The sequence below is a fragment of the Streptomyces sp. NBC_01750 genome (assembly GCF_035918095.1).
Classification (GTDB): domain Bacteria; phylum Actinomycetota; class Actinomycetes; order Streptomycetales; family Streptomycetaceae; genus Streptomyces.
This window is the reverse complement of record NZ_CP109137.1, coordinates 860,907-976,249: the sequence shown is the minus strand read 5'-3', so window position 1 is coordinate 976,249 and position 115,343 is coordinate 860,907. Positions and strand designations below refer to the sequence as shown.

At 70.7% G+C, this 115,343-nt stretch carries 86 protein-coding genes, 2 pseudogenes and 1 riboswitch (2 of these 89 cut by a window edge); of the genes and pseudogenes, 40 read left to right on the top strand and 48 right to left on the bottom strand.

All coding sequences use genetic code 11. From position 1 onward, the window contains the following. Positions 1–996: the 3' end of an endo-beta-N-acetylglucosaminidase gene (locus tag OG966_RS04255; protein ID WP_326648013.1), read on the top strand. 1,026 nt of this gene lie to the left of the window's left edge; 996 of the gene's 2,022 nt are visible here — the last part of the coding sequence; its start codon lies off the left edge, out of view; it ends in the stop codon at positions 994–996. A 30-nt stretch (positions 997–1,026) separates the two neighbouring features. Beyond that, positions 1,027–4,056: an alpha-mannosidase gene (locus tag OG966_RS04250; RefSeq protein WP_326648011.1), complete on the top strand. Its 3,030-nt coding sequence runs from the start codon at positions 1,027–1,029 to the stop codon at positions 4,054–4,056. A 48-nt stretch (positions 4,057–4,104) separates the two neighbouring features. Here the strand turns inward: OG966_RS04250 and OG966_RS04245 are convergent, their stop codons facing one another. The 3 genes from OG966_RS04245 to OG966_RS04235 form a co-directional block, all read right to left on the bottom strand. Beyond that, on the bottom strand, positions 4,105–5,304 hold the full coding sequence (locus OG966_RS04245; protein WP_326648010.1) for a lactonase family protein: 1,200 nt from the start codon (positions 5,302–5,304) through the stop codon (positions 4,105–4,107). A gap of 119 nt (positions 5,305–5,423) precedes the next feature. After that, a complete protein-coding gene (locus tag OG966_RS04240; protein WP_326648008.1) occupies positions 5,424–8,726 on the bottom strand; it encodes a GH92 family glycosyl hydrolase in 3,303 nt (1,100 codons plus the stop codon). A 503-nt stretch (positions 8,727–9,229) separates the two neighbouring features. Then, positions 9,230–9,823, bottom strand: coding sequence for a glycoside hydrolase family 20 zincin-like fold domain-containing protein (locus tag OG966_RS04235; RefSeq protein ID WP_326648007.1), 594 nt, complete (start codon positions 9,821–9,823; stop codon positions 9,230–9,232). Between the two features lie 522 nt (positions 9,824–10,345). On the opposite strand from OG966_RS04235, the gene OG966_RS04230 reads away from it, so the two are divergent. Beyond that, a complete protein-coding gene (locus OG966_RS04230; RefSeq protein WP_326648006.1) occupies positions 10,346–11,536 on the top strand; it encodes a caspase family protein in 1,191 nt (396 codons plus the stop codon). A 307-nt stretch (positions 11,537–11,843) separates the two neighbouring features. After that, the gene (locus OG966_RS04225) at positions 11,844–12,005 is read left to right on the top strand and encodes a hypothetical protein (protein ID WP_326648005.1); all 162 of its coding nucleotides are present in this window, start codon (positions 11,844–11,846) and stop codon (positions 12,003–12,005) included. Between the two features lie 113 nt (positions 12,006–12,118). Here the strand turns inward: OG966_RS04225 and OG966_RS04220 are convergent, their stop codons facing one another. From OG966_RS04220 to OG966_RS04205, 4 genes are read right to left on the bottom strand one after another with little or no spacing between them, the layout of a single operon-like run. Then, complete coding sequence (locus OG966_RS04220; protein WP_406733751.1) at positions 12,119–12,871, bottom strand: amino acid ABC transporter ATP-binding protein; 753 nt, start codon at positions 12,869–12,871, stop codon at positions 12,119–12,121. 5 nt (positions 12,872–12,876) lie between these two features. Beyond that, the gene (locus OG966_RS04215) at positions 12,877–13,782 is read right to left on the bottom strand and encodes an amino acid ABC transporter permease (RefSeq protein WP_406733035.1); all 906 of its coding nucleotides are present in this window, start codon (positions 13,780–13,782) and stop codon (positions 12,877–12,879) included. Positions 13,783–13,808: 26 nt separating this feature from the next. Continuing rightward, positions 13,809–14,750, bottom strand: coding sequence for an ABC transporter substrate-binding protein (locus OG966_RS04210; RefSeq protein WP_326648002.1), 942 nt, complete (start codon positions 14,748–14,750; stop codon positions 13,809–13,811). Between the two features lie 59 nt (positions 14,751–14,809). Next, positions 14,810–16,435: an aminotransferase class I/II-fold pyridoxal phosphate-dependent enzyme gene (locus OG966_RS04205; RefSeq protein ID WP_326648001.1), complete on the bottom strand. Its 1,626-nt coding sequence runs from the start codon at positions 16,433–16,435 to the stop codon at positions 14,810–14,812. Between the two features lie 73 nt (positions 16,436–16,508). Here OG966_RS04205 and OG966_RS04200 point away from each other — a divergent pair, with 73 nt between their 5' ends. After that, a complete protein-coding gene (locus OG966_RS04200; RefSeq protein WP_326648000.1) occupies positions 16,509–17,441 on the top strand; it encodes a LysR family transcriptional regulator in 933 nt (310 codons plus the stop codon). 128 nt (positions 17,442–17,569) lie between these two features. Here the strand turns inward: OG966_RS04200 and OG966_RS04195 are convergent, their stop codons facing one another. Further along, a complete protein-coding gene (locus OG966_RS04195; protein WP_326655079.1) occupies positions 17,570–18,298 on the bottom strand; it encodes a class I SAM-dependent methyltransferase in 729 nt (242 codons plus the stop codon). A gap of 223 nt (positions 18,299–18,521) precedes the next feature. Here OG966_RS04195 and OG966_RS04190 point away from each other — a divergent pair, with 223 nt between their 5' ends. After that, positions 18,522–19,349 (top strand): putative protein N(5)-glutamine methyltransferase, encoded by an 828-nt coding sequence (locus tag OG966_RS04190; protein WP_326647999.1) that lies wholly within the window; start codon positions 18,522–18,524, stop codon positions 19,347–19,349. Here OG966_RS04190 and OG966_RS04185 read toward each other — a convergent pair. Together OG966_RS04185 and OG966_RS04180 are read right to left on the bottom strand one after the other, a co-directional pair. After that, positions 19,344–20,132, bottom strand: a complete 789-nt coding sequence (locus tag OG966_RS04185) for an SGNH/GDSL hydrolase family protein (protein WP_326647998.1) — start codon at positions 20,130–20,132, stop codon at positions 19,344–19,346. The two genes, OG966_RS04190 and OG966_RS04185, sit on opposite strands and share 6 nt — an antisense overlap. Next, positions 20,119–20,688 carry a PadR family transcriptional regulator gene (locus tag OG966_RS04180; RefSeq protein WP_326647997.1) on the bottom strand — a complete coding sequence of 190 codons (570 nt, stop codon included), beginning with the start codon at positions 20,686–20,688 and terminating at the stop codon, positions 20,119–20,121. Before OG966_RS04180 ends, OG966_RS04185 begins: the two co-directional genes overlap by 14 nt. A gap of 101 nt (positions 20,689–20,789) precedes the next feature. On the opposite strand from OG966_RS04180, the gene OG966_RS04175 reads away from it, so the two are divergent. Continuing rightward, the gene (locus tag OG966_RS04175) at positions 20,790–21,221 is read left to right on the top strand and encodes a nuclear transport factor 2 family protein (RefSeq protein WP_326647996.1); all 432 of its coding nucleotides are present in this window, start codon (positions 20,790–20,792) and stop codon (positions 21,219–21,221) included. A 108-nt stretch (positions 21,222–21,329) separates the two neighbouring features. On the opposite strand, the gene OG966_RS04170 is transcribed toward OG966_RS04175, so the two are convergent. Continuing rightward, positions 21,330–21,524 carry an antitoxin gene (locus OG966_RS04170; protein WP_326647995.1) on the bottom strand — a complete coding sequence of 65 codons (195 nt, stop codon included), beginning with the start codon at positions 21,522–21,524 and terminating at the stop codon, positions 21,330–21,332. A 420-nt stretch (positions 21,525–21,944) separates the two neighbouring features. On the opposite strand from OG966_RS04170, the gene OG966_RS04165 reads away from it, so the two are divergent. The 4 genes from OG966_RS04165 to OG966_RS04150 all read left to right on the top strand — a co-directional run bounded on the left by OG966_RS04165 (position 21,945) and on the right by OG966_RS04150 (position 26,016). Further along, a complete protein-coding gene (locus OG966_RS04165) occupies positions 21,945–22,901 on the top strand; it encodes a hypothetical protein (RefSeq protein WP_326647994.1) in 957 nt (318 codons plus the stop codon). A 184-nt stretch (positions 22,902–23,085) separates the two neighbouring features. Beyond that, positions 23,086–24,537: an amino acid permease gene (locus OG966_RS04160; protein ID WP_326655078.1), complete on the top strand. Its 1,452-nt coding sequence runs from the start codon at positions 23,086–23,088 to the stop codon at positions 24,535–24,537. Positions 24,538–24,616: 79 nt separating this feature from the next. Next, positions 24,617–25,531, top strand: coding sequence for a GNAT family N-acetyltransferase (locus OG966_RS04155; RefSeq protein ID WP_326647992.1), 915 nt, complete (start codon positions 24,617–24,619; stop codon positions 25,529–25,531). Positions 25,532–25,812: 281 nt separating this feature from the next. Next, a complete protein-coding gene (locus tag OG966_RS04150; protein WP_326647991.1) occupies positions 25,813–26,016 on the top strand; it encodes a cold-shock protein in 204 nt (67 codons plus the stop codon). Positions 26,017–26,196: 180 nt separating this feature from the next. Here OG966_RS04150 and OG966_RS04145 read toward each other — a convergent pair whose 3' ends face one another. Further along, positions 26,197–27,090 carry a LysR family transcriptional regulator gene (locus OG966_RS04145; protein WP_326647989.1) on the bottom strand — a complete coding sequence of 298 codons (894 nt, stop codon included), beginning with the start codon at positions 27,088–27,090 and terminating at the stop codon, positions 26,197–26,199. Between the two features lie 417 nt (positions 27,091–27,507). Here OG966_RS04145 and OG966_RS04140 point away from each other — a divergent pair, with 417 nt between their 5' ends. The 10 genes from OG966_RS04140 to OG966_RS04095 are packed head-to-tail and all read left to right on the top strand — an operon-like array spanning position 27,508 to position 47,891. Next, positions 27,508–34,434 carry an SDR family NAD(P)-dependent oxidoreductase gene (locus OG966_RS04140; protein WP_442806801.1) on the top strand — a complete coding sequence of 2,309 codons (6,927 nt, stop codon included), beginning with the start codon at positions 27,508–27,510 and terminating at the stop codon, positions 34,432–34,434. Next, entirely contained in the window at positions 34,427–39,205 is a 4,779-nt protein-coding gene (locus tag OG966_RS04135; protein WP_326647987.1) for a polyketide synthase, read from the top strand. Before OG966_RS04140 ends, OG966_RS04135 begins: the two co-directional genes overlap by 8 nt. Continuing rightward, the gene (locus OG966_RS04130) at positions 39,195–39,533 is read left to right on the top strand and encodes a phosphopantetheine-binding protein (RefSeq protein ID WP_326647986.1); all 339 of its coding nucleotides are present in this window, start codon (positions 39,195–39,197) and stop codon (positions 39,531–39,533) included. Before OG966_RS04135 ends, OG966_RS04130 begins: the two co-directional genes overlap by 11 nt. Before the next feature lie 7 nt (positions 39,534–39,540). Further along, positions 39,541–40,410: an alpha/beta fold hydrolase gene (locus OG966_RS04125; protein ID WP_326647984.1), complete on the top strand. Its 870-nt coding sequence runs from the start codon at positions 39,541–39,543 to the stop codon at positions 40,408–40,410. Next, the gene (locus OG966_RS04120; RefSeq protein WP_326647983.1) at positions 40,407–41,573 is read left to right on the top strand and encodes a glycosyltransferase; all 1,167 of its coding nucleotides are present in this window, start codon (positions 40,407–40,409) and stop codon (positions 41,571–41,573) included. The genes OG966_RS04125 and OG966_RS04120 overlap by 4 nt, the downstream gene beginning before the upstream one ends. Then, entirely contained in the window at positions 41,570–43,447 is a 1,878-nt protein-coding gene (locus OG966_RS04115) for a class I SAM-dependent methyltransferase (RefSeq protein WP_326647982.1), read from the top strand. The genes OG966_RS04120 and OG966_RS04115 overlap by 4 nt, the downstream gene beginning before the upstream one ends. A 5-nt stretch (positions 43,448–43,452) precedes the next feature. After that, the gene (locus tag OG966_RS04110; protein ID WP_326647980.1) at positions 43,453–44,346 is read left to right on the top strand and encodes a galactokinase; all 894 of its coding nucleotides are present in this window, start codon (positions 43,453–43,455) and stop codon (positions 44,344–44,346) included. A 23-nt stretch (positions 44,347–44,369) separates the two neighbouring features. Next, positions 44,370–45,560, top strand: coding sequence for an alkaline phosphatase family protein (locus OG966_RS04105; protein ID WP_326647979.1), 1,191 nt, complete (start codon positions 44,370–44,372; stop codon positions 45,558–45,560). Positions 45,561–45,606: 46 nt separating this feature from the next. After that, the gene (locus OG966_RS04100) at positions 45,607–46,878 is read left to right on the top strand and encodes an MFS transporter (RefSeq protein ID WP_326647977.1); all 1,272 of its coding nucleotides are present in this window, start codon (positions 45,607–45,609) and stop codon (positions 46,876–46,878) included. Then, positions 46,875–47,891 (top strand): TolB family protein, encoded by a 1,017-nt coding sequence (locus tag OG966_RS04095; protein WP_326647976.1) that lies wholly within the window; start codon positions 46,875–46,877, stop codon positions 47,889–47,891. Before OG966_RS04100 ends, OG966_RS04095 begins: the two co-directional genes overlap by 4 nt. A 54-nt stretch (positions 47,892–47,945) precedes the next feature. Here the strand turns inward: OG966_RS04095 and OG966_RS04090 are convergent, their stop codons facing one another. After that, positions 47,946–49,301 carry a DUF6777 domain-containing protein gene (locus OG966_RS04090; RefSeq protein WP_326647975.1) on the bottom strand — a complete coding sequence of 452 codons (1,356 nt, stop codon included), beginning with the start codon at positions 49,299–49,301 and terminating at the stop codon, positions 47,946–47,948. Positions 49,302–49,502: 201 nt separating this feature from the next. Here OG966_RS04090 and OG966_RS04085 point away from each other — a divergent pair, with 201 nt between their 5' ends. Beyond that, complete coding sequence (locus tag OG966_RS04085; RefSeq protein ID WP_326647974.1) at positions 49,503–50,786, top strand: streptophobe family protein; 1,284 nt, start codon at positions 49,503–49,505, stop codon at positions 50,784–50,786. A 13-nt stretch (positions 50,787–50,799) separates the two neighbouring features. On the opposite strand, the gene OG966_RS04080 is transcribed toward OG966_RS04085, so the two are convergent. Genes OG966_RS04080 through OG966_RS04070 form a run of 3 tightly spaced genes read right to left on the bottom strand, consistent with a single transcriptional unit; the run spans position 50,800 to position 54,838 of the window. After that, a complete protein-coding gene (locus OG966_RS04080; RefSeq protein WP_326647973.1) occupies positions 50,800–51,810 on the bottom strand; it encodes a serine/threonine-protein kinase in 1,011 nt (336 codons plus the stop codon). Continuing rightward, positions 51,810–52,472 (bottom strand): hypothetical protein, encoded by a 663-nt coding sequence (locus tag OG966_RS04075; protein WP_326647972.1) that lies wholly within the window; start codon positions 52,470–52,472, stop codon positions 51,810–51,812. The genes OG966_RS04080 and OG966_RS04075 overlap by 1 nt, the downstream gene beginning before the upstream one ends. Positions 52,473–52,483: 11 nt before the next feature. Then, positions 52,484–54,838 (bottom strand): ABC transporter ATP-binding protein/permease, encoded by a 2,355-nt coding sequence (locus tag OG966_RS04070; protein WP_326647971.1) that lies wholly within the window; start codon positions 54,836–54,838, stop codon positions 52,484–52,486. Positions 54,839–54,986: 148 nt separating this feature from the next. Here OG966_RS04070 and OG966_RS04065 point away from each other — a divergent pair, with 148 nt between their 5' ends. From OG966_RS04065 to OG966_RS04050, 4 genes are all read left to right on the top strand, one after another. Next, a complete protein-coding gene (locus tag OG966_RS04065; RefSeq protein WP_326647970.1) occupies positions 54,987–55,292 on the top strand; it encodes a type B 50S ribosomal protein L31 in 306 nt (101 codons plus the stop codon). 93 nt (positions 55,293–55,385) lie between these two features. Beyond that, the gene (locus tag OG966_RS04060) at positions 55,386–56,312 is read left to right on the top strand and encodes an NAD(P)-dependent oxidoreductase (protein ID WP_326647969.1); all 927 of its coding nucleotides are present in this window, start codon (positions 55,386–55,388) and stop codon (positions 56,310–56,312) included. A 149-nt stretch (positions 56,313–56,461) separates the two neighbouring features. Further along, positions 56,462–57,733, top strand: a complete 1,272-nt coding sequence (locus OG966_RS04055; RefSeq protein WP_326647968.1) for a VWA domain-containing protein — start codon at positions 56,462–56,464, stop codon at positions 57,731–57,733. Then, a complete protein-coding gene (locus OG966_RS04050) occupies positions 57,733–58,548 on the top strand; it encodes a hypothetical protein (RefSeq protein ID WP_326647967.1) in 816 nt (271 codons plus the stop codon). The genes OG966_RS04055 and OG966_RS04050 overlap by 1 nt, the downstream gene beginning before the upstream one ends. Before the next feature lie 39 nt (positions 58,549–58,587). On the opposite strand, the gene OG966_RS04045 is transcribed toward OG966_RS04050, so the two are convergent. From OG966_RS04045 to OG966_RS04035, 3 genes are all read right to left on the bottom strand, one after another. Beyond that, entirely contained in the window at positions 58,588–59,796 is a 1,209-nt protein-coding gene (locus OG966_RS04045; protein WP_326655077.1) for a permease, read from the bottom strand. 222 nt (positions 59,797–60,018) lie between these two features. Then, a complete protein-coding gene (locus OG966_RS04040; protein WP_326647965.1) occupies positions 60,019–60,840 on the bottom strand; it encodes a hypothetical protein in 822 nt (273 codons plus the stop codon). Positions 60,841–61,014: 174 nt separating this feature from the next. Next, a complete protein-coding gene (locus OG966_RS04035) occupies positions 61,015–61,815 on the bottom strand; it encodes a maleylpyruvate isomerase family mycothiol-dependent enzyme (RefSeq protein WP_326647964.1) in 801 nt (266 codons plus the stop codon). A gap of 267 nt (positions 61,816–62,082) precedes the next feature. On the opposite strand from OG966_RS04035, the gene OG966_RS04030 reads away from it, so the two are divergent. Then, positions 62,083–62,454: a DUF488 domain-containing protein gene (locus OG966_RS04030; protein ID WP_326647963.1), complete on the top strand. Its 372-nt coding sequence runs from the start codon at positions 62,083–62,085 to the stop codon at positions 62,452–62,454. A 282-nt stretch (positions 62,455–62,736) separates the two neighbouring features. Beyond that, positions 62,737–63,183: an SRPBCC family protein gene (locus OG966_RS04025; RefSeq protein WP_326647962.1), complete on the top strand. Its 447-nt coding sequence runs from the start codon at positions 62,737–62,739 to the stop codon at positions 63,181–63,183. Positions 63,184–63,187: 4 nt separating this feature from the next. Here OG966_RS04025 and OG966_RS04020 read toward each other — a convergent pair. The 3 genes and pseudogenes from OG966_RS04020 to OG966_RS04010 all read right to left on the bottom strand — a co-directional run. Continuing rightward, positions 63,188–63,430: pseudogene (locus OG966_RS04020) on the bottom strand (glycosyl hydrolase-related protein); the annotation flags it as partial. 71 nt (positions 63,431–63,501) lie between these two features. Then, the gene (locus OG966_RS04015; RefSeq protein WP_326647961.1) at positions 63,502–64,842 is read right to left on the bottom strand and encodes a 6-phospho-beta-glucosidase; all 1,341 of its coding nucleotides are present in this window, start codon (positions 64,840–64,842) and stop codon (positions 63,502–63,504) included. Then, the gene (locus OG966_RS04010; protein WP_326647960.1) at positions 64,839–65,588 is read right to left on the bottom strand and encodes a DeoR/GlpR family DNA-binding transcription regulator; all 750 of its coding nucleotides are present in this window, start codon (positions 65,586–65,588) and stop codon (positions 64,839–64,841) included. Before OG966_RS04010 ends, OG966_RS04015 begins: the two co-directional genes overlap by 4 nt. A gap of 124 nt (positions 65,589–65,712) precedes the next feature. Between OG966_RS04010 and OG966_RS04005 the strand changes: the two are divergent. Further along, positions 65,713–65,846 (top strand): annotated as a pseudogene (locus OG966_RS04005) (carbohydrate kinase family protein); the annotation flags it as partial. Positions 65,847–65,873: 27 nt separating this feature from the next. Here OG966_RS04005 and OG966_RS04000 read toward each other — a convergent pair. From OG966_RS04000 to OG966_RS03990, 3 genes are all read right to left on the bottom strand, one after another. Continuing rightward, a complete protein-coding gene (locus OG966_RS04000) occupies positions 65,874–66,461 on the bottom strand; it encodes a putative glycolipid-binding domain-containing protein (protein ID WP_326647959.1) in 588 nt (195 codons plus the stop codon). Positions 66,462–66,661: 200 nt separating this feature from the next. Beyond that, positions 66,662–67,579 carry a S1 family peptidase gene (locus OG966_RS03995; protein ID WP_326647958.1) on the bottom strand — a complete coding sequence of 306 codons (918 nt, stop codon included), beginning with the start codon at positions 67,577–67,579 and terminating at the stop codon, positions 66,662–66,664. 851 nt (positions 67,580–68,430) lie between these two features. After that, the gene (locus OG966_RS03990; RefSeq protein ID WP_326647957.1) at positions 68,431–69,387 is read right to left on the bottom strand and encodes a LysR family transcriptional regulator; all 957 of its coding nucleotides are present in this window, start codon (positions 69,385–69,387) and stop codon (positions 68,431–68,433) included. 110 nt (positions 69,388–69,497) lie between these two features. Here OG966_RS03990 and OG966_RS03985 point away from each other — a divergent pair, with 110 nt between their 5' ends. Then, entirely contained in the window at positions 69,498–70,193 is a 696-nt protein-coding gene (locus OG966_RS03985) for a type 1 glutamine amidotransferase domain-containing protein (RefSeq protein ID WP_326647956.1), read from the top strand. Positions 70,194–70,494: 301 nt separating this feature from the next. Continuing rightward, the gene (locus OG966_RS03980; protein WP_326647955.1) at positions 70,495–71,712 is read left to right on the top strand and encodes an LmeA family phospholipid-binding protein; all 1,218 of its coding nucleotides are present in this window, start codon (positions 70,495–70,497) and stop codon (positions 71,710–71,712) included. Between the two features lie 214 nt (positions 71,713–71,926). Here OG966_RS03980 and OG966_RS03975 read toward each other — a convergent pair whose 3' ends face one another. Further along, positions 71,927–72,337 carry a hypothetical protein gene (locus OG966_RS03975; RefSeq protein ID WP_326647954.1) on the bottom strand — a complete coding sequence of 137 codons (411 nt, stop codon included), beginning with the start codon at positions 72,335–72,337 and terminating at the stop codon, positions 71,927–71,929. Positions 72,338–72,857: 520 nt separating this feature from the next. Between OG966_RS03975 and OG966_RS03970 the strand changes: the two genes are divergently transcribed. After that, on the top strand, positions 72,858–74,504 hold the full coding sequence (locus tag OG966_RS03970; protein WP_326647953.1) for an FAD-dependent monooxygenase: 1,647 nt from the start codon (positions 72,858–72,860) through the stop codon (positions 74,502–74,504). Between the two features lie 90 nt (positions 74,505–74,594). Continuing rightward, positions 74,595–74,822, top strand: a riboswitch (cobalamin riboswitch). Between the two features lie 160 nt (positions 74,823–74,982). After that, entirely contained in the window at positions 74,983–77,307 is a 2,325-nt protein-coding gene (metE, locus tag OG966_RS03965; RefSeq protein WP_326647952.1) for a 5-methyltetrahydropteroyltriglutamate--homocysteine S-methyltransferase, read from the top strand. Between the two features lie 118 nt (positions 77,308–77,425). Here the strand turns inward: metE and meaB are convergent, their stop codons facing one another. From meaB to OG966_RS03950, 3 genes are read right to left on the bottom strand one after another with little or no spacing between them, the layout of a single operon-like run. Beyond that, positions 77,426–78,421 (bottom strand): methylmalonyl Co-A mutase-associated GTPase MeaB, encoded by a 996-nt coding sequence (gene meaB, locus OG966_RS03960; RefSeq protein WP_326647950.1) that lies wholly within the window; start codon positions 78,419–78,421, stop codon positions 77,426–77,428. 13 nt (positions 78,422–78,434) lie between these two features. After that, positions 78,435–80,648, bottom strand: coding sequence for a methylmalonyl-CoA mutase (scpA, locus tag OG966_RS03955; RefSeq protein WP_326647949.1), 2,214 nt, complete (start codon positions 80,646–80,648; stop codon positions 78,435–78,437). Next, a complete protein-coding gene (locus OG966_RS03950; RefSeq protein ID WP_326647948.1) occupies positions 80,648–82,531 on the bottom strand; it encodes a methylmalonyl-CoA mutase family protein in 1,884 nt (627 codons plus the stop codon). Before OG966_RS03950 ends, scpA begins: the two co-directional genes overlap by 1 nt. Positions 82,532–82,691: 160 nt before the next feature. Between OG966_RS03950 and OG966_RS03945 the strand changes: the two genes are divergently transcribed. After that, entirely contained in the window at positions 82,692–83,114 is a 423-nt protein-coding gene (locus tag OG966_RS03945; RefSeq protein ID WP_326647946.1) for a DUF6629 family protein, read from the top strand. Here the strand turns inward: OG966_RS03945 and OG966_RS03940 are convergent, their stop codons facing one another. After that, positions 83,115–84,905, bottom strand: coding sequence for an MFS transporter (locus OG966_RS03940; RefSeq protein WP_326647945.1), 1,791 nt, complete (start codon positions 84,903–84,905; stop codon positions 83,115–83,117). A 225-nt stretch (positions 84,906–85,130) separates the two neighbouring features. Between OG966_RS03940 and OG966_RS03935 the strand changes: the two genes are divergently transcribed. The 5 genes from OG966_RS03935 (at position 85,131) to OG966_RS03915 (ending at position 86,901) form a co-directional block, all read left to right on the top strand. Then, positions 85,131–85,388, top strand: a complete 258-nt coding sequence (locus tag OG966_RS03935; RefSeq protein WP_326647944.1) for a hypothetical protein — start codon at positions 85,131–85,133, stop codon at positions 85,386–85,388. A gap of 27 nt (positions 85,389–85,415) precedes the next feature. After that, entirely contained in the window at positions 85,416–85,586 is a 171-nt protein-coding gene (locus tag OG966_RS03930) for a hypothetical protein (protein WP_326655561.1), read from the top strand. A gap of 99 nt (positions 85,587–85,685) precedes the next feature. Further along, on the top strand, positions 85,686–86,036 hold the full coding sequence (locus tag OG966_RS03925; RefSeq protein ID WP_326647943.1) for a PRC-barrel domain containing protein: 351 nt from the start codon (positions 85,686–85,688) through the stop codon (positions 86,034–86,036). Further along, positions 86,033–86,389, top strand: coding sequence for a DUF2000 family protein (locus OG966_RS03920; protein WP_326647941.1), 357 nt, complete (start codon positions 86,033–86,035; stop codon positions 86,387–86,389). Before OG966_RS03925 ends, OG966_RS03920 begins: the two co-directional genes overlap by 4 nt. Next, positions 86,386–86,901, top strand: a complete 516-nt coding sequence (locus OG966_RS03915; protein ID WP_326647940.1) for a hypothetical protein — start codon at positions 86,386–86,388, stop codon at positions 86,899–86,901. Before OG966_RS03920 ends, OG966_RS03915 begins: the two co-directional genes overlap by 4 nt. 309 nt (positions 86,902–87,210) lie before the next feature. Here OG966_RS03915 and OG966_RS03910 read toward each other — a convergent pair whose 3' ends face one another. Next, positions 87,211–88,182 carry an NADP-dependent oxidoreductase gene (locus OG966_RS03910; protein ID WP_326647939.1) on the bottom strand — a complete coding sequence of 324 codons (972 nt, stop codon included), beginning with the start codon at positions 88,180–88,182 and terminating at the stop codon, positions 87,211–87,213. A 153-nt stretch (positions 88,183–88,335) separates the two neighbouring features. Here OG966_RS03910 and OG966_RS03905 point away from each other — a divergent pair, with 153 nt between their 5' ends. Then, positions 88,336–88,722 carry a winged helix-turn-helix transcriptional regulator gene (locus OG966_RS03905; protein WP_326647938.1) on the top strand — a complete coding sequence of 129 codons (387 nt, stop codon included), beginning with the start codon at positions 88,336–88,338 and terminating at the stop codon, positions 88,720–88,722. A gap of 212 nt (positions 88,723–88,934) precedes the next feature. Here the strand turns inward: OG966_RS03905 and OG966_RS03900 are convergent, their stop codons facing one another. The 17 genes from OG966_RS03900 to OG966_RS03820 all read right to left on the bottom strand — a co-directional run. Further along, positions 88,935–89,879 (bottom strand): ornithine cyclodeaminase family protein, encoded by a 945-nt coding sequence (locus tag OG966_RS03900; protein WP_326647937.1) that lies wholly within the window; start codon positions 89,877–89,879, stop codon positions 88,935–88,937. Positions 89,880–89,984: 105 nt separating this feature from the next. Next, a complete protein-coding gene (locus tag OG966_RS03895; protein ID WP_326647934.1) occupies positions 89,985–90,869 on the bottom strand; it encodes a peptidoglycan-binding protein in 885 nt (294 codons plus the stop codon). 25 nt (positions 90,870–90,894) lie between these two features. Next, positions 90,895–92,487, bottom strand: a complete 1,593-nt coding sequence (locus OG966_RS03890; RefSeq protein ID WP_326647933.1) for a DUF6519 domain-containing protein — start codon at positions 92,485–92,487, stop codon at positions 90,895–90,897. Between the two features lie 40 nt (positions 92,488–92,527). Further along, entirely contained in the window at positions 92,528–94,687 is a 2,160-nt protein-coding gene (locus OG966_RS03885; RefSeq protein ID WP_326647932.1) for a hypothetical protein, read from the bottom strand. Continuing rightward, positions 94,684–98,493: a putative baseplate assembly protein gene (locus tag OG966_RS03880; RefSeq protein WP_326647931.1), complete on the bottom strand. Its 3,810-nt coding sequence runs from the start codon at positions 98,491–98,493 to the stop codon at positions 94,684–94,686. Before OG966_RS03880 ends, OG966_RS03885 begins: the two co-directional genes overlap by 4 nt. Next, positions 98,490–101,702: a putative baseplate assembly protein gene (locus OG966_RS03875; RefSeq protein WP_326647930.1), complete on the bottom strand. Its 3,213-nt coding sequence runs from the start codon at positions 101,700–101,702 to the stop codon at positions 98,490–98,492. The genes OG966_RS03880 and OG966_RS03875 overlap by 4 nt, the downstream gene beginning before the upstream one ends. Then, the gene (locus OG966_RS03870; RefSeq protein ID WP_266487781.1) at positions 101,699–102,067 is read right to left on the bottom strand and encodes a GPW/gp25 family protein; all 369 of its coding nucleotides are present in this window, start codon (positions 102,065–102,067) and stop codon (positions 101,699–101,701) included. The genes OG966_RS03875 and OG966_RS03870 overlap by 4 nt, the downstream gene beginning before the upstream one ends. Then, positions 102,064–102,435 carry a hypothetical protein gene (locus OG966_RS03865; protein WP_326647929.1) on the bottom strand — a complete coding sequence of 124 codons (372 nt, stop codon included), beginning with the start codon at positions 102,433–102,435 and terminating at the stop codon, positions 102,064–102,066. Before OG966_RS03865 ends, OG966_RS03870 begins: the two co-directional genes overlap by 4 nt. Continuing rightward, positions 102,432–102,959 (bottom strand): phage baseplate assembly protein V, encoded by a 528-nt coding sequence (locus OG966_RS03860; protein WP_326647928.1) that lies wholly within the window; start codon positions 102,957–102,959, stop codon positions 102,432–102,434. Before OG966_RS03860 ends, OG966_RS03865 begins: the two co-directional genes overlap by 4 nt. 40 nt (positions 102,960–102,999) lie before the next feature. Continuing rightward, complete coding sequence (locus OG966_RS03855) at positions 103,000–104,139, bottom strand: hypothetical protein (RefSeq protein ID WP_326647927.1); 1,140 nt, start codon at positions 104,137–104,139, stop codon at positions 103,000–103,002. Then, positions 104,132–104,479: a hypothetical protein gene (locus OG966_RS03850; protein WP_326655076.1), complete on the bottom strand. Its 348-nt coding sequence runs from the start codon at positions 104,477–104,479 to the stop codon at positions 104,132–104,134. The genes OG966_RS03855 and OG966_RS03850 overlap by 8 nt, the downstream gene beginning before the upstream one ends. A 6-nt stretch (positions 104,480–104,485) precedes the next feature. Then, complete coding sequence (locus OG966_RS03845; RefSeq protein ID WP_326647926.1) at positions 104,486–105,151, bottom strand: hypothetical protein; 666 nt, start codon at positions 105,149–105,151, stop codon at positions 104,486–104,488. Positions 105,152–105,221: 70 nt separating this feature from the next. After that, entirely contained in the window at positions 105,222–105,929 is a 708-nt protein-coding gene (locus OG966_RS03840; protein WP_326647925.1) for a hypothetical protein, read from the bottom strand. 40 nt (positions 105,930–105,969) lie between these two features. Further along, entirely contained in the window at positions 105,970–112,425 is a 6,456-nt protein-coding gene (locus tag OG966_RS03835; protein WP_326647924.1) for an eCIS core domain-containing protein, read from the bottom strand. Then, positions 112,422–112,673: a hypothetical protein gene (locus tag OG966_RS03830; RefSeq protein ID WP_326647923.1), complete on the bottom strand. Its 252-nt coding sequence runs from the start codon at positions 112,671–112,673 to the stop codon at positions 112,422–112,424. The genes OG966_RS03835 and OG966_RS03830 overlap by 4 nt, the downstream gene beginning before the upstream one ends. A 59-nt stretch (positions 112,674–112,732) precedes the next feature. Beyond that, positions 112,733–114,925, bottom strand: a complete 2,193-nt coding sequence (locus OG966_RS03825; protein ID WP_326647922.1) for an AAA family ATPase — start codon at positions 114,923–114,925, stop codon at positions 112,733–112,735. A gap of 33 nt (positions 114,926–114,958) precedes the next feature. Then, on the bottom strand, positions 114,959–115,343 hold the 3' end of the coding sequence (locus OG966_RS03820; RefSeq protein WP_326647920.1) for a DUF4255 domain-containing protein. The gene runs 602 nt beyond the window's last position; the window shows 385 of its 987 coding nt (coding positions 603–987); its start codon lies off the right edge, out of view; it ends in the stop codon at positions 114,959–114,961.

Below are 115,343 nucleotides of genomic sequence, written 5' to 3'. Positions count from 1 at the left end.
TTCTACCGTCCCGAATGGACCCGCAACCACCTGCCCGCGGACCGCACCCCGGCCCAGTTCCACGCCGCCGACGACCGGTTCTGGAGCGGACAGTCGCTCGACCCTTCGCGACCCGCCACCGGCGAGGCCTGGCGGCCTCCGGCGCGCGCCGTCGCCGACCGTTCGACCGTCGACACCGTGCCCTTCGCGACCACCTTCAACACCGGCCACGGACTGCGCTGGTACGAGAGCGGCAAGGTGACGTCGGAGACGCAGTGGAACCACCTCGGCGTCCAGGACCGCCTCCCGTCCCGCCAATGGGTGGTGCGCACCGGCGGCCAACGCCCCTCGGTCACCCATGACTTCGCCGATGCCTGGCACGGAGGCAGCAGCCTGCTGGTCGACGGCTCGCTCACTGCGCCCACCACGGTGGACCTGTACGCGACCAGGCTCGCCCTCACCCCGGACACGGTCGTCGAGCTCACCCACCGCGCCGACGCCGGCCGGGTCACCGTCGAGCTCGCGGTCGCCGTGGCCGAGCCCTCGGGGCCGGGCGCCCCCATTCCGTACAGCTACCTCCCCGTGGGTACCGCCGGCCCGGGCAGCGGCTGGACCACCTCGACCGTGCGACTGAACAGCCTGACCGGGACCGTACGCGCGCTCGGTGTCCGGCTCACCGCGAGCAGCGGACCCGTGAAATGGCGGCTCGGCGCCCTGGCCGTCCGCGACAAGGACGCAGAGAGCCCCGCCGCCCCGGCCGATCTGAGGATCACCGCCACCACAGGCAGCGATTTGCGCTTCGTCTGGCAGGGCGCCCCGGGGCCGGTTCGTCACTACACACTGCACCGCGTCCTGCCCGACGGGACACGGCGCTTCCTCGGGGCAACCTGCCAGCGAGCCTTCTTCGTCCCCGGACCGAAACCCGAACAGGGTGAGCGGTCGGCGCGGTTCGAACTGCGCGCGGTCGGGGAGCTCTACACCACATCGACCCCCGCGAACGCGGTCCACCCCGGGTAACCACCACCGACACCTTCGGAGCAGCCCCACATGCATGACGACCGCAGCCTCGTCGAAGCCCGCCTCCGGCGCGTCCTCGACGAGCGCATCCGCCCCGCCGTCCACCCCGAGTCCGTACCGCTGGAGGTGGCCGTCTGGAACGCGCCGGGCGAGCCCGTCCCGGTCGCCGAAGGACTCGCCGCCTCACCAGGGCCGATCACGGTCGGCGACATGTGGGGCGCTCCGTGGGGAACCAGCTGGTTCCGGGTCACCGGTACCGTGCCGGCCGCGTGGGCCGGGAAGACGGTGGAGGCGATCCTCGACCTCGGCTTCGACGAGAACATGCCGGGGTTCCAGTGCGAGGGCCTCGTCTACCGGGCCGACGGCACCCCGGTGAAGGGACTCAATCCGCGCAACCAGTGGGTACGCATCGGCGCGCCCGTCGAAGGCGGCGAGGAGGTGCGTCTCCACATCGAGGCCGCCTCCAACCCTGTGATCCTCGACTACCGCCCCTTCCTGCCGACGCGGCTCGGCGACAAGGAGACCGCGGGCACCGACCCGCAGTACACCCTGACCCGCATGGATCTCGCCGTCTTCGACGAGACCGTGTGGCAGCTGGTCCTGGACCTGGAGGTGCTCGGCGAGCTGATGCAGGAGCTGCCCGAGGAGGGCGCCCGCCGCTGGGACATCCTGCGGGCCGTGGGCCACGCCCTCGACGCGATCGACCTCCATGACGTGAACGGCACCGCTGCCGCGGCCCGTTCCTGCCTCGAAGAAGTGCTCTCCACCCCCGCCGGTCCATCGGCGCACCGGATCAGCGCGATCGGCCACGCCCATATCGACACCGCCTGGCTGTGGCCGCTGCGCGAGACGGTACGCAAGGTCGCCCGTACGACGTCCAACATGACGGCTCTTCTCGAGGACGAGCCGGAGTTCATCTTCACCATGTCGCAGGCGCAGCAGTTCGCCTGGATCAAGGAGCACCGGCCCGAGGTCTACGCCAAGGTCAAGGAGGCCGTGGCGCAGGGGCGGTTCGTGCCGGCGGGCGGCATGTGGGTCGAGTCCGACACGAACATGCCGGGCTCGGAGGCGATGGCCCGTCAGTTCGTGCACGGGAAGCGGTTCTTCCTGGACGAGTTCGGCATCGAGAACGACGAGGCCTGGCTGCCCGACACCTTCGGCTTCGCGGCCGGACTCCCGCAGATCATCAAGGCGGCCGGCTCCAAGTGGCTGCTGACACAGAAGATCTCGTGGTCGCAGACGAACAAGTTCCCGCACCACACATTCCGGTGGGAGGGTATCGACGGAACCCGGATCTTCACGCACTTCCCACCGGTCGATACGTACAACTGCTCGATGAGGGGCAGCGAGATCGCCCACGCGGCGAAGAACTTCAAGGACAAAGGCTTCGCCCGTCACTCCCTCGCACCGACCGGCTGGGGCGACGGAGGCGGCGGCACCACCCGCGAGATGGTCGCCAAGGCGGCCCGGCTGCGCGACCTCGACGGCTCGGCGACCGTCCGGTGGGAGACCCCCACGGAGTTCTTCACCAAGGCGGAGGCCGAATACCCGAACGCGCCCGTCTGGGTCGGCGAGCTCTACCTGGAACTGCACCGTGCCACGCTCACCAGCCAGGCGAGGACCAAGCAGGGCAATCGCCGCAGCGAACATCTGCTGCGCGAGGCCGAACTGTGGGCCGCCACCGCTGCCGTCCGGACCGGATTCCCATACCCGTACGAGGAGTTGGACCGGATCTGGAAGACGGTGCTGCTGCACCAGTTCCATGACATCCTGCCGGGCTCGTCCATCGCCTGGGTGCACCGGGAGGCCGAGAGGACATACGGTGTGCTCGCCGAGGAGCTGAACGGCATCATCGACGCGGCGCAGCGCGCGCTCGCGGGCGGCGGAACCGGGAGCCTCGTCTTCAACTCCGCACCGCACGAACGGCACGGTGTCGCGGGCGGCGGTGCCGCGGTGGCGGCTGTCGGCGGCAGTACCCAGGTGTCCCCGCGCGAGGACGGCGGATTCCTCCTCGACAACGGCCTGCTTCAGGTCGAGATCGACGGACGAGGCCTGGTGACGTCCGCGTACGACATCGGCGCGGAGCGCGAGGCGGTGGCGCCCGGCGAGGTGGCGAATCTGCTGCAGATCCACCCCGACTTCCCGAACATGTGGGACGCGTGGGATGTCGACGCGTTCTACCGCAACACCGTCACGGATCTGACGGGCACGGACGAGATCACCCCTGTCGTGACCGGCACATCGGCGGCGGTGCGCGTCGTCCGCAGCTTCGGCGGCTCGAAGGTCACCCAGCTGCTGACCCTGCCGGCGGGCGCCAAACGCCTCGACATCGACACCGAGGTCGACTGGCATGAGACGGAGAAGTTCCTCAAAGCGTCCTTCCCGCTGGACATCCACGCCGAGCGCTATGCGTCGGAGACCCAGTTCGGTCATTTCCACCGGGCCACGCACACCAACACCAGTTGGGAGGCGGCCAAGTTCGAGGCCTGCAACCACCGGTTCGTGCACATGGAGGAGCCCGGCTGGGGCGTCGCGCTCGTCAACGACTCGACGTACGGCCACGACGTCACCCGTACCGTCCGCGCGTCCGACTCCGGAACGACGACCACGCTCCGCGTCTCGCTGCTGCGTGCCCCGCGCTTCCCCGACCCGGAGACCGACCAGGGCGTGCACCGATTCCGCCATGCCCTCGTGCCGGGCGCGACGATCGGCGACGCGGTCCGCGAGGGCTTTGGCATCAACCTCCCGGAGCGGCGGGTCGCGGGCGACAGGGAGGTGACCCCGCTGGTGTCGGTGGACAACGACGCTGTCGTCATCTCCGCGGTGAAGCTGGCGGACGATGCGAGCGGCGATGTCGTGGTACGCCTCTACGAGTCCCGGGGCGGTCGCGCCCGGGTCGGCGTCACCGCCGGATTCCCCTCCGTCGAAGCAACGGCGACCGATCTGCTGGAGCGACCGTCGGCCGATACGCCGCAGCTGGAACTGGACGGGAGCGTGGTGAAGTTGACTTTGCGTCCGTTCCAGCTGATCACGCTGCGCCTGGCGCGCTCGGGGGAGTGACCGCACTCGGCGGCCGCCACCGAACAGCCGTGTGAACAGCGCCGCGGGTCAATACAGCTCGAGCGGCAGTGCGCAGACGGCAACCGGGGAGCTGAACGGGCTTCCCACGGGCCGTAGTTCACCACCGCAGTGATCCACCTGGAAGACGCTGACCGAGCTGGACCGCTGGTTCGCGGCGAAGAGCAGGTTCTCGCTGGGGGACAGGGCGATGTGCCGGGGGAAGTCGCCGCCCACCGGTACCGTCCCCAGCAGCCGCAGCCGGGACCCGCCGCCCTCGATCGCGTAGCGGGTCAGGCTGTTGTGGCCGCGATTGGCGAGGAAGGCGTACCGGCCGTCGCCGGTCACGACCAGCTGCGCCGGATAGCTTGTGCCGGGCCCGGCGCCGGTCGGCGCAGGAGCGCCCGGCGTGAGCCGTCCGGTGGCGGGGTCGTAGGCGCAGACGACGACGGTGTTGTCCACCTCGTTGGCCAGGTAGGCGAACCGGCCGGCGGGGTGGAAGGTGAGATGCCGGGGGCCCGCACCCGGCCTGAGGCTCGCGTACGAGACCCGGGTGAGCGAGCCTCGCGAGGTGTCGAGCCGATAGGTGTAGACCGTGTCATTGCCCAGGTCGACGGCGAGTACGTGAGCGCCGTCCGGGCTGGTGACGATCTGGTGGGCGTGCGGTCCATCCTGGCCGGGGCCGGGCGGCGGCGTGGAATGAGTGACGAGGGCCGTACGTGCGCCGAGTGCGCCGGAGGCGTCGATCGGGTGCACGGCCACGCTGCCGGAGAGGTAGTTGGCGCTGAGCAGCCAGTGCCCGCTGGGGTGCACGGAGAGATGGCAGGGGCCCGCGCCACCGGTTGGGCGAGTGCCCAGCACATGGTGGTGACCGTCGGGGGACAGCCTGACGGCCGTCACACCGCCCTCCTGCTGCTCGTTCACGGTGTACAGGGTGCGGCGGGAGGGGTGAACGGCGAGGAAGGAGGGATCACTGACGCCGGAGAGCGTTCCGGTGGCGGTGATCCGACCCGTCACGTCGTCGTACGTGGCGAGGCCGATACCGCTGCCGCCGCCCGCGACCGAGGTGTACGCGCCCAGGAACAGCGGGCGCGTTCCACGGGGGCGTGCCTCCGCCGCGGCGGGCAGCGCAGGGCCGGCCGCCGGGCCCACGGCGACGCTCGCCGCGGCGGTCGCGACGGCGCCGATGAACCGGCGGCGGCTGGTGCCGCCGACTGCCTCTGTCCCGGTCCGTCCTGCCGTGCTGCTCATGCGATGCACCTCGGGTGGGGTCGGCTGCTACGGATGTGGCAGACACAGTGGCGCCTATCGTCCTCACACGCAAGTGCTGCAACTATGATTGCACTATGTGCAACGCGAGTTGGGATCGGTCAGGTCAGCGTGATCGCGTACACCTCGACCCGTGAGTCGTCCGGCAGCGTCACCGAGCGCAGTGTCTTCGCGCCGTCCAGCGGTGCTGTGTCACCGAACAGCCGTACCGACGGGCCGTCGACGCCCGGGCCATCCTTGATGCGGTGCGGCATGTCGAGGACGACAGTGCTGCCGGACGGCGTCCACCCGGCCCAGTCGCCGATGGTGACCGGCACGTCCGCGGTGCTGCCGTCCGTGTATCGAACGGTCAGTGTGGTGGCCACAGGACCGTTGTGGGATGAGGCGACCAGGTGCAGTGCGGAGCGGACGCCGGCGGGCAGCAGCAGCCCCTGGCCGCGTGCCTCGACGAAGTTCGGCGTGGTCCCCGTCGGGTCGGGCGCCTGGTACGGCACGCCGTTCCAGCTGACCGGGCCCGCCTTCGGCAGCAGGCCGGCGTCGTAACTCCAGCCGAGACCGTCGAAGTCGCCCTCGCCCGACCGGTCCTTCGTGGCCGTCCCGTCGTGGTTCATGGCACCGGTCAGGTCCACGGCACACTGTTCGTTCCCGGCGCCGGCGCAGCTCGCCGCCGGCCGCACCTCGACGGTGGCCGTGCGGACGACCGCCGGGATGCCCTGCGCCGCGACCGTGATCCGGACCGGGTACGAGCCGACCGCGGTCGCGGGCGGCACTGTGACCGCGAGCGGGACCGTCGTCTGCACCGGCAGAGTGCGGGACTTCACCGTCAGCTGTGAAGGCGCTTTCACGGCCCAGCCGGAGGGCGCCTTCGCCGCCAGGGACAGGCGTACATCGCCCGGCGACTGGGCCAGTACGTCCACCGCGAGATGCGCGGTCTGCCCGGTGTCGCTCGTCGGTACGGCGTCCGAGGCGGCCCGCAGTGAAGCGTCGAGGTGCCGGCGCCCGTCGGCGGCCGCCGCTCCGCCGACCGACGGGGGTTCGGCGTGGCGGCCCGTGCCCCACGCGGACGGTTCTGTGCCCAACTGGTGGGTCAGCCGCCCGCCGTGCGCGATCGCGTCCCAGCCCAGCCAGGTGGTGCGGATGTCCTTGCCGTTCAGGGCCACCTTCTGGACGTACCTCCGGTCGTCGCTCGCGCCGGGGGCCGTGAGTGTCAGCGTGCCGCCCTGCCCCCGGCCGTACTGTCCGATCCTGATGGTCGCCGACTCGAACTGCGGGCTGGAGAGCGCAAGGAAGTCGGCGCCGCTCATCGTCGGGTACAGACCGAGCGACGAGAAGACGTACCAGGCCGACATCGTGCCCAGATCGTCGTTGCCGGTCATGCCGTCCGGGCCGTTGGTGAAGAGCGTCATCGCCGCCCGTGTGACAGTCGCCGTCTTCGCGGGCGCGCCCGCCCACAGGTACATGTACGGGGCGTGCAGATCGGGCTCGTTGTTGGGGTTGTACGTGGGCTTGCCGTAGTAGTCGTACGGCTGCGAGATCCAGTCCTTGCGCGCGGTGCCCGCCGGGTCGGTGAGCAGCTTGTCGTGGACGAAGAACTCGTCGAGCCGCTTCTCGGTGGCCTTCCTGCCGCCCATCAGCGAGACAAGACCGGCCGGGTCCTGAGGCACCAGCCACTGGTACTGGTACGCGCCGCCCTCGTGGAACTGGTGGCCCGCCTCGACCGGGTCGTACGGCGTCACCCAGGTGCCCTGCGCGGTGCGCGGACGGAACTGGCCGACGGAGGAGTCCCACAGGTTGCGGTACCACCGGCCGCGCGCGGCGAACATCCCGGCGTCGGCCCGGTGACCCAGCCCGCCGGCCATCAGGGCGAGCGAGGCATCGGCGGCCGCGTACTCGAGGGTGGCCGATGCGGGGTGGTTGCAGTCGTTGTCGCCGCCCTTGTCCGCGCAGTCCTTGCCGAGGCCGAGACCCGAGGGGATATAGCCGCGCTCGCGGTAGAAGTCCACACCCGAGCGGCCGTTGTACGCGGAATCGGCGGGCGGAGTGCTGGTGGCGTTCTTCTTCAGCAGCGCGTACGCCTCCTCCTCGTGGCCGGTCAGCAGGCCCTTGGACCAGGCCTCGACGAGGAACGGCGTCACCGGGTCACCGGTCATGATGTTGGTCTCGCTGTTGGCGAGCGCCCAGCGCGGCAGCCAGCCGCCGTCCTTGCCGATCGCGACGACCGACAGCGCGACATCGCGGGCGACGCGGGGCTCAAGGAGTTCCAGGAGCTGGTTCTGCGGCCGGTAGGTGTCCCACAGGGAGAGATTCTGGTAGGGCGTGAAGCCGTTGGCCGTATGGGTCTTGCGGTCGAAGCCGGTGTAGCGGCCGTCCACATCGCCCGCCAGGTTCGGGTGCAGCTGTGCGTGATAGAGCGCCGTGTAGAAGGCGCTCTGCCGGTCACGCGAACCGCCGCCGATGGCGATGGAGCCGAGCTGCTCCTCCCAAGCGCGGTGCAGGGCGGCACGGGTGGCGTCGAAGTCGTACGAGTCGTTCGTCTCCGCCGCCAGATTCTTCCGGGCGCCTTCGACTCCGGTGTAGGACAGGCCGACCTTCATCACGACGTCCTTGTCGGCGGTCGCGTCGAAGGTCACCCAGGCGCCGTTGCCGCCTTCGCCGGCAGCGTCCCGGCCGCCCGGTTCCGGGGTCGAACCGCGCCAGGTGCCACGGGCCTCGAAGGGCCGGTCGAAGGTGGCGGTGAAGTAGACGGTGTGATCGTCCTTGCCGGCGCAGAAGTTGCCCGCGTGCACCCGGCCCTCGACCGTGCGGTCGCCGATGACGTGCACCTCGGAGTCGTACACCTTCTGGTTGGCCTTGCCGGTGTTGAACAGGACATTGGCGGCGCCGGTGGACGGGAAGGTGTAGCGCTGCCAGCCGGTGCGCCGCGTCGCGGTCAGCTCGGCATTGATGCCGTAGGACTTCAGGTTGACCCGGTAGTAGCCGGGCTCGGCCTTCTCGTCGTCGTGCGAATACGCCGAGCGGTAGTCGTCGGGGTCGACCCGGTCGACCGCCCCGGTGGTCGGCATGATCGGAAGCTCGCCCGCGACTCCGCAGCCGACGCCGGAGAGATGCGTCTGGCTGAAGCCGTGGATCTTGTCCTGCTGGTAGTCGTAGCCGCCCTGGCCGCCGGTGTCCGGACTCACCTGGACCATGCCGAAGGGGGCGCTCGCACCGGGGAAGGTGTTGCCGAAGTTCTGTGTGCCGACGAAGGGGTTGACCAGACCGGCCGGGTCGGCCGCGGGTGCCGGGGAAGGCACCGGCGCGGCGATGGCGGTCGCGGTGGCCGGTCCGCTCAGACCACCGGCCAGCAAGGTGGCGACCACCATCCGGACCGCTCTCGTACGAATCCAGCCGGATGACCGTCGCATGTGGCGCACCCCTCTCTGACAACGTTGTCTCATCGGCCCGGGAAAGATGTCATGGTCGCGCAAAGCATGTCAACGGCTCGGTCACGAGCCGTTGCAGGCGGCCGGCAGGCCTCGAATTCGTAGAGCGAACAGCCGAAGGAGGGCGCCCGGTCCAGCCCCTGTGAGCGCGGCGGCGTGCGCCACCTCCCGTCGCCGCGTCACGGTGCCGTCCACTGGACCACGATCCCGGGACCGAGATCCTGCGCGATGCGCGGCGTGCAGTCGATCCCGGGCGTCCCCAGTACCCGGTCGGCCCCAGCCGCAGCGGCTCAGCTCCGGGATGCGCCGCGGTGAACGCCTTCTGCGCGGCGTTGGCCAGATGTGCCTGGGCGCCGGCGGCTGCCGCCGGACCGTGCCGAAGGCCGCCCGGTCCTCCTCGCGGTTCCACCGCTGGTGGTCGATGTCGTCGAAGGCCGGGACGAAGCTGCGTACGCCCGGCTCCCACAGCGACTCGAACCTGGCAGTCAGCGCCGCGGCCTCGGACGCGAAGGCCAGTCGCGGATCACCATGCCCCGCAGCCGTAAGCCGCACACCAACTGACGCAGCGTCCGGGCGGCGTAGTACGTACCGGCAGCGTCCGCGCCGCTCAACACGATCCGGTCGCGGCCGTCCCGGCCCCGGCCGACCGCGAGCACGTACCCTTCGGCAGCCATGGTCTCCGAGCCCTGCACACCCAGAGCGCGCAGCGCGCACGCGGTGGCGGCGTTCTCCTTGTGCCCGCCCACATGGACGGTGAGCCGGGAGCCGCGTACGGAAGTGAGGTCGTCGACCTGATGGATCGTGCCCACTCCGGCGTCGCGCAGCACTTCCCGGACCACGGCGAGCGCGGCGGCGTCGGTCGACGGACCTCCCACGAGTGTCACGACCTGTGGGATGCGCACCTCTTCCGGCCGGCTCTTCGCCGATCGGGGCTTGGGGTGCACGGGCAGAGTGCAGTCCGCCTCGTCTGCGGAGGTGTCGTTGGTGGCCGCGGAGGCGACGTCGGCCGGGGTGAGCAGGGTCAGCATCATCGCGACGGCATGAGCGCCACGGGAACGCCAACTGGGCCTGAATGCCATGGATGTTGATCCGTTCGCCATCGCCGAACCGCCTCCTCGTCGATATCCCGGTAAGACAGGACTGGACCACTGACTGACATCGTTGTCAAGATGGCCGATAACGGTGCTCTGCATGGAGATCTGCTTTCCAGGGGGCCGGACCGTGAGACTGCGTCGGCTGTCCACAAGAGATGCCTGGTGAGAGGTTTGCCGGTCTTCGTCCGCCCGGACCGCCGTCTCCGGAATCCGATTTTCGTACGCAGGGTCGCCGACGATCCGGACCATAAGCGCTCGTGACGCACAGCCGCCTTGAGGCGGTCTTCGGCGCCGGCAGGCGAACGTCGGCGTTCCCCTGGGCCTCGAGCCGGCTACTCGTCCCGTCCCGGCGGATGGTGGTGTTCTCAGCCGCCACCGTCTCCGAAATCGTTGCCGATTGGACAGGACGCTTCCCGTATCAGCTTATGCATTGGAAGAAATGTTCCCAATTGGCCTGCGGTGCAAGCCTGCGGGGAGCGCGCGCGGAACAGGTGGACGGCCGGTGCCGTGGCGCGAGCGGAGGATGAATGGCCGGGGTTCGCGATCCACCTCGATGAGAACGTCGGCCCTCCCTGCACCCACGCGATGGTCATCGGGGTGGGCAAGTATCCGCACCTCGCAGGCGGCGAGACGCCCACGGCCAACTCGGACGGTATGCGGCAACTCTCCTCGCCGCCGCTCTCCGCCCGCGCGTTCGCGACGTGGCTTCTCGCCGAATACGACGGCCCGCAAAAGCCGTTGGGCAGTCTCGCGCTGCTCCTGAGCGAGGACGCGCCTGTTCCGTTCATGAATCCGAGGACGGGAACGGCCCACGACATCGAGGTCGCCAACATCGACAACATCTTCGAGGCGGTCAAGGAGTGGAACGCCCGCGGCCAGAGCCATGACGACAACCGTCTCATCTTCTACTTCTGCGGCCACGGTGTCTCGCAGGGGGACGACATGGCCCTCCTTGCCTCTGACGTCTTCGCAGACAAGGACAACCCGCTCAACGGCGCACTGAACTTCAAGGAGCTGATGAACGGGCTCAAGAAGTGCAGAGCCGGCCAGCAGGTGTTCTTCGTGGACGCCTGCCGGGCCAACTCCGACGTTCTCATCGAGCAGGCCGGCAACTTCGCCGGCCGGGTGCCACTCGCAGCCGGGACCCGTCCGACGGGTTTCGTCAGGCGCCTGCACATTCCCTATTACGCCACCCTGGACGGCGAGCGGTCCCACGCACGTCCTGGCCAGGTCAGCCTGTTCACCGAGGCGCTGCTCAAGAGCCTGACAGGCCCCGGCAGCGACAACACCGAAGGTGACTGGCGCGTCATCACATCCCGCCTGCACGAGGCGATCGACCACTTCATGAAGCAACCGCAATTCGCCGGTGCGATCGCGGGCGTCCAGGTGCCGACGGTCGGCGAGATGCCCGTCTTCGACCTCCATCAACTACGTGAGGTGCCGATCGTCCCGGTCTATGTCGGCTGCTCCCCGCCCCACGACAACGCCACCGCCGAATTCACCTGTCGTCAGCCGGGCCGCGCGGACCTACGACGCACGGCGGCCGACACCGACGGCGAGAACCCGGACAGCGAGTGGTCCCTCGAGCTGGCGTTCGGGCTCTATGAGGTCGAGGCGAAGGTCAGTGCCCAGGACGTACGGACCAAGTCGATCGAGGCGCGCCCCCCGTTCCGTCGCATTGGACTGGTCAAGCCATGAGCGCGACTCTCGGCGTGAGCGTCTTCCTCACCACCGTCGAGGACGACCTCGCCGGTGGCGTCAACATCGTCGGCGACATCTACCCGGCCGGTGCCACCGGCGCGGGGCGGCGCAACATCCTGATCCCCTGCGGGATTTCGGTCACTCCGGAGCGATACCAGGTCACGGCGGGACGCTACGTCGTCTCGGCGACGCTGCCGTCAGGTGCCGTGCTGACAGAGGACGTCGAAGCGCGGGAAGGCGAGGAAACGCTCGTGTCCCTCGACGTGTCGGACTCGCCGTACACGCACATCCCAACGAGACCGCCATGGCGCGGATCCTCAAGCACGGCGGCTCGGAGAAGGAGATCGTCTTCAACTATCGCTCGCGCGCGGCGTTGTGGGACCTGGACGGTCTGAAGGAGAGGTTCGGTTATACCGTTCTCGCGCCGTCGGAGACGGAAGACGGCTTCATCACAGTGGAGTTCTGACTGCCTACCGGTCCGTGGCCGGACCCACGACGCGAACGGCCGCCCGGCAGAACTGCTGCCGGGCGGCCCTGTTCAGGGACGCGGCACCGCTCGGTCGCAGTGCCCTGGATCGGTCACAGCACCTTCGAGAGGAAGGATTTGGTGCGGTCGTGCTGGGGGTTGTTCAGTACGTCGCGGGGGTGGCCGGACTCCACCACGACGCCGTCGTCCATGAAGACGAGGGCGTCGCCGACCTCGCGGGCGAAGCCCATCTCGTGGGTGACGACGATCATGGTCATGCCGTCCTCGGCGAGGCCGCGCATGACGTCCAGGACGTCACCCACCAGCTCCGGGTCGAGGGCGGAGGTGGGCTCGTCGAAGAGCATCAGCTTCGGTTCCATCGCCAGCGCGCGGGCGATGGCGACGCGCTGCTGCTGGCCGCCGGAGAGCTGCGACGGATAGTTCCTGGCCTTGTCCGACAGGCCCACCCGGTCCAGCAGCCGCTCCGCGCGGGCCCGGGCCACGGCCTTCGACTCGCCCTTGACCTGGATCGGGGCTTCCATGACATTCGCCAGAGCGGTCATGTGCGGGAACAGGTTGAAGCGCTGGAAGACCATGCCGATGTCCCGGCGCTGCGCCGCGACCTCGCTGTCCTTCAGCTCGTAGAGCTTGTCGCCCTTCTGCCGGTAGCCCACCAGCCGGCCGTCGACCGAGAGCCGGCCGGCGTTGATCTGCTCCAGGTGATTGATGCACCGAAGGAACGTGGACTTGCCGGAACCGGACGGGCCGACCAGGCAGAACACCTCACGCGGGGCGACCTCAAGATCGATGCCCTTGAGGATGTGCGCGGGACCGTAGGACTTGTGGACGCCCTCGGCCTTCACCATGGCGCTCATGCGACGCCTCCCTTCGGACGGCCGAACGCCAGATTGGCCTTGACCTTCTGCCACGGCGTCGGCGGCAGCTGCCGCAGCGATCCGCGGGCGTAGTAGCGCTCGACGTAGTACTGGCCGACGCTGAAGACGCTGGTCAGAGCCAGGTACCAGATCGAGGCCACCAGCAGCATCTCCATGACCGCGAACGACGTGGAGCCGATGTTCGTCGCCGCGCGGAGCAGTTCGTTGTACTGCACCGCGGACACCAGGGAGGAGGTCTTGAGCAGGTTGATGAACTCATTCCCGGTCGGCGGCACGATCACCCGCATCGCCTGTGGGAGCACGATCCGCCGCATGGTCTTGCCGGTGGGCATGCCCAGCGCGTGCGAAGCCTCGGTCTGGCCCTCGTCGACCGACTGGATGCCGGCCCGGACGATCTCGGCCATGTAGGCGCCCTCGTTCAGGCCCAGGCCCAGCAGGGCGACCACGAACGGGGTCATGACGTCGACCATCTCGTCCTTGTAGAACCCGAGGTTCAGGACGGGGAAGATCAGCGCGAGGTTGAACCAGAGCAGCAGCTGCACATACACCGGGGTGCCGCGGAAGAACCAGATGTACAGCCAGGACACCGCACCCGTCACCGGGTTCTTCGACAGCCGCATGACCGCGAAAACAATGCCCAGAATCAGGCCGATCAGCATCGACAGCACGCTGATCAGCACCGTGCGGCCCATGCCCGCCAGGATCCGGTCGTCGAAGACGAAGTCCCCGACCGTGCCCCAGTTGACGTCGCCCTGCGAGAACGAGTACACCAGCGTGCCCAGCAACGCCACCACGATCACGCCGGAAACCCAACGGCCCCAGTGGCGCACCGGAATCGCCCGGATCTCCTGCGGGGTCCGGTCAATTGGCTTACTCACCATGTCTTCCTCTCGGTGGAACGCAGTGGTCAGGAACCGGCGTTGACGGTCGCCTTGGTGACCGCGCCACTGGCGGCGTCCCATTTCGCGAGGACCTCTTTGTACGTGCCGTCCGCGATGATCGCGTCAACCGCTGCCTTCAGAGCGTCACGGAGCTGCGCGTTGTCCTTGTCGACGGCGATACCGAACGGACCGGCGTCGACCTGCTCGCCCACGACCTCGAACGCCTTGCCGCCGTCCGCCTTGCGGGACAGGTCCAGGGCCACCGGATAGTCGTTGACCCCGGCGACGGCGCCGCCGGACTTCACCCGGGTCTGGGCCTCCGCATCGGTGTCGAAGGACTCGATCTCGATGGCCGGCTTCGCGGCCTTCACGCACGCCTTCGACTGAGTCTGCACAGACTTCTCGAAGGTGGTCCCACGCTGTACGGCGGTCGGTCTGCCGCACAGATCCGCGATGGACTTGATGCCGAGCGGGTTGCCCTTCTCGACGTACACGGCCGTGCCGGCGACGAAGTAGTCCACGAAGTCGACGCCCTTGCCTGCCTTCTTGCCCTTCTCGTCCAGGCCCCGCTGACGTGCCTTGGTGTCGCTCATCGAGGAGATGACGACATCGTGGCGGCCGGAGTTCAGCGCGGTGATCAGGCCCTCGAAGGAGCCCGATGTGAACGCGAACTTCACGCCGAGCTTCTTGCCCAGTTCCGCGGCGATGTCGGGGTCCACCCCGACGATCCGGCCGCCCTCCTCGTACTCCATCGGGGCGTACTGGGCGTCCGTGCCCACTTTGATGACACCTGCCTGCCGGATGTCCGCCGGCAGCTTGTCGAAGAGCGGCGCGCTGCTCTTCCTGCCGCCGGCCTTCTCCTTCTCCGCGTCGGCGGTCTGGTTGCCGCAGGCGCTCAGCAGCAGGCCGGCCGAACACGCGGCGGCGACGGCCGTGAACGCACGGCGGCTCGGTATGCGTGCAGTCATGATCGAGTTCTCCATCGGTGAAGGGATGAGGGCGGGGGACAGAGGTGCGCGGCGGAGTGTCAGCCGGCCCGGGCGGCAGCGGTGGCGTCGGCGGCGTGCGACGGGTCGACGACGCGCATGCGCGAGACGCCCGGATCGACCGCGCCGCGTACATGGCCGCTCGGAGCCGACGCGGTGAGCTGCAGGAAGCGGACCGTCTCGGCGGTGATGACCTCGCCGGGCAGCACATTGGGGATGCCCGGCGGGTACGCGGCCAGCGTGTCGGCGGAGATGAGACCGACGGCCCTTGCGGCGGGCACCACGCGGGTGGGGCTCATGAAGGCCTCGCGGGCGGTGAGGCGGGAAGGTCCGGGCTGCGGCAGTGACAGCCGTAGCCGTTCGTAGGCATTCCCGGGACCGGCGTTCCCGGGACCGGCGTTCCCGGGACCGGCGTTCCCGGGACGGGTGCTTCCGGGACCGGTGCTTCCGGGACCGGCGCCGCCAAGAGGAGAAGGCAGGGCGTGCAGGGCCTCGATGAACCGGTCGGTGCCTGGGGCCGAACCGGCGCCGACCACCGCGACGATCGCCGAGTCGGTGGCGACCTCCACCATGATCCGGTGGTCGCGCGACAGTCGGCGGCGTGCCTCGTGGCCCGGGATTCCCCCGGCGCGGGTGTCGATGGCAATGCGCAGCGGATCGGCCGTCAGGATGTCGGGGAACCGTCCGAAGCCGTCGCTGACCACGGCGAACCGGCCGACGGAGCGGACCACCGCGCGTATCTCGTCCGCTGCCGCGACGGAGGCGCCGATGGCGTCACGGCCGGCCATCAGCGTCATCCGGGCCAGGTCGAGGGAGGCCAGCAGCAGCGCGCTCGAGCTCGTGGACTGCACCAGCCGGAACGCCCGGTCGATCAAGGGCTCGAGCACGTCCGCGAACGGTCCGTGCCCGAGGTGCAGCATCGCGGACTGGGTGAGGCTGCCGGCGAGCTTGTGCGTACTGGAGGTCACCAGGTCGGCGCCCTGCGAGAGCGCGTTACCGGGCAGGCGCGGATGGAATCCGAAATGCGCGCCCCATGCCTCGTCGACGATCAGCGGGATGCCCGCGCCATGAGCCACGTCGGCGAGGGCGCGTATGTCGGCGACCGCACCGAAGTAGCTGGGGGAGACAACATAGGCGGCCGCGGCATCGGGATGCCGGGCGATGGCCACGGCGAGATCCTCGGCCGTCACGCCATGGGCGATGCCCTGCTCGGTGTCGACGGACGGCTGGACGAAGGCGGCCTTCAGCCCGGACAGCACCAGACCGTCGATCACGCTGGAGTGCACGCTGCGCTGGACCACGAGGGTCCGTCCCAGAGCCGGGGTCACCAGGGACGCGATGTGGTTGCCCTGCGAAGCGCCGTTCGTCAGGAAGCACGTGCGTCGTGCCCCCCACGCCTGCGCGGCCAGGGCCAGCGCCTCGTCCATGGGCGTATCCGTACCGAGGTCGAGACCCTCGAGCAGCGGAGGGAAATCGAGGCGCAGCGACTCGGGCCCGAAGGTAGTGGCGAGCGGACCGAAGCTGTCGGCCTCGGCGGCGTGACCGGGGACGTTGAGGCGGAGCCAGCCCCGTCCGGCGTGGGTCCTGAGCGCCTCCGCGTACGGAGCGCGGCACTGTGCGGACACCGGCGGCGAGAGGTCGGGTACTGCTGTGGTTCTGGTGTTCACGTCGGTCAGCGTGCCAGCGCTGGACTCATAGAGGAATGCTGCAGTTCTCTGGGTATCTTCATAGAATGTCTATATGCTCGAGCTCCGTCACCTCCAGGTCCTCAGGGCCATCGCGCAAGAGGGCTCGCTCGCGGGCGCCGCCCGTGCGCTGCACTACGCACAGCCCACCGTCACGCACCATCTGACCGTCCTCGAGGCCCACTTCGACGCTCCACTGGTGCAGCGCGGCCCCCGCGGCGCCGTACTCACCGAACTCGGCGAGACGCTGCTGCCGCACGCGGAAGCGGTCCTCGAGCGACTGCAGCTCGCCGAATGGGAAGTCCGCGGTCTGGCCGAGCGCGGCGCCCGCACGCTGCGTATCGGCACCTTTCCCACGGCAGGTGCGCTGCTGCTGCCACCTGCCGTAAAGGCCTTGAACCAGAAGGGAGTTCATATCTCCCTTGCCGAAGGCGAGCTGCCCAGCCTGCTGCGCGGACTGAGGTCCCGTGAATTGCAGGCCGCCCTCGTCTTCTCCCAGCCGGGTGACCGGCTGGACCTGGACGAGGACTTCGAACTGCACCCGCTGCTGACCGACCCGCTGCTGCTGGTCATGCCGGATGACCACAGATGCGCGGCGCTGGACCGGGTGCCGCTGCAGGAGCTGCGCGACGACGACTGGGTCGGTGCAGCCGATCCCCGTGATCCGTGCGACCGCGTCCTGTCCTGGGCCTGCGCCCAGCACGGCTTCGAGCCGGTGCATGTGATGCGGACCGACGACTACGCCATGGTGCAGGGCTTTGTCGCGGCCGGCACCGGCGTGGCGCTGGTGCCCCGCCTGGCGCTCGGCGCCCCGCGCGACGACCTCGCAGTACGGCCGCTGGAGGGGCCGCCGCTCGCCCGCGAGATCAGCGTCGCGATCCTCCGCTCGACCGTCGCACCCAGTGCGCAGGATCTGGTGGCCGCGCTCACCCGGCAGGCCGGGCACATCACGACGCAGTGGGAGTCACGCGACAAGGACGCCGGCTGAGCGGGGCGGGCGTCTCTGCCCTCCGGCGCCTGAAGCAGACCCCTGGGAACGGGGATCCGCCGGGCCGGCCGCCCGGCCCGGCGGACAGGACCGCGGGCTCCTGCCGGGGTGGCGCCGGGCCGCCGTGCTCAGGCTCGGCGTGCGACCACCACAGCGCAGCGAGGACTTCCGTCCGGCAGTCGGCCGATCTCCGGCAGCGGCAGCACGTCCACGGTGAATCCCGCCCGCGCCAGGTCGTCCAGTACGTCCGGCAGCCGGAACGTGCGGTAGTACATGATGAAACGCGGGCGCCACAGCAGATTCCGTACCCGCATCGCCGCGTCGAAGCCCCACATGGCCCAGTACGGCCTCGAGCCGACTCGAGGCGGTGCCGGAACGGGAAAGACGAACCGGCCGCCGGGCTTCAGCGCCGCGTGCACCTGCGCGAAGAGCGTGGGCCGTTCCCGGGGCAGGAAGTGACCGAACGCTCCGAAGCTCACGGCCAGGTCGAAGGCGCGCTGGAAGGGGAGCGCGCGGGCGTCGGCCCGCACCCAGTTCACCGGCGGCGCGCCGGGGACATCCGGCAGGGTGGACCTGGCGGTGGCGAGCATCCCCGCGCTGAAGTCGACGCCGGTGACCTGTTTCTCGCACAGCTGCCGCAGGACACCGGCTCCGGCACCGGTGCCGCAGCAGATGTCGAGTCCGGCCGGGAACGGCCCGAGCGGCCGGACGGCGCGTACCACCGCGTCCAGCAGGCGATCCGATGTGCGGAACGGCGTCTGGTCGAACTTCGGAGCCAGCAGGTCGTAGCCGTGCTCGGTGGACGAGAGTGCCTGCACGGCCAGTTCGCGGAAGGTGGGGCCCAGGGCGGTGAACATCATTGACAAGAGTATCGAGGCGGGGCGTGTTTGCGCCCGAGCGCCGGCCGGAACTGCGTGCCGCGGTCCGGCTCGGGTAGTGTTGCCGTCTCCAGCAGGAAACGTGCCGAGGAGGTGAGACCCATTACCGCTGTACCAGGCTGGGTGCTCTCATCTCACGGCTGTGCGGTCCATCAGGCATAGGTGACCGCGGGAGCGCCCATAGGCATCCCGAAGGGTTCGCATGTCGGTTTCACCGTCACTTCTTCCTCTTTCCGTCATCGTCACCAGGCTTCGTGCCGCCGGCTGTGTCTTCGCCGAGGACGAGGCGCAGTTGCTCCTCTCCGCGGCACGGAACTCCGACCACCTCGCCGCCATGGTGGAGCGGCGCGTCGTCGGCCTGCCCCTTGAACACGTCCTCGGCTGGGCGGAGTTCTGCGGCCTGCGGGTCGCCGTGGACCCCGGCGTCTTCGTACCCCGCCGCCGCACGGAGTTCCTCGTCGCCAGCGCCGCGACGCTGGCCGGGCCGGGAGCTGTCATTGTCGACCTGTGCTGCGGCTCGGGCGCGTTGGGCGCGGCGGTCGTCGCCGGTCTGGGCCGGGCCGAGCTGCACGCGTCCGACATCGACCCCGCCGCGGTGCGGTGTGCCCGCCGCAATGTCGGCGCCGCGGGTGGCCAGGTCCATGAAGGCGACCTCTACGAGCCCCTGCCGGGCACATTGCGGGGCCGCGTCGAGCTCCTGCTCGCCAACGTGCCCTATGTGCCCACCGAAGAGATCGAGCTGCTTCCCGCGGAGGCGCGCGTCCATGAGGCGCGGGTCGCCCTCGACGGTGGCGCGGACGGGCTCGACGTCCTGCGGCGGGTGACCGCCGCGGCGTCACTCTGGCTGGCGCCGGGCGGCCATCTGCTGTTCGAGACGAGCGAGCGTCAGGCGCCGCAGGCCGTCGAGACCGTGGCCCGTGACGGGCTGATCCCGCGGGTGGTCACCTCGGACGAGCTGTACGCCACTGTCGTCATCGGAACCAGGCCGCTCCCTGGCCGCACGGTTTTGGTACCGGCGACGGCGTCATGAGTGCTGGTCACGGCTTACCGGCAGGAGCTGCGGGCGCTTGGCGGTGCGGCCGTCGCCGGACGACCGGCCGCGAAGGCGCCGGCCGAGCCACGGGCCGAGGAAGGCGGTGGCCCAGAGCAGTTCGGTCCGGACGGCCTGCCGACCGGTGGGACGCGGCTGCGGCGGCAGAGGGAGTGTCCAGGTCTCATCGCTTCCGGGCAGCTCGATGGCATGGGCAACGGCCGCGGCGATCCGCTCGTGGCCCAGCGGACCGGCGTGCAGCCGGTCGGCGCTCCACAGCCGCGGATCGGTGGCGACGGCGTGCCGGGCGGTGTCGGCGACCGTGGCCCCGTGCCGGACCGCAGCGGCGCGGATGCGGTCGTTGAGATCGAACACGCGGGACCTGACCGGCCGGGCGAGGGGCGCGATCTTCGCCACGTCGGGGAAGGTGAGCGTCACCACGTGCGCCCCGGCGGCGGTGAACGCGGCGAACATCGCCTCCAGATGACCGGCCACCTCGGCGGCATCGAACCGGGGCCGCAGCAGGTCGTTGACCCCGGCGACGACGGTGACCAGGTCGGGCCGCAGGTCCAGGGCGGGGCCGAGCTGCTCGGCGCGGACCTGAGCGGCGACCCGTCCCCGTACGGCCAGATTCGCGTACTGGAGACGGGGGTCGGCGGCCGCGAGGTGTTCGGCGAGACGGTCGGCCCAGCCCCGCAGGCCGATCGTGTCGTCGCCGTCGCCGAGGCCCTCGGTCTGACTGTCGCCCAGCGCCACGTAACGCAGGTATTCACCGCTCGGCATGAGTGCTCCGTCTCTTCCGCAGAACGGACGCGATCCGCATGCACCAGTCCCGGTTGTCCTCCTCGAAGGCCAGACCGCGCAGGCAGGTCAGGTACGGCCCGATCCGCTCTCCGCGCAGCAGGAACTCCTCCTCGTCCGCCTTGCCGCGCATCTGCCGCAGCAGCTTGCCGAAGAGCTCGACCTTGGCCTGCGCGACGGTGGCTCGCTCCTCGAGCTGTTCGATCACGGGGCCGGCGGTGACCCGGTCCACGGCCTGGACCTTGACCAGCAGGTCGTCGCGGATGAACGAGGGTTTCGACGAGGCTGCCGCGAACTGCTCGAGCTCGGCGAGTCCGGCCTCGGTGACCTGGAACAGCCGCTTGTTGGGCCGGGTCTCCTGGACCACCTGGCGGCCCGCGACCAGGCCTTCCTTCTCCAGCTTGGCCAGTTCGGCGTACAGCTGCTGCGGCAGCGCGTGCCAGAAGTTCGCGACGCCGACGTCGAACGCCTTGGCCAGCTGGTATCCGCTGTACTCACCGTCCAGGAGCGCCGCCAGTACGGCGTGCCGCAGTGCCATCGAAGCAGCCCTTCCCATTTCCTTGCCCGTCCCTGCATCATACTCAAGAAACTGACTAGTCGGATTCTTGAGTATGAGAAGAATCGGGATCAGGAGGAGTCATGGGGACCGCTGAACGTTTCCGCGCGGCCGTGGAGACGCGGGATCTTGCCGCGCTGGACGAGCTGTTCACCGAGGATGTCCGCTTGTACAGCCCGGTGAAGTTCACGCCCTTCGAGGGCAGGCAGATGGTGCTGGGCCTCTTCGGTGTCCTGCTGCGCACCTTCGAGGACTTCCGTTACATCGGAGAGTTCGACGGCGCGGCCGAGACCAGTACGGACGGCGAGGAGGCTCCGTCGGAGATCCTGCTCTTCCGGGCCGCCGTGAACGGCATGCAGATCCACGGCATCGATCTGCTCCAGTTCGACGGGACGGGCCGGGTCAAGGAGTTCACTGTGATGGTCCGTCCGCAGTCCGCGGTCCGCGCGTTGGGCGAGGCGGTGCTCGCCGGTCTCGTCGCGGACGGTCTCGTGCCCGAGCCCGCCGATCGCTGATCGGCCCGCTTTCCCGCTCCGGCCTGCTGCCCGTGTCATGACTGTCTCCGCCGCCCTCGTACCGAGGGCGGCGGAGACGAACGAACGAGCGGGAGTGGCTCGACCTTGTCAGGGCTGGGGCGGGTTGTCCCGGTCCCGGTCCGTGCCGAACTGCTCCTTCATGCTGTCCTGGGCGGTGTCGACCTGGCGTCGGTGCTTGCCCTGTGTCTTGTCGTCGATGAAGTCGCCCGTCTTGTCGATGCCCTGGTCGGCCTGAGACTCATGGCCCTTGAGCATGTGCTTGATCTTGTCCATCACGGACATCGGTCATCCTCCTCGCCGCGTCGCCCCCGCTTCTCCAGAGTGGGCGCAGGTCGCCGGGTTCGCATCTGCACGTGCCCGCCACCAGGGACGCATCGTTTTCCGGCGCCGCGTGGAAGTGGTCGGAGCCGACCTGTCCGCGGTCGCTTCGTCCTGGAATGCCGCCATCAATAGATAGGTGTCCGGGCGGATTCCGGGAGAAAGGCATATGCCAGCGCGCCTACGCGGCATGGACGGCATCCGTCTTGAATGCCGGAGGCAATCGAATTGAAGCCAGATATTCCGGGCTACCAGTTTCGAGTCGAGTTGATGTTTGAGTAGGGTGTGGACCGCTGCCGGTGGATCTGTCGGATCAGGCCGAATTCGGCGGTGGCCGGAAATGTGTGTCGTGAGTGGTGCCGACTGCGGGATCGGGAGGGGAACGTGGCTGCTGGCTCCTTCGAGGGGCAGTACGTGTGGCATCCGGCGGCCGACGATCGCCAGTTGGCACGAGCATGCATTGATGTGAAGGCCGGCAGGTACCTCGGCGCACACGACATCCTGAAAGAGGCACGTGGCGATTTCGACGTGCGGGCCCACCGGTCTTTGGTACTGGCTTCCGAGGCCGCGGACTCGGATCTGGCCGAGCGCTGGCTGGCCGAGGAGCCGAGCGCGGAGGCCGCACTGCTGTGGGCGCGCGTGGCGATGCTCCGGGCGTTACGCATGGCCGATGCCGGTGACCGTCGGGCCGGCACCCTCGTGGGCATCGCACAGACGGCGTGTGAGCGGGCGGCGCGGATGCTGCCCGAGGACCCGACCCCGTGGGTGGCTCAACTGGCCATGGCCCGGCTTCGCCGCCCCCGCGATCCCGCTCCGCAAGGGCTGCTGACCGCACCGACGGGCCCTTGGTATCTGTTCTCCCGCATTCTCCGGCTCGACCCCTGGAACCGCGAAGCGCACCACCGGTTCCTGGCCTTCTTCTTCACCCGTCACGGCGGGTCGGCGAGCGCGAGATGGGACGTCGCCTCGTTCCTCAGTCACCGGGCGCCTGCCTCCTCGGCCCTTCGGCTGCTCCCGCTGGTGGCGCTCGTCGAGGACTACGACCCCTCCGCCCTGCTGGCCGACAGCACGTGGGAGCAGTCCCAGTGGATCGCCACGGCGACGGGAAGCTACCACCACTGGTTTCCGCAGGTGGCCGGCTACCGGTTCACTCCGGTGCTGGACCTGTCGTACCTGGGGCACGCGCTGTACATGGCGAAGCGCGAATTCGAGGCTCGGGAAGTCTTCACGGCTATGGGCCCCTATGCCTCTCGAATGCCCTGGAGTGCGTTCGGCGAACCCGCGGAGCAGCTCACCAGGGCGAGACGCTCATGCGGACTGCCGATCCCCGATGCCGCCTGAACCGCTCTGGCGAGTTTACCGACCTCCAGAGTGCACGATGAAAAATTTCCTTTCAGCGCAATCACCCCCCATCAGCCCTATCGGAAAGGCTGCGATTGTGTCCGAGCGCACGTATCCATCTCGCTCGAAAGCCCGTCACGGTGAATCCTCTGCCACTCTCGATGATGACGCCACGCTGCATGCCATGGGATATCCGCGGAAGCTTACCCGCCGATTCCGTGCATTCGACAATTTCGCCATCTCGTTCACGATCATCAACATCATCTCCGGCATCTTTTCCGCCTTCGGTTTCGGAATGGGTGCCGGTGGGCCGCGGATTCTCATCTTCGGCTGGATCGGCGTGTCGGTCATGGTGCTCTTCGTCGGTGCGGCCATGGGCGAAATCGCCTCCGCCTACCCGACCAGCGGCGCGTTGTACTTCTCCGCGGGCAAACTGGCCAAGCGTCATCGCGGCGCCTGGTCCTGGTACACGGGCTGGCTGAACTTCGTCGGTCAGGTGGGCGGTACCGCCGCCACCAACTACGCCGCCGCCACTTTCATCCAGGCGTTCATCGCGATGCAGTGGCCCTCCTACGAGGCGACCGCGCAGCAAACGGTCGGCATCGCAGCGGTGATCCTGCTGCTCCAGGCGCTGGCCAATACGTACACGGTCCAGCTCGTCGCCCTGGTGAACCGGATCTCCGTATGGTGGCTGCTGATCGGCATGGTGCTGATCGTCACCTCGCTGATCGTCATACCGACGCACCACCAGCCGGCGTCGTTCATGACCCATTTCGTCAATAACACCGGTTTCAGCAATGGCATGTACGCGGCAATGCTTGGGCTGCTCGTCACGAGCTGGACGTTCACCGGCTTCGACGGCAGCTTCCACATGTCCGAAGAGACGGTGAAGGCAACCGTCAACGCGCCCAAGGGCATTATGCGTGCGATCGCCTACTCGGCGATCACCGGACTGATCCTCATGCTCGCTCTGGTGTACGCGATCCGTGATTATGCCGGTACGGCGAGTGCGTCGGCGCCGCCGGTGCAGGTTCTCATCGACGCGCTCGGCACGGGCACGGCCAAGCTGCTCCTGCTGATCGTGATCGGCGCCATGCTGTTTTGCGGTCTGGCCAACATGACCAGCAATACCCGCCAGATCTTCGCCTTCTCCCGCGACGGGGCGATGCCCGGCTCCCGTTGGTGGCATTCGGTGTCCTCCCGTACGCGGACACCCGTCAAGGCCGTATGGCTCGCCGCGGTCTGCCCCATGGTGCTGGTACTGCCCGGCTGGTGGTCCCACACCGCCTTCACCGCCATCGTGAGCGTCAATGTCGTCGGGCTCTTCCTCGCCTACGGCGTGCCGATCTTCCTCCGGCTGCGGCTGGACGACTTCGAGCCCGGCCCGTGGAACCTGGGGCGTTACGGCAAGCCCGTCGCCGGTATCGCCGTGACCTGGATCGTGATCAGTAGTCTGCTGTTCATGCTGCCGCAGGTTTCGCCGATCACCGCGGACTCGTTCAACTACGCGCCGATCGCACTGGGAGTGGTGCTGCTCATCGCCACGGTGTGGTGGTTCGCCACTGCCCGCCGGCGCTTCCACGGGCCCGTCAGCTACGGCAGCCCCGACGAAGTGGCTGCCATGGACCTGATCTGACCCGTAAGCGCCAGTCACAGCACCGGCAGGCCGCTCGCGGCGGCCGTGCCGGCCCCATCGGAAGGGACGAACAGCAGGTATGCACCCCCTCGGCGAAACCCCTCAGCCGCGCTCCACCAGCGAGGCCCGGACTCCCGCCGCCCCGGGCTCCGACGCACTCACCGTCACCGGCGCCTCGCCGGACGAATGGCATCAGGTGGTCGAGTGGGCCGCCGAGGAAGGGTGGAATCCCGGCCGCGACGATGCGGCCCTGTTCCATCCCACCGATCCCGCCGGGTTCTTCATCGGCCGCCTGGGCACCCGGGCGGTCTCGGCGATCTCGATCGTCAACTACTCGGAGCAGTTCGCCTTCCTCGGCTACTACCTGGTCCATCCCGACCACCGTCGGCAGGGGTTGGGCATGGCCACCTGGCAGGCCGCATTCCCGCACGCCGGAACCCGGACCATCGGCCTGGACGCCGTACCCGCCCAGACCGCCAACTACCAACGCGCCGGGTTCACCGCCGCCAATGACACCGTCCGCCACGGCGGCCGCCCCGAGCGGTCCGGCATCCCGGCAGCGGGAGCCGTGCCCGTCACCCCGGCACACCTCGACGCGATCGCCGCCTACGACCGGCAGTGCTTCCCGGCCGGACGGCGCGCCTTCCTCACCCGCTGGCTGACCGCCGCCGGCCACACCGCGTACGTCTATCTGCGCGACGGCGGGGTCGCCGGTTACGGAGTGATCCGGCCCGCCCGCGACGGCCATCGCATCGGCCCGCTCTTCGCCGACACTCCGCAGGGTGCCGAAGCGCTTTTCGACACCCTCGTCGCGCACCTCGGCCCGGACGAGGAAGTCTCTGTCGACATCCCCGAACCGCAGCATGCCGCCGGCGCGCTCGCCAAGGCCCGCGGCCTCACACCCCGCTTCCAGACCGTGCGCATGTACACCGGCCCCGTCCCCGATACCTGGATGGCGCGCACCTATGGGGTCACCAGTCTCGAACTGGGATAAACCGCGCCCGGACGACGGCGGCGGTCGGGTCCCGGTGGGCGCCGCACCGGGACCTGTGCCGCCTTCGGGGGCGGGTATCTGGCAACGACTTGATCGTTGTTGTGGCCCTACGGCCGGTTGTCCGTGTAGCGTCGAGTTCAGCTGTCATGGTTCCGAAGTACCGGTCGCCCGTGAGCGCGAGTTCACGGGCGTTTTGCTGTTCAGAGTCTCTGAGGGCCAGGGCGATCACCTCCGGATCCCGCACGGTGCGGGAACCGACTACGAGTCCCCTTGGAGGACAAATGGCCAGCGGAACCGTCAAGTGGTTCAACTCGGAAAAGGGCTTCGGCTTCATCGAGCAGGATGGTGGAGGCCCGGACGTCTTCGCCCACTACTCGAACATCGCCACCTCGGGCTTCCGTGAGCTCCAGGAGGGCCAGAAGGTGACGTTCGACGTCACGCAGGGCCAGAAGGGCCCGCAGGCGGAGAACATTCTCCCCGCCTAGTTCAACCCGACGATGCGCCCGCACCCACGACAGGGTGCGGGCGCATCGTGCGTTGCTGCCGCCACGAGCAGAGCCTTCAGGACGCCCGCCGCAGGACGCCGCCGAGGGGCGCGAGACCTTCGATACCGCACATCTGCGGAGCGGGGGCCGGGGCCCGGCGCGTATGCCGGCCCGGTCGGCTCATCTCGCGGGCTCCCGGACGGGCGCGTTGTGGCATGCGTGCGAGAGGAAGGCGCGGGCGGCGCGGCTCAGCGGGCCGCGCGGGTGCACGATGCCGACGGCGCGCAGCAGCGGCGGAGTGAAGGACCGCACCTCCACGCGGTGGCCGAAGGCCCGTAACACCATGTCCCGGTACCAGATCAGCGAGCCGCGCCCGTCGGTCACGCTGGTCACCCAGGCCAGCCGTTCATCCACTTCCGCCACGGTCACGGGGCGCACGCCGAGCCGGCCGAACATCGCCTCGAGCTCGGTGCGCCGGCCGGTGCCCGGGGTCGGCAGCACCATCCGCAGTCCACCCAGCATCCGGAACGGCATCGGGTCGGGCAGTCCTGATCCCGGCGGTGAGATGAGTACGACCTCGCGGTCCTGGAGGTGGTGCGTGGAGAGTTCCTTGTCGACGGGGAGATCGACCAGGCCGAGCTCCGCCCCGCCGTCGATCAGTGCCCGCACGAGCGCCTCGCGGCTGTCGTGCTGGCGGACGCGTACCTCGATGCCGCGATGGCGTTCGGTGAAGGAGGGCACCAGATCGGCGGCGAGGTCGAGGGAGAGGGTGGGGGTGGCGGCCAGCGTCAGCGTGCCGCGCGAACTGCCCGCGTGCACCGGACCGATGTCCTCGATCGCCTCCACGGCGTCAAGGACTGTCCGGGCCAGGCGTACGACACGCGAGCCCTCGGGGGTGAGGGTCGCCGCTCGGCCTCTGCGGTCCAGCAGCTCCACACCCAGATCGCGTTCCAAGGACTGGATGGAGCGGGAGAGGGCCGGCTGGGCGATATAGACGGAGCACGCCGCGGCGGTGATGGAGCGGCAGTCCGCGACGGCTACGAGATAGCGCAGCTGTTGCAGTGTGGGGGTCATGAGCGGACGTTAGCGGCCGGGCCCGGCGGCTGTAAGGGGCACTGAGGGGAACAAGTGTCCATTCAGCCAAGGGAGTTGAGCCGTGGCCGACAGCAGCCCATACCTCTGTGGCATGGGTGGCTGATGTGCGTTGACAGTGCCCGCCGACCGCCGCACGATTCAACGCGGCATGGCGGTTACTGACGGGTTACTCCTCCTGCGACACCCGTACACCCCCGGTACGCCGTCATCCGATCGTCACGGCCGTGGCCGTGGCCGTGGTGCCGTGCACCCCGCGGCAGTGAAGCAACGCGCCTCTGCTCCTCCGCCCGGCCCCGCTCGGAACACCAAGGAGAGCCCGTGACCTCTCAGCACCCCCGGCACTTCCGCCGGGATCTCGTCGTGGTGGTCAGCCCCTTCGAGGAGCCCCGTCCCCGGATGGTCGCGGCAGCGGAACGAGCCGGCGCGCTGGGCCTGCTCGACCTCGGCAGGGACCGCGACCGCGCGCGCGACGCGCTGGCCCGGCTTCACGGGCCCTGCGGCGTACGGGTACCGGACGGATGCCCGCTCACGCCCGACGAACTGCCCGATGCCGTGGACACCGTGCTGCTCACCGAAAGGTGGTGGCGGACCGGAACCGGCCACTGGGCGGCCGGCGGCCGGCGCCGGGTGTGGGCGGAGGTCGTCAGCCCGGCCGAAGCCACTGCCGCAGTCGCCGCCGGAGCGGACGGAATCGTTGCCAAAGGACATGAGGCGGGCGGCCGGGTCGGCGAACTGACCACATTCGTACTGCTGCAACGACTGCTCGCCGACCCGGGGTTGACCGTCCCGGTCCACGCGGCCGGAGGCATCGGCCCCCACACGGCCGCCGCCGCGGTCGCCGGCGGCGCCGCCGGCGTCGTACTCGACACGCAGCTCGCACTCACCACCGAGGGCGCGGACGGTCTGCCCCGCGCGGTCGCGGCCGCGATCCGGGCCATGGACGGCAGCGAAACCACCCTCGTCGCCGGTCACCGTGTCTACACCCGCCCCGATCTCGCACCACCGGAAGGGGACATCGCCGAGCTGCTCGGTGCCGGGGATCTGCGCACACAGCCGCTGCCCATCGGCCAGGAAGGGGCGACAGCCGCCCGGCTTGCCGCGCGTCACCGCACCACGGGCTCTGTCGTGCAGGCCGTACGGGCGGCCATCACCGACCACCTCGAAGCGGCCGTACGGGCCCGTCCTCCCCGGCCGCGCCCCGGCGCGGACCGGTCGCCGGCAGACCAGCCGGTGGAAGGGCGCGGGAAAGGGCGTCCGCCGGTGGACGAGCGTCCGCCCGTGGTTCAAGGCCCGATGACCCGGGTCAGCGACCGGTCCGCGTTCGCCTCCGCCGTGGCCGACGGCGGTGGGCTGCCCTTTCTCGCTCTGGCCGTGATGGGCGGCCGGGAGGTACGTGAACTGCTCACCGAAGCCGCTGAACGCCTGGCCGGCCGGCCCTGGGGCGTCGGGCTGCTCGGCTTCGCCCCGGATGAACTGCGCCGCGAACAGCTCGCCGCCGTCGCCGAAGCGCGGCCGCCGTACGCGATCATCGCCGGTGGCCGCCCCGCCCAGGCCGCCCCGCTCGAGGCCGCCGGAACCAGGACCTATCTGCACGTCCCCTCACCGGGACTGCTGGAGCAGTTCCTCGCCGAGGGAGCGCGGCGGTTCGTCTTCGAAGGGCTTGAGTGCGGCGGCCACATCGGCCCGCGTGCCGCCTTCCCGCTCTGGGAGGAGCAGATCGAGCGGCTGCTCTCCTGCCCCCACCCCGCCGAACTGGACGTGCTCTTCGCCGGCGGTATCCACGACGAGCGCTCCGCGGCGATGGCCGCTGCCGCCGCCGGACCGCTGGCCGGGCGCGGTGCCCGGACCGGCGTACTCATGGGCACCGCCTACCTGTTCACCGAGGAGGCCGTCGCCGCCGGAGCCGTAGTGCCGGGCTTTCAGCGGGCGGCGCTCGAATGCGACACCACCACACTGCTCCGCACCGCGCCCGGGCATGCGACACGCTGCGCCGCCACACCGTACGCCGGTACGTTCACCGCCACCGCGCAGCGGCTGCGGCAGGACGGCGCGAGCCCGGACGAGGTCTGGGAGGAGCTGGAGAAACTCAACCTCGGGCGGCTGCGGATCGCCAGCAAGGGTCTGCGCCACACCGCATCCGGACCCGTCCCGGTCGACGAGGACGAGCAGCGTGGCGAGGGACTGTACATGCTCGGCCAGATCGCCACCGCACGCGCTGAGACGACCACGGTCGCCGCCCTGCACGCCCAGGTGACCGATGGTGCGACGGCGCTGCTCGCCGAGCGCGCCGAACAGATCCGGGCTCTGTCCGCCGAGCCCGTTCCGCGCGAAGAGGCCCCGCTCGACATCGCCGTCGTCGGCATGGCCTGCCGTTACCCCGGCGCCGGCGACCTCGCCGGGTACTGGGCGAACATCGTCGCCGGCACCGACTCCGTGGGCGAGGTGCCCGACGACCGCTGGGATACGGCCGCCCACTACGATCCCGACCCGGCACGGGCAGGGGAGCGGACTCCGTCCCGGTGGGGCGGGTTCCTGCCGCCCGCCCCCTTCGACGCGCTCACCCACGGCATCGCCCCCGCCTCGCTCGGCAGCATCGAACCGGTACAACTGCTCGCCCTCGACGTCTCCGCCCGGGCCCTCGCGGACGCCGGCTACGCCAGGGATCGGCAGTTCGACCGCTCCCGCACCTCCGTCGTCTTCGGCGCCGAAGCCGGCACCGACCTCGCCGGCGCGTACGGCTTCCGTGCCCTCCACTCCGGCTACCTCGGTGAGCTGCCGCCCGAACTGGACGCCCAACTGCCGCGGCTGACCGAGGACTCCTTCCCGGGAGTCCTCGCGAATGTCATCGCCGGACGTGTCGCCAACCGCCTCGACCTCGGCGGAGCCAATTGCACGATCGACGCCGCGTGCGCCTCCTCGCTCGCCGCCCTCGACCTGGCCTGCAAGCAACTGCGCGACGGTGACAGCGACATGGCGCTGTGCGGCGGAGCCGATGTGCACAACGGCATCAACGACTACCTGATGTTCGCCTCCGTACGCGCTCTCTCGCCCACCGGCCGGTGCAGGCCCTTCGACGCGGCCGCCGACGGCATTGCCCTCGGCGAGGGCGTCGCCTGCCTCGTCCTCAAACGCCTCGCCGACGCCGAACGCGACGGCGACCGTATCTACGCCGTCGTCAAGGCCGTGGGAGCATCCAGCGACGGACGCTCGCTCGGCCTCACCGCACCACGGCCCGAGGGACAGCGGCGCGCCCTGGAACGCGCCTACCGGCGGGCCGGGGTCGCGCCCGCCGAGATCGGCCTCGTGGAGGCACACGGCACGGGCACTGTCGTGGGCGACAGCACCGAACTGGCCGTCCTCACCGAGGCCTTCGGCGGCGGTGGCGGAATCGGCTTCTGCTCGCTCGGCTCGGTCAAGTCGCAGCTCGGGCATACGAAGTGCGCGGCGGGCCTGGCCGGGCTCATCAAGGCGGTCCGGGCCGTGCACTCCGGCGTACGGCCGCCGACTCTGCACCTGACCAGCCCCAACCCCGACTGGCGGCCGGACAGCAGCCCCTTCTTCTTCGACACGGAGGCCAGACCATGGGCCGCGCCCGCCGGACGGCGGCTCGCCGCGGTCAGCGCCTTCGGCTTCGGGGGAACCAACTACCATGCTGTTCTCGCCGGGTACGCGGATGCGAGCGAGCCCGCGCACGGGCTGGACTCCTGGCCCGCCGAGCTGTTCTGCTTCCGCGGAGCCGACCGCGGGGCCGCGCTGGGCGCCATCGACCGACTCGCCGCCCGGCTGGAACAGAACGACGCGGCGGGACGTCCCTGGCCGCTGCGCGACCTCGCTGCCGAGGCTGCCGAGGTTGCCGAGGCTTCCGCGGACGAGGGCCGGGCAAAGGGGGCCGTCCAGGTCGCGGTCGTCGCCACCGGCCTGGACGACCTGGCCGAGAAGCTGGACCGGGCCCGGGAGTTCGTCTCCGGCGACGGTGTCCACGCAGCTGACGACACGCGCGCCCCCGGCCGGACCGCCTTCCTCTTCCCGGGGCAGGGCAGCCAGCGGCCGGGCATGCTGAGCGACCTCTTCATCGCGTTCCCACGCCTGCGAACGCTGCTGTACGACGTGGATCCGCGCCGCGTCGCCGCGATGTTCCCGCCCGCCGCCTTCACCCCCGAGGAGCGAGCCGCCCAGCGCGCCGCCGTCACCGACACCCGGACCGCCCAGCCCGCTCTCGGCCTCGTCGGCGCCGCCGCGCACCTGCTGCTCACCTCGCTGGGAGTACGTCCGGACTGCACGGCCGGGCACTCCTACGGCGAACTGGTCGCCCTCTGGGCGGCCGGTGCGTACGACACCGAGACCCTCCTGCGGCTCAGCGACCGCCGGGCCGAGGCGATTCTGGCCGCCGCCGGGGACGACCCCGGAGCGATGGCCGCCGTGCCGTCGGCCCCGGACGCCATACCCGCGCTGCCGGCCGGATGCGTCGTCGCCAACCACAACGCACCGCGGCAGAGCGTCATCTCGGGCCCGACCCCGGCGGTCGACTCCGCGATTGCCGCGTTGCGCGAGGCGGGTATCGCGGCCCAACGCATCCCGGTTGCCTGCGCCTTCCACAGCGAAGTGGTCGCCGGCGGAGCCGGTGCGCTGGCCGCAGAACTGGCCGGCACGGCCTTGAGCGCGCCCGTAGTCCCCGTCTGGTCCAACACCACCGCGCGCCCGTACCCCGCCGACCCGGCGGCTCTGCGGGAACTGCTGGCCCGTCAGCTCGCCGAACCCGTGCGCTTCGTCGAACAGATCGAGGCCATGTACGCGTCCGGGGTGCGCACTTTCGTCGAGGCCGGCCCCGGCCGGGTGCTCACCGGACTGGTCGGCCTCATCCTGGGGGACCGGCCGCACACCGCCGTCCCACTCGACATCCAGGGTGAGCACGGTCTGACCCGTCTGGTCACCGCGCTCGCCGAACTCGCGGTGGCGGGCGTCCCGATCGACCTCGAGCCACTGTTCGCCGGCCGTACGTCGGCGCTGCCCGCAGAGCCGCCGCGGCGCGCCGGATGGCTGGTGGACGGCCACCTCGTACGGACCGCGGACGGCGAGCCCGTGGCGGGCGGCCTGCTCCCCGCCCGTCGGGTGGCGGTGGCCGCCCGTCCGGTGCCGGCGGTGGACCACCGGGAAGACGTCGTGCTGGAATTTCTGCGCGGAGCGCGGGAACTGGTGGCCGCACAACGGGAGGTCCTGCTGGGCTACTTGGGTACGGGCGGGACACCGGCAACGCCATCGGCGCTGCCGACCGCGCCGGAGCCCGAGTCGTACGCCACCGTGCCGGCCGAGCACTCCGGGCCGCGACCCGTGGCCGGCCAGTCAGAGCCAGTGTCTCTGACACCCGATCAACTCATGGACGCGGTACTGGAGATCGTCCACATCCGCACCGGCTACCCGCGGGAGATGCTCGACCCCGGCCTCGACCTGGAGGCCGACCTCTCGGTGGACTCCATCAAGCGGGTGGAGATCATCGGTGCACTCGCCGACCGGATCGGGCTGCCACGGGGTGCGGACGGCCCGGCTGAATCAGCGGTGGAGGAGCTCGCCCGGCTGAAGACCATCAGCGGGATCGTCGACTGGATCGTCGCGCATGGCACGACCACTGGTCCGGTGGCGGATGCGGTGACGGATTCAGGACTGGTCACGGGTACGGGCCCGGTCACTGGACGGCCCGCGGGTGGGGATCGGCCTCCGGTCGCGGTCCAGGATCCGGCCGGGGCCGGGGCTGTTGGCCCGATCACCGAACGCGGCCCGGCGCGGCCCGCGCGGCTCCTGGTCGAGGTCACGCCCGTGGGCCCGCCCGCGACCCGCGACCCCGCGGACGTACTGCCCGGCCGACGGTTCGCCGTCGTCGAGGACGGACTCGGGGTCGCCGTCGCTCTCGCCGCGGCCCTCGAGGCCCGGGGCGCTGAGGTACGTACCGTCCACCAGGACCGCCTGGCCGATGCCGCCGGGTCCGACGCCGACGGTGTCGTGGACCTCAGCGCGCTGCGACCCGCTCCTGGCCCCGCGCTTCCGGAAGCCTTCGGCGCACTGCGCGAGACCCTGATCGCGGGAACCCGTCGGCTGCTGCTCGTCACCGGCTGCGGCGGAGCCTTCGGCCGTACCGCACAGGCACCGGGCGTCCCGGACGCACCGGACGCACCGGACGCACCGGACTCCCGGGGGTCCGCCGACCCGGACCCGATCCCCGGCGCCGGCCTCTATGGATTCGCCCGTACCGCCGCGATCGAGTACCCAGGCACTCAGGTACGCGCCGTGGACGTCGATCCCAAGGACCGGCCCGAGCGGATCGCCGCACATCTCATCGCCGAACTGTGCGCGCCCGAGGAGCCGGTGGTCGTCGGGTACACCAACGGCACCCGCAACACCCTGCGTACCGTCCCCGCCCCCCTCGCCGACACCGAACCCGCGCCACAGCTCCCCGTCGGCCGCGAAGCTGTCGTACTGCTCACCGGCGGAGCCCGCGGCATCACCGCCCGTGCAGCCATCGCCCTCGCAGCAGCCACCGGCTGCCACATCGAACTCATCGGCCGTACCCCGACCCCCGACGCCGCCGAGGATCCGGCCGTCGCCCACGCCCACGACCGGGTCGCCCTGCGCGCGGCTCTCGTCAGCCAGGGGCTGCGCACGCCCGCCGAGATAGAGGCGGCAGCTTCCCGCATCCTGGCCGCACGCGAGGTCCGGGCCACCCTCGCGGCTCTCACCGGCGTTGCCGCCTCCGTGCGTTACCACGCGGCCGACGTCACCGACTCCCAGGCCGTACGCGCTGTCATCGATGACATACGCGCACGCCACAGGCGCCTCGACGGGATCGTGCACGGCGCCGGAACCATCCAGGACAAGCTGCTCGCCGACAAGGACCCGGTCTCCTTCGCGCGGGTGTTCGCCACCAAGGTCGACGGGGCGCGGCACCTCGCCGACGCCGCCGCCGACCACGGCGACGCCCCCGCACCGGCCTTCCTCGTCCTCTTCGGCAGCGTCGCCGGTGTCTTCGGCAACCGCGGCCAGGCGGACTACGCGGCCGCCAACGACGCCCTGGACACGCTCGCCGCCACCCCCGCCTGGTCGCGCCGCTTCCCCGGCCGCGTCGTCGCCATCGACTGGGGCCCGTGGCCGGCCGAGGCCGGCGGAATGGTGACGCCCGAGCTGGAACGGATGTACGCGAGCCGGGGTATCCCGCTCATCGACCCGGCCGGAGGTACGGCCGCGTTCCTCGCCGAGCTGGCGCGCGGCACCGGTGGCCAGGTCGTACTCCTCGCCGAAGAGAGCCCTGCTCCGGGCGAGGCCCGCCGTGGCTGACCCGCGGGGCGGCCCCCGTCCGGCCGACGCCGCCATCATCGGCATGGGCGCCGTCTTTCCCGGCGCCGCCGACCTGTCCGCCTACCGGACCAACCTGATCGCGGGCACGGACGCCATCACCGACGTACCGCCCGGCCGCTGGGACCCCGAGGTCTACTACGACCCGCGCGGCGCCGAAGGAGTCGCCCGCAGCGACCGCTTCTACTGCCGGCGTGGCGGATTCATCGACGGTCTCGCCTCCTTCGACCCGACCAGTTTCGGCATCATGCCCGCCGCCGTGGCCGGGGCAGAGCCCGACCAGCTGCTCGCGCTGCGCGTCATCGCCGAGGCCGTGGCCGATGCCGGAGGCGAGGAGCGGCTGCCCGCCGACCGTTCCAGGATCGGGGTCATCCTCGGCCGCGGCGGGTTCATGGGCGTCGCCACCGCCCGTCTCGACCAGCGTGTGCGCACCGCCCACCAACTCGCCGCGACCCTGCGCGAACTCGTCCCTGAGCTGGACGAGGACCGGATCACTGCTGTCCGCGAGGCGTTCCAGGCCGGCCTCGGCCCGGAACGGCCGGAGGCGTCCATCGGCCTCGTCCCCAGCTTCACCGCCGCGCGCACCGCCAACCGCCTCGACTTCCGCGGCCCCGCGTACACCCTCGACGCCGCCTGCGCCTCCTCCCTGCTGGCCGTCGAGCAGGCGGCCTCCCTGCTGGCCGGCGGGAGCTGCGATCTGGTCGTCGCCGGGGCGGTGCACCACTGCCATATCGCCACCCTGTGGAGCGTGTTCACCCAGCTGCGGGCGCTCAGCCCGAGCCAGCACATCCGCCCCTTCGACCGGCGCGCCGACGGCACGCTGCTGTCCGAAGGCACGGGCGTCGTCCTCCTCAAGCGCCTGGCCGACGCCGAACGCGACGGCGACCGCGTCTACGCCGTCGTACGAGGAGTCGGCGTGGCCGGAGACGGCCGGGCGGCGAGCCTCATGAGTCCCCTGGTGGACGGCCAGGTACGCGCCCTCACCCAGGCCTGGGCACAGGCCGGTCTCGACCCGGCCGCGCCCGGCGCGCTCGGGCTGCTGGAGGCGCACGGCACCGGGACGCCGGTCGGCGACGAGGCGGAACTCGCCACCCTGGCACGGGTCTTCGGCCCTCCCGCTGCGGGCGCCGAACCGGTCGCGATGGGCTCGGTGAAGTCGATGCTCGGACACACCATGCAGGCATCGGGGATGGCCGGGCTGATCAAGGCCGCGCTCGCCGTGCACGACGGGATCCTGCCGCCGACCCTTCACCTCGAGGACCCGCACGAGGACTTCGCCCGTACGCGTATGCGCCCGGTGACGGAGGCGGAGCCCTGGGAGCGGGGGAAGGCGCCGCGCCGGGCAGGCGTGAACGCGTTCGGCTTCGGCGGGATCAATGCGCATGCGGTGCTGGAGGAGCCGCCCGGGGCCTCGGTTCCGGCCGCCGCCCCCGGTCGGCGGCGGAACCGGGATGCGGCTCACGCCGAGCCGGACTCCCGAGGCCCCGGCAGGTCCGGGAACAGGGTCGGTCATGGGAGGATCCCGCCGCCCCAAGCGGAGCGGCGCATCCCGACGGCGGGGGGCGCGATGACACTGCTTGCCGCCGCCACGTCGCGTGAACTCGCCCGCCTGGTCGAGGGGTTGTCGGTTCCGGGTCAGGTCCCCGCGCCGCCCCCGTCCGACGGCCCCTGCCGCCTCGCCGTCCTCGGACTCACACCCAAGCGCCGGGCCCTGGCAGCGGCGGTCATCGCCAGAGGCAAGCCGTGGCGCGGTCGCGGCGGCGTCTGGTTCACCCCGAGCCCGCTCCTCGGGCACGGCGCCGCCCGCCTGGCGTTCCTCTTCCCGGGCCTGGAACCGGACTTCACACCGTGTGTCGACGATGTCGCCGACCGCTTCGGACTGCCGAGGCCTGCCCTGACCGGCGGCGGCACCCTGGTGGAACGGGCGGTCGACGCCATAGCCGTCGGACGGTTCTTCGCCCGCGTCCTCCCCGAACTCGGCATCGAGGCCGACCTGCTCGCCGGGCACAGCCTCGGCGAATGGACCGCCATGGTGGTTGCCGGGATGTACCCGCAGAGCGCCGTCGACACGTTCCTCGACTCGCTGCGCCCGGGCGATCTCGACGTCCCCGATCTGGTGTACGCGGCACTCGGCTGCGGTGCGAGCCGGGCCGCCGACGCGCTGCGCGGGCTGGACCGCATCGCCGTCAGCCATGACAACTGCCCGCACCAGTCGGTGCTGTGCGGCGAGCCCGGTCCGGTGGCCGAAGCGCTGAGCCGGCTGGCCGCCGAGGGCGTGCTCGCACAGGAGCTGCCCTTCCGCTCGGGCTTCCATACGCCGATGTGGGCGCCGTATCTCGATCAGGTGCGCTCCGCGTTCGCCGCGCTGCCACTGCGTCCGCAGACAGTGCCCGTGTGGTCGGCGACCACGGGCACCGCGTATCCGGAGCCCGAGCACGAAGTCCGTGAGGTGGTGCTGCGCCACTTGCTGGAGCCGGTGCGTTTCCGGGAGCTGACGGCGCGGCTGTACGCGGAGGGTGTACGGGCCTTTGTCCAGATGGGCCCGGGCAGCCTCCCGGGTTTCGTGGGGGACACCCTGCACGGCCGGGCTCACCTCGCGGTCTCGGGGGGCGCAGGCCGCGGTGGCAACGGTCTCGACCAACTGCGAAGACTGGCCGCGGCGTTGTGGACGGAGGGGCTGAACCCCCGCTGGGAACGGCTGACCGGGCCCGAGCCGACCGCGCTCGTGTCATCCGACAGGCCCACGGCCGACGCGCAGAGCGTCGTGCGGCCCGACGGCGCCGCACCCCTCCAGCCGGCGGCGCACACCGCGCCTGCCGGCGCGCACGGTTCCTTACGGCTCGATCTCGGCTCCCCTCTGGTGAGCATCGGCGGCGCCGCGCCCTCGCTGCACCTGGGCGGGCCGGCCCGGCCGACCCGGTCGTCCATCGCCGGGCACCCGGCGCTGCTGTCGGCCCTGGACGCCGTACTGGAGGAGACGGAAGGCGCGGTACGCACCGTCGTCGAGGCCTGCCGGGCGGCGGCGCCCGCCGGCGCACCGAGTGCCCGCCAGTCGTCGCCGTACGCGCCCGGGGTCCCCGCCCCGCCGGCCGTCGGGGACTCCGCCGGGCCCCACAGCGCTGGGCAGCAAGCCGCACCGGCGGCCTCCCGTGTCCCGGCCGCCCCCGCGCCGCCCCCCGGCCACCGCACCCGGCGCAGGCTCTCCCTCGAGACCATGCCGTACGTCCGTGACCACTGCGTCTATCTCCAGCCCGACACCTGGCCGGAGTCCTCCGACCGCTTCCCTGTCGTTCCCATGACCACGCTGCTGGAGCTGGCCGCCGACGCCGCGCGCCAATCGGCGCCCGGACGCGTGGTGGCCGGCTTCGACGATGTAAGGGCGCTGCGCTGGCTGCCCGTAGCTCCGCCCGTCGATGCGGAGATCATCGCGACACCCGCCGCCGACGGCAGCGGCCGGGTACACGTCGCGATAGGCGGCTGCGCGACCGTCACCGTCGTGCTCGCCGACCGGCACACCTCCCGCCTCGCCCCCGACTCCGCCCCACTCACCCGCGAAGAACCGCCACCCGTCAGCGCCGAGGCCCTCTACCGCGACCGGTGGATGTTCCACGGGCCCGGTTTCGCCGGCGTTCACGAAGTGACCGCCGTCGCCGAGGACGGCATCCGCGGGGTGCTGCGCGCCCTGCCCGCGCCGGGCGCGCTGCTGGACGCGGCGGGGCAACTGCTCGGGCACTGGATGCAGTTGCGCCTGACCGCCGACCGGCTGGTCTTCCCGGCGTCGCTGGAGCGTGTCCGCCTGTACGGTCCGGCCCCGCGTGACGGCGAACTCCTGCGTGCCACCGCCCGGATCCGTTGGGTGCGGCCGGACTCCGTACGGGGCGACGTGGAACTCACCTCCGCCGACGGCACACTCCGGGCCCGGCTGGAAGGCTGGACCTACAGGCGCTTCGCCGCCGACGAGCGGGTGTGGCCGATGAAGTTCACTCCCGAGATCTGCGGCATCGGCGAGCCTCAGCCCGGCGGCTGGTGCCTGGCCCGGCGGCGCTGGACCGACCCCGCATCCCAGGAGCTGGTGATGCGGCGCTACCTGGGCGCCGCCGAACGCGCGGTGTACGAGCAGCGCCCGCCGCGAGCCCGCGCGGCCTGGCTGCTCGGGCGAATCGCCGCGAAGGACGCGGCGCGTCAGCTCCTGTGGGACGGCGGAGCGGGGCCGCTCTTCCCCGTGGAGATCCCGGTCGGCAACGACGAGCACGGCCGGCCCCGCGCGGAAGGTCCGCTCGCCGCCGGACTGTGGCTCTCCCTCGCCCACAAGGACCGGCTGGCTGTCGCGTACGCCCATCCCGCCCACGCTGTCGGCATCGACATAGAGGCCGTCACCGACGACCCCGGCGCACTGAGCCGTATCGCGCTCACCGCCGACGAGCGGCGACTCGCCGGGCAACTCGCGGCGAGGGAGGGGTCGGACGGGGCGCAGGCGCTCACCGCGCTCTGGTGTGCCAAGGAAGCCGCCGCCAAGGCGGAAGGGACGGGTCTGGGCGGACGCCTGCGGCAGTGGACCGTCACCGACGGATCCACCGGGCTCCGTGTGATCTCTCCCGAGGGCCGCAGCCACACCGTTCGGATCAGCACGGTCCAGGATCGGCCCGGCCCGGACACCCCACCCGAGTCCTTCGTGGTCGCGTGGACAGTCCCGGCCCCCACCCCCGCCCGCTCAGCCACCCCCACCCCCACGGAGGCCAGCCATGGCATCTGACCCCACGGCCGAACGCATACTCGCCGAGATCACCGCCATGCTCGTCGAGACGGTCGGCGACGAGTTCCTCCTCGCGGACGAGGTCACCCTGCAGACCACGTTCAACGAGGACCTGGCGCTGGAGAGCATCGAGTTCGTCGCACTCGCCGAACTGCTCCAGCAGCGGTACGGCGCAGCGGTGGACCTGATGGCGTTCCTGGCCGAGAAGGACATGGAGGAGATTCTGGCCATGACGGTCGGCGACCTCGTGTCTCATATCGCCGGCACACCAGCGACGGCTCGCACGTCCACGCCCGTCCCGGCGACCGCTCCTGCCCCGGCCGCCTGAGCCCGCCATGGCCGAAGTCCTCGCCAACTCCCTCCGCTTCCACGTCCACCGGCTGCCCGGCGGCGACGTGAGCCGTACCGCGGGCACGACCGCCGTCTTCCTCCACGGCCTGGTCGTCGACAACCTCTCCAGCTTCTACGCCACCCTCGCCGTCCCCGCGGCGCGGGCCGGCCACGACGTCGTCCTCTACGACCTGCGAGGGCACGGCCGCACCGAGCGCCCGCCCACCGGTTACGACATCGGCACCGCGGTACAGGACCTGACCGCCCTGCTCGCCGCCCTCGGCCTCGACGAACGCTCCGTACACCTCATAGGCAACAGCTATGGCGGCACCATCGCTCTGCACACCGCCCTGGCGCGCCCCGACCTCGTCGCCGGGCTCGTCCTGGTCGAGGCCCCACTGAACGGTCCCTGGATCGAGAACATGCTCGACACACTGTCCGTCGCCGCCCTCGCCCTCGAAGGCAGCGAGGTGCCGCAGGAACTCTCCTCGCTCGGTGCGCGCAAGGCCGCCCGGCTGACCGCCACGGCCGACGAACTCCTCAACCGCACCACGCTGATCGACGACATCGCCGCGAGCCGGCCGTTCATGCCCGCGGACTTCGCGCGGGTGCGCTGCCCGGTGCTTGCCGTCTGCGGCGAGCACTCCGAACTCGTCCCGGGTGCCCGGGAACTGGCCCGTCACGCACCGAACTGCACCGTCCGTATCATCCCGGGCCTGGGCCACGACGTACTCCAGGGCGGCACCGAAGAGCTCCGGCACGCGGTGCTCGGCCGACTGGCCGAAGCCGCGCGGCCACGCTCCGAAGGCGCCGATACCTCCGAAGGCTCCGACCGTTCCGACCGCACCGGGCGTGCCCCGGCGGTGGTCGTATGAAGGTCCTGTTCGTCGTCCCGCCTCTCGCCGGGCACATCAACCCCACCGTCGCCGTCGCCGCCGAACTGGCCGCGCGCGGTCACCGGGTGGCCTGGACGGGCCCCGCCGAAGTGCTGCCCCGACTCCTGCCGGCGGGCGCCGCGCTGTTTCCCTCCGGCGACCGCGCGGGGCCCGCGGGGTACGGCTCGCTGCACGCGCACTGGCGTGATCTGCGCGGCGTCGGCGCGCTGCGCTTCCTCTGGGAGGAGGCGCTCATCCCGCTTGCCCGGGCGATGCTGCCGGGTGTCGAGGCGGCGGTCGACGCCTACGCCCCCGATCTGCTCGTCGTCGACCAGCAGGCCCTCGCCGGGGCGGTGATCGCGCAGCGGCGCGGGCTGCCGTGGGTGACGTCGGCGACGACCTCGGCCGAATTCACCCGGCCCTTCGCCGGCTTCCCCAGAGTGGGGGAGTGGGTGGCGGACCGGATCGCCGGACTGCTCGCCCACTCCGGCGCACCGGGCGGCTGGGACCCGCGCTTCTCGGACCGCCTTGTCCTGGTCTTCTCCACGCTCGAACTGGTGGGTGCGGACGAGCCGTACCCGGGGCACTACGCCTTTGTGGGCCCCGCGCTGAGCGCCCGCCCGTCGGACGGCTCGGCCTTCCCGTGGCAGCGGCTCGATCCCGTACGACGGCGGGTCCTGGTGTCGCTCGGCACCCTCAACGGTGAGGCCGGCGGCCGCTTCTACGCCGCGGTGCTGCAGGCTGCCGAACGGTTCGCCGACCGCGTGCAACTGATCCTGGCCGCGCCCGCGGACGTGGTCGGCGCGGTACCGGACCGTGTTCTGCTTCTGGAGCACGTTCCCCAGCTCCAGCTGCTGCCCCACCTCGACGCCGTCGTCTGCCACGGCGGCCACAACACGGTGTGCGAGGCACTCGCGCACGGCCTGCCACTGGTCGTCGCTCCGATCCGGGACGACCAGCCGATCGTCGCCCAGCAGGTCGCGGCGGCCGGGGCCGGGATCCGGGTCCGCTTCGGCCGGGCCCGCGCAAACGAACTCCAAGACGCGATCGCCGCCGTACTCGACGACCCCGCCCACCGCCGGGCCGCCCGCCGTATCCAGGCCTCGTTCGCCGCGGCCGGCGGTGCCGCGGCCGCGGCCGACCAGTTGGAGAAACTGATATGACGCCTTTCCCGACTGACCTCCCATGGGCCGCGATCGTCGCACTGGCCGGGCTCACCGCGGGCACCGTGCGCGCTCGCCGCAGGCTGCGCGCCGTACCCGTCCTGGACCGGGCCTCCGACAGCCACAGCACACCGCCTCCGGGCCAGTGGCACCTGATCAGCGCCCGCGGAGTCGAGGTCGACGACGCCACCGTGCGCGCCGCCGTCGCCCACGCCGAACGGACCGGCCTGCAGGTACTCGACCTGGTTCCCGCCCGCCTGGACACGGAACGCGCTCTGAGCCTGCTCCGGCTCCTCGACCTCAGCGCCGCCCGCTACCACCGCACGGCCGACGGCCGCGGCGCCGGACAGGCCCTGCTGATCGCCGAGGATGTCCGGCGCCGGGCAGGCGTGGACTGCGACACCGGTCCCCATGCGCGTCCGGGCCCCGCCGAGCTGCACATCCTCCTGAAGCGACTGAAGCCGTACGCCCCCGCCGCGACCGGCGTCGCCATCGCACCCGGCCTGGCCGCCCCGCCCCCCGACCCCGCCCGCCGGGCCGTGGACCTGCGCGCCCAGGGCCTGCCACCGGGCCTGCTGACCGTCGCTCAACTGGCCGGTCTCGCCCTGCTCGTCCGGGCGGCCGTCGCGGACGGCGGCTGGGGGGCCGCGGCCGCCGCGCTGTACTGGCTGCAGCCCGCCCTGGTCCTCGGCGGCCCCCGTAGCCCGCTGCGCCCGGCCGATCTGATCCGTGCCACCGCGGCGCGGCCCCTGTATTCGCTGGGCTCCGCGCTGCGTACGGCGGCGAGCGACCGCTCCGGACCGGCCGGACCGGCTGTCGAGCTGGAGTCGCTGCGCCCCGGCTATGCCGCCGAACTCAAGGCCGGCACCGACCGGTTCTTCGAGCCCCGCCGCGCAGACTGCCCCTGGTGCGGCTCCACCCAGCTCTCGGTGCGCATCCGCGTACCCGATCTGCTCCAGGGCAAGCCGGGCCGTTTCACCCTTGAACAGTGCCGCGAGTGCAGGCATGTCTTCCAGAACCCCCGACTTTCCCTGGACGGCCTCGACTTCTACTACCGCGACTTCTACGAGGGCCTGGGCGTCGGAGGCGCGGCCCAGGTGTTCGGCACGATGGGCCGCTCCTACCGTGCCCGCGCCGCCATGCTGAAACCGTTCGGGACGCCCACCGCCTGGCTCGACGTGGGCACCGGGCACGGTCACTTCTGCGACAGCGCGCGCGACATCTGGCCAGGCACCCGCTTCGACGGTCTGGACATGAGTGCCGCCGTACGCGAGGCGGAGGTACGCGGCTGGGTCGGCACCGCCCACCAGGGCCAGTTCCCCGATCTCGCCGCCGGGCTCGTCCACCGCTACGACACCGTCAGCATGTACCACTACCTGGAGCACACCCGCGAGCCGCTCGCCGAACTCGACGCGGCCGCCGCCGTGCTGGCCCCCGGCGGGCATCTGCTCATCGAGCTGCCGGACCCCGAATCACGGCTCGCCCGCATCCTCGGCGCGCACTGGCTGCCCTGGTTCCAGCCCCAGCACCAGCACCTCATCCCGATCGCCAACCTCCGGCAGGCACTCGCCGACCGCGGATTCACCGTCCTGGCGGAGGAGCACGGCGCGGCCCATCAGGCCTGCGACTTCGTCGGCGCCGTCCTCCTCACCGTGAACCGGCTCGCTCCTCACCCCTACGCCCCGTGGGGTCCGGGCACCGCGACCCGCACCCGAAGGGTGGTCCGCTCCGTCGTGCACACCGCCGCGCTGCCGTGCTTCGCCGTCGCGGCGGCCCTGGACAGAGTGCGTGCGGGCGTGGCCCGCGCCACCGAGGGCGGCAATGCCTACCGCCTGCTGGCTCGCAGGACGCCGACGGCTCACGAGACGGGGTGACGGACATGAGTACGGCCACGAGCACGCCGGACATCGCCCGTCGCCACACCGCCGACCCGCTCTTCCGGTTGGTGGCCTACGCCCTCGAATCGGCGCACGACCGCCCCCCGGCCACCGTGTGGAGCGCCCCCCACGCCTTCCATCTGGGCTCGCCCCGTGTCGTCGCCGCGGCGGACTGGCCCGTGGCGGCGGCTGCGGCCCCCCGCGAGGACGGCCTGGTACGGCTGAGCTCCCTCGCCCACCCCGCGCAGAGCTGCGAACTCCCGCTCAACGGGCCGCCCTTGGCCCACCCCGACTGGGCCGCCCGCAGCTACGCACTGCTGCGCACCATGGCCCGCGCCGGGTACGGCAGTGGCGGCATCGACCTGCACATCCACTCCACGCTGACCGCGGCGGCCGGACTCTTCAGCGCGGAGCCGCTGGAGTGCGCCGTGGCGCTCGCGGTCGCCGATCTGCACGCCGGCCGCGCCGGACCGCGGCTGCCTCGTCGCCGTCTCGCCGCCCTCGCCAGGGCTGCGGCGCCCTCCGGCGACGAGGCCTTGCGGGAGGCCGTGCTCTTCGCCCGCTCCGGCACGGCTCTGCTGCTCGACAACGGCCGCCGACGGCGTACCCCCTTCGACCCGCCCGAACACGGGGCGAGGCTGATGCTCCTGGTGACACGCGGCCAGGGACCCGGCGCCGCCGACCTCCGGAGCGCACTGGACGCCGCTCGGCGCGCAGGTGCGTTCGCCGCCTGGCGGCCCGGACGAGAGCCGGGGCGCAGCGCCCTGGTGCTGCTGCCGCAGGACCGTCTGACGACCGTCCGTTCCACCGTGGCCGAGGAGTTCCGCAGCAGCGGACGGCCCGTGCCGCGCTTCCTGAACATCGCGGTGGCGGGCGCGGCCCGCCGCGAGGAGTGATAGGAACAAGGAGGAGCACCGTCATGAGACCAAGAGCCCTGCCGGAACGGGCACCGCACGGCAGCAGCACCCGGAAGTGGCGCGCGGCTGCCGCCGGGATCTTCGGCACCCTCTGTCTGATCGCCGCCCCCGGGACGGCCGACTCCCACGCCGCGGCGCCGAAGACGGCTGCCGCACTGCCCAGTTACGACCACGTCGTGGTCGTCGTCTTCGAGAACAAGCAGTACGGCGAGATCATCGGCAGCTCCAACGCGCCCTACATCAACCAGCTCGCGAACGCCGGCGCCAGTCTGACCGGCATGCGGGCGCTGACCCACCCCAGCCAGCCGAACTACTTCAACCTCTTCTCCGGCGGCACCCAGGGCATCACCGGCGACGGCTGCTACACGCCGCAGTCCATGAGCGCCGCCAACCTCGGACAGGAGCTGATCGCCGCCGGCAGGACATTCGCCACCTATAACGAAGACCTGCCGAGCGAGGGCTCCACCGCCTGCACGAACGGCCAGTACGCGCAGAAGCACAACCCCTGGTTCGCCTTCAGGAACGTGCCTCTCAACACCGGCAAGACCTGGACGCAGTTCCCGAAGAGTGACTTCACCCAGCTGCCGCAGCTGTCGTTCGTCGTCCCGAACCAGTGCAATGACATGCACTCGTGCCCCGTCGGCACGGGAGACACATGGATGAAGAACAACCTCGACACCTACGCACAGTGGGCCAAGGCCAACAACAGTCTGCTGGTGCTCACTTGGGACGAGGACAACTACCTCGGCTCCAACCGGATCGCCACGGTCTTCTCCGGGGCCAAGGTCAAGCAGGGCACGTTCAGCGGCGCGTACAACCACTACAACCTGCTGCGCACCTTCGAGGACCTGTTCGGTACCACCCACGCAGGCAACGCGGCGAGCGCGACCTCCGTAACCGAGGTCTTCGGCGACAGCACGCCGCCCGGCGGGGATCTGAGCGTGGCCGACCCCGGTGCGCAGACCTGCAAGTTCAACCAGAGCTGCACCATCCAGATCACCGCGACCGGCGGCAGGGCTCCGATCAAGTACAGCGCCTCCGGACTGCCGTTCGGCCTGTCCATCGACACCTCGACCGGCCGTATCACCGGAAAGCCCTGGCAGACCGGCACCCTCCGGAGCACCGCCACGGCCGCCGACGCCACCACGGCCTCCGCCGGCACCACTTTCCCTCTGACCGTCAACTGGTTCTGATCCCTGATGTTCTGACGGTATCTCAGCCACTGGAAGGGAGACACCCGTGTATCTGTCGGCCGGCCGGGCCGCCGACACCACCGCGGGTGTACGCCGCACCCGGCCGGGCCCCCCGCGCGGCACCGGAGCCCGCCGCGCGGTCGCCGGCAACGTCATCGCCCTCGGCGCGGTCAGCCTGGTCACGGATGTCTCCGCCGAGATGGTCACCGCCGTACTACCGCTCTATCTCGTCGTCGGCCTCGGTATGTCCCCGCTGGCCTTCGGCGCCCTCGACGGTCTCTACCAGGGTGCGACGGTGCTGTCCCGGCTGCTCGGCGGACACCTCGCCGACCGCGCCCAGCGCCGCAAACTCGTCGCCGGCACCGGCTATGCCCTGTCCGCCTTCTGCAAGCTCGCCCTGCTCGCCGCCACGACACCCTGGGCGGTCGGCGCCGTGCTCGCCGCCGACCGCACCGGCAAGGGACTCCGCACCGCCCCACGGGACGCGCTGATCTCTTTGTCCTGCCCGCCCGAGGAGCAGGGCAGGGCCTTCGGAGTGCACCGGGCGATGGACACCGCGGGCGCCCTGCTCGGCCCGGTCGCCGCATTCGCCGTGCTGTGGGCCGCACGCGACGGCTACGACGCGGTGTTCGTGGTCAGCTTCTGCGCCGCCGCACTTGGCGTGCTGCTGCTTGTGCTCTTCGTACGGGAAGGCGCCACGCGAAGTCCCGCGGCGGAGAACCGGCAGCGACCCGGCCGGAGGTCGCTGCGCACCCTCGCCCGCACCCCCGGCCTGCCACGGTTGTGCCTGATCGCCGCACTGCTCGGCGTGGTCACGGTGAGCGACTCGTTCCTCTACCTGCTGCTCCAGCGCCGCCTCGGCCTGCCCACTGCGTACTTCCCGCTGCTGCCTGTCGGCACCGCCGCCGGGTTCCTGCTGCTGGCCGTGCCGCTCGGCCGGCTGGCCGACCGGATCGGCCGCCGCGCGGTCTTCCTCGCGGGCCATGGGGCGTTGCTCTTCGCATATGTGCTGCTCCTTGCGCCCGGCACAGGCGGACCGGCTGCGGCCGGGTGCGTACTGGTCCTGCTCGGTGTGTTCTACGCGGCCACCGACGGCGTGCTGATGGCAGCAGCGGGCCCGCTGCTGCCGCCGCATCTGAAGGCGAGCGGCCTCGGCCTCGTCCAGACGGCCGGGGCCCTCGCGCGTTTCGTGGGCTCACTGCTCTTCGGCGCGGCGTGGATGTACCTCGGGCCCGAAGGCGCTCTGACCGCGGCTGCCACCGGCCTGGCCCTCGCCATGGCGGTGGCCGTCGTCCTCCACCGAGGGAGTCACTCATGAGCATGCGGGCCCGACTGCTCATCCTCGCCATCGCCACCGTGGTCCTGGCCGCGGTCGCCGCCGTGGCCACGCTGCGGGCCGCCGACCGCGCCACCGAGCACGAGCGGGCCAGGCCCGGCGAACCGGTCGCCCGAGCCGGTGCGGTGACGTTGCGTCAGCCCGGTCGGCTCCTCTTCCGCAACCTCGCCTGGGGCCCGCAGCGCGATCACATCTCCTCCGTTCCTCTGACCGGCCCGGCCGGCCCGCGCACCGCCGCGCCCGGCAACTGCCTGCGCTTTCACGCGGCCGCCGGCACAGGCATCTGCCTCCGAGCGACTGGCGGAGTGATCCCCGGCCACGAAGCCGTGCTCCTCGACACGCGGTTGCGGCCCGTCCGTACGTTCCCGGCACCCGGAATGCCCACCCGCGCCCGGGTGTCCCCGAGCGGGCGACTGGCGGCGTGGACGGTCTTCGTCAGCGGAGACTCATACGCGGGCGGCGCCTTCTCCACCCGTACCGCCATCTACGACACCCGCACCGGCACCCTCCACGCCGATCTCGAGAGCTTCACCGTGATCAGGGACGGGCGCCGGCACCGGGCCGCCGACCACAACTTCTGGGGCGTCACCTTCGCCGCCGACGACAACCGCTTCTACGCGACCCTCGCCACCGGCGGCCGTACCTATCTGGTCGAGGGCGACCTGGCCCGGCGCACTCTGCGCACCGTGCGCGAGAACGTCGAGTGCCCCTCCCTGTCCCCGGACGGCACACGGATCGCCTTCAAGAAGCGCGTCCCCGGCGCCCCCGCCGCCACCCCCTGGCGGCTGCACGTGCTGGACCTGCGCACAGGCAGGGAGACCGCGCTCGCCGAGCGGAGAAGCGTCGACGACCAGCCCTTGTGGCTGACCGGCGACACGCTCCTCTACGCACTGCCCGGCGATTTCGGTGCCGACCTCTGGTCGATTCCGGCGGACGGCGGCGGAACACCCCGGATGACCGTGAAGTCCGGCACGTCTCCGGCCGTCATCGCCTGAGCCTTCATCACCCGAGCCGTCATGCCCGAGCCGTCTCCGGATTCGTCCGGCTCCTCAGGTCACGGGTGAGTTCGGCAGGAGGGGAGACGACTCCGACCCCGAGGCGGGTCCGGAAGGAGATTCCGGGACCGCGGGAGGCGGTGGCGCAGGCAGCGAGGACGTCGGGGGCTCGGAGGACTCAGGCCGCAGATTCGGTTTCCCCGGGGACGGGGTTGAGCTGCCGGGCGGCGGGGATGCCGGGGGCTCGGAGGACTCGGGCCGCAGGTTCGGTTGTGCAGGGGACGGGGTTGAGCTGCCGGGCGCCGGGGATGCCGGGGGCTCGGAGGACTCGGGCCGCAGATTCGGTTTCCCCGGGGACGGCGACGAGCTGCCGGGAGAGGGCGATGACTCGCCCGGGGACGGCGACGACGTGTCGGGGAAGCGCGGCAGCTCTTGTCTCACCGGAGGGGAGGTCTTCTTGTCATGGCGGCCGGTGTCGCCCCTGTCGCGGGAGAACCAGTCATTCTTGTGCGGGTCGAACACGATGAACACGTTCACCACCGTGACGGAGGGCGCCACGACCACGACGTTCGAGGGCCGGTACGCGGGCCAGGGGTCACCTTTCGGTTTGGGTGTGCCCTTCAACGGGACCAGAGGCCGCAGCGGATTGCCGCAACCGCAGCGCACCTGCGGCACGCCCCGGCCGTCGACGAGCACGGCCGTACCGGCCTGCAGGACCGCCTGGTAACTGGTGGTGGCGCCGTTCTTGTAGCCGTGGTTGGTGACCCGGGTGTCCATGCCGAGCTGTACGGGCGTCAGTGACCGCAGGTATGCGGGAACGGCGGCGGGCGCGATGCCGTGGACCGAGGCGAACGCCCGGTTCTTGGCCGGATCGGCCGTGAGAGAGCTGACCTGCTTCTCCACGTCGCAGCTGGCAACCTTTCGGGTCCCGGTGTAGAGGCCGGGGGTCGATCCCCGCACACTGCGGGTGGCGTTGGCCGGGGTGCTCGGCAGTCTGGGAAGCGTCGGTGGAGGGGTGCTCTCCCGCGCCGTGGATTCGGTGAACGGATCCGGGCCGGTGGAGCCGGCGGGTTCGAGGACCACCTCGGCAGCCTTGGCCGATTCGTTGGGACGGGTGAAGACGATGGTCAGCACCACCGCTACCACGAGCGCGGCGGCGATCGCCGCAATCCGTGGGACGGACCGCCACCAGGGGTGGCCGGGGCCCTCGCCCGGGCCCTGCGGCGGTCCGCCCGGTCCGCCGGTGCCGCCTGTGCCGCCCGGTCCGGTGCCGCCGAAGCCCCCGCCGCTCGGTGGGGGCTTCGGCGGCACCGGACCGGGCGGAGGCGTCGAACCCGGCCGCGACGGGCCTGAGAGCGGGCCCGAGGGAGGTCCGGTGGGACGTTCGGACGGTGGCGGTTGGGCACTCACGGGCTCTTCTTCCCAGCGTAGGAATCGCGCAGCGCAGGAAACTCGGCACAGGAATGTCAGCGAATGTGGGTGAAAGTGAAGTATTCTCACTTTCCTTCCTTGACCGTCACTATTGTGTGCGCCGCACCCCTCCGGCCCGCAAGCTGACGCGGTCGGCTCTCCCGGGGGGCGGAGTGCCGGACCCCTGTTTAGCGTGGCAGCGTGAGCCAGCAGCTATCCAGCGAACGGGCCGGCAGGAGACGTGCCTCCCACGGCTGGCGTGACGCCCTCGCAGCGGTGCTCGCCGGGCTGGCCCTCATGATCGTCACGGCCTCTCTCGGCCTGTGGGCGGCGGGCGCGGCAGAGCTCCCCGGGAACGCGTTTCCGCGGGTCGTCGCGGCCGTCGTCGTGATGGCCGTCGGCGGCTCGGTCGACCTCTCGGGAGACGCCGGGCTGATCGCCGAGACGCAGGCGGGCCTCACGGTGATGCCTCTCTCGGTGACCCTCGCCGGGGCCCTGGTCATCGCCGGCGGCTTTCTCCGGCCGCTGCGGAACCGAGCCGTCGCCAGTACCCGCGAACTGACCGGCTGGGCCGCCAGGATGGCGGCGGTGTGGGCGCTCGCACTCATCGCCCTCGCGGCCCTGGCCCGCCACAGCTTCGCCGTCCGGCCCGGGGACCGGACGATCGCGGACATCGGCGACCTGCTGGACGCATCACCCGAGGTCGGGTTCCGGGCCGACATCGCTCTCACCCTGGTGTTCGGCCTGCTGTGGCTGGCGGCCCTGCTCGTGCTGGCCCTTCTCGTCTCGCGCAAGGCGCCGCTGCCCGCCCGGCTGGTGCGCTTCCAGGAGTCGGTGCGCCCCGCAGCTTTCGCCATGGTGGCGCTGCTGATGGCGTACGTCGTACTGGGGCTGGTCATCGGACTCGTCGTCCTGGTCACCCGTGGTCACCCGGCCGAGACGTGCGCCGTGCTCCTCCTCGGACTGCCGAACCTCGCCTGGCTCGCCCTCACGCTCGGCCTCGGCGCTTCCTGGGAGGGGAAGGTGCAGGGCCCCTTCGGGCTGCCGGTGCCGCACGTGATGGACTCGGTACTGCGCACCTCGGACGGCTCCACCCTCAACCTGAGTTCGCTCACCCAGTACGACGGACGGGCCTGGTGGCTGCTGGTCGTCGCCGCGCTCCTGCTGCCCGCCGCCGCGTTCCTCATGGCGGCCCGCTCACCAGCCCGGACGCGGCCCTGGCAGCACGCGGTGCACATGGCGGTGGCGCTCGCCCTCACGGTGCTCACCATCTGCCTCGTCGCCCGGCTCTCGGCGCACTACGGCCTGTCGCTACTGGGCCTCGGAGACATCGGAGGCGGCCTCGCCGGAGAGGTGTTCCTGCGTCCGATGCTGTTCACGTCGCTCGGCCTGGCCGTGGTCTGGGGACTGGCCGCCGGCTTCGTCGGCAGCCTGCTCGCCGCGCGGGTCCGCCGTCGCGGAGAGGTGGAGCCGGCTGCGAACTGAGTTCAGGCGTCGGTTAACCGGGGTGACCGGGGAAGGCCGGCAGTGCCCAGCGGGGCGGCTGCGGCGGCGGCTCCGGGTCGGCGTCCTCGGCGCGGAGGCGAAGGTCCACCTGCGTCGGCTGATGGCCCCCTTCCCCGACGCCCGCCGCCGCGGCGCGCAGGGCGGTCACGAACTGCAGGCACGAGTCGTACCGGTCGTCGGGACTCTTGGCGAGGGCCTTCGCCAGTACGCCGTCGACGGCGGCGGGGAGTTCGTGCCGCTGCGCGGTGACGGGCGGCGGCGGGTCGTACTGGTGGGCCCACAAGAGCGCTATGTCGTCGTCACGTTGGAAGGGCGGTGTGCCGGCCAGAGTCTCGTGGACGACGCAGGCGAGGCTGTAGACATCGCACCTGCCGTCCACCGGGCGCCCCGAAATCTGCTCCGGCGCCACATAGTCGAGCGTCCCGACGAACTGGCCCACGGTGGTGAACCCGGTCAGCGACAGCGACTTCTTCGTCAGGCCGAAGTCCGTGAGGTAGACGTGCTCGGGATGGTCGCTGTCCGTGCCCGCCGCGACCAGGATGTTGCCGGGTTTGACGTCGCGGTGCACCAGGTCGTGGTCGTGGGCGGCGTCGAGCGCGGACGCCACCTGAGCGGCGATCCGTCCCGCGTCCACCAGGGACAGCGGTCCCTGGCGGTCGAGGAGCGCGCGCAGGTCCTGTCCGGCGACGTAGCGCATGGCGATGTAGAGGATGCCGTCGGTCTCGCCGGCCTCGAAGACCGGCACGATGTGCGGGTGGTCGATCGCGGCGGCCACCCTCGATTCATGGGTGAAACGCTGCCGGAAGGTGTCGTTGCGGGCGAGTTCGGGAGCAAGCAGTTTGAGCGCGACGGTGCGGCCCAGCCGCAGGTCCTTGGCGCGGTAGACGACGGCCATCCCGCCGCGGCCGATCTCGATCTCGACCCGGTACCCGGCGATCTGCTTCCCGAGCAGGTCGGAGGCCCGTCCGACCGGCAGGCCCGGGTCGTGCGGGGCGCGGGCCATCAGGCGTCACCCGGCCGGGCGGGCGGGTGCGGGGCGGGGGAGTGGGCGTCGTCATCGGGTCCGGCGGGTGGCGTGGGCTCGGAGCCGGCCGCCTGCGCGGGGTCGACGACCTCCGTCGCCGGCGCCGCCTGCGGGTTCGGGTCCGGCGCCTTCACCCGGGCGTCCGTCGTCGTCCTGCCCGGGCCCGACGAGGCCGCGTATGTGCTGAGCCGCGTCCCGTCGCAGTACACCCACCGCTCGTGCTCCGCGTCGTACAGCCACACCGACTCACCGTCGACGACCATCCCGACCCGCAGCCCCTGCGTACGGCGGCGGAAGGTCTCTCCGTCGGCCTGCCCGGACGTCAGCTCCTGCGCCGCGCGCCGGTACCGGCTCAGCGACTCCTCGGCCCGCGCGAGCAGCGGTCGCGGGTCCGCGGTCCTGGCGAGCGGCTGACCGGCCGCCGGCGGCTCATGCGGTACGGAGACCAGCAGCCGGCCGTCCACCCACGCCGACCAGCCGTTCGCGCACACGATCTGCCCCCAGTCCCCACGCCGGTCGACGAGCCGTACCGGAAGCAGCGGGTCGAGCGGGTCGGTCGGCCGAGACACGTCCGGGGCCTCCCAGGCGGGCAGCCCGCCCTGCGGGACGACATGTGTCGGGCTGAAATCCTCGATCGTCATGGATCCCGCCTCTACTTCCGCATGACGGCGGGTTCATGTCGGCGCAGGAGTCTCACGACCACGTATCCGAAGACGAGCGAGAGCACCACAAGCATCCCCATGTCGAGCAGCCACACCGCCTGGGAGCGTTCGAAAAGCGGATCCGCTGTCAGATCGCCCGGGATGATCCGCGAGAGCCCGATGGTCCCTGCCATCGCTCCCAGCGCCCATCTCGAGGGGACCAGCCACGCAAGCTGCTCGACCCCGGGAACTCCGTGGAGTTTCAGCAGCGCGCCGCAGAAGACGACCTGGACAATGGCGAGGAGCACCAGCAGCGGCATCGTGACTTCCTCCTTGCGCACCAGCGCGGAGACGAGCAGGCCGAGCATCATCGCGGTGAAGGACAGCAGGGCCACGGCCAGGGTGATTTCCAGCAGGGGCGGCATCAGCACTCCTTCGTCGTCGGGGGCGTTGAGGTCGACGCCGACCAGACCGACGAGGGTCAGTACGACGGCCTGCAGCACCGTGACGCTGCCCAGCACCACGACCTTGGACATCAGATACGCGGATCTGGACAGCCCGACGGCCCGCTCACGCTGGTAGATGACCCGTTCCTTGACCAGCTCCCGTACGGCATTGGCGGCGCCGGTCAGCACACCGCCCACACACAGGATGAGCAGGGCGTTCATCGCTGTTGCCGGGGTCAGCCGGCTCCCGGCCAGGGCGCGGGTCATCGCGCCCATCACGAACGGCAGGGCGATCATGATGACCAGGAAGGTCCGGTCGGCGCTCAGCGCGGCCGCGTACCGCCGCACCAGGGTCCACAGCTGCGCCCCCCAGCTCCGGGTCCGCGGCGGCGTGATCGCTGCGGCCCCCGCGTCGTGCGGGAGGCGTGGCTGCGCGGTCGAGTTCGCGATGTACCGCTGGTGGAACGGGGACTCGCGGTACTCTCCGGCCCACTCGCGGACCTCGTCGTTCTCGAAGGCCTCGAACGCCTCCGGCCACTGCTCGAAGCCGAAGAAGGCGAGCGCGTCGTCGGGCGGCCCGTAATAGGCGATCTTCCCGCCCGGGGCGAGCACCAGCAGCCGGTCGCACACGTCCAGACTGAGCACGCTGTGGGTGACCACGATGACCGTACGTCCGTCGTCGGCGAGGCCACGGAGCATATGCATGACCGACCGGTCCATGCCGGGGTCGAGTCCGGAGGTCGGCTCGTCGAGGAAGAGCAGCGACGGCTTGGTGAGCAGCTCCAGAGCCACACTCACCCGTTTGCGCTGACCGCCCGACAGACTGTGGATCGGCTGCCCGGCCCGCTGTTCCAGCCCCAGTTCGCGGACGACCTCGGTGACCCTGGCCTGACGTTCGGTCTTCGCGGTGTCATGCGGAAACCGCAGCTCGGCCGCGTATCCGAGGGCCCGCTGGACCGTCAGCTGGGAGTGCAGGATGTCGTCCTGCGGTACGAGTCCGATGCGCTGACGCAGCTCCGCGTAGTCGTGGTAGAGGTCGCGGCCGTCGTAGAGGACGGTGCCCTGATCGGCGGGACGGAGCCCGGTCAGCGCGTTGAGGAGCGTCGACTTGCCCGCTCCGCTGGGCCCCACGACGGCGAGCAGGCATTTCTCGCCGACCGGGAAGGAGACGTGGTCGAGGAGCGTCTTGCGGTCCCGGTCCACCGAGACCGTCAGGTCCTGGACGTCGAGCGACACCTCACCGGTGTCGACGAATTCCTGCAGCTGGTCGCCGACGAGGCAGAACGCCGAGTGCCCGATACCGAGGATGTCGCCGGGGGAGACCTCGGCCTGGTCGACCGGCTGGCCGTTGAGAAAGGTGCCGTTGTGACTGCCGAGATCGACGATCTCGTATGTGCCGTCCGGCTGCGCCCGTAGCTCGGCATGCCGGCGTGAGACGACGAGGTCGTCGATGACCAGGTCGTTGTCGGCGTCGCGGCCGATGCGTACGAAGCGGACGGGCAGCGGCCGTACGGTGGTCGGCTGCCGGAAGGTGCCGGTGAGGGAGGGCATGGAGACGGCGGACGGACGGGCGGGTACCGCCGCCGCCGACGTCGGAGCCGCACGGCCGACGAGTACGGCGCGCGGGCCGTCGGAGGGATTGCCGAACCGGATCACGCTGCCGGGGCCGACTCCCGACTCGTGGATGCGCCTGCCGTCGGCGTATGTGCCGTTCGTGCTGTGCTCGTCCTCGAGCGTCCAGTGATCGGCGTCGGGCCGGAGCACCGCGTGGTGCCAGGAGACCCGGACATCGTCGATGACGATGTCGCTCCTGGGGTCGCGCCCGACGTGATAGTCCCGGCTCGGACTCATCACCGTGGAGCCCTCGTCGGTTTCGAGGACGAGCTCGGGCGCAGTCGACGCGACAGGCCGCTCTCCCATGCCCGAATTCTAACGATTGGCCACTATCTGTGCCCGGCCGACGCGGCACACACCGGGCTGCGGGACCGGCCAGGCGCGGACCGGACAGGCGGGCCGCCCCGGCGGGAATGCCGCCGGGACCCGCCGGGTTACAGCACCAGGCGCCGAAGTGAAAGTGACATTCACCCCCACTGAGCGCCCGTACCGAGGAGGGACTACGCCTCGTATCCACCCCGTCTCGCGCCCGGTCGTCTTCCGCGACCGCGCCGCGGACATCGCCTTCCTGACCCGCTCGACCGCCGACTCCACGCAGCGTGTGGAGTGGGAGGACGGTCACACCTACCCGGTGATCGACGTCGAGGTCTCCTCGGCGAGCCACCCGTTCTACACCGGTAAATCCCGGGTCCTGGACTCGGCCGGCCGAGTGGAGCGCTTCGAGCGCCGCTACGGCACCGCCGCGCCCGCTCGGAGCTGACCCGGACCGGAGCCCGGCGCCGCCGACCCGTTCCGGACGGTCGCGCCGGGTATCCCTGAGCCAGGCGCATGACGACGGCGAGAGGCGATTCGAGTGGCCACACCGACAACGCCCCATGACACGGCCCGTCCCACGGTGGCGGTGCTCGGCACCGGCATCATGGGCGCCGCGATGGCGCGCAACCTGCTCCGGGCCGGACTGCCCGTGCGTGTGTGGAACCGTACGAGGGCCAAGGCCGAGGCCCTGGAGGCCGACGGAGCGTACGGTGCCGCGTCCCCCGCCGATGCCGTCACCGGCGCGGACGTGGTGCTGACCATGCTCAGCGACGGGCCGACGGTGCTCGCCACCATGCGTGAGGCGAGCCCCGGCCCCGCCCCAGGAACGGTCTGGGCCCAGGCGGCCACCGTCGGCGACGCCGTCACGGCGGAGCTGGCCGACCTCGCGCGGCAGCGGGGCCTCGTCTTCGTCGACGCTCCCGTTCTCGGCACCAGGCAGCCCGCCGAAGCCGGAGAGCTGCTGGTACTCGCCGCGGGCCCGGACACTGCCCGAGCCGTACTGACGCCTGTCTTCGAAGCCGTGGGCCGGCGCACCACCTGGGTGGACGACGACGGCTCCACCGGTGCCGCCAGCAGACTCAAACTGGTGTTGAACAGCTGGGTCGGCGCACTGACGCATGCCACGGGCGAGGCGATCGCCCTTGCGCAGGGGCTCGGTGTCGATCCACAGTCGGTCCTCGACAGTGTGGCCGGCGGACCGTTGGACAACGGGTACCTGCGGGCCACGGCCAAGGCGATCCTCGCCGGCGACTACACGCCGAACTTCGCTGTCACCAACGCCCTGAAGGACGCACGGCTCATCGTCGAAGCGGGCGAGCGCTCCGGTGTACGGCTGGATGTGGCACGGGCCGGAGTGGCGCGTTTCGAGAGACTGGTGGACCGGGGTCTGGGCGAATACGACATGGCCGCCAGCTGTCTCGCCTCCTTCGACGAAGGCCGCGAGCCTGACCAGGACGCCGGTTGACGCGCGATCGACCCGGCGCCCCGCGCACTTGACCGCCTCTGCACATCGCCGAACAGCTTCGAACTCGGTCCGGGCTGTACCCGCCGCAGGTTCCGGTGGGGAGAACAGCCGGTTTTGGATCAGTGGGCGATCTTCAATACGATCCGGCGATGATCACAAGAAAACGGCTGGCGGCCGCGTCGTGCGGCCTGCTCGCCGCCCTGGCTGTCGCGCTCTTCCCGGCGGCAGCCGCCGCCGGTGAACCGGTGGCGAAGACTTCCCCCAAGGTCGAGTTGGTGCTCGACGTCAGCGGATCGATGCGGGCGCGCGACATCGACGGTCAGACCCGGATGGCAGCGGCGAAGCAGGCGTTCAACGAGGTACTGGACGCGGTGCCGAAAGAGGTGCAGCTCGGCATACGTACCCTAGGCGCCAACTACGCCGGTGACGACAAGAAGCTCGGCTGCAAGGACACCAGGCCGCTCTACCCGGTGGGCCCGCTCGACCGGACCGAGGCGAAGACCGCCGTGGCGACGCTCGCTCCCACCGGCTGGACGCCGATCGGGCCGGCTCTGCTGGGTGCGGCCAAGGACCTCGAGGGCGGCGACGCCACCAGGCGGATCGTGCTCATCACGGACGGCGAGGACACCTGTGCTCCGCTCGACCCGTGTGTCGTCGCGCGAGACATCGCCGCCAAGGGGATCCACCTCGTCGTGGACACGCTGGGGCTGGTCCCGGACGCCAAGACCCGTGACCAGCTGAGGTGCATCGCCGAAGCCACCGGCGGCACGTACACCTCCGTACAGCACACCGATGAACTCTCCGGCCGCGTCAGCCAATTGGTGGACCGTGCCGCAGCCCCCGTCGTCACCCCGGTGGCGACCGAGGGCGGACAGCAGTGCACCGGCGCACCGCAGCTCAAGCCGGGCCTCTACACCGACCGCGAGAAGTTCGGTGAGCACCGCTGGTACCGGGTGGATGTCCTGCCCGGCCAGGAGCTGCGCGCCTCGGTGAGCGTCGGCGCCGACCGGGCCGTCAACAACGACTACGGCGTCATGCTGCGGGCGGTGACCGTACACGGCCGGGAAATCGTCCGCGGCGCGGAGGCGGGCGACGGACGCACCGACATGATCTCGGCCGGGCTGCGCTATCCGAAGGCTCCGCTGGACGACGCGGACGAGGCCAAGGCCGCCGCGGAGACCGTATGCCTGCAGGTCAGCAACTCCTTCTCGGCGCCCGCGTCGGTCAAGACCGCCCCGGGCCTGCCCGTCGAGCTCACCATCGACGTCGTCGACGCGTCCGACGACGCGGCCGACGTGGCGTCGTTCGGTCTCGGCCGGGGCTGGTGGCTCCTCGCCGTTCTGGTGCTCACCGGCCTGGTGGCCGGTCTGCTCTGGGGCTGGATCTCACGCTGGCGCGTCGCTGTCTGGAGGACCAACTGATGCGTACCGCACACGTACTGACGACAGCTCTGCTGGCCGCTGCCGCACTGTCCGGCACGGCGGGCGCCGCCGTCGCGGACGATCCGTCGGCGAGTCCCGGCGAGAGCACGGCCGGCCCGACCGAGGCCGGTACCACCTTCCGTACCGCGACCGCTGTCGAGCAGGGCGTGCCGGCCACGGCGGACGCCTCTGCCGGCGACTACCTGTACTGGGTGTTTCCCGCGGACGCGGGGCAGCGGGCCACGGTGAAGGCCAAGGTCGGGCTGCCCGAGGCCGCCGGCCGGCACGGCACCTCCACGTGGCGGCTCGATGTGTACGACGGTCTGCGCCGTCGCCAGGCCTGTATGTACGGCATGCAGACCCGGGCAGCGGCGAAGGACACCACATCGGTCGAGTTGTCCTGCACGCTGCGCACGGTCCGGTCCTGGGCCGAGCCATGGTCCAACGATCCGCTGCCGGGCAGCTACTACGTACGCCTGACGGTTGTCGATCTTCCTGAGGAAGACCTCGGCCAGCCGGTACGGGCGGAGGTCGAGGCCCGGTCGGCCGACGCCGGCGGCGCGCACGCGGGCGACGGCTCGCTCTCCACTCCGCTGGTGCCCGGCGCCACGGCCCGGGCGGCCGAGGACGACCAGAACGCGCCGAAGCAGGCGGCGGCCTTCGCCGAGCCGGACGGCGGCTGGGCCTCGGGCTGGTGGTCGGACCGCTGGATCTGGACCGTGGCGGGCGGCCTGCTCGGTGCTCTGGCAGGCATCGCCGGCTACTCCCTCACCCGGGGCTCCGGCCGTCCTGCCCGGGTGCCACGGGGCAGCTGAACAACCGAGCGGCCACGGCCCTTTGCCGTGGCCGCTCGTTCACTCGCCACCACCACCGGACTCGCCCGCCGCCCGGCCCTGATGGTTCTCGCCGTGGACTTCGGGGGCGTGACTGTTGCCGGGCGTGCCGCCCATCATGCGCAGCATCGCCATCCCGCCGGTGCGGAAGAACCGCACCAGGAGGGCGGCTGCCAGGATGAGGAAGGCGATGTTGAGCCAGGTGGTGTAGTTCCATGTGACGCCCCCCATGGGGACCTTGGCGTCGGCCTGGTCGGGGATGAGGCCGAGGGCACCGAAGGTGAACTCAACGATGTAGCCGGCGATGACCGTGGCGGGATAGAAGGTCCCGAGCAGGAAGAGGGCCATCCTCGGGCCGTAGTACTTCCGGTAGATGTTGAGGATCGGCAGGATGAGCAGGTCGGCGAAGATGAACGCGACCACGCCGCCGAAGCTGATGCCGCCCTTCCACAGCACGACCGCGAGCGGCACGTTGCCGATCGAGCAGACGAACGAGGCGATGGCGACCAGCGGGCCGATGACCGGCCCCCACAACTTGGATGCCAGCGGGTGGCCTTCGAAGAAGAACGTGCTCCAGAAGGAGTCCGGCACCCACGCGGCGATGGCGCCGGCGATGAGCAGGCCGAGCACCAAGTCACGCAGGATCGCGGCCCACTCCATGACAAACACGTGCGCGGTCGAGGTGAAGCCTTCGCGGGACAGCAGCCGCCGGGTGAAGGAGCCCTCGCGCTGCACGGACATGTCCATCGCGGCATGTCCTTCCATCGAGCCGGCGAGCCCGCGCTCGGCCTGCTCGCGAGCGTGGATCAGGAGTTTGTCGCGCAGGAACAGCCGGAAGAGCACCGCCAGCACGATGATCATGACGGGGCCGCCGACGAACTCCGCCGCGGTGAACTGCCAGCCCATCAGCAGTGCCAGGATGACGCCGAGTTCGACGACCAGGTTGGTCGACGCGATCTCGAAGGCCATCGCGGCGGTGAAGTTCGCGCCTTTGCGGAACAGGGAGCGGGCCAGCGCCACCGCGGCGTAGGAGCACGAGGACGAGGCCGCGCCGAGGCCGGCGGCGATGGCGAGTGTACGAGGGTGGTCGTCGCCCAGCAGCGAGACGACGGTGGACTTGCGCACGACCGCCTGGACCACGGCGGACAGGACGAATCCCAGGATCAGCGCCCAGGTGATCTCCCAGGTCATGGAACCGGCGATCGACAGTGCGTGCAGTACGGCGTGGATCATTCCCGAAGCCTGCCTCCGCGAGTGCGGCCGCGGGCCGACCGACGCGGTGCACCGGCGAGGTGTGGCGCGCGAGGGGCTGGTACCGGGCGGGTACCCAGTGCCGGGTGTGCCGGGCCCCTGCGACCACCGCCGCGGCCGCAGTCGCTCGAAGTCTCAAGCCGTGTGGTGGGCCGCCGGGGACGGGCTGCGCGGCTGCCGCCGGCGAACGGAAGCGTCAGCTCACGCCGGACGGGGCCGGGACTCGTACAGCCGCGTGTAGTAGCGGCCGCCGGTCTCCAGTCCGGTGGGGTCGTAGCCGGTGAGGAGCACCTGCTCGATGGCGCTGCGCTGCTCTGCCGGGTCGCTGAACAACCGCTGCGGATAGGTCCGCGAAGGGTCCGTCTCGGTGACCAGGCCGTGGTCGGCAAGGCTCGAGATCACTGACTGGTAGGGGACGGTACGCAGGACGAAAGCGCTTACCCAGATCGGGATCCGCGCGCTTTCCAGGAGGGATTCGAAGGTGCGGTGGGTGATGTAGCCGATGCCGCCGGTGACGGTGATCAGTCCGGTGCCTGCGACGGCGCGTCGCAGCTGGGGGCTGGGCGGCTGCTCTTCCAGGTTCTCGCCGTAGGCCTCGTCGAGCAGGCCGACCGCCAGGGCGTAGTCGACGGCGCGGGCGGCGGAGTCGAGTCCGATGACCGGGCTTGCGTCGGCGCGGCGCCTCGAGGCGTAGAACTCCTTGTCGCACTCTATGAGTTCGGCGGGTGTGAGCGCCGCCGCCTCCGCGCTGGTGTAGTGCGCGTACAGCTCGGCCAGCGTGAGGTGATGATTGAGGAGGGCGGCGTTGATGCCGTACGAGCAGCACAGATCGAGCACCGTGACGGGGCCGCCCGAGGCCGCGGCCCGATCCGCGCGAGTGCGGCGGAAAATGGCTTGGGCCTGGTGCGGAATCTCGTATTCGAGTGGGGCGAGCCGACGGAAGTAGGCGCGAGGGTCCGGTTCGTTGTAGATGTCGTCGAACCGGGTCTTGCCCGGCGTGGGGCTGGTCCGGCCTCCGGTCATGGGGGGTACCTCCGCGGGAAGGGGACAGGATTACCGCGTATGAACCTCTATCGGACCTGCTCCATACGACGGTAGGTCGCATGGCGGGAACCGGCCAGCCGACCGGTGCCCGCCATGGGGCGGCACTCCCACAGGGCTGCGGCCGCATGGTTCGCGGGCGCAAGCGCTTGCTCCTCAAAACTCGGAGTTGCTGAACCAGAGCGTCAGCAGATCCTCGTTCCCGGAACTCTCGAAGACCTCCGAGCCGCGGTCGAGACGGCCGTACATCAGCAGCAGCAGATCCGCGGCGGCTCCCTGAACGGTGGCGTCGGCCGGTGTGGCTGTCCCGGCGGCCGCGGCGACGTGGTCGATCCCGAAACCGTCGGGCCGCAGACGGACCAGCCAGTCACCGTCACTGTCGGTGCACCGGAAGCGAATGGTCTCTCCGTCGCCCCGCAGATTGGCCACCTTGGGGGCGAAGGGCGAGGCGAAGGGCAGATTGACCAGGAACTCGTCCACGCCGTCGGCCGCAAGGTCGCGGTCGATCTCTGGCCTGAGGCCGACGGCGAGTTCCGCGTCGGCACGGTGGACCAGAGTCTCGAACAGCATCCGCCGCACCCAGAACCTGGCATGGCGATCGGCGCCCCACACCCACATCGGGGCATCCGGGTCGGTGACCTCGAAGGCGCCCGCGGCCTCCGCCGCACTCGATGTCAGCCAGTCGGGATAGCCGTCCTCGTCGGCCGGCAGCCGCAGGTCCACGTCACGGCTCCGCGGTGGTTCCTGGACGAGCTGTCGCAGCAGCACGGAGAACCAGCGCTGCACACTGCCGGTGTGCCTGATCAGGTCGACGAGCGTCCAGCCCGGGCAGCTCGGCACGGGGGTCGCCGGCTGTGCGCCCTTGACGACCGCCACGAACCTGGCGGTCTCCGCGGCGACGGCGTTGCGGTGGGCTGCAGGGGTGGAAGCCCAGCGCGAATGATCAGGTATTTCCATGGTGCCGTGTTCTCCCGAGGTCTCCGGCCCGGCGACCTGTTTGGCCGCGGGTATCTCCGCGCAGCCTGCCACAGTGCCGTGTCCAGCCCCGAGCACCGCTCTGCGCCCACGACCGGCGCGGCATCGTCGCTGCCCCAACGATGGCGCCTTCGTCCCTGCCGGCCGAGGGGGAAGGTGCGGAGCCGTCCCGTATGGCGGAGCCTGAGAAGGTACGGCGTCAGCGCAGCGGAGCCCGGCCGCCGGTCTCCGCACGAGTGAGGTGAGCCGATGGTGTCCGGCCCGTTCCACGTCCGGCGTGTGTACGATCCGGCCCGCCCGGACGACGGGTGCCGGGTACTGGTGGACCGGCTCTGGCCGCGTGGCGTCTCCAAGGAGCGTGCCGCCGTCGACGAGTGGCTGAAGGAGATCGCGCCCTCGACCGAACTGCGGCACTGGTACCACGAAGACCGCAGCCATTACGACGAGTTCGCCCGGCGGTACACGCGAGAGCTCGCCGACTCCGCCCACGCCCCGGCCGTCGACCGGATACTCGACCTGTCCGCCACGCAGGCCGTGACCGTTCTCACTTCGGTCAAGGACATCGAGAACAGCCATGTCCCGGTACTCCTCGCCCATCTGGCGCGACGGTCCGAGCCGTGAGTTCGCAGGCCGGCAGCGTCAGCCTTCGCCGCCCCAGGGAAGCGGAAGCCTGGTTCGAACAAGCCGCCGACGCAGGCAAATCCGTCGCGGCCGACAACCTGAAGCTGTTGCGCCGCTCACTCCGGATACGTCTCGGGTGGCGCTGCCGCCGTCCGTGAAACCAGAATGGCAGGACACCAGCCTGGCGCGGGCCGCCAGTCGCGAGCCTGCCGGAGTCTCCCGGCCCGTCCGGGACGATGACGGCAGGCTGCCGCCCGGGCTCGAGCGATCAGTGGAGGAGCCATGGCCGGTCAGTTCGAGGCAACGGTCGAGATCGGCCGCCCCGTTGAGGAGGTCTTCGCTTTCCTCGCCGACGGTGAGAACGATCCCAGGTTCAGCCCCAGGGTGCAGGAGATGGCCAAGGTGACGGACGGCCCGACCACGGTGGGCACCGTCTACAGGAGCACGGTCAAGGACGCCGGGATGACGACCAGGCGAGAGTTCCGGATCAGTGAGTTCCAGGCGCCCGACAGGATCCGTTGGACCGAGCTCTCCAAGAACCTCGTGACGGCCACCGAGGGCGGCTACGACCTCGAGCCCACCCCTGAGGGCAACACCCGTCTGCGCGTTTTCAACAGGCTCGAAGGCCATGGCGTCGGCAAGCTCATCGCGGGCCTCGCCCTGAGCGCGGCACGCAAGGACGCCGACGCGTTCGGAGGCCGGATCAAGGCGGCGGTCGAGGCATCCTGAGCCGCTACGCCCGCGAGAGCCGGAGCGTCAGGATCTGGAAGGGGCGCAGCCGTAGTGCGACATCGTTTTTCCCCGCAGCCACGGATTCACCCGGCAGCGGACGCCCCAGGAGGTCGGTGACCTTGGCGCCGGCCGGCGGGAAGCCGGTGCGCAGCGTCGCCTCCGCCCGGCCGCCGAGCGACTCGTAGAGCCGCACCACCACATCGCCGGACTGGTCGTCGGCCGATTTCACCGCCTCGACGGTCATGGCCGGGTTGCTGCGGGATGCGCTCGACGCGCTCCTCGATGCGGCGGCGTTCGTCGTGCGTCTGCGGACTCCTACCTCAGGTACGCGAGAGCGGGGTGGGCGCTGGTGTAGCCGTCGACGAGTCGGCGGGCGACGGTCACGGAGTCGATGAGGGGGTGCAGGGCGAAGGCTTTGACGGCGGTGGCGCGTGAGCCGCTGCCGGCGGCGGCGAGGATCTCGCGCTCGACGGCCTTGACGGCGGTCACCAGGCCGGTGGCATGGAGCGGCAGGGGAGCCACGGAAACGGGATGGGCGCCGTTCGCGTCCACGAAGCACGGGACCTCGATGACCGCGTCCGAGTCGAGCACGGAGAGCGCGCTGTGGTTGCGGACGTTGAGGATCAGAGTGGTGCGCTGGTTGTGCGCGATGGCTCGCATCAGGGCGAGGGCGACCTTTTCGTACCCGCCGGACTCCAGGTCACACGCGTCGCGCTCGCCGGCTCCGGCCGCCTCGCGGTTGTGCGCCATGTACGTGGCCTCGCGCTCTGCGCGGGTGCGGTCCCAGGTTGCCAGCGCCGGGGCGTCCGGCTGCTTCATCTCCTCGTAGAACCGGGCCTGTTGGTCGTGGAGGAAGGCACCACGGGTCTGCTTCGCCTCCTGGTAGGCGCGGACCGCCTCGCGGTTGAAGTAGTAGTAGTGCAGGTACTCGTTGGGGATCGCGCCGAGCGACTGGAGCCAGTCGGCGCCGAAGAGTCTGCCCTCCTCGAACGAGCCGAGCAGTGCGGGATCGGCGAGCAACCGGGGGAGTGCGTCCCGGCCTTCGATGTGCAGTCCGCGGAGCCAGCCGAGGTGGTTCAGGCCGATGTAGTCGATCGAGGCGGTGTCGGGATCGGCTCCCAGCGCCCTGGCGACGCGTCGGCCGAGGCCCACCGGTGAGTCGCAGATGCCGATGACCCGGTCGCCGAGGCGGCGGGACATGGCTTCGGTGACCAGACCGGCCGGATTGGTGAAGTTGATGACCCAGGCGTCAGGGGCGAGCCGGGCGATACGGCGGGCGATGTCCACCGCCACCGGGACGGTACGCAGACCGTAGGCGATGCCGCCCGCGCCCACCGTCTCCTGGCCCAGTACGCCCTCGGCGAGCGCGATGCGCTCATCTGCCGCCCGGCCTTCCAGACCGCCGACCCGGATCGCGGAGAACACGAAGTCGGCGCCGCGCAGCGCCTCGTCGAGGTCGGTGGTCACGGTGACCTCCGGCGCGTCCGGCACACCCGCCGCCTGGTCGGCCAGCACCCGCGCGATCGCGGCAAGCCGGCCGGCGTCCACGTCGTGCAGCGTGACCTCGGTGATCCGGCCGGCGGCGTGATCGCCGAGCAGTGCGCTGTACACCAAAGGCAGTCTGAAGCCGCCGCCGCCGAGGACCGTGAGCCTCATACCTCAACCACCTTCACTCCTGCCTCGTCGAACGCCGCTCTGGTCGCCGGGTCCGCCGGGGTGTTGGTCACTACCGTGTCGAGGGATTCGGGGCCGCAGACCCTGGCCATGCCGGTGCCGGGGAACTTGCCCGCGTCGGCGAGCAGCACCACCGTGTCGGCGGCCGCGATCATCGCCCGCTTCACCGGGACCTCGACCACCGTGGTGTCCATGACCTGGCCGCTCGGACGGATGCCGCTCGTGCCGAGGAACAGCCAGTCTGCGTGCAGCTGGCGCAGATTGTCCTCGGTGAGGAAGCCGACCAGGGAGCGGTACTCCCGCCGGAGCATCCCGCCGAGCAGGATCAGCTCGATCCCGGTGTCGTCCGCCAGCTCCTCGTACACCACCAGATTGCTGGTGATCACGGTCAGTCTGCGGCCGTGCAGCTGCCGGGCGAGGCGGTAGGCGGTGGTGCCGATGTCGAGGAGCACCGACTGCCCGTCCTCGACCATGGCGGCGCCCTGGACCGCTATGGCGTCCTTCTCCGGGACCCCTTTCTCGGCGACCTCGGCGAAAGGCTGATCGCCTTCCTCGACCGCGGCTCCTCCGTGGACTCGCGTGAGCAGGCCCTCTTCCTCCAGCTTGACCAGGTCGCGCCGGATGGTCGCGGGGCTGACGCCGAGCCGCTCGGACAGGTCGGTTACGGCTGCGGGGCCGCCCGATCGCAGCGCCCGCAGGATGAGTTGATGTCGTCGCTCGGCCAGCACACCATGAACGCTACTCGTCAATCTCAATCACTTCTATGCGTCTTGGTGCTCAAGCATTGCCAATTCTGCGCACCGGGCGCACGACCCTGTCCATGCCTTGCAGGTCTTTGACGAGAGGGCGTCCGTGGACGAGGAGCAGGGAGCCGATGTCCTGCTGACGGGTCTGCTCTTCCACGACCTCGTGCTCACCGGCCTCGGCAAGCCGCCGGCACCGGGCGAGGAGATCTGGACCCGGGGATGGGCTGCGGTCCCGGCGGAAGGGGGGGCAACGCGAGGGTCGGGCCGCTAGGGCCGCGGCAGGCCCGCGCTGCCCGAAAACCGGTGGGCCAGGCCCGGGTAGTCGACGACCAGTCCCTCCACGTCGAACTCCACATCGCTGCGGAAGTCGCCCGACGCGAACCGGACGCGCGCACCGCGTTCGGTTCGCACGAGGTGGGTGTAGGTCTGCTGTGACGCGTGCACCGTCAGGTCCGGAACCGAGACCCAGGCCATCAGGAAGTCCCGTCGGCCGGGCGTCAGATGGAGTCCGTGCCGCAGTACCGGCATGGTGTTGGTGAGCGGGCTCAGACTCAGGTCGCAGTCGAGCGCGCCGTCGACGCCGGGGACATGCCTTCCGTTGGCGGTCCACCGGCCGTCATCCTCGTGTCGCAGGTGGAGTTCGTGCGAACCGGTGGCGGTCGCGGCGTGGACCCGCAGCTTACGGGTGACGCAGTCGTCGACTGTTTCGAGGTCGTACGAGATCCAGTACGGATCCGGTCGGGTTCCGACCGCGCGTCCATGGGCCCGTAGGGTCGTGCCGCGGAGTTCGATCCAGGAGGTCTCGTACCCCTGGCTCTCCGTGACTTCCCAGGTGAGGACGTGAGAAGCGACCATGTCCTCACCCTAACCAGCCGGCGGCGGACTCGCCCGGGCTCCTCTTGCGCCGGCCTCGGTGGCGGGCGAGGCGGACCACTGGATCCCGCCGACAGGGGCCCGCGTACGGACCGCCCCGGGCACCACAGCGGCTGCGGTGTCCAGGGCGGTCCTTCCAGGCTGCGCCGGCATCTGCCGGCCTGCGCGCTCAGGTCAGCGCATCAGAAAATGCTCACCCCGTAGGCGCTCAGCGCTTCGGTGACCGGCTGGAAGAACGTGGTGCCGCCGGAGGAGCAGTCGCCGCTGCCGCCGGAGGTCAGGCCGAGAGCGGTGCTGCCGGAGAACAGGGGGCCGCCGCTGTCGCCGGGCTCTGCGCATACGTTGGTCTGGATCAGACCGTAGACGATGTCTCCACCTCCGTAGTTGACGGTCGCGTTGAGGGCGGTGACCGTGCCGCTGTGCAGGCCGGAGGTGCTGCCGCTGCGCTGTACGGACTGACCGACGGAGGCATTGCCGGCAGCCGTGATGTCACGGTAGGAGCCGTTGTAGAGGTAGACCCTGCCATCGGCGGCCGAGGCACTGGAGTGCCGGATGATGCCGTAGTCGTTGGTCGGGAAGCTGGAACCGGCGGTGGAACCCAGCAGCGTGGTGTTGGCGGAGTTGGTGTACCAGGTGCTGCCGATATTGGTGCAGTGGCCCGCGGTGAGCGCGTAGTACGTGCTTCCGCTGCGGACATTGAAGCCGAGCGAGCAGCGTCCGCCGCCGGTGTAGATCGCCTGGCCGCCCGCGATCAGCTTGTTGAACCTGCCGGTGGTGCGCTCGATCTCGAGAGCCCCGGCACGTGCGCCCGCGGCCTTCTTGATCTTTGCTATCCCGGCGGCCGAGACGGTGTTGTCCGCCGTGACGACGAGCTTGCCCGTTGTCTTGTCCGTGTACCAGGCGGTACCGGGCACATCCGCCTGCAGCACGGCGTCGCTCGCCCGGGCGAGCTGGGCGGTGGTGGCCCGTGCGCCGTCGGCCGAATCGGCAACCGCGGCCGGCGCGGCGAGCGCGGATACGGTCAGCAGACTGGATGCGACAGCGATCAGCCGCGCACGTCTCGCGACGCCGCCGAGGGGGGAGAAGCGCTTGAGGTTCACTACATCCTCCGGTGGGGGTTCCGGGGCCCGCTGGGTGGGCGGGCCCGTCAACACGCCGGGCCGGGGACATGACGATTGAGTCACCGTCATGGCCCTGACAACCTGCGCCGGTTGGAATCCTCGGCTCCGGATGGGGTGCGCGGCAAGATCGCCTTTCGGCCGCTCTACGCGCGTCCAGCGGCGGCAAGTGCGGTACGTGTGGGGATGGTTCGGGCTCGCGTCAAAGGGGTGTCTTCGCCGGGGTCGTACGGGCGGACCTGAGGACGCGCCTCCGGCAAGGGGCAAAGGCCGGGAACCATTTGCTGAAGTGTCGTCAGCTGACTTCTGAGTCAGGAGTGGCGGGAGTGCCGCGCGGAGGTCCGTCATGGCCGTACCGGAATGTGCCCCGCCGTTTTGCGCTGTTCAGGCATGAGACGAACCGCGCGGCGCGTCGGTCGGGGAGCCGTGTCACTCCGGTGCGCCGCCTCGCACTCCGCGCCACCCGGCACCGAATTGCAGCGGTGCTCCCGCACACATGGCTCACGGCCGCCGGGCCGTCCGGTGGAGGACTTCCGCGTGCGCGAGCCCGCTCCGTGACGGCGGAACGCTTCCGCCGGTCACTGCCTTGCCGCGCGACGCCGGCCGACGGTGGGTCGTGCCGCGCTTCGATATGCGCTGATAGCCACCGTTCGCCCGTCGAGCCGGCGTGTCCGGTTCTCGTCGGGAAGGTGGGGTCCGGATTCGGCGACACGGCGCGAGGCGCCGCTCGCGCGGCGGTCCGAGGACCGCATCGGCGACCGGACACTCGGACCGACTGGGCCGAGTCGTCCGCCGGGGCCCATGGGCATACCGGCCCGAGCGCGGCGGTGACCTCACCAGGTGCGGGCCTCGCGCAGCAGACGGTCGCGGACCAGGGCGAGGTGCGGGTTGTCCGGGATGCCGGGGCGCTGGACGAGATAGCCGGTGTTGATCGGCGGGTCGTCGGGCGTGAGCAGCGGCACCAGCGCGCCGGCGGCGAGCTCCCCCTCGCAGAGATAGCGGGGGAGCACGGTGATCCCGGCCCCGGCGGCGACCGCCGAGAGCACACCGCGCAGATCGGGGACCGTCAGCGCGGCCTGCCCGCTCAGGCGGGTGCCGAAGACATGGCGCCAGTAGCGGCGCGCTATGGGCAGGTCCTCGGCGTATGTCACGAGAGGGGCGCCGCGCAGGGCGGCCGGTCCGTCTGTCGCGACCCTGTCCGGGCCGATCCGTTCCGCCCACCGCGGCGAGGCGACCAGGACGAACTCCTCGTCCATCAGTGGTACGGCGGTGAGAGAGCGGCCGCGCGGGCGCATGGTGGAGACGACCAGGTCGTAATGGCCGACGCGCAGGCCGTCGAGCAGTTCGTCGGTGAGACCGGTGCCGACCCGGAGCCGTACCCCCTGCTCCACCAGGGGTGCGAGGGCGGGCAGCGCGCGTACGCAGAGGAGCTCGGCGGGGCCGGCCAGATGGACCGGACCGGCGGAGGTCTCCTCTCCGATGTGACCGCGGGCAGCGACGGCAGCGAGGGCGTCCAGCGGAGCGGCGATCTGTGCGGCGAGATCGTCGGCGACCGGGGTGGGAGCGACTCCACGAGGCAGCCGCTCGAAGAGTTCACGGCCCAGCTGCCCCTCCAGGGAGCGGATCTGGGTGGTGACGGTGGGCTGGGACAGACCGAGCAGACGGGCGGCCGCGGTGAACGAACCGGCCCGGTGCACGGCGAGGAAGGTCCGCAGCAGGGTCAGATCGAGCGGCCCGTCGGAAGCCGGAGCCCGTATTCCCGACAATCCATTTGGTTCCCTATGGCTCATAGTAAAAAGCCTATTGGATCCCAATGACCGAGCGGTCTACGGTCGAAGACATCAGCAAGATGAGGGCCTGCGCATGGAACGTCGGGCGCCGGCGGACGGAGAGATACGAGATGGCGAAGATCCTGTTTGTGATCACCGGTGTGGACTACTGGACGCTGGCCGACGGCACCCGCCACCCGACCGGCTTCTGGGCGGAGGAGGCCGTGGCCCCGTACAAGGCCTTCACCGGAGCAGGGCACGAGGTCGTCGTCGCCACGCCGGGCGGCGTTGTGCCCACCGTGGACAAGGCGAGCCTCGCGCCCGAGGTGAACGGCGGCCAGGAGAACGCCGACGCGATCGCCGCCGAACTCGAGTCGATCACCGCGCTGCGGCAGCCGCTCAAGCTGGAGGACGTCGACCTGGCCGACTACGCCGTTGTCTTCTACCCGGGCGGCCACGGCCCGATGGAGGACCTGGCAGTCAGCGCCGAATCCGGCAGGCTCCTCACCGCCGCCCTGGACTCCGGCAAGCCCCTCGGTGTGGTCTGCCACGCCCCGGCCGCGCTGCTCGCCGCGAAGCGCGAGGACGGCAGCTCGCCGTTCGCCGGCTACCGGCTGACCGGTTTCACCAACGCGGAGGAGACTCAGGCGGGCCTCGCGGACAGGGCGAAGTGGCTGCTCCAGGACCGACTGACCGAGATCGGCGTGGACTTCCGGGAGGGCGAGCCGTGGGCCCCGAACCTGGCCGTGGACCGCAACCTCTTCACCGGTCAGAACCCGGCATCCTCCGCCCCGCTCGCAGACGAGATCCTCAAGGCGCTCGGCTGACCGCACCATCGGCGCGCCGGGGTCGGTCGTCCACCCCTACGTCCACCCCTACGTCCGCGACAAGGACGACGCCTTCCGCCGGCTCGCCGGGCGCCCGCACGCGCCGGGCGCTCGAGCGGGTCCGGCGGCCGCGACCGCGGGCTTCCCTCCGGAAACAGCCGGCTCTTCGGTGACGTCTGTCACGCAATCGGCGGTGCGTACGGCGCCGACCGCCTCAGGAGTCGCCGATCTTTGGCTCAAACCATTACATACGCCTGGTAGGACTTGCGTTCGAGGGTGGCCCGCGTGGTGGGATGAGGCGATGCGACCCCCCACACGCATACAAGCGCATTCACGAAATCCGTACGAAGAACTCGCCCAACTGTCGGATCCGGAACCCGACTTCAGCGTCTACGACCCGCTCGACCCACTCGAACTCGGGCTCACCCCGGACCCTGACGACGACGACTGGACACCGCCCAACCACCGTGGCAGGAGCCGGCTCTCGGCGCTTCCGGCCGTGGTGAAGCTGGCCGCCGCCGTCCTCGTGTGCACCGTCTGCCTGCTGCTCGCCGACCGGCTCGCCCAGTCGTACGCCCAGAGCAAGGCGGCGGACAAGCTCCAGAAGTCGCTCGGACTCGCCACCAGGCCGGATGTCGACATCCACGGATTTCCGTTCCTCACCCAGCTGATCGACGAGCGGATCGACCAGGTCGACGTCACGGTGCCCGACGTCTCCGCCGATCGGGTCTCACTGGCCGAGGTGCGGGCCACCGCCAAGGACATACGCATCGTCGGCGACGCGCCGACCTCGATCAAGGGCGCCGTCATCGGCGAACTGGACGGCGAGGTGCTGCTCTCCTTCGACGACCTCAACCGCGAACTGGGCGCCTCGCAGCTCCGCTTCACCGGAAGCGGAGCCGACGGAGTGCGCGTGAACGGTGAACTCGACGTCGCCGGACAGGATCTGCGTGTACAGGCACGTGCCCGCATCCAGCGCGACAATGAACGGGCTCTCACCACCACTCTCGACGGCATGCAGCTCGACATTCCCGGTGTGGCCACCTACCGGCCGGGCAAGGACCCGGTCCACTCCGGCCTACGGCTGCACCGCGAGGCGGCCGAGCGGATCAGCCGTGAAGCGGCTCGCGTGAAGGGTCTGCTCGCAGTGCCCGCGGTGGTCGACCGGCTCGGAGTGTCCAAGGAGCAGGTCCGCCGGGCGCTGCGGAGCGAGGAGGAGCTCCACCGGCTCACCAACGCGCCGAAGTTCATCGAACGCCTGATGAAGGTCAATCTCGTCGATGTGGTCCTTGACCATCCGCAGCTGCTGCGGAAGGCGGGCATCGACCCCGGATTGGTCGAGGCGCTGCTCGCACTCAAGCCGCCGGAGCTCTCGGAGCGGCTCTCCCTCTCGTTCGAACTGCCGGACTCGCTCAAGGAGTTGAGACTGCAGAACATCACCGTGGAGCGCGATGGCATCAAGGCCCGGGTGAGGGGATCCGGTCTGCGCGTCGGGCAGGGTGCGTCCAGCGGTTCGTGACGCACCCGGACGGCCTGTGCGGTACGAGTCCGGTCCGTCACCCGCCTGTCGGTGTGCCCCCACGAGCCGGAGCCGTCTGCGCCCCAGGCCGTCCCACCCTGCGAGGGCAGAGCGCGGAGAGCGCCGTGTGTGGCCCGTCCGGCGGGCCACACACGGCGCACGCCTTACAACCGCCCGCGCCGTCGAACCGGGCGGCCGGCTACGCGCTCCGCGGTCAGCCGGGGCTGCCGCAGTACCAGCCACCGGCCGACGTGCAGACAGTGATACGGATGCTGTCGACCTGGTTCGGAGTGAGCCTGCGGTACGACACGCTCTTCGTCGTGCCGTTGGTGGCGGAGCCGTTGGCCCGCTCGTTGAAATGGAGGTAGCCGCCCGACTTCCACTCCCGCCAGCTGACGTACACGTACGTGGTCGAAGGATTGCTCCTCTTGTCCGTGACGTTGCCCGATAACGTGAAGCCGTTGCCGACCGTAATGCGGCCCCGGCCGCTGCCGAAGTCATTCCTCGCCGACCAGTCGCGGTCACTGTCGGCAGCGCCGGCGGCGCCCGAGCCGGCGACGACCGTCGCCAGCGCGAGAGCAGTGGAAGCGAGCCCGGCAGCAAGGTGCCGGTGACGTGTGGCCATGATGTGTCCTCTCGTTCGATCCCTCCAAGGCGCAGTGGCGCGCCTTCGGAGCCATGGCGATGGGGAGGGGTCCGAGCCTTTCGAAAGGCACCCACCTGCGGCAACGGGTTTCACCGTCCCGGACAGCGTGGGAATTGTCCGGGCTGGTCCGGCCGTTGTCCGGGACAACCGCCGGCGCCACACACCCGGCAGCTCCACCGACTCCACCGGTGTCGGTGGCCGGTCCGGCCGTGGCCGACGGATCTGCGACACAGTGTTCCCACCCTGCGATCTCAACAAGGACCCGGACTGAGCCGACGACCGTGGCCCGCGTGAGTAATGACGCGGGCGGCCGTCGTCGGCGGCGCCCCCGGCCGGCCATGTCAGGCGATCCCCCAGGTAGGGAGGACCGGCCGCCGGCGCCTCGGTGGGAGTGAGAGCCTCCGAGCTCGCCCGGCGGCCGGCGGTGGCTCGGAACCCCCGTGCGGGCGACCATGTAGGTGGATCCGCTCATACCGGGGGCCACTCGCCGGGAGACGCCATGGTGCACACCGACGTCGCGGACGTACTGATCGCGGGCGCCGGCCCCGTCGGGCTGACCGCAGCCGTGGAGCTGCGGCGGCTCGGGGCAACCTGCCGCCTCGTCGACCGGCTGCCGGCCAGGTTGCCGTACGCGAAGGCAGTGGGCATCCAGCCACGCACCCTGGAGATCTGGGACCGGATGGGTCTGGTTCGGGCCGCGCTGGAAGCGGCCGTCCCGATGCGCGGGCAGCTGACATACATCAACGGCGCCGAGCAGGCCCGGCTCGACCTCGCGCTGCCGCCCGAGGTGCCGTACGGCTTCGCCGCGCTGCCGCAGTACGAGACCGAGCGCATCCTCGAGGAGTTCCTGACCCGCTTCGGGACCGGGATCGAGCGCGGCACCGAGCTGGTGTCATTCGCCCAGGACGCCGACGGGGTGACCAGTCGGCTGGTCACCCCCTCCGGGGAGGAGGAGGTCCGCTCCCGGTTCCTGGTGGGCTGCGACGGTGCGCACAGCGTCGTCCGCAGGGAACTCGGGCTCACCTTCGAAGGGGGCGCCTTCCCCGAGGAGTACATGCTCGCCGATGTGGAGGTCGACTGGGACCTGCCGCGCGGGTACGGCGTACGCGCCATGCACCATGGTGCCGACGGCGCCGTCGACGACCTGCTGGTGTGTATCCCGCTGCCCGGCGAGCGCAGGTACCGGATGTCGATGCTGGTGCCGCCCGAGCTCTCGGCCTCCCGCCAGGCCGGGGGCGGCGACCGGAGACGGGACGGGGTGGCGCACGGCCTGGAGGGCGGCCCGACCCCGTCGCTCTCCGACATCCAGGCGGTCCTGGACCGGCTGGCGCCGCAGCCGACCACCGCCTCCGCCATGCGCTGGTCCTCGGTGTTCCGGATCAGCCACCGACTGGTCGACCGGTACGGCGACGGCCGGGTCTTCGTCGCCGGGGACGCCGCGCACATCCATCCGCCGACGGGCGCGCAGGGTATGAACACCGGCATCCAGGACGCGTACAACCTGGCCTGGAAGCTCGCCCTCGCGGCCCAGGGTGCCGCGCATCCGCGGCTGCTCACGAGCTACGACGCCGAGCGCCGGCCGGTGGGTGAGGAGGTCGTCGGCCGCACCGTCCGGCACGCCGCCGAGGGCGTCCAGGCCGACCCGACCGACCCGGCGACGCTGCTGCTGCGCGAGGCGCAGCTGCTCGTCGGCTACCGCGGCAGCCCGATCGTGGGGCGCCCTTACCCCAGCCGCGACAACGGGCCCGGCCCCCAGCCCGGCGACCGGGCCCCGGACTGCGGCGGCCTCACCGGGGAGATCACCGAGTACCCGCTGCGGCTGTACGACCTGCTGCGGGACCGCGGGCACCTGCTGCTGCTGTACGGGAACGGCGATGCGGGCAAAACGTTCGATGAACTCGCCACTGTGGCCAGGGAGTTGTCGCAGGACAAGGTGGAAGCATGCGCGGTGCTCGCCGACGGCGAGCCGGCCGGGACACGGCTGCCGGTGTACCACGACGGCCGCGGCGAGTTCCGGCAGCGCTACGGGGTGCAGGATCCGACGGCATTCGTGGTGCGCGCGGACGGCTACCTGGGCGCCCGGCTCTCCCCGCCGACTGCCCAAGAACTGGCCGCTCACCTCGCCGGCGTATTCCGGACCGGCTGAGCAGGCGCTCCCGCTCAGATCCAGCGAGGTGAGCGGAGCTTCTGGCCGTCCGATATGTGGGCGCGGTGTTACGTGTGAGGTGGGCAGAGCCTAGGCTGGACCCGCAGCTGGTTCGCCCTGTCCTCCAGACAGGCGCGTCGCAAGAGGGAATCCGGTGGGAATCCGGAACTGCCCCGCAGCGGTGAGCGGGAACGACCGCCGTCTTACGCACTGGCCCCGGAAACGGGTCTGGGAAGCGACGGCCAGTAGGTGCCTTCGTACAACGAGAACGAAGGCGAGCCCGCAAGTCCGAAGACCTGCCACTGCCCGTGCGCGAACGCGCGCGGAGATCTCGGTGACCTCGTGGGCGGGTCGGCGGCGGTACGGGCAGGCACAGGCACATCCAACAGGTGTGCGGCCGCTGCCCCGGTTGCCATTCCTTCGCGTCCCACGACCTGTTCCGGGGTCGCCCGACGAGAGACTCGCGAAGGAGAGTTCCGTGTCCACATCTGCAGCCGCAGGAGCCCGGGCCACTGTTTACGGCTACCCGCGCCAGGGCCCGAACCGGGAACTGAAGAAAGCCATCGAGGGCTACTGGAAGGGCCGCGTCGGCGCCGACGCCCTCCGGGAGACCGCCACCCAGCTGCGCCGGGCCAACTGGCAGCAGCTCGCCGACGCCGGAATCCACGAAGTACCCACCGGCGACTTCTCGTACTACGACCATGTCCTGGACACCAGCGTCATGGTCGGTGCCGTGCCCGACCGTCACCGCGCGGCCTTCGAGGCCGACACGCTCGACGGTTACTTCGCGATGGCCCGCGGCACCCAGGATGTCGCGCCCCTGGAGATGACCAAGTGGTTCAACACCAACTACCACTACCTGGTCCCCGAACTCGGCCCCGGCACCGTCTTCACGGCCAACCCGGCCAAGCAGGTCGACGCGCTCAAGGAAGCCCTCGCGCTCGGTCATACGGCACGCCCGGTGCTCGTCGGGCCGATCACCTATCTGCTGCTCGCGAAGCCCGCGCCGGGAGTCCCCGCCGACTTCGAACCGCTCACTCTTCTGGGCCGGCTGCTGCCGGTGTACGCCGAGGTGCTGTCCGACCTGCGGACCGCGGGAGCGCGATGGGTGCAGCTCGACGAGCCGGCTCTGGTCCAGGACCGGCTGCCGGCCGTGCTGAACGCCGCGGCCCGCGCCTACCGCGACCTGGGCGCGCTCACCGACCGGCCCAAGCTCCTGGTCGCCTCCTACTTCGACCGGCTCGGCGAAGCCCTCCCCGTGCTGGCCAAGGCGCCGGTCGAGGGCCTGGCACTCGACTTCACGGGCGCCGGTGCCGCCAACCTCGACGACCTCGCCGCTGCCGGAGGTCTGCCCGGCAAGCGGCTGATCGCCGGAGTCGTCGACGGCCGCAATGTGTGGATCAACGACCTGGGGAGGTCCATGGCCACACTCGCCACCCTGCTCGGCCTGGCCGGCCGGGTGGACGTGGCGCCTTCCTGCTCGCTGCTGCACGTGCCCCTCGATGCCACCGCGGAGCGCGATGTGGACACCCAGGTCGCCCGCTGGCTGGCCTTCGCCCGCCAGAAGACGCACGAGGTCGTCACTCTGGCCCGTGGCCTGACCGAGGGCTCTCACAGCATCGCCGCCCAACTGGCGGCCAACCGGGCCGATTTGTTGTCCCGTTCCACCTCCGCCCTCACCCACGACCCCGCCGTGCGTGCCCGCAGTGCGGCAGTCACCCGGGCGGACACCCGCCGCAGCCTCCCGTACACCGAGCGCGCCACGGCCCAGCGCGCCCGCCTCGGTCTGCCGCCGCTGCCCACGACCACGATCGGCTCGTTCCCGCAGACCACCGAACTGCGCACCGCGCGAGCGGACCTGAGGGCCGGGCGCATCGGCACCGACGGGTACAACGAGCGGATCGAGGCCGAGATCCGCGAGGTCATCTCCTTCCAGGAGAAGACCGGAATCGACGTTCTCGTACACGGCGAGCCCGAACGCAATGACATGGTCCAGTACTTCGCCGAGCAGCTGAGCGGCTATCTCGCGACGCAGCAGGGCTGGGTCCAGTCGTACGGCACCCGCTATGTCCGGCCGCCGATCCTGGCCGGCGACATCTCCAGGCCCGAGCCGATGACGGTGCGCTGGACGTCGTACGCACAGTCGCTGACCGACCGCCCGGTCAAGGGCATGCTCACCGGTCCGGTCACCATGCTCGCCTGGTCCTTCGTCCGAGACGACCAGCCGCTCGCGGAGACCGCCCGTCAGGTCGCTCTCGCCCTGCGCGAGGAGGTCAACGATCTCGAAGCGGCGGGCAGTTCTGTGATCCAGGTGGACGAACCCGCCCTGCGCGAGACGTTGCCGCTGCGGAGTGCGGACCATGAGGCCTATCTGTGCTGGGCGACCGAGTCGTTCCGCCTCACCACCAGTGGGGTGCGTCCGGACACCCAGATCCATACGCACATGTGCTACGCCGAGTTCGGTGACATCCTCCAGGCCATCGACGACCTCGATGCCGACGTCATCAGTCTGGAGGCCGCCCGTTCCCATATGCAGGTCGCCGACGAGCTCTCCACCGCCGGTTATCCGCGTGAGGTCGGACCGGGCGTCTACGACATCCACTCGCCGCGCGTCCCGAGCGCGGACGAGGCAGCGACCCTGCTGCGCAAGGGACTTGAGGCCATTCCCGCCGAGCGGCTGTGGGTCAATCCCGACTGTGGTCTGAAGACCCGCGGCTGGCCCGAGGTCCGTACCTCACTGGAGAACCTGGTGGCCGCGGCCCGCGCCGTCCGTTCCGGAATCCGTGGCGCGACCGCTTCCTGAGCCGTACGGGTCCGGGCCGTACCGGCCCGGGCCGTACGGGTCCTGAGCCGGGTCCGGGCGGCACGGTGCTGAGCGGTACGGGTCCGGGGCGGGCCGCATCGGACCCGCATCGGACCCGCTACCGCTGCTGCGGGCGCTGAAAGGCGTCGAGGATCCGTTCGGCGGCGAGCGTTGCCGTCAACTCCCCGTCCCGTACCTGCTGTTCGAGGCCGGGAGCGAGCGTGCGCACCTCGGGATGGTTGCGCAGCCGGTCCCGCAGCTCGTCGTGGACCATCGTCCAGGCCCAGTCGATCTGCTGGTCGCGGCGCTTGGCCGCGAGCCTGCCGGTCGAGTCCAGCAGCGCCCGGTGCTGCTCCAGCCGCTCCCAGACCGTGTCGAGACCGGTGCCCTCGCGGGCACTGCAGGAAAGGACCGGTGGAGTCCACGCGGCGTCGGCGGAGTGCATCAGCCGCAGCGCACCGGCGAGTTCACGCGCGGCGGAGCGGGCATCGCGCTCGTGCGGACCGTCCGCCTTGTTGACCGCGATCACGTCGGCCAGCTCCAGCACACCCTTCTTGATGCCCTGGAGCTGGTCTCCGGTACGGGCGAGGGAGAGCAGCAGGAAGGAGTCCACCATGTTGGCCACGGCGGTCTCCGACTGGCCGACGCCGACGGTCTCCACGAGCACCACGTCGTAGCCCGCGGCCTCCGTCACGATCATGGTTTCGCGCGTCGCCTTGGCCACCCCGCCCAGCGTGCCCGAGGTGGGGGAGGGTCGTACGAACGCCGCCGGATCCACCGCGAGCCTCTCCATCCGGGTCTTGTCGCCCAGGATGGAGCCGCCGGTACGGGTCGATGACGGGTCGACGGCAAGCACCGCGACCCGGTGGCCGAGGCCTGTGAGCATCGTGCCGAGCGCGTCGATGAAGGTGGATTTGCCCACACCGGGAACGCCGCTGATCCCCACCCGCCGTGCCGTCCCGGAGAACGGCAGCAGCTCCGTCAGCAGCTGCTGGGCGAGAGCACGGTGATCGGCCCGGGTGGACTCGACGAGAGTGATGGCGCGGGCGATGTACGCCCGCGACCCGTCACGTACGCCCTTGACATAGGTGTCGATGTCGATCGTGGGAGGCATCCGGGGCACAGTCTCACAACTCGTGGCCGAGCGAGGCGGCGAGCGTCCTCACCAGGTCCTTGGCGGCGTCCGGGATCACCGTGCCGGGCGGGAAGACGGCTGCCGCTCCGGCCTCGCGAAGGGTCTGGACGTCCTGGGGCGGAATCACGCCGCCCACGACGATCATGATGTCTTCCCGTCCCTCGGCGGCCAGTTGCTCCCGCAGCGCGGGCACCAGCGTGAGATGCCCGGCGGCCAGCGAGGAGACACCGACGATGTGCACGTCCGCCTCGACCGCCTGACGGGCCACCTCTTCCGGCGTCTGGAACAGCGGGCCGACATCCACGTCGAAGCCGAGGTCGGCGAAGGCCGTGGCGATCACCTTCTGGCCGCGGTCGTGGCCGTCCTGGCCCATCTTGGCGACCAGGATGCGCGGCCGGCGGCCTTCCGCCTTCTCGAAGTCCTCGACCAGGGTGCGGGTGGCGTCAACCGCCGGGGAGGTGCCGGCTTCGTTTCGGTACACACCGGAGATCGTACGGATCTGGCCCGAGTGCCGTCCGTACACCTTCTCCAGAGCGTCGGAGATCTCACCGACGGTCGCCATCGCCCGCGCCGCGTTCACCGCCAGCGCGAGCAGATTGCCCTCCAGGCCACCGCCCTGGCCCGGGCCCGCGCCCGCCTCCGCGGAGGCGGTCAGCGCGCGCAGCGCGTCCTGGCAGGCGGCCTCGTCCCGCTCGGCGCGCAGCCGCCGGAGCTTCTCGATCTGCTGCGTGCGCACCGAGGAGTTGTCGACCTTGTGCACGTCGATCTGCTCGTCGGTCTCGACCCGGTACTTGTTCACGCCGATGACGGGCTGACGCCCGGAGTCGATGCGTGCCTGTGTACGGGCCGCGGCCTCCTCGACGCGCAGCTTGGGGATTCCGGCGTCGATGGCCTGCGCCATGCCGCCGGCCGCCTCGACCTCCTGGATGTGCTGCCAGGCCCGGCGGGCGAGGTCGTGTGTCAGCTTCTCGATGTACGCGCTGCCGCCCCAGGGGTCGATGACCCGGGACGTCCCGGACTCCTGCTGCAGCAGCAGCTGGGTGTTGCGGGCGATACGCGCGGAGAAGTCGGTGGGGAGCGCCAGCGCCTCGTCCAGGGCGTTGGTGTGCAGCGACTGCGTATGTCCCTGAGTGGCGGCCATGGCCTCCACGCAGGTGCGGGTGACGTTGTTGAAGACGTCCTGGGCCGTCAGCGACCAGCCCGAGGTCTGGCAATGGGTGCGCAGCGAGAGCGACTTGGCGTTCTGCGGCTCGAACGTCTTCACCAGCTTGGCCCACAGCAGCCGCGCGGCCCGAAGCTTCGCGATCTCCATGAAGAAGTTCATGCCGATCGCCCAGAAGAACGACAGCCGCGGGGCGAAGGCATCCACGTCGAGTCCCGCGCCGATGCCCGCCCGCAGATACTCCATACCGTCGGCGAGGGTGTACGCCAGCTCCAGGTCGGCCGTGGCTCCGGCCTCCTGGATGTGATAGCCGGAGATGGAGATGGAGTTGTAGCGGGGCATCTTCTGCGAGGTGTAGGCGAAGATGTCCGAGATGATCCGCATCGAGGGCCGGGGCGGATAGATGTAGGTGTTGCGGACCATGAACTCTTTGAGGATGTCGTTCTGGATGGTCCCGGCCAGCTTCTCGGGCGGTACGCCCTGCTCCTCGGCGGCCACGATGTACAGCGCCAGCACGGGCAGCACGGCGCCGTTCATCGTCATCGACACGCTCATCCGGTCCAGCGGAATGCCGTCGAAGAGCTGACGCATGTCGTAGATCGAGTCGATGGCCACACCGGCCATACCGACATCGCCCGTGACCCGCGGATGGTCACTGTCGTAACCGCGGTGGGTCGGCAGGTCGAAGGCGACCGACAGACCCTTCTGCCCGGCGGCGAGGTTGCGCCGGTAGAAGGCGTTGGACTCTTCGGCGGTGGAGAATCCGGCGTACTGACGGATCGTCCACGGCTGGTTGACGTACATCGTCGGGTACGGGCCGCGCAGATACGGCGCGATACCGGGGTACGTGCCGAGGAAGTCGACGCCGGCCAGATCCCCTCCGGTGTACAGCGGTTTGACGGGAATGCCCTCGGGGGTGTCCCACACCAGGTCGCCGTCGCCCTTGCCGGTGCTCTCCTTGACAGCCGTACGCCACTGGTCCTCGGTGGCCCCGCGCGCGTCGCCGGGCCCGAGCTCGATTCCTGAGAAGTCCGGGATCCCCATCACGCCACTCCGATTTGGTCGAGGACGGAGGTGAGGACGGCGACCGCGTCGCTGCCCGCGACGACGAACTCGTCGACCCCGGCCCGTTCGTACGTCTCACGCTGCTCACCCGGACGGCCGGCGAGATACACCCGCGACGCGCCGGCCGACTTGAGCGCTTCTGCCACCGGCCCGGCCTGCTCGGCGTACAGGGCATCGCTGGAGCAGATGCACGCCACCGCGGCGCCGCTGCGGACGAAGGCCTCGGCGGCCGAGTCCGCGTCGACGGAGACCGGATCGTGGACCGCTTCGATGCCGCCCGCCTGGAAGAGGTTGACGGCGAACGAAGCGCGCGCGGTGTGCGCGGCAGCCGGACCCAGCGCCGCTAGGAAGACCCGCGGCCGGGCGCCGGTGGCGGCGAGGTGCCCGTCCGAACGGGCCCGCAGCGTTTCGTACGCCTCGTCGCGGCGTACCTTCGGCAGACCGCCGGACGGCGCGGCGGGCGCGGCGTCGCGCTCGACGGGCGCCTGGGCCAGCAGCGGGTACTCGCTCACACCGGTGATCGGTTCGCGCCGCTTGGCCAGGTTCTTCTTACGGCTCTCCCAGGTGGCGCCGAGCCGCTCGGCGACCAGACCGCCGCGCAGCGCGGCCTCCTGGCCACCGGCGCGCTCGATCTCCTGGAACCAGGCCCAGGCCGCCTGCGCGAGTTCGTCGGTGAGCTGCTCCACGTACCAGGAGCCGCCGGCCGGGTCGATGACCCGGCCCACATGCGACTCCTCGAGCAGGATCGTCGAGGTGTTGCGGGCGATCCGGCGGGCGAAGCCGTCCGGGAGTCCGAGCGCGTGGTCGAAGGGCAGCACGGTCACGGCGTCGGCGCCGCCGACGCCCGCGGCGAGCGAGGCGACCGTGGTGCGCAGCATGTTCACCCACGGGTCGCGCCGGGTCATCATCACCGGAGAGGTCACCGCGTGCTGGCGCTGTGCCCCGGCGGCGGCATCGGCCCCGCAGGCCTCGGCGACGCGGGCCCACACCCGGCGGGCGGCGCGCAGTTTCGCGATCGTCAGGAACTGGTCGGCGGTGGCCGCGTACCGGAACTCCAGCTGGCCGCAGGCCGCTTCCACGGACAGCCCGGCAGCGGTGAGGTCCCGCAGCAGCGTGACGCCGGTGGCCAGCGAACAGCCCAGCTCCTGAGCGGCCGAGGCGCCGGCCTCGTGGTACGGCAGCGCGTCGACGGTCACGGCCCGCAGTCCGGGGTACTTGCCATGGCAGAGCACGCCGAGCTCGGTCGCGGCCGCAGTGAGTTCGGCGATGTTCTCGTACTGCCCGGTGCGTGCGGCGTGTCCCAGCGGATCGGCACCGAGGTTGCCGAGCGCGGCCTCGGGAGCAATCCCGCGCTCCTCGTACAGCCGCAGCAACTCCTGTGCGGCGGCGTCGAATTCGGCTCCGGCATCGAGGACGACGGGAGCCAGGTCGAGATAGACGCCGTCCAGAGCCGCGCCGAGCCCGGAGACCGGCACGCCGGCCTGGCCGACGGCCAGCCACACCGAGCCGACCCCGTTCTCCAGGTCCGCGAGCACGGCTTCGTTCGTGCGTACCGGATCGGGCCGTTCATGGCGTTGGCGTACGTCCCAGCCGGAGACCGCTCCGCCTTCCGGCCTGCCGCCCCGGGTGAAGGGCGCGAAGCCCGGATACCCGGCGCGGTCGGCGCCGTCGCGTGCGGTGTACAGCGGACGGGTGGTGAGCCCGTCCTCGAGTGCCGTGGACAGCACGTCCTCGGCCGCCGTGTCCGGGATGTCCTTGCCAGCCTTGCGCAGCACGCCGGCCACCAGGGCCTGCCACTGCTCGTGGGTTGCATCCGGGAATTCGGCGGCCAGCGAAAACCCGTCTTCGGGGAGGACCGTCATGCTCAGATGTTAGGTCAAGCCCGCAAAGGTGCAGCAGGGGAAAGGGCTGTGACCTTGCACTCTTCAGCCCGCCCTTGATCCGTTGCGCCCGATGCCCTATCCGGTCCTCCGCCTGTGCCAGGCTTGATCGACCTCACTTCCCCGCCCCTGGATGACGCCCATGTGCTGGAGCGCGACTGCTGACCTCGTGGGCGGCACCGGCATTGCCGCGATCGGGGTGGCCTGTGTCGTACAGGCGCCGCGGGTCCGCGACCTGCCGCTCGCCGCACTGCCGTTGCTTCTCGGCACCCACCAGATCGTCGAGTCCGCCGTCTGGCGCTCCGGCGGCGGTACGGGCCCGGCGACCGTGGTCTGGGCGATCATCGCGCTGCCCCTGCTGCCGGTGTGGGTGCCGCTCGGGGTGCTGCTTGCCGGTGATCCGGTGCTGCGCCTGCTCGGTCTGCTGGCCGCGGCCGGGGCGGTGGCCAGCGCGGTGCTGTGGCGGCTGGAGTTCGTATCCACCTGGTGCGCGCTCGCCGCGGTGGCCTCTGTCGTCGTACTCGGCTGGGCGCGGCGGCGTCCGGCGGACCGGGCACCGGGCTGACTACGACGACATCGCGCCCCGGCGCGCAGGTGAGTTCGCCGTCAGGACCAGATCCGTCTCGACCGTCGGTCCGCCCCCGTCGTACGCGACCGGACAGGCGTGCGGCGCGTAACCGGTCGCCGAGCCGGCCAGCACATAGCTGCCGTCCGCCGGCGCGGCCAGTGTGTAACGGCCGTCCTGGTCCGCCGCGGTCAGTCCCGCCTGCCTGCCCCGCCCGTCGATCAGCGTCACCTTCGCCCCCGGTACGGGAGCGCCTCCGGCATCCTGCACCAGACCCCGGAACCCCGCGGACCCGTCCGCGGATTCCGGCTCCTGGCCGCTCTCGTCCTCGCTGCTCGCCCGCAGCCGCGGCCGCATCGCGTCCTTCTGCGAGGGCAGGAATGCGGCGAGTACGAGACCGATGACCACGGCGCCGGTGGCGATCAGGAAGGAGATACGGAAGCCGTTCATGCTGGGCACGAGCACCGAACCCATCGGCACCGCCGTGTGTGCCAGGACCATGCCGATGACCGCGCTCGACACCGAGGTGCCGATCGAACGCATGAGCGTGTTCAGGCCGTTGGCGGCGCCGGTCTCCGACGGATCGACAGCCCCGATGATCAGAGCGGGCAGCGACGAGTACGCGAGGCCGATACCGGCCCCCAGCACCACGGAAATGACCACGGTCTGCCAGGCCGCGCTCATCAGGCCGAGCCCGGCGCCGTAGCCGATCGCGATGACCAGCATGCCGAGCACGAGCGAGACCTTGGGGCCGCGCTGCGCGGATATCCGTGCGTACAGCGGGGCGACGAACATCATCGTCAGGCCGAGCGGCGCCACGCACAGGCCGGCCACCACCATCGAACGGCCGAGGCCGTAACCGGTCGACTCCGGCAGCTGCAACAGCTGGGGCAGGACCAGCGAGACGGCGTAGAAGGCGACTCCGATCATGATCGAGGCGAGGTTGGTCAGCAGTACCTCGCGCCGCGCGGTGGTCCGCAGGTCCACCAGCGGAGCGGCGCTCCTCAGCTCCCACATGCCCCACAGTCCGAGAATGACCGCGGCGGCGCCGAACAGTCCCAGCGTGGTGGAGGAAGTCCAGCCCCAGTCGCTGCCCTTGGTGATCGGCAGCAGCAGAGAGACGAGCCCGGCGCTCAGTCCGATCGCTCCGGGCAGATCGAAGCCGCCCCCGGCACGGAGCGACGTTTCGGGTACGACGAACACGGTGAGCAGCATCGACAGCACGCCGAGGGCGGCCGCGCCGAAGAACAGCGTGTGCCAGTCGGTGTGCTGGGCCACCAATGCCGCGGCGGGGAGTGCGAGTCCGCCACCCACCCCGATCGACGAACTCATCAGTGCCATCGCCGAGCCGAGCCGCTCGCGCGGCAACTCGTCACGCATGATGCCGATGCCGAGCGGGATGGCACCCATGGCGAAGCCCTGAAGAGCCCGGCCGGCGATCATCGTCACCAGGTCGTCGGTGAATCCGCAGATGAGTGAACCGACCACCATCACGGCGAGGCTCGCGAGCAGCATCCGTCGCTTGCCGTACAGGTCACCGAGCCGCCCCATGATCGGGGTGGCGACGGCGCCGGCGAGCAGTGTTGCCGTCATGACCCATGTCGCGTTCGCCGGAGTGCTGTTCAGCAGCGTCGGCAGGTCCTTGATGACCGGTACGAGCAGGGTCTGCATCACCGCGACGGTGATCCCCGCGAACGCGAGGACAGGGACGACGCCCTTGGTTCTGCGCGCCGCTATGTCCCGCAACTCCCTGTGTGCCCCGGCGGGCTGTTCGGTTGTGGTCTGCGGCATGCGTGCGGCCTCCGGGGCGGGAAGGTGTGGGAGCGCGTCGGGACGAGGTCCGGCGGACAGCGGCGGCCGCCAATTGCGTGCACGGTGAACGTTTCCTCGGCAGGGCTTATTCCGGGGCGGCTGATTGATTGATCACGTGCCGTTCGGGTACCCGTCGCCGCAGCGGAGTGCTGATGCCCCGAACGCAGCTCCTGCGGCACGGCTTCCGTGGATGGAGGAGGACCCATGACCGACCGCCGACCGGAAGGTCCCGAAGAGACCGGGACGGAACCGGACAGGCAGGTGCCGAAGGACCTGCCCGATCAGCAGGCGCACGACGGCTTCGACCCGCTGGACGTGCCCCGCCCCGAAGAGACGGACGACGAAACGACCGATACGGACCTGAGCCTGCCGGATGTGGACCAGACGGGTGCCGGCCGCGGATCGCCGCGAAGCGGCTCCGTACATCCCGAGCAGCCGGTCCCGGACGAACCCACCGGCTGAGGTCCGGAAGCCATCGAGCACCACCGGGTGGGTCCGAAGGAGGCACCCTTCCCGGGGCCGGGCCGCCGGTGCCCTGGATGGGCGGAAGCGGAGCCGCTGCGCCGCCTGCACTCCGGCCACATCGGGGACTGCGTCGCCTGGGTGCTCGCCGGCATGGCGCTCCTGGCGGCCCTGGCCCTGCCCTGCCTCGTCACCTGACTCGGAAGGGGATGCCGGCTGTCGGAGAACGAATCCGGTCGAATGAGAACAGCCTCTCCCGGGTACCCGCCCGCACGCCGGGGGAGTGAGGAGGTCGTCATGGGTGCCGAGATCTGGGTCTACCGCGAAACCGCGGGATATGTTCCCGGAGCGCAGCTCACCGGCTACAAGGTCGAGGCGTCCGACGGGACGGTCGGAAAGATCGACAAGCACACGGAGGACGTGGGCCGCTTGTACATCGTGGTCGACACAGGTCCCTGGATCTTCGGTGGGCGCGTCGTGCTGCCTGCGGGCCTTGTGACGAGAATCGACGCCGAGAAGGAGACGGTTCATGTCTCCTGCGGCAAGCGGGAGCTCAAGGACTCGCCCGCCTTCGAGAGCGGTCAGCACGAGGACGACATCACGTTCATCACGCTCGTCGAGCAGTACTACTCGAACCGCGACGTGTGAGCCGGCCGCGCTGCTGGGTGGAACGCTGCCCGGTGCGCTGCTCGCGGTCGGCGGGTGCGGTGCGGCGCGGTGAGAACGCCGCGGCATGCCTGGCCGCGGCCGTCGGCGAGGCCCTCCCGGACCTGCTCGGCGGCCACGGACATGACGGCTCGGGCATCGTCCACCCGGGCCTGCCCCGGTCTGGCTGCCTGGTGCTCGCCGCCGACGCGGCGACCCTCCACGCGCTGCGTGAGAAGACCGCCGGTGTCGCCGGTCCGGGTGATTGCTCCCCGGACCGACCGGCTGCCAGCATGGGCCTGTGCTTATGTTCCCGAGCTGGGTATGGCGAGGCGGTCCGGTCCGCAGGGCGGTGAGCATCGGCCTTCCGGTCGGTGTCTTCTTCGGGGTATTCGTGCTCGCCGAGTCCGGATCATGGCTGGGCGCAGTCGTGGCGGCCCTCTTCCTCATCCCCTTCTCCGGAATCAGGATGGCCCGCCGGATGAGCAGAGCCTGGCCCGGAGCCAATGACCTGGACTCCGCCGACCGGGTAGCGGTGGTTCGCGCCACCCGGCGTGGTGAGGACACCGGCGACGCCCGACTCGCGCCCGCCGTCATCGACTACAGCGGCGCGTTGCGGACAGCCCGGGAACGAGACCGCCTCCTCCAATGGGTGGTCCTGCTCTTCGCCGGAGTCGCTGTGGCCCTCGCGGTGGGCGACACCCTCACGGGATCGACCCGCGATGCCCTGGTGTCGTGGCTGTGGGTCGCGATCTTTCTCGTGGAACTGATCTGGTGGCCCAGGGAGCAGGCTCACATCATGTCCAATGCGGAACAGGCGGAGAGGTCAGCCCGCCACGTATTGCGACAGAACTCGCCCGGCGAGTGAGACAAGTTGTTCCCCGATCCCGCGGAGTCGTTCCCGGTCCTCCCTCACACGGAGCGCGTTGCGAGGAGCTGAGACAGCCGAACCAGTGCCCAGCCGCCGCTGTCGCCAAGGGGTCGGTGCTGCCCGTGAAGCTGTGGCATTTTCCGGTTCCCCGGATCAGGACCCGCAGCTCGCGGGTGTACGACGAGTACCTCGACCGTCCGGCCGGGACGAAGAGCGAGGATCCGACGTACCGAGCGATAGTCGCGTCGGGCCGGGCACCGGGTGAGCAGGCTCGCCGGGAAGCTCCCCCGCTGGGCCGAGGCCGCCTCAGTCGGTGACGCGCAGTACCAGCTTGCCGCGGGTGCGGCTCTCCTCGCCCCGGCGGTGCGCCTCGGCGGCGTCCGCCAGCGGCAGCACGTCCTCGACCTCGACGCTCACCACGCCCTTGTCGATCAGCGACGCGATCCTGGTCAGCGCCGTGCCGTCCGGTTCCACCAGGAAGGGCATCGCCCGCAGACCTTGTGCGGAGGCCGTCTCCAGCAGTTCGGGAGAGACACCCGACGGCACGGCGACGATCGTGCCGCCGGGGCGCAGGGTCTTCAGCGAACGGGTGCTGGTCGAGTCCTGCCCGTCGCCTACGAGGTCGATGACGAGGTCGACGTCATGCACCGCCTCCTCGAACCGGACCCGGGTGTAGTCGATCAGCTCGTCGGCGCCGAGCGAGCGCAGCCAGTCGTGCTTGGCGGCCCGCGCGGTGCCGATGACGTGCGCGCCGAAGTGCTTGGCGAACTGCACGGCGAAGTGCCCCACGCCGCCGGCCGCCGCGTGGATCAGCACCCGCTGTCCCGCCTCGATCCGCGCGGCGTCGGCGAGTGCCTGCCAGGCGGTGAGCGCCGCCAGTGGCACCGCGGCGGCGTGGTCGTGGTCGACGGCGGCGGGCTTGCGTGCGAACTGCCGCGAGGGCGCGGTCACATACTCCGCGTACGCACCGGCCTGGCGCGGGAACCAGGGCATGCCGTACACCTCGTCGCCGACCTCGAGCGTGTGGACGCCGAAGCCGACCTCCTCCACGACTCCGGACACGTCCCAGCCGAGCACGAACGGTGGCTCGCCCAGCACCTGCGCCATGCCACCGCCCTCGCGGGTCTTCCAGTCCACCGGGTTCACACCCGCGGAACGCACCCGCACCAGCACCTCGGTGGGCAGGGGCTCGGGCCGCGGCACCTCGGCGAGTCGCAGTACCCCGGGTCCGCCGAAGCTGTCCTGGGTGATCGCGCGCATGGTCTGAATGCTGCTCATGTGGTTCTCCTGCAAGGCGTGCCGGGGTGCTCGCGCACGGCCCGGTCGGCTGATCATCGACGCCCGAAAGCTACCTGTGGGGTAGTGGTAACCCGCAAGGGACACTACTATCCCTCAGGAAGTATTGAGGTCACCGCGCGGGAGGCACCGTTCATGTCCATTCCCTGTACGACGGGGCAGCACGACGATCACGATGTCTTCGCGGCGGAGTGCCCGTGCCGTGATGTCCTGGACGTCCTGGCCAGCAAGTGGTCGGCGCTGGCCATCGGTGCCATGGCGGAGGGCCCGCAGCGCTTCGGCTCGCTGCAGCGGCGGCTCCAGGGTGTCAGTCCCAAGGTGCTGACCAGCACCCTGCGCAAGCTGGAGCTCCACGGCTTCGTCGACCGAACTGTGTATCCGGCCGTGCCGCTGCATGTCGAGTACGAGCTGACGGAGCTGGGGCGCGGTGTCGCCGTGCCGCTGGGTCAGCTGCGCGGCTGGGTGGAGCTGCATCTCGACGAGATACGCTCCGCCGGGGCCGACGAGCCTGCCCGCGGCTGAGCCGGGGACGGGCCTGGGGACGCCGGGTGGGGGCCGGATCGGCGGTGCCGTGTCAGTGGGCGGTGGCGGGGCCGCAGAGCTGCTCGTCGTCCAGCGCCGCACCTCGGGCGCGGTGCCGGCGGCGGCGCACGGATCCGCTGAGAGCGGCGTCGGCCTGATCCCGTTGCTCCGGCCGCAGCAGGGCTTGCCCCCGCGGGCGGACGGCGCTGCTTCTAGAGCACGCCCCGGCGGACGTGCGCCTCGTAGACGACACCGGCGACGACCAGGTCCTCCCAGGCCATGCCGACACTCTTGAAGAGCCGGGGCCGCGAGTCGTCGGTCGCGACCGTACCGCGGGCGAGGTCCGCAAGGGCGACGAGGGCATCGGCCTCCAGTGCTCCGGAGCCGATGGCCAGGATGACGTCGCCCGCCTCGCGCAGTGCCGCGCCACGCGCCTCGACGACCACCGTCGAGCGGCGCACCGTCTCGTCGTCGACCTCGCGGGCATCCGGTTCGTGGGAGCCGACGGCGACGACGGTCGCGTGCGCGGACAGTGCCGACCCGTCGAACAGCGGCGTGCGCGCGGTGGTGCAGCAGGCCACCAGATCCGCCTGCGCCACCGCGTCCGCCGTGCCCGCTTCCACCACAGGATCCGAATCCCCGTACCGCTGAAGGAAGCCGGCGAGCCGGTCGAGATCGCGGCCGACCACCGTGATGTGCCGGAGCGGGCGGACAGCACGCAGCGCGTCGATATGACTGTGCGCCTGCGGTCCGGTGCCGAAGACGACGAGACGCTCGGCGTCCGGTACGGCGAGGAGGTCGGCGGCGGCCGCCGAGACGGCCGCCGTACGGATGGTGGTCAGCGCGACACCGTCGAGAACGGCCAGCGGGCCGAGCGTCTCCGCGTCCAGCAGCAGGTAGTTGCCCTGGATGCGAGGCAGTCCGACGGCGGGGTTGCACGGTGCCACGGTGGCGATCTTGACGCCCGCGTAACGGCGGGAGTGAGACGGCATCAGCAGCAGCTGTCCATGGTCGACCGGGACCACCGTGCGGGCGGGATCGGCCTCCGGGTCGAGCCCGTCGCGCAGCGCGTCCTGGAGCGCGGCGATCGCCACCGCCGTGGGCAGGGCCGCACGTACCTCGTCGGCTCCGATGACCACGGTCGCGCCCTTGCCCATATGCCCTCCTGCCGGAAGCCGGTCATCCCCCGGTGAAACGCTACAGGGCACGCAACGGCCGGGCGGCCCTCGTCCGACGAGGGCGTCCCGGCCGGCAGGGTGCGGTCACACGTTGGGCACCTTGAGCTTGTCCCAGCTCGACTTTCCCGGGATGCCGTCGGCGTCGCTCCCCGAGAAGCCCAGCTTGCGCTGCCACGCGGCGTACGACTTGCGGTCCGCCTCCGACCAGTCCGGACCGGGGCCCACCTCGTACCGGCCGCAGCCCTCGGCCACCAGTCTCTTTCCCATCGCCGTGATGATCGGACTGTGCCGTCCGGCCTGGAAGAACGCGGCACCGGGGAACGGCTCGAACGCCGCCGGGGGCTTCGGCGCCGGCGGCTTGGTCGGGCCGCCCGGCTTACCGGCCAGCCGCGCCTTGATCCGGGCGCGCATCGAGTCCATCGTGAATCCGCGCGGGTCGATCTTCCCCGGCTGCCACTCCTTGTGCCCGATCACCGAGCGCTGCGACCAGCCGTGCGCCCGGCACAGGGCGGCCGCCGCCTTTTCGATGGCCTCCAGCTGGGCCGCGGGCCACGGGTCCGTGCCATTGCCGAGGTTGACGCACTCGAAGCCGTAGAAGTACCGATTGCCGTCGGTGTTGGCCTCGTTGTCGCCGGGCAGCGCCGTTTCGTTGATCACCGCGCGCAGGACGTCGTCGTCGCCGAGCCCCGCGTGGTTGGCGCGCCCGTTGCCGACCATGTGGATGGTGCCGTCCTTGGCGATCACGCCGTGGCACAGCGGCCCCGGCAGACTCGAGTGGCCGTTGTAGCAGATGTCCACGGAGTTCTGGGTGCCCGAGGTCACGGTGTGATGGATCATCACGCCGTGCATGGGCCCCCAGGGACCCTTGTGGTTGCGGTTGTGCGTGCGCCAGCTCCGGTGCTCGACGACCTGAAGCCCTTCGTCACGAAGGGCCTTGAGCAGTTTGTCGGCGGACAGGGGCGTTGCCATCGTGGTGCTCCTTCCTGGTGCTGCGTCAGTTCTCCGGCTGTCCCTCGTCGTCCTGCCCCGCCGTCTGCGTGCCCGAACCGGCCGCGGCGGCAGTCTCGGCAGCCGCGGCCTCCGCCTCGGCCGAGGCCTCCGCCGCCAGCGCCTCCTCGTCCGCGGCCGGGACGACTTCCGCCAGCGGCCCGAACGTCATCCGCAGATCCGCGACCGACCCCTCGCCCAGTACCCAGGCCAGCGGCGCGTAGTGCACCTGAATCCCGGCCGGGGCCTGCAGCAGCGGCCGGCGCGCCGCATCCGTCGGCCACTCGACACCGCCCGTCGCCGTACGCGCCGGAACGGTCCAGAAGTCACCGGACCGGTATGTCCTGCCCGGCTCGAAGTAGACGAGAACGCCGTCCTCGAGCGGCAGCCAGCCGCCCTCCTCGATCCGGATCGCGCCGTTGCGCAGCTTCGATGCGCCCTGCTTCGTACGGCCGGAACCGCTCGTGTGCCGGGAGGCACCCGACCGGTGGTCCCAGCGCCGCAGGAAGGGGTGGAGTCCGGGGCGCCTGCCGACCGAAGGGTCGGGCTCGCCCGAGAGCCGCACCCGGCGGCCCGGCAGGTCGACCTCCTCCACCCGCAGCAGCGGCAGCGGTTCCCCGCGGCTGGTGTAGGCGGTGTCCACGAACTCGACCACGTCGCCGACGTTCAGATCGAGCTTGGCGTCACTGCCGAGTGACGCCAATTCCACCCATGTGCCGTCGAGTTCGTCGACCGGGAAAGTCACCGAGCCATTCTCACGGGACCATTTGAAGGTCGCGTCCTTCGCCGCGCCGCCCTCGTGGATCTCCACGCGGTACATCTGGTTCTCCTGGCCCCGGTACCGGGCGTCCGGCCTCACCAGGCACGGGTCCTCGTCCGCGTGCTCGGGACGCTCGCTGCGCGCCGCCATCCGAGCGGTCGGCGCCTGCGCCGCGGCCCACTTCGCGAACGCCGCACGGACCTGGTCCTTGGTCGCCCCGTCCTCGAGCTCCAGTTGCGAGCCGGCCAGCGGCAGCACCTGCCAGACGACCTTCAGCCGGGCCGCCGTGTCGGGCATCGCGGAACCCAGCGCCACCTCTCGCAGCAGCGGGTCCTCGGCCGCGGTGACCGAGCGCTCCCACACCTTCAGACAGGCGAGATACGGGAATTCGGTCGGCAGCCGGTCGCCGGGGCGCTCCGGGTCCCGGTGGCCGTCCGGCTGGTCCCAGTACGTCCAGGTGGCCGGCTGCTGTGCTTCGGCGGGCGTGTCCGAGTCGCCTTCCTCGGCGCTGTGCGCGTCGTGCCCGTCGTCGACGACCGGCACGCCGGGCAGCGGGCGGTTCGCGTCCAGCAGGATGCCGTCCACGTAGTAACGGCCGCCGCCGATGGTCAGATCGTCGAGTTCCCGGCCGCCGCCCACGAAACCCAGCGCGAAGCCGGTGGCCCCGCGCGGGCCGCCGTGCTGTCCGATCAGATCGGCAGCGGTGGTACGGGCCTGCACCAGCTGGATCGCGGCCTGTTCATTGGCGTCCGCATCGAGCTGTACGCGGCCCTGCTGTGCGATCACCGCCGAGTAGTGCCGGTCGGGCCGGAAGGTGATGCGGGAGATGTCTGCGTGCATGGGAAGGGGTCCCCCTCAGGATTGGGCGGTGGAAGTCGTGTCAGGTGACGGGGATGATCCCGGCGTCGGTACCGGCCGGGGTGTACTCGGCGAGCCGGGCGCGCAGGCTGTCCTCGCGCTGCGGCTGGTAGAGGTCGTGGAAGGCGCCCATCTCGGAGCCGTCCTCGGCGCCGCGCCTGATCTCGTCCGCGCAGCCTGCGGCCAACTGCCCGTACGCGGGCGTGCCGTACCGCTCGCTGGTGAACAACGGCCGGACCAGTTGGGCGTTCTCCGTGCCCGCCAGATCCGGCTGGCAGCGGTGGCGGCGGGGAGTGCGCGAGCCGACAGGCACGTAACTGAACCGCACACAGCCGATCCCCCGCCGCGCCACCTGCATACGCCCGGTGAAGATGCTGTTCTCGGCGATTTCCACCGCATGGGTGTGGACTTCGCCGATGACGGTGGTGCGGTGCGCGTGCAGCACGGCATGCGCGAGCCGGCAGTCCGGCGCGGACAGCGCCGCCCGGCCGTGGCCGGTGGCGTCCAGGATGCTGTCACGGATGTGGATGGGCAGCGGGTCGCGGCCGACCTCGTCGCCGATCACCTCGATCGTGCCGAGGACGCTGCGGTCGATGGACACGCACGCGGTGGTCCGGTCCAGGACCAGGCTCGGCTCCTCCGGCGAGTGCGGATCGCACTCCGGCTCCAGTGACCAGCCGGGCACCAGCGTGCAGTGCCGCAGCACGACCGCCCCGACGGGGCCGGTGACATTGAGCCCGCGCCCGGTGATCAGCAGACCGTCCAGCACGATCCGCGGAGCGTCGCCCTCACCGTCCTCCTGCGCACGGATGTTGAGCGCGTCGGGACGGTTGCTGTACCAGTCGAGCAGCCGGATCACCGGCCGGGTGCCCTCGGCCGCGCGCACCTCCAGACGGTCGCCGGGATCCAGGTCGAAGTCCAACTGCTCCTGGTAGGCGCCGCTGTGCGTGATCTCGATGATGCCGTCGGGTCCGCAGCGTCCCGCCCGCCGGTCGTTCTGCCAGTCGCCGTACGCGTCCATGATCCGCTGGTAGCTCTGGCCGGGACCGACCCGGTAGACCTTCGCCGCGGTCGGTGTCTCACGGTCGCGCGGGTACTCGCCGCCGCCGGTGTCGTCGCCGAACGCGTAGTGGTAGGTGACCCAGACGCCCTGCCGAGGCGCGGACCGCGCACCGAACGCGATACGGCCCAGCGCCGGGTCGACGGCCACCTGCCCGCGCTTGGGGCGGTAGCGCCAGTCCGTCAGATCCGCCACCACGAGGTCCGACAGGGGAACCGGCTCGTCCTGCCCGTCGCGCCAGATCGTGAAGCTCCTGCCGGGCCCGTAGTAGTCCGCGAGCCGGTCGGCGAGCTGACGGCGCCGGATGTACGCGGGCACGTTGTCGATGGTCGCGATATGCGTCGCGGACGGCTCCGGCACCGGCTTGGTCACCAGCGGCGAGTCGTTGCCCAGAATCGAGAAGGTGTAGAGATGACGGGCCCTGTCGATGCAGTACGCGGGCGCCTCGCTCACGTGATAGGGCTTCAGCCGCCATACGAACAGCCCCAGCCCGGCCGGGGAGTATCCCCCCTGCGTACGCGCCGAACCGGCTCGCCGCACATTCACCGACTGCGCGACCGCACCGAACGGACCGCCTGCCAGATCCAGCGCCGCTCCTTCCCGTACGTCGACGAGCCGGCCGCGCCGGAGCCGGCGTGCGTTGACGGCCTCCGTCCCTGATCCGTACAGCTTGACCGGCTGCTGGTGCGAGACGAGGCGGGAGAACTCCACGGCGCGCGAAGGCCATCCGGCGACCTCTTCGGCCAGCTCCTCCAGCAGCGCGAGAGTGCCTTTGCGCCGCCGGTTGGCGACGGTCGCGGCGACGTCGCGCCGCGGCGCGAGAGCCTCGGTGAGACGGCTCCGCGAATCGTCCCCGTCCCCGCCCTGAAGCCCCTTCGCCTGCACGCGTTCGTAGCCGGGCAGCGGTTGGTAGCCGACGAGATCGCCGAGATACGGCAGCACCCAGGGCGCGGCGGTCTCCACGAACCAGTCCTCGTAGCTCTGCTCGACGCCGTCCCGTACCCGGTCCACCTGCTCGGCGATCACCGCGAGCAGCGCGCGCAGTGGCTCACCGCCCTCGGCGTCCCGCAGACGGTGCCACTGCGGGAGCAGCTCCGCCAGCCCGTCCGGTTCCCTGCTCATGCGGTGACCTCCGTCAGAATCAGCGTGTCCGGGACCTGCGGTGACAGCAGGGCGAGCTGGGCCGGCCGGATGCCCCGGAAGACGCACACCGCCCGTCCCTTCCCGAGCCGCCGGGTATCGGTGATGTCCGGGTTCAGACGCAGCAGTTCGGCGAGCGAAATGCCGTACCGGGCGGCGACCTGGGTGAGCGTCTCGCCGGCCTCCGCGGTGACCCGGTGCACGTCCTCGTCGTACTCGGCGAGCCGCGCCCCGACCGCGGTCCGCGGCTCGGCGAGCGCTCCCGCGAGCCCGGTCAGCCCGTCAGCAGTGACGGACGCCGGCACCCCGGTGAAGACGTCCACGTCCACGTAGTCCACACCGGGCACCGAGTGGGCCGTCGCCAGGACGTCGGACAGCCGTGCGGGACTGCCCAACTCGCGCCGTCCGCTGCCGAATTCACGCAGCAGTGCGTGCCGCAGCCTCGGCTCGACCACCGTCCAGGTGTGGTCACGGGCGACCTTCACCTTCGCGGCGAGCAGCAGCAGCACCAGCTCACGTACATCGACCCGGACCGGGAGCCGTGAGTCGCCGTACTCGGCGAGCGAGGAGCGCAGCGCACGCAGCACCTCGGAGTCTTCGGCGATCGCGATGTCGTCCACGCCGGCGACGGTCACATGCAGCACGCGTCGCCTTCCGTCGAATATCTCCCGCGCCACGGCCCGGCCGATACCCGCCCGCGAACGGGCGAAGTCCTCGTAGTCCGCGACGGACACGAGCCGGTCGAGGGCGGCGACCGCGAGCGGGATCGTGCGCCGGGTCAGCCCGGGCCCGTCGGCGTCCGCACCGCCGGTGGCGGGCTGCGGATTGGTGACCGCGGTGACGCCCAGCGGCCGGGTGATCGCCTGAACGATGCGGTCCGCCCGGACGTTGGCGGCCTTTCCGGTGCCGAAGCGGTACCGGGCCCGTACGTTCTCGTGCCCGGTGGGCAGCCGCGCGCCGTGCACCCCGTCGCCGAAGGTCACCGTCGTACGCCCGTCCCCGGCCGTCCCCGAGACATACACGCGCTCGCGCGGACCACGCCCCGCCAGACTGTCCACCTCGTGCCACAGCAGCCCGTCGACGCGCACCTCAAGGGTGGGCGTCGCGCCGAGCGAAGCGAGATGGGGGTACCCCCGGCCGGAGGCCCGGGGAGGGTTGTCGGCGGGCAGCCATGTCAGCGGCGACTGCCAGAGCGTGAAGGTCTGGTTGGTCCGGTCGGCGTCGCCGCTGCCGATCGCCTCGTCCCGGCTCTCGCCGTGCGTCGCGTGCACCACATTGCCCTGGATGCGGACCGTGTCACGACGGTAGCGGTGGGCCAGGTCCGTGGTGAGCGTCAGCTTCGTATGGACATGGTCGCCCGGCAGCCGCGGGTCGAGCTGCTGCTCCACCGAAGCGATCACCGCCAGTTCGGTGCCACGCACGCCGGCCGTGTGGGGGATGTCGGTGCGTTCGCCGGACACCACCAGGTGGCGGCCGGGGCGCAACCCGTCGTACAGCTCCGCCAGTTCGAGCTCATTGCCGTGCACGTCCTCACCCAGCGGCTCGTCGGCCGGACGCAGCGCCACACCGCCCGCGTGCACGGTGGTGTCACGGATCGCCGAGAGCAGGACGTCGTGCTCGTCCAGCCACGGATCGGCGAGCGTGAGCTCGGTGCCGCGGCCCGTGATGCCGTAGTTGGTGTACGCGGCGGTGCGCACCGAGGTGACCCGGGTGGTCACGAATGCCAGCTTCTTGTCACCCGGGATCCCGTCAGGACCCTCCGCGCCCTTACGGGGGCGCTCGATCGCGACCCAGCTGCCTACGGTGATTCCGTCCTGCACGGAGTCGAGCGCCAGGACACGACGGTTCGCCTCCTCCGGCACGGTCGCAATGCCGACCTCGACATTCGCCGGCTCGGTGCCGACCGTGTACCGCACGCTCACCTCCAGCCCGCCGTGGGTGATCTGCCGGTGATCGCCGGGAGCCAGCCGCCAGTTGAGCGGCTCGCCGTTCTGCACGGCGACATGGACCCGCCCGTCCTCGGCGGGCCGGGACACGAACAGCGTCCGCTCGGGCAGCCCGGACTGCAGCTGGGCGGTGACCCCGGGCTCCTGGGAGTCGGCCGGGCGCCGGGACAGCCAGCCCAGGTCCTGGTCCTGGGCGGAGCGGGTCCTCAGAGAAATCCGGCCCGGCCCCAGGCCGAAGCTCGTCTCGGCGGGCAGATTCTCCGACCGCTGCACCGAGGAGCCGGTCTCCGTGTGCTGGAACTCGGCGCGCACCGGCACCCGGCCCGCCGTGTCGTACACGACCCGCATGGTGGTGAGTGCGGAGCCGGTGAGCGGCCAGTCCACCTGCCGGATGACCCGGCCACGGTCGTCCTGTACGGGCTTGAGCGGCGCCGTCGCCCCGAAGGGGGCCGCGGTCACTCGCATCGACAGCAGTTCGCGCAGGAGGGCGGGCACAGCCGGAACGGCCTGACGCCACGCCGCGTACATCCCGTCGGCGACCCTCGGATCCAGCGCGGAGAGCAGCTGGGCGCCGAGGTCGGAGCCGGGCGCGAAGTACCGCCCAGGATCGTGCGACAGGGCGCGGGCGCCGGACGGTGGCCGTACGACCCGGCTGCGCAGGGCCGGCAGGACGGCGCCGAGTGCCCGCATGGCCGGCGAGTCCACCCCATCCCCGGCCGCGGCCGCACGGGCCGAAGGTACGGGCTGGGTGGGCTCCAGTTCCCCCGCCCGCTCCATCAGTTCGCCGACCACGGCCTCCAGCTGCTCGAACCAGGCGGCGACTTCCTCGTACGGAGCGGCGACGGCCTGTGCCTCCGCGAGCCGGTCATGCGGATCGGCAAGCCGCCGGGCGAACTGCGCCGGGGTCCTGATCATGTCCAGATCGGCGCGCAGCGGCGCCAGCACCTGGGCGTCGAACTCCTCGATGATCATGCTGACGGGACGCGGGTTTGGATTTTCGGGGGTTGCCTCGCCCTCCTCGGCCTCCCGTTCGTCCTCGGTGATCCACTCGCGGAGCTCCGCGACCAGCTCGGTCAGCGACGGCGGCGCTGACTGCGGCAGCCCGATGGCCGTCACCTCGTCGTCCCGGTCGATCCGGACACGCGCCACCGGCAGCAACAGCCGCTGCCCGTCCGCTTCTTGGTCCCCGCCGAAGACGAACAGCAGTCTGTCCCCGGCCTGGAGCGAGGTGTCGGTGCCGGAGACGAAGATCTCGGACCGTTTGCGCAGATCGTCCGGAGTGAGCCGGGCAGGCCGGCGCCGGCGCACCGCCAACTCGTTCCAGGTCCAGCGGGCGATCAGGTCCTCACTGGTCTCGAAGGCCTGCGACTCCTCGCCGGACGTGGTGGGCACGCTGTTGCTGCGCGCACCGCGCGGGATCAGTACCGGCACGTCCTCGGCCCGCGGCTCCCGGTCCAGCGTGTACGCGAGATGCGTGTCGGCGGCGATACCGGGCCGTGGCCGGTGTCCCACCAGCCGCCCGAGCAGCGCCAGCGAGCGGTGCTCGTCGGCGGTGCGCAGATAGCCCTCGTCGGCGATGCGCTCGGAGTGGAAGGTGAGCAGGTCGCCGACGACCGCCCACGAGTCGAGCAGTCCGATCGCCGGATCGTCCGGCGTGCGGACGGTCAGCCCGCGCAGTGCCGGATGGGCGGGGGAGGCGAGCCGGTCGAGCATGGCCGCCAGGAACGAGCCGTACTCGCCCACCCGGTAGTCCAGGGCCGTGCGGCCCGGCGGGTTGTACAGGGCCTCGGGTGCGTGGCGTTCGTCGTGTCCACCACAGCCGCAGCCGCAGGAGCCGCTCATCGCGCACCTCCGCCGAGCTCGATCGACAGCCGGCCGTTCTCGGGCCGGTCCGGGTCGTTGTCGCAACGCGCGATCTCCAGCGGGCTGAGCCGCAGCACGCCTGCCTCCAGTGCGGTGTCGTCCATGTCGTTGACGGGGTCCTCGTGGAAAAGCCGGCTCAGCCGGGTCACTCGTACGCTCTCCACGCCCTGCACGGCCGCTGCCGCGGCCACCAGACGGCTGAGCCGCACCGGTTCGCCGAAGGACAGCGCGTCGGGGTGGAAGAAGCCGATCCGTCCGCCGGACAGCCGACGGCTGCCCAGCAGCCGGTAGAGCTCGGCGAGGATCTGCCCGTGCTGGTGCCCGGGCGCCGCGCACACCGCGAGAGCGATGTCCAGCGGCACCGACCTGGCCGGCCCCACGACGAGGTCGTGACCGATCCGGCGGTAGCGCTCCAGGGCGTACGACACCGAGTCGAGCAGTTCCTGCGATGGGTCCCCGGCCCCCAGCGCGTCGACAGCGATATGGGCCTCCTGCGCACTGCCGGTCCAGCGGATCTCCGCGGCCGCCCGCTGCACCCCCGGGAGCTTCGACGCCAGCGCGGCGTAGTCCTCGGCAGTGACGGCGCGCAGCCGCGAGCGCCTGAGGTCGAGCGGGGCCAACTGGCGCACCTGTTCCAAGGGTTCGGGCTCGGTGCCACCGACGGCCGGCAGCGGGTTGCGCACCCCCGCCACCGGCATCGGGTCCCCGGCGTCCGACTCGTCCCGATCGCGGCACAGCACCAGATGGTTGATGGCCTCGGCGCCGACGTTGCCCGCCGTGCCGCCGCCGAGCCGGTAGTGCAGTTCCAGCCGGGCGCCCGGCCGCGGACGGGCTCCGTGCCGTCCGTCGCCGAACCGCAGCGCGATCCGTCCGTCGTCCTCCAGCTCACCGACGAAGTGCCGCTCCCGCGGCCCGCTGCTCAGCAGATCCCGCTTCGGCGTCCACGGTTCCGTGTCCTGCGCGCCGTCCCTGACGGTCACCGCGGGCAGCGCGGCCCGCGGATCCTGTACGAGGGCGGCCGCCGGACCTCGCAGCACCGGCTCGTCCGGGTCGAGCCCGGCCGCGTACGGCGGACCCCAACTGTGCGCGATCTCCCAGGCGATACCGGCGTCGAGCACCGCGCCCGCCCGCCCCCGGGCGATCAGCACATCGATACGGCGCAGTTTCGCGGCCAGCAGCCGCTCACTGCGGTGCAGCAACTCGCGCAGTGCGCGCACCGGATGGCGGCGCAGCTCCAGACGCTCCAGCACCCGCAGCCCGAACAGCACGGTCAGCTCGGCGATCTCGGGCTCCGTGAGCCCGTCGCAGTCCCGAGCGCTGCGCCACAGCTCGACGAGGCGCTGCCGGACGCGGCCCGGGACGGCGGCGAGCCGGTCGGCCTGCCCGGCCGACACATGGAGAGCCTGAGGGAACGGCACGGCCTGGACGACGGGGGAGCGGGGCAGCACCGGCCGGAAACGCGGCGGGATTCCCGGGTAGACGACCTGCGCCAGCAGCGTCGCCAGCGCCTCGGCCTGCGCATAGGCGGTGCCCGGCACGACCTTCTCCCGCCGCCGGCCCGCGAGTTCCAGACCGAGACCGGCACGCCCGGTCGCGTCCTCGCCGATCACGGTGAACAGCTCCCGTATCTGATCGGCGGTCAGCAGCCGACCCGAACGCGTCTGATCGAGACGGGAGTTGATGAGATCAGCCGCCTCATTGCCCTCATTGCGGTCCCAGCAGCCGAAACCGGACGGCTCGCAGGTTCCGAGGACGGCGGGCGCGGGTGGCACAGTGACCGTCTCGGGCGTACCGCCGCAGAAGGTCAGCGACCGGCCGTGGTCGACGAGCGCGACATTGCCGCGCGCCACGCTCACATCCTCCACGGGCTCGCAGTCCCGGCCGCCGCGCGTCGACAGACAGACCGGGAAGGCGAGTGCGTCCTCCCGTGCCCAGGTGACCTCCAGGACCGGCTGGTCCGCCAGCCGGTCCACGACCGGAGTGACGGATGTGAGACGTACGGCCTGGCGGTGGGACGGGTCGGCGTCGCCCGGCGTACCGGAACGCGCTCCCCGCACCTCCTCGATCAGCAGCAGATCGCCGGGCGACAGATCCAGCGTTCTGATCGTGCACTCCTCGTCGGTCCACTCGTCCCGCAGCGTCGCGGAGGTCGCTCCCACGGCCAGTGAGCACACCTCATCGGCCCAGGTCCAGAAGCGGATGGTGTTGTGCTCGGGACGCAGCACCAGCGGATCGTTGCTGGCGACCGGCTCGAACACCTCCACCGATCCGCGCTCGTCCAGCACAGCCAGCTCCCGGTCGTCGATGACGGTGCCGAGCTCGGGCCGGTCGCGCGGACCGAGGCTGCGGATGTCGACGGCCGCGAAGCGGTACGTCCCGGGCTGCAGTGTCAGCGCCCGTAAGGTCTCGACCGCGACGAAAGCGCGAGCGTTGACGCCGTCGTGCATGGGGTAGTCGATGAGCCGCACATGACGGCGTACGGACACCCGGCGGCGGGCCGTGTCCAGGTACGCCTCCGTCGCGACCGCGTCCTGCTGGTAGCTGATCCGGTCGGCGGTGTGGGCGAGAAGTTCGACCAGTGTGGTCCCGAGGTCGGCGGCGTTGCGCTCGGCCCAGTCAGGTGTGGTCAGTGCCAGCCGGTCCAGGATCAGGCGGCGGATCGTGTCGTAGTCGCGCGCCGTGTAGTCGATCACAGGCGCGGCTCTGAAGACGGGCGGGCAGTCCGGCTGCTCGTCCTTGCAGTCGAAGGGGGTGGGGCAATCCGGACGGAAGTCGAACTCGGCGGAGAAGTACCGCTGGTCGAAGCCGGGGAACGGCTCGGTGCCGGGCCTTCCGTACGGATCCGTGTCGACGACCGAGAGCCGGTAGCGGGTGGGGGCACCCCCAGCGGTAGCCGGGGGAGTGTCCCCGGTGCGGTCGAGCGTGACGAACAGCCGGTCGTCGAGCTCCGGGTCCTCCTCGCGCTCGACGGACACCTCGACGGCCTCGATGCCGGTGATCCGGCGCCCGCCGTCGATGCGTATGTTCTCCGGGCAGAGCCCGTGGGGCGCCTTGCCGAGGAAGGTGACCGTGAGCGTCAGCCCGTCGTCACCGACCTCGACGGCGTCCACACCGCCGAGCTGTGCGGCCCGTACCCTGGCGCGCCTGCCGTCCGTACGGCAGATCAACTCCTCGCTCGTACCGCTCATGCCGGGCCGCTCCCCTCGAACACGTCGTCGCGCCGGCTCGCGGTGGAGCGCACCACGTAGCGCAGATACACCCGGACCACGTTCTCCTCGCTCACCACGTCAAGGGCCTCCACCTCGATCAGCTCGCCCAGCCAGCGCTGCAGGGAGGCCTGCACCGACAGCTCAAGCGCGGAGGCCAGTTCGGGACTGTTGGGCGTGAAGACCAGATCGAGCAGCCCGCAGCCGAAGTCGGGACGCATCACGCGCTCGCCGGGGCTGGTGAACAGCAACTGCTCGATCAGATCGCGCACATGCTCGTCATACGCGGCATGCGCGGTGCGTCCCCGCCGGTCCGTGCGGAAGGGGAAGGCGATATCGCTCCTCATCGCGACGACACCCCCCGCGCCGACGCGGCGACGACCGGCGGTCCCTGCGGCACCAGCGCGGCGCTGAAGCAGAGCGCGGAGGTGCTTTCCAGCAGTACGGGCCTGCCGTCGATGAGCACACCACCGCGGTCGGGCGTCCAGCGGACCGTGGCACACGGATGCGGTACGCCGCCGACGGTGTGGCGGCAGCCGCTCACCGCGAAGACTTCGGCCGCGGTGGGCACGGGCCTGCCGTCGATCCGCACCGCGGACGACGCGGCGGAGGCGGGCACGACGCGGCCGCCGTGCGGGCAGCTGATGACGCTGCCGCCGTTCACGAGATTCCCCGACAACACGTAACTCCCCGTTCCATCGGTCCTGGTACTCATCGCTTCCTCGGCACGATCAGCCGGCCCTCGTTGATGTTGACCTCGTCGCCGACCAGCACGATCGACGCCCCCTTGCCGGTGCCGATGGTCACGCCCTTCTCGTCGATCTGGACGTAGGCCCCGCCCTTGGCCTCAAGGAGAATCCCCGTACCGCCGGGCACGTCCGACATCACCAGCTTGTGATCACCGGGCGTCTGGATGACCACCGGCTGCGAGCCGGGCAGCTCGGCGCTCGCCCGGGGCGGCAGCTCGGAGGCGTCCCCGTACCAACTCCCCGTCCAGATGGGGAAGCTGGGATCCCCCTGCTCGAACTCCATCCACACGCCGGCGCCGATCCCGGGCACGACGTACTGACCCGCCTGCCGTCCGGTGAAGGGCAGACACGGCAGCGCCCAGGTGGACGCCTCGTCACCGAGCACATCGGGCACCTGGGCCGTGATCCGCCCGAGCTTGAGCGGGTCCTTGTTGTCGATCACCCGTCCCCGGAACTTGCCGAGAAACCGGTTGTTCGGTCCTGCAGCCATGCGAAGTTCTCCTGGTCCTCACGTCTCTGCGGACGCGTCTCTACGGGCGCACTGTCCTGCTGCGGGCGATCAGGCCCTCGCGGGAGAGCGTGAAGTTCTGCTGGTACGAGCCTGGCCTGAGGTTGTGCGTGACGCTCTTGACGTAGTAGTCGCCGTCGTAGGTCACGCCCGAGCCGCGAACCCCCACCAACTCCCGTGGCCGCAGGACGTATCCGTGCCGATTGACATCGAGCGAGCCGGACCCGGAAATCGCGTCCGCGGAGGTCGCGGCCCTGGCGAGGGTCTCGGCCTCGGCCTGCCCGAGCTCCTTCTTGGCCGTACCGGAAAGGGTCTTGCGTTTGAGAGCGGGGGAGGCCCGGAGGCCCAGCGGCGGCCGCAGCGGGCTGATGTCGGGCTGCGCCAGCAGGCGTACGTCGCGGGTGCGCGGGTCCTGGACGCGCGCCTGGGGCTCTTCCCTGGCCGACCCGTCGTACGCGAACGTCAGCTGGTCGACCGTGGAGTTGTTGTCCATGTTGACGTTCAGCGCGTGCTGGCGCTGACCGAGTCGCTGCTCGGGACCCCAGAAGGCGACGGACCGGCCGATGCCCGGTCCCGGCTCCAGATAGAAGGTGTAGCCGTTGGCGCGGGCCAGCTCGTTCAGGTACTGCAGATCGGTGCCGGTCTGGTAGTCGACACGCAGCTGCTCGCGGGGCGGCTGATGGATCTGCTCACGGATGATCCAGGGATCGATTCCGTAGTCCGCGTATCTCCGCAGAATCCGCTCGACCCGCTGGGCGGGGCCGAGATTGGGATACCGGTCCGTCCGCTCCTCCAGATCCATCAGCAGGGTCAGATCCTCACCGGTGACGGTGAGCGTGGTCTGCCCCGGCTGATTGCTGGCGCCCACTTCCTGCCGCACGATGAGCCCGTCGAGGATCACCGTCGGCGTTCCCTTGACGGAGGTCGTGACGATCACCCTGGTCTTCGGATCGAAGAAGCCCTCGGGCAGCAGCCGCTGGGAGATCAGCCCCCGCTTGGTCAGATCGAAGGCAAGCTGGAACCCGCTCCGTTCCCCCGAGGTCATGGTGATCTGCGCGGACAGCAGCGCCTCGGCCACCTCGGCCGGCACCGGACGGGTGAGCTTGGGGCCCATGCGCAGGGTGAGATGGACGGGCCCGCTCCCGATGGGCTCATCAGCCATGGAACCCACCCGGCAGAGGTATGTCGATCGTCCGCCCCGGCTCGGCGGTCAGTTCCTGCGGGTCGAGTACGGGATTGGCGTCCGCGATCTGCCACCACTGGCCGGGGTCGCCGAAGTAGCGCTGACCGAGATGGTCGGGGCGCTCGCCGCTGCTGACGGTGTGCGGGGCGGTCTCGTCGGCGGTTTCGCTCAGCGGCGGCAGCAAGCGCCGCTTGGTGTACCGGATTTCGGTGCCGTCCGCTGTGCGATGCACCCCGATCTCGGCGTCGTGATAACGACTCGTCCGCGGGTACGGGTGGGCCCCCGGTATGGCGTCAAGTGCGCTCTCGTACGGCTCCATCACGTCCTACAACCCCCGTCCCAGACCGAGCTCGGCCAGCCGGCCACTTCTTGCGGCCCGAGCCAGCCGCTCCTTCTGCGCCAGATGCGCGAGATACAGATCGGCCCCGCGGTGCCCGGCCGGCAGATCGCTCACGCTGAGGACCTTCATACCGATGCCGAGGCTGGCCCTGATGGGGTTGAGATTGACGTCGAACGCCGATTCGTTGATGGACAGTTCGGTGAGCCGCACGGGCATGACGCGCTTGCTGCCCCAGGTGAAGAGGGTCAGCGGCATCTCGATCGGACTGATCTCGATGGTGCCCTTCCTGGTCTGGCGGGAGGCCTCGCGAAGCTGTGCGCTGGTGGGGTGCACCAGCATCTCGAGCGTGGCGAGCTCGGGGTGGATCCCGTCGGGCGCGGCGACCTCGAACTGATCGGTGGCGTCGATCTCGGCGGTGAACTTCCAGCTCTCCTCGGCGGGCCCCTTGAGCCGGAGGGCTTCGTTGCGATCCCCTCCGCTGCCGCCCCCGCCGGCATCACCGGAGCCGCCGGCGGCCTGGGGGGCGAGGGAGCGTTCGAGGGTGTCGGGGTTGAACTGGAGGACGATGATGCGCTGGGGGGTGCCGCGTTCGGGGTCGACGACGACGATGCCGGAGCGGATGGGCTTGGGTATGTCTGCGTAGCGGGTCATTTCGCCTCACTTTGGATGGGGGCTGAATTTCGGTGCCCGGCGTTTCATGCGCTTCTATCTGCGGAGACCCTCACAGCCGTTCCTCCAGCCTTGCCGCCAGCGACGTGTAGTCGTACTGCGGAAAAATTCCGGGAAAAACGTCCAGCATGTGTTTGAGGTAGCGGGCTTTGCTGTGGAATTCGCCCCCGCGCAGTGAGACGTCAGTGTATAGATACTGCCAGCCGTAAGTTCCTTTGGTGAGGAGCAATGCCTCGAGATACTCGCAGTATGTGATGTTCATTCTGATGAAGTTGGCCGGGTAGGGTTCACTGCCGATGTCGGCTATATCCTGGTACCAGATTTCCAAGGATGTGACATGCGGCTGCATTCGCATGTATGTCACCATTCCTGCGCCGGAGCGAGGTGTGTGATCGAATATGCGCAACTGCGAGAGGAACTCCTGCTGAAAATTTGTGGCCTCCTCCCCTCCGGAGGGTCCTTCGGACTGGTCGAACACGTCGTAGAAATGAAGGATCCTGAATTCTCCATAGATTTCCGGAAGGTTCCCGGACGTCGCCCATCGGGCTCCTAGATCCGAGAAACGAAGAGAGCAGTTCAGCAGACTCTCGTCGAATTCCACGTCCTCCCAGTCGGGATTGTGCTCGTACAGTGGCAGCAGGTCTTCGACGGGCTCCGCCAACTCATCGGTGGTTCCGCATTCCGCTTCAAGGAAAGGGCTCGTACGGATTTGTTCCAATGACGCTGCGTGTCGTTGCTCGTTCGGAGTGAGATTCTGCATGACGCTGGCTCTCTGTAAGTGATCAGGCGGGTGGGTGCCACTAGAAAGTGAACAATCCGGCAACGTAGCGCGCTTCGACCTGGTTCATGGCCTTGTCGAGGTTGTACAGGCTCTTCCCTGCCCTCGATTTGAAGCCTGCAAGTTTGGTGCGCATGTCGAGGATGTCGTTGAACGCCTGTCCGCCGGGACCGGCCTTTGCTCGCTCTTCCATGACTGCGTCCATGAAGACTGCGCTCTGCCTGAGAGCGGCCTTGACGGACTCCCTGCTGTCCTTGTTGATGTTGACCGTGGCGGGCGTGGTGCCAGGGACCGGCGGGGGTGCAAAGTCGATCGCGGCTGTCATTCGGGCGGGCAACTGCCTCCAGTCCGTGTGGTTGAGTCCGGACCCGCGGCCATTCCTCGCGTACAGGCCCCACTGGGCTTCCAGTCGTTTCGGGAAGCCTTCCGGGTACTTCCCCGTCGGGTACTTCCTGGCTGTGCCTGAGTAGCGTGTCAGGGATGCCTTGTACCAACCCGGCGACGGCGGATTGGTACTGGACTTGCTGCCGAATGTCTGACCCGCGTACTTCTCGATGCTGTTGTAGAACGCTTTGTTGTCCTCGTTTCTGGCCGGCACGAAGTTGGTTGTTTTCGCCGCTCCGCCCACTTCGCGGGGTATGAGGTGCATACGGTCCCACTGCGGTGGGGGATTCTTGTTGAACTTGTGCAACTCCAGGTAGTCGAAGCCCTCCGTGCTCTGCCCGCTCGGCTCCCGTCCGTGCTCGTCCGCGTACACAGGGTTGATATACTTTGCGTTGGTCTCCGACCCCGGCCGGACCCCCGGCGGGGTCCCATTCCGAGGTAGAGGCAGTACCACGGGACGCGGCAGCTGCTGACGCTTCAAGTAGTCGCGCAGGTTCTCTGATATTCCGGCGATGACTGTGCGTCCAGGATTGAGAGTCGCGCGCACCCTGAACTCCGGGCTGTCTTCCTTTGTCAGACTGGTCAGCCGGTACCAGGTGCGCAGGGCAGCGAGAAGCACTCGGTGCGCCAGCTGTGGGATGCCTGGCTCCAGTCGGCTTTTGAGGATGCGATGAAGTCGAGGGAGAATTTTGTCCAGCCGGTCGTGCTTGGCCTGTTGGGACTTCTCCTTCTTCTTGCGACTGTCGCGCCGCTGGTTTCTCCTGTCCGTCCGGTTCCTCTTGTCGTCGCGCATGCGGTCGCGCTTCTTATTGAAGAAGTCTCGCACCTTCTTGGCGCTGTTCTTGAGCGCCTTGCCGAGCTTGGACTTCCGAAGTTTCTTGCCGAGCGCCTTGCCGGCATTGCGTACCTTCTTCAGTGCTGACTTGACTTTTCCCTTGATCTTCTGGAGGGCCTTGCCCAGTGGCGACTTCGGCTCGCGTGGCTTTGTGCGCTTTGGGGCCTCGGTCTCTTTCTTCTTCTTCGGCGTGTCGGGCGCCTTGTCCTTCGTCAGGTCCGGCTTCCGGTCTGGTGTGCGGTCGTCGGCGGTGGAGTCGGGTCCGCGTTCCTGCTGAGCCTTCGTCGACTCCTTGTCCTTGTGCAGCCTGTCCTCGGACTCCTCCCGGCGCCGCTCCCGCACCTTGTCCGGTGCCTTACTCGTCGGCCTGTCGTGGTTCGCGGCCTGTGGGCCGCGGCCCGGACCCCGGTCCGTCGACGCGGACCGGTTCTTCGGGACCCGCGGCCCCTTCGGCTTCGACGGTCCCGCCGGCTTCCTCAAGGACTCCACCGCGTTGCGCACCGCGCCCCGCGCCTTGTTCACCGCGTCGCCCGCCGCCTGCTTCGCGCCCTTGCCCGTCTTCTTCAGGCCCTTCATGATCTTCTCGGCCATGACCTTGAGGCGCTTGCCGACGCCCTTCGTTGCCGAAGACAGGCGGATCATCAGGAAGTTGGCGATGAAGTCCAGCAGCGCCACGATCCCCGCCGCGACCGCCTCCGCGAACAGGCAGGCCGCCGGTCCCGCCTTGACCGCCTTCAAGTAGGCCCAGAACTTGCTGAAGGCCGAGAGGATCGAGCTGATGCTCTGCCAGGCCGCCATCAGACCCTGGACGATGGTCAGAATCGCGCCCGCCGCGGGGACGATCATCGAGACGACCTTCTCGATCACGATCGACGCGATCATCATCGGCAGCGACGCGATGATCGCGTCCCACGCCATCTTGCCGATCTGCTTGATCGAGACGCAGCCCTTCACCAGGACGTTGATCACGGCCTTGCCCAGGCCGAGGATGCCTTCGACCTTGGTGTCGAACCACCGCTTCACACCCGTCTTGATGGCGCCCCAGAGGTGATCGGTGATGCCGGCCTTCGCCGAGCTGCCCGCCTTGCTGATCCAGCCGCCCGGGTCCGGGGCGATGTCCGCCACCAGCGCAGCGAACTTGCCCAGCGCCTCGATCGCCGCCTGGGCGAACTTGATCGCGCCGAGGATCACCGCCTGGTAGATCTTGATGACGGCCTTGATGCCCGCCTCAAGGACATCAAGCAACGCGTTCAGGCCTGCCGCCAGGGCGTCGAGCAGGGCGTTGACCGCCTTCTTCAGGCCGTCCGCCAGCGCGTTGACCGCCGCGATCGCCTTGTCGCGCAATCCCTCGATCGCCTTGCGGAACTTGTCCCGCAGCTCCGGGAAGGCCGCGAGCAGCACATCCCCGATCGCGATCAGTGCGTCCGCCAGTACGTTGATCGCCTTGATGGCGAGGTCACGTACGAAGTCGATGGCCTTGTTGGCCCACTCCTTGAACGTGTCGATGATGCCGTTCACGGCCTTGCGTGCCGCGTCGAAGACCTTGGTGACCGCGTCGAGGATCGCGTTGAAGGCGCTCTTCACCTTGTCGGCGACCCAGCCGAAGAAGCCCCCGGAGGGCTTTTCCTCCTCCTTTTTCTTCTCGGCCTCCTTCTCCGCGTTCTCGCGCTCGGTGTCGATCTGCGCGTTGTCCTTGTCCTTCCGGTCGCTGACCTCCTTGTCCTTGTCGTCGCGGGCCTTGACGATTTCCTTGTTCTTGTCGGCGTGTTCCTTCTCGGACTTCTTGTCCGCGTCCTCGATCTTCTGGTCCTGCTCATCGCGCCAGCTCTCGCGTTCGCGCTGAGCATCCTCGGCCGCACGGCCGCGCTCGGCTGTCTGCTTCTCCGCGTTCTGGGTGACCTCGCGGTCGATCTCGGTCTGCTTTTCCTGCTTGGCCTGCTGCTCGCCCTGCTGCTGTTCCTTCTCCTCGGCGACCAGGTCGCCCTGGGCCTGGCCTGCAGCCCCCTGGATCTCCGAGCCGCGTTCCTGCTTGGCGACCGCGCCGACGCCGGGCCCGGGCGCGGCCGAGGCGGTCAGTTCGCCGCCCTTCCCGCCGGCGCGACCCGTGGCCTTGCCGACCAACTGCTCCTGGGGCGCGTCGGGGAAGATCTGGTCCTCGCCCATCGGCTTGGCCGCGTCCTCACGACCTGTGCTCTGGATGTCGGACTGCTTCTCCTTGAGCGCCTTGGCCTGGTCGTCCGTGCGCTTCGGGTCGCTCTCGCCCTCGAGCCTGATCTTGGGGGCGGGCCCTACGGTCTTGTTCCGCAGTTCCGGGTCGACGGTCGGCACCGCGTCGGCCGCGGCGTCGACGTTCTTCGCCTCTTCGGCCGTCAGCTTGTCCGCCACCGGGGCCGGCGGCGGGGGAGTGTTGTCGGTGGGCTTCGCGCCCTCCGCCTTCTCGCTGCCCTTGGCCTTCTGCTTCTCGACCCGGTCCTCGGGCCCGAGCTTCTCGACCTTGCCGGTCACCCGGGCGGCCGGAGCGGCTGCCTCGGGCGGGGCCGACCGGGTGCGTGGAGCACCCGAAGGGCGCTCCCGCTTGGGCGGGTTGGCGTCGAGACGCTGCTGCTCCTCGCCGATCTTCTTGTCCGCGGCGGCGTCCACACCGGGCATGGCGGCCGCGGCCTGGTCCGGCGCCAGCTTGCTGACCGTACCGATCGCGGCCTTCGGGTCCTGGCCCGAGACGTCCGGCGGCTCCTCCTGCTTCTCCTCGGGAGCGGCCCCGCCGCCGCCACCGCAACTGCCGCCGCCCTCCTCCTTCTCCGCCGCGGGCTCCGGAGGTGCGCAACCGCCGCCGTCCTTCTCCAGTGACGCCTCCGGCTGCGCCTTTGTGCCCTCCGGCGCGGGAGCACCGAACTTCCCCGGGCTTTCCGCCTGTTCGGCCGCCGGACCGACCGCGGCCTGCGCCGCCGAGGGCGCCCCGCCGGGGCCGGTCGCGGGACTCGGCCCCGCCGTACTGCTGCTGCCGACCACACCACTCGGCGCCGCTCCCGGACCGCTCTCCTTCGGCACCGCGCTCTTGGGCGCCGATGCCTCGTGGTCGCCCTTCGCGGAGTCCGCGACCCGCCGGGCGGCGGGGGAGGGCCTGCGGTCCTCGAGCGAGGTCCGTTCCGTGTGCGCACCCGCCGGCGGGGTCGCGGCCGCCGCCGTACCTGCGGCGGCGCCCATGTCCGGCGCACCCGCCGGGGAACCGGCAGCCCCCGGCCGGGGCCTGGCGTCCTGTTCCGCCTGCTCCTTGCGTTCCTCCTGCTGGTCCTCGGCGCTCTTGGCGTCCGGCTGCTGCTCGCCGTCGCCTGAGCCGGAGTCCCTCTCAGCCGTGTCCTGTTGCTGTTCCGGGTCCTGCTTCTCCGCCTCGGGTTCCGGTTCCTGCCTGCCCTCGGTCTCCGGATCGGGTCCGACCTCCTGGTCCACCGGCTTCTCCGGCTGGAGGTCCTTCTCGCTGCGGTCCCCGGCCTCGGCGGCCGGTCCGCCCTCGGGCTGCGGCGCCTCGCCCTCGACCGGCCCCATCTCGGCACCCGGCGGTTTGGCCTCCGCCTCCGGGGCGTCCTCGTCCTCTTCCTCCTCGGCGTCGTTCTCCCGCTGCTCCTGGACCTGTTCGGCCTTGGTCGGCGGGGGAGTGGGGAAGGTCGGCACCGTGGCCGTGGGGTTGTCGGCCGTGGGAACCGACGAGACGTCGAGATCGGTGTCCGGCAGATAGTCCTCGGGCTTGAGCTCGGGCTCGGCCGCGCCGCCGCCCTTGGCCCGGTCGCCCTCATCGCTGCCGATCTCCCGGTCCGCGCCCGCCTCGAGCCCGAGCGGCTTCTCCTCCTCGCGCGGCTCCCCCTCGTCCTCGTCCTTCTCGTGAAGACCGTGCTCGGACAGTGCGCTGTCCCGCTGCTCGGCCCGCTCGTCCACCTTCTCCGGGCGTACGGGACCGGGCTGCCCCTTCGCCTTCGGGTCGAGGTTCTCCTGCCTGGAGCCGTCCGCGGGCTTCTTCGCGTCGTCCTTGCGCTTGCGCTTGTCGGCGCCGGGGGCGTTCGCCTGCTCGGGATCCTGCTCTTCCCGGTCACGCTGCTCCTTGCGCTCCTCCTTGGCCTGCTCGGTGCCATCCGCCTGGCCCTGCGCCCGCTCGTCGGCGGCCTCGTCGACCCGCAGCCGGTCCTGGCCCTGCTTCTGCTCTTCCTGCTGCTGCTCCTGCGCGGCCTGCTGCCGGGACTGGGCGCGCTCGTCCTCCTGCTCGGTGCGCCGGGCAGCCTCCTCCTTCTCAGCCGCCGCGTCCGACTGCGCCCGGCTCCGGTCGCCGCCGCGCTTCTCGTCCCGCGCCTTGGCGTCCTTCTGCTCCTCGCCGGCGTCCTCGGCCTGCCGGTCCTTCGACTCCTGCTCGCCCTCTTCCTTGCGTTTCCACTGGGCGCGCTCGACGCCGAGCAGCTCGAAGAGGTCCGTCTCAGGCTCGGGCACCTGGGCCGGCTGGAGGTCCACCGGCTTGGCTTCGGACTCCTCGGCGAGGTCCAGCAGCCGGTCGTACTCGCTGGAGAGCAGCCGTACTTCCAGCCGGTCCAGCACAGAGTCCTGCAACCGCGGTGACATCCGGGCAAGTTGCAGGCGTACGCGTCCCGAGAGATCCGCCGGGTCGCCCCGCAGCGAGCGGAGCACGCCGTTCGCCAGCCGGTCCACCACCGTCGCCGGGTCCAGCTGCTCCCTGCGCGACCGGTCGGCGTCGACCGTGGCGTACCGCAGCCAGCCGGGCGTGGACTGATCCGGCTCCACCTCGGGGGCGCCCTGCTCCTCGTCCCGCACGAGTGCCTGCGCCGCCGACTCCGCCTCGCGTTCCATCGCCTGCTGCGGCAGGCTCACCGCGCCCAGATCACGGCCCGCGCGCAGCGCGCCCAGCCCCTCCGGGTTCTGGACCGTGTGCAGCAGCTCATGGGCGAGCAGCCGCTGCCCGTCCGCCGTGCCCGGGCGGTACGTTCCCTCGCGGAAGAAGATGTCCTGGCCGACAGCGACCGCGTCCGCGCCCAGCAGCTCGGTGAGCGTGCCCGCGTCCCGGTCGGTGTGCAGACGCACCCGGCTGAAGTCGTGACCGAGCTGCTCCTCCAGCTCCCGCCGTACGCTCAGGTCGAGCGGCTGTCCGGCGCCGCTGACGATGTTCTTCGGCTCCGGCGTACGGGACTTGGCCCGCTCCTTGCGCTTGCGTCGCCGTTCGGCCTGGGCCGCCTGCGCGTCCTGGGCATGGGACGTACTCATCGCGACTCACCCCGCCCCGAAAGACCCGCGTGCACCGCACGCGCCAGCGCCTCGCCGAGCCGCCCCGGCGAAGTGGTGGCCGGCAGCGGCGGCAGCCCGGACAGCGCGTCCAGCGCCCGGCCGCCGTCAGCGGCCAGCGGCACACCCCGCTCCCGTACGAGCCGGGCCAGCTCAGCCTCGAAGGCCGCGGACACCCGGTCCGGGTCGAGCCGCTCGAACCCGTCGAGCACCAGCTCGCCGATGTCCACGCGTATCGTGCGCTCCGTATGGCGCGGTGCCTCCCGCGGAGCTTCACGCCGTGCCTCGTTCAGACCCATCCGTGGACCTCCGAGGGCGTCAAGGAGCGGTCCAGCTTGAGGTATTCGGTACGCGCCGCCTCCAGCATGTGGCGCATCTGGAGCCGGTCGCCCTCCTCCGCCGCGAGGAAGGCGCCCGAGAGAGCGATATTGCGGATGGAGCCGCCCGCCACGGTCAGCCGGGCCAGCAGCTCCGGATCGACGCCCTTCATCGGCGCCCGCGCGGGCAGCACCCGCCGCCAGATCTCGGCGCGCTCGCTCTCCCCGGGGAAGGGGAAGTCGACGACGAAGCGGATACGGCGCATAAAGGCTGTGTCCAGGGCCTGCTTCATATTGGTCGTGAGGATCGCGAGACCGCGATACGCCTCCATCCGCATCAGCAGATAGCTGACCTCGAGGTTGGCGTACCGGTCGTGGCTGTCCCTGACCTCGCTGCGCTTGCCGAAGAGCGCGTCCGCCTCGTCGAAGAGCAGCAGCGCGCCGCCGCGTTCGGCCGCGTCGAAGACCTTGCGCAGGTTCTTCTCGGTCTCGCCGATGTACTTACTGACCACCTGGGAAAGGTCGATGATGAACAGATCCAGGCCCAGCTCCTTCGCCATCACCTCGGCGGCGAGCGTCTTGCCGGTACCGGAGCCGCCCGCGAACAGCGCGGTGACGCCGAGGCCGCGGCGCAGCGTCGCGGCGAAGCCCCATTCCTGGTAGACGGTCGCCCGCTGACGCACATGCGCGACGATCTCGCGCAGGATCCTCGACTGCCTCTCCGCGAGCACCAGATCGCCCCACGTGGCCTGCGGCTCGATCCGCCGGCCCAGCTCGTCCATGCCCATCCGCGCCTCGGTGAGTCCGGCTCTCCAGGCCAGCCCGGTGGCGTCCAGTTCGTCCTCACCGGGCAGATCCCGTACGACGGTCGCGCCGGCGGACCTGATCAGATGCGGCGGCAGCGAGAACTGCTCGACGAGATCCTTCAGATCCTCTTCGGACACCTCTGGCACGTCTTCGAAGGCGTCCGTCCACACGCCGAGTTGCTCCTCGGTGTCGAGGGCCGGGACGGTGACCCGTTCGCCGCGTGGTCGGGCGGTCTGCCGCGGGTCCGGGCTGGAGACCACGAGCGGTACGGCCGCGCTCTCGATGAACGCGTCAGTGGCCGCGGCCTGGTCACGTTCCAGCTCGCCGACCTCGACAAGCAGCGCGGCGGGCAGCAGGATCGCCTCGCGCTGCCACAGCCGCGCCAGCCGGTCGCGCTCGGCGGGGTCGGTCGGCATGTCGTCGGCGGCCATCGCGTACAGACCGAGCCCGGAACGGCGGGCGGCCGCGGCGGCGATGTCGGCGCGGCTGCGCAGATCGCCGCCGACGAGCTCGACGCGGAGTGGTGCGTACGGGCCCGCTCCCGCCCAGCCCGCGGCGACCCGGCTCGCCGCGAGGTCGTACGAGGCCGGCAGCGACTCCGGCACTGTCGTGCGGCGTAACAGCCCGTGCAGCCGGGAGTCCAGGTACGGCGAGCCGACCAGGAAGTGGAGAATGCGCTCGTCGAGGCGTAGCCGTGAGGTGGTCAGCCGGGTCTCGTCGTCCAGTTCGACGAGCCGCCAGCGGCGCAGCGGGGCGACGGGCGTGAGCGCGCTCCAGTGGGCGTCGGCGAGTGCGGCGAGGGCGAGCGAGAAGGTCGGGTGCGCCCGGTCCGGGTCGCCGCTCGCGGCGGCGCAACGGCCGCCGGTGGTGGGGTCCAGCTCCGCGGCGGCGGCGAGCAGGACGACGTCGCGTTCGAAGCGGCTGAGCCCGAAGCAGGCGACGAGCGCGTCCAGGGTGGCGGGAGCGGGGGCGGCGAGCGCCGAGGTGCGGGGTGCGGTGAGCTCGGGCGCGTCGGCGGGCCGCGACCGGTCGGTCGTGGCAGCGACGGTGTTCGCGCGCCGGTCGCTCTCCGCCGCCGCGCCGGTCTCGCGCACTGGTACCGGTACGGGTGCGGCCGCGCCCGCCTCGGGACGCGGCTGCCCGGCTCCGGCGGCAGTCGTGCCTGTGCGCCCATTGCCCGCAGTTGCCGCGCCGGAACCGGCGGATGCCTCGTCCCCCGCCGTCGGGGTCCGGTGCCGCGCGCGCTGTGCGTGGGCGTCGATGCGCGCGAGGACGGACCGTACGGCCGCGGCCAGCGCGCGGCCGTCCGCACCGGCGTCCACCACCGCGCCCGGACCGGTTCCCTCGTCCGTACCCATGTCCTCACCCGCCCCCGTGTCCCGCACCGCGCCTCAGCTGTCCTTGCCGTCTGCGCCCGCGCCTGCGTCGGATCCCGGTGACCGGCCGCCGCCGCTCCCGCTCGCGCCGGAGTCCTTGCCGGTACGGGAGGCGGGCGCGGCCCGCTTGGCCACCGGCTTGGAGACGGTGGACCCGGACGCCGCGGGTTTGCCCGCAGCGGCCTTGCCCGGGACGCTCTTGGACGGCGCGGTCTTGGAGGGCGCGGTCTTGGAGGGCGTGGTCTTTGACGGTGCCGTCCTGGACGCGAGCCGCTTCTTCGCGGCCCCCGGCTCAGCGGCTGCCGTCTGCGCCCCGGCGGCCTCGGTCTCGTCCTCAACCCGCGCCGGCTCCTCGGCCGGAGGCGTGGATCCCGGCGGCACCGGTGCGCCGGGAGCCCCG

Coding starts and splice junctions, on each gene's coding strand:
- OG966_RS04250 (WP_326648011.1), top strand. CDS start 1,027: ATGCATGACGACCGCAGCCTCGTCGAAGCCCGCCTCCGGCGCGTCCTC.
- OG966_RS04245 (WP_326648010.1), bottom strand. CDS start 5,304: ATGAGCAGCACGGCAGGACGGACCGGGACAGAGGCAGTCGGCGGCACC.
- OG966_RS04240 (WP_326648008.1), bottom strand. CDS start 8,726: ATGCGACGGTCATCCGGCTGGATTCGTACGAGAGCGGTCCGGATGGTG.
- OG966_RS04235 (WP_326648007.1), bottom strand. CDS start 9,823: ATGGCATTCAGGCCCAGTTGGCGTTCCCGTGGCGCTCATGCCGTCGCG.
- OG966_RS04225 (WP_326648005.1), top strand. CDS start 11,844: ATGGCGCGGATCCTCAAGCACGGCGGCTCGGAGAAGGAGATCGTCTTC.
- OG966_RS04220 (WP_406733751.1), bottom strand. CDS start 12,871: ATGGTGAAGGCCGAGGGCGTCCACAAGTCCTACGGTCCCGCGCACATC.
- OG966_RS04215 (WP_406733035.1), bottom strand. CDS start 13,782: ATGGTGAGTAAGCCAATTGACCGGACCCCGCAGGAGATCCGGGCGATT.
- OG966_RS04210 (WP_326648002.1), bottom strand. CDS start 14,750: ATGACTGCACGCATACCGAGCCGCCGTGCGTTCACGGCCGTCGCCGCC.
- OG966_RS04200 (WP_326648000.1), top strand. CDS start 16,509: ATGCTCGAGCTCCGTCACCTCCAGGTCCTCAGGGCCATCGCGCAAGAG.
- OG966_RS04195 (WP_326655079.1), bottom strand. CDS start 18,298: ATGTTCACCGCCCTGGGCCCCACCTTCCGCGAACTGGCCGTGCAGGCA.
- OG966_RS04190 (WP_326647999.1), top strand. CDS start 18,522: ATGTCGGTTTCACCGTCACTTCTTCCTCTTTCCGTCATCGTCACCAGG.
- OG966_RS04185 (WP_326647998.1), bottom strand. CDS start 20,132: ATGCCGAGCGGTGAATACCTGCGTTACGTGGCGCTGGGCGACAGTCAG.
- OG966_RS04180 (WP_326647997.1), bottom strand. CDS start 20,688: ATGGCACTGCGGCACGCCGTACTGGCGGCGCTCCTGGACGGTGAGTAC.
- OG966_RS04175 (WP_326647996.1), top strand. CDS start 20,790: ATGGGGACCGCTGAACGTTTCCGCGCGGCCGTGGAGACGCGGGATCTT.
- OG966_RS04170 (WP_326647995.1), bottom strand. CDS start 21,524: ATGTCCGTGATGGACAAGATCAAGCACATGCTCAAGGGCCATGAGTCT.
- OG966_RS04160 (WP_326655078.1), top strand. CDS start 23,086: ATGGGATATCCGCGGAAGCTTACCCGCCGATTCCGTGCATTCGACAAT.
- OG966_RS04155 (WP_326647992.1), top strand. CDS start 24,617: ATGCACCCCCTCGGCGAAACCCCTCAGCCGCGCTCCACCAGCGAGGCC.
- OG966_RS04150 (WP_326647991.1), top strand. CDS start 25,813: ATGGCCAGCGGAACCGTCAAGTGGTTCAACTCGGAAAAGGGCTTCGGC.
- OG966_RS04145 (WP_326647989.1), bottom strand. CDS start 27,090: ATGACCCCCACACTGCAACAGCTGCGCTATCTCGTAGCCGTCGCGGAC.
- OG966_RS04140 (WP_442806801.1), top strand. CDS start 27,508: ATGGTCGCGGCAGCGGAACGAGCCGGCGCGCTGGGCCTGCTCGACCTC.
- OG966_RS04130 (WP_326647986.1), top strand. CDS start 39,195: ATGGCATCTGACCCCACGGCCGAACGCATACTCGCCGAGATCACCGCC.
- OG966_RS04125 (WP_326647984.1), top strand. CDS start 39,541: ATGGCCGAAGTCCTCGCCAACTCCCTCCGCTTCCACGTCCACCGGCTG.
- OG966_RS04120 (WP_326647983.1), top strand. CDS start 40,407: ATGAAGGTCCTGTTCGTCGTCCCGCCTCTCGCCGGGCACATCAACCCC.
- OG966_RS04115 (WP_326647982.1), top strand. CDS start 41,570: ATGACGCCTTTCCCGACTGACCTCCCATGGGCCGCGATCGTCGCACTG.
- OG966_RS04110 (WP_326647980.1), top strand. CDS start 43,453: ATGAGTACGGCCACGAGCACGCCGGACATCGCCCGTCGCCACACCGCC.
- OG966_RS04105 (WP_326647979.1), top strand. CDS start 44,370: ATGAGACCAAGAGCCCTGCCGGAACGGGCACCGCACGGCAGCAGCACC.
- OG966_RS04095 (WP_326647976.1), top strand. CDS start 46,875: ATGAGCATGCGGGCCCGACTGCTCATCCTCGCCATCGCCACCGTGGTC.
- OG966_RS04080 (WP_326647973.1), bottom strand. CDS start 51,810: ATGGCCCGCGCCCCGCACGACCCGGGCCTGCCGGTCGGACGGGCCTCC.
- OG966_RS04075 (WP_326647972.1), bottom strand. CDS start 52,472: ATGACGATCGAGGATTTCAGCCCGACACATGTCGTCCCGCAGGGCGGG.
- OG966_RS04070 (WP_326647971.1), bottom strand. CDS start 54,838: ATGGGAGAGCGGCCTGTCGCGTCGACTGCGCCCGAGCTCGTCCTCGAA.
- OG966_RS04055 (WP_326647968.1), top strand. CDS start 56,462: ATGATCACAAGAAAACGGCTGGCGGCCGCGTCGTGCGGCCTGCTCGCC.
- OG966_RS04050 (WP_326647967.1), top strand. CDS start 57,733: ATGCGTACCGCACACGTACTGACGACAGCTCTGCTGGCCGCTGCCGCA.
- OG966_RS04040 (WP_326647965.1), bottom strand. CDS start 60,840: ATGACCGGAGGCCGGACCAGCCCCACGCCGGGCAAGACCCGGTTCGAC.
- OG966_RS04035 (WP_326647964.1), bottom strand. CDS start 61,815: ATGGAAATACCTGATCATTCGCGCTGGGCTTCCACCCCTGCAGCCCAC.
- OG966_RS04030 (WP_326647963.1), top strand. CDS start 62,083: ATGGTGTCCGGCCCGTTCCACGTCCGGCGTGTGTACGATCCGGCCCGC.
- OG966_RS04025 (WP_326647962.1), top strand. CDS start 62,737: ATGGCCGGTCAGTTCGAGGCAACGGTCGAGATCGGCCGCCCCGTTGAG.
- OG966_RS04015 (WP_326647961.1), bottom strand. CDS start 64,842: ATGAGGCTCACGGTCCTCGGCGGCGGCGGCTTCAGACTGCCTTTGGTG.
- OG966_RS04000 (WP_326647959.1), bottom strand. CDS start 66,461: ATGGTCGCTTCTCACGTCCTCACCTGGGAAGTCACGGAGAGCCAGGGG.
- OG966_RS03990 (WP_326647957.1), bottom strand. CDS start 69,387: ATGAGCCATAGGGAACCAAATGGATTGTCGGGAATACGGGCTCCGGCT.
- OG966_RS03985 (WP_326647956.1), top strand. CDS start 69,498: ATGGCGAAGATCCTGTTTGTGATCACCGGTGTGGACTACTGGACGCTG.
- OG966_RS03980 (WP_326647955.1), top strand. CDS start 70,495: ATGCGACCCCCCACACGCATACAAGCGCATTCACGAAATCCGTACGAA.
- OG966_RS03975 (WP_326647954.1), bottom strand. CDS start 72,337: ATGGCCACACGTCACCGGCACCTTGCTGCCGGGCTCGCTTCCACTGCT.
- OG966_RS03970 (WP_326647953.1), top strand. CDS start 72,858: ATGGTGCACACCGACGTCGCGGACGTACTGATCGCGGGCGCCGGCCCC.
- meaB (WP_326647950.1), bottom strand. CDS start 78,421: ATGCCTCCCACGATCGACATCGACACCTATGTCAAGGGCGTACGTGAC.
- scpA (WP_326647949.1), bottom strand. CDS start 80,648: ATGGGGATCCCGGACTTCTCAGGAATCGAGCTCGGGCCCGGCGACGCG.
- OG966_RS03950 (WP_326647948.1), bottom strand. CDS start 82,531: ATGACGGTCCTCCCCGAAGACGGGTTTTCGCTGGCCGCCGAATTCCCG.
- OG966_RS03945 (WP_326647946.1), top strand. CDS start 82,692: ATGTGCTGGAGCGCGACTGCTGACCTCGTGGGCGGCACCGGCATTGCC.
- OG966_RS03940 (WP_326647945.1), bottom strand. CDS start 84,905: ATGCCGCAGACCACAACCGAACAGCCCGCCGGGGCACACAGGGAGTTG.
- OG966_RS03935 (WP_326647944.1), top strand. CDS start 85,131: ATGACCGACCGCCGACCGGAAGGTCCCGAAGAGACCGGGACGGAACCG.
- OG966_RS03925 (WP_326647943.1), top strand. CDS start 85,686: ATGGGTGCCGAGATCTGGGTCTACCGCGAAACCGCGGGATATGTTCCC.
- OG966_RS03910 (WP_326647939.1), bottom strand. CDS start 88,182: ATGAGCAGCATTCAGACCATGCGCGCGATCACCCAGGACAGCTTCGGC.
- OG966_RS03905 (WP_326647938.1), top strand. CDS start 88,336: ATGTCCATTCCCTGTACGACGGGGCAGCACGACGATCACGATGTCTTC.
- OG966_RS03900 (WP_326647937.1), bottom strand. CDS start 89,879: ATGGGCAAGGGCGCGACCGTGGTCATCGGAGCCGACGAGGTACGTGCG.
- OG966_RS03895 (WP_326647934.1), bottom strand. CDS start 90,869: ATGGCAACGCCCCTGTCCGCCGACAAACTGCTCAAGGCCCTTCGTGAC.
- OG966_RS03890 (WP_326647933.1), bottom strand. CDS start 92,487: ATGCACGCAGACATCTCCCGCATCACCTTCCGGCCCGACCGGCACTAC.
- OG966_RS03885 (WP_326647932.1), bottom strand. CDS start 94,687: ATGAGCAGGGAACCGGACGGGCTGGCGGAGCTGCTCCCGCAGTGGCAC.
- OG966_RS03880 (WP_326647931.1), bottom strand. CDS start 98,493: ATGAGCGGCTCCTGCGGCTGCGGCTGTGGTGGACACGACGAACGCCAC.
- OG966_RS03875 (WP_326647930.1), bottom strand. CDS start 101,702: ATGAGCGGTACGAGCGAGGAGTTGATCTGCCGTACGGACGGCAGGCGC.
- OG966_RS03870 (WP_266487781.1), bottom strand. CDS start 102,067: ATGAGGAGCGATATCGCCTTCCCCTTCCGCACGGACCGGCGGGGACGC.
- OG966_RS03865 (WP_326647929.1), bottom strand. CDS start 102,435: ATGAGTACCAGGACCGATGGAACGGGGAGTTACGTGTTGTCGGGGAAT.
- OG966_RS03860 (WP_326647928.1), bottom strand. CDS start 102,959: ATGGCTGCAGGACCGAACAACCGGTTTCTCGGCAAGTTCCGGGGACGG.
- OG966_RS03855 (WP_326647927.1), bottom strand. CDS start 104,139: ATGGCTGATGAGCCCATCGGGAGCGGGCCCGTCCATCTCACCCTGCGC.
- OG966_RS03850 (WP_326655076.1), bottom strand. CDS start 104,479: ATGGAGCCGTACGAGAGCGCACTTGACGCCATACCGGGGGCCCACCCG.
- OG966_RS03845 (WP_326647926.1), bottom strand. CDS start 105,151: ATGACCCGCTACGCAGACATACCCAAGCCCATCCGCTCCGGCATCGTC.
- OG966_RS03840 (WP_326647925.1), bottom strand. CDS start 105,929: ATGCAGAATCTCACTCCGAACGAGCAACGACACGCAGCGTCATTGGAA.
- OG966_RS03835 (WP_326647924.1), bottom strand. CDS start 112,425: ATGAGTACGTCCCATGCCCAGGACGCGCAGGCGGCCCAGGCCGAACGG.
- OG966_RS03825 (WP_326647922.1), bottom strand. CDS start 114,925: ATGGGTACGGACGAGGGAACCGGTCCGGGCGCGGTGGTGGACGCCGGT.